Raw genomic sequence first — 115,343 nt, forward strand, 5'->3', positions numbered from 1 at the left:
CCAAATTCGCGCAACGTAGTGCCGTCTCGCGTGGTGTGCAGCGTGGAGTTCAGACATCCTGCCCGGGAGGCGCTGGAAGCGATGGAGACAGCGCTGCATCTGGCGGCGCAAAGCCTGAGCGCGCGGGGCGTAACGGCTGATGTGGAACGGATTTTTGACTACGAGCCGATTGCGTTTGATGCCGTATGCCTGGCCCGCACGGAGAAAGCAGTAGCGGAACTGGGCTATTCGTCGAAATCCATGGTCTCTGGCGCGGGACACGACGCCTGCTACGTCAGCAAAGTCGCGCCTGCCAGCATGATCTTCATTCCCTGCGTGAAGGGTATCAGCCACAACGAAGCCGAGAAGATCCTGCCGGAGTGGGCAGAGAAAGGGGCAAACGTGCTGCTGCACAGCGTGCTTGCCGCCGCGCAGGACACATAAGCCGCCTTACCGGGCCTGCAAAAACGCTCCCGCAGGCCCGGTAAGCTCAACCTGGCACATTTTACGGCTTCGGCACCTTCGCCAGGCTAAACCAGATCCCGACGGCCAGCAGCAACAGCATTCCTCCTGCGCTGCCCAGCGCCACGCTGTGCGAGGTGATAAACGCGCTTTTCGCCGCTTCAATCACCGGCTCCGCCAGCGTCGGCGTCAGATCCTGCGCTACCTTCATTGCCTCACCTATGGATGACGAAGCCTGGTCGACGAGCGATGCATTGAGCCCCTGCGGCAGATTAATTGACGCGGAGAAGCTGCGGGTCAACAGCAGACCAAAGATGGCGATCCCCAGCCCGGCGCCCAGTTCATAGGACATGGTTTCAATGGCCCCTGCGGCGGCTGCTTTCTCTTTCGGCGCGGCCGCCATAATGGCCGAGGTCGAGGCCAGAAGCGCGCTGGCGGCGCTAAAGCCCAGCAGCACCATCAGGCCCCACGCCTGCCACTGCTGCGTGCTGAAATCAAGCATCGACAGACCGATAAAGCTGACCGCACTGAGGCCCATACCACCCGCAGCGACAATGCGCAGCCCCAGACGGCCCACCAGCACACCGGCGATCGGCCCGCTGAATCCGCTAGCCACCATCACCGGGAGCATGAACATGCCCGCCTCGAAGGGCGTAAAGCGGTGGACAAACTGCAGCTCTTGCGCCATCAGCAGTTCAAAGCCCACCAGCGCGATCATCGCCGTCATCGCCATCACCACGCCGCTTAAAATGATGCGGTGACAGAACAGGCGCATGTCGATCATCGGCACGCGGGCGCGCAGCTGGATGCGCACGAAAATAAACAGCATCACGGCCCCCGTGAGCAAGGTACACGCCACAAGCCACGGCGACAGAACGCCTTTTAACGCGGTTTTGGCGCTGTAGACCAGCAGTAGAATGGCCACAATCAGCATGATCGCATGGCTCATATTTAACGGCTGCTCAGGGCGCCCTTCCTGCTGCGGGACAAAGCGCGCGGCAAGGGTAACGACGATAAGCACGATCGGCACGTTGATCAAAAATACCGAGCCCCAGTAGAAGTGCTCCAGCAGCATACCGCCAATCAGCGGACCAAACGCCGCCCCGCCTGAACCCACCGCCGCCCAGACGCCGAGCGCGATGTTGCGATCTTTCGCGTCGGTAAAGAGCGTGCGGATCCCCGCAAGCGTAGCCGGGATGATCATTGCCGCACCGATCGCCAGCGAGGCGCGCGCCGCTATCAGCCACCCTGCTGAGGGGGCAAACGCGGCCGCCAGCGACGACAGGCCAAACAGCGTGCTGCCGATTATCAATAGCCGTTTAAAACCGATGCGGTCACCCAGGGCGCCCATCGGCAGCACCATTCCCGCCATCACCAGCGAGTAAATATCGATGATCCACAGCAATTCATTGCCGCTGGCGCCCAGCGTCATGCTCAATGTCGGCGCCGCCACGTGCAGCACCGTCGCGTCAATCGCCACCGGGATATACACCAGCACGATAATCACTAACGCTAACCACTGACGAAACATAAATTTCCTTTTTATTTCAAACATGGACACATGTCCAGGATGCGATCCTACGTAAAGTTGAACGCATGTCCAGCTTTTTGTTACACTCGTTTCGGTCCTATTGAGGGTAGAAAAAAATGCGGTATTTGAACAAGGAAGAGAGACGGGAAGCAATCCTCCAGGCCGCGATGCGTGTGGCCCTGAGCGAGGGGCTGGCCGCTATGACGGTACGGCGCATTGCCGCAGAAGCGGGCGTCGCGACCGGACAGGTCCACCACCACTTTGCCTCCGGCGGCGAGTTAAAATCGCTGGCGTTTGTGCGCGTGATCCGCGAGCTGCTGGATGCCGACGTGGTGGGCGAAAACGCCAGCTGGCGGGAACGGCTGCACAGCATGCTCGGCAGTGACGACGGTGGCCTTGAACCTTACATTCGCCTCTGGCGGGAAGCCCAAATTCTCGCCAGCCGGGATCCCGAGATCAAAGCGGCTTATGTCCTGACCATGGAGATGTGGCATCAGGAGACCGTGGCGATTATCCGTGCCGGGGCGGCTGCCTGCGCGTTCACGCTTAGCGATCGGGCGGAAAATATCGCCTGGCGTTTAATAGGGCTGGTTTGTGGCCTGGATGGGATCGCCGTATTAAATATGCCAGAAATGGACGAGGCGGCGTTTAATAAGCATCTCGACAAACTTATCACGCTGGAATTGTTTTAATACTCCTTCTGGAGTATTAATTTTTGCACTAGTTACAATTAGTAACACATTAAGCGAACCCTTATTTCCATTCTAATCTCGGGGGTTCGCTTTTTTATCTATCCTTTCAGATGTATCCCAAAACATCCTAAAAACCCAATAATACACAACCACCCATCTTTTTGTTTTTACTTCATTTTTCTCTCCGTCAAGGTAAGCAAGAGGGCGATATGTCGCAACAAAGTGAAAAGAATAATCAGCATCTATTGAGTAACTGGAAACCTGAAAACGCGCAATTTTGGGAGAATAAAGGAAAACATATCGCACGAAGAAACCTATGGATTTCTGTGGCTTGTCTGCTCCTTGCGTTTTGCGTGTGGATGCTATTTAGCGCCGTTGCGGTCAACCTCAATAAAGTCGGATTTAATTTCTCCACCGATGAGCTTTTTATGCTAACGGCATTACCTTCGCTCTCCGGCGCGATATTACGCGTCCCCTACTCGTTTATGGTGCCAATATTTGGCGGACGTTACTGGACGGTATTGAGTACCGTTATCCTGATTATTCCCTGCGTCTGGCTGGGGATTGCCGTTCAAAATACGGCCACCCCGTACTGGGTTTTTATCATCATCGCGCTGCTCTGCGGTTTTGCCGGAGCCAACTTCGCATCCAGCATGGGTAACATCAGCTTCTTCTTCCCGAAAGCCAGACAGGGCAGCGCGCTGGGCATCAACGGCGGGCTGGGCAACCTGGGCGTCAGCGTGATGCAGCTGGTGGCGCCCTTGGTGATTTTCCTGCCGATGTTTACCTTCCTCGGCGTGCACGGCGTGCCGCAGGAGGACGGCTCGACGATGTGGCTGGCCAATGCGGCCTGGATCTGGGTGCCGCTGCTGCTGCTGGCAACCCTTGCGGCATTTTTCGGCATGAACGATATTGCCAGTTCAAAAGCCTCCATCGCCAGCCAGCTGCCGGTGCTGAAGCGCTTTCACCTCTGGCTGCTAAGCCTGCTCTATCTGGCGACCTTCGGCTCCTTTATCGGCTTCTCGGCGGGCTTTGCCATGCTGTCAAAAACCCAGTTCCCGGACGTGAACATCCTGCACCTCGCCTTCTTTGGCCCACTTATCGGCGCGCTGGCGCGTTCAGCGGGCGGGATGATCTCTGACAAACTGGGCGGCGTGCGGGTCACGCTGATTAACTTCGTCTTTATGGCCCTCTTTAGCGCCCTGATCTTCCTGACCCTGCCCGGCTCTGGCTCCGGCAGCTTTGTCGCCTTCTATCTGGTGTTTATGGGCCTGTTCCTTACCGCCGGGCTGGGCAGCGGTTCGACCTTCCAGATGATCGCGATTATCTTCCGCCAAATCACCCTCGACCGCGTCAAAAAGCAGGGCGGCACGGACGAGCAGGCGCAGCACGAAGCGGTGACGGAGACCGCCGCCGCGCTGGGCTTTATCTCCGCCATCGGCGCCGTTGGCGGGTTCTTTATTCCCAAAGCCTTTGGCACCTCGCTGGCGATGACCGGGTCACCGGTCGGTGCCATGAAGGTCTTCCTCGCGTTTTACATCGTCTGCGTGCTTGTCACCTGGCTGGTGTACGGCCGCAAATCCTCACAAAAATAAAAATTACATCTTCGCCGGAGCGTGATGCAGCACTCTCCGGCCATGCTATCGAAGCAGGAGAAATGTCATGAGCAAACTGCTGGACCGTTTCCGTTACTTCAAAACAAAAGGTGACAGTTTCGCCGATGGGCACGGGCAGGTGTATCACACCAACCGCGACTGGGAGGACAGCTACCGTCAGCGCTGGCAGTTCGACAAGATTGTCCGTTCCACCCACGGCGTGAACTGTACCGGCTCCTGCAGCTGGAAGATTTACGTCAAAAACGGCCTGGTGACCTGGGAAACCCAGCAGACCGATTACCCCCGCACCCGCCCTGACCTGCCCAACCACGAGCCGCGCGGCTGCCCGCGTGGCGCAAGCTACTCGTGGTATCTCTACAGCGCCAACCGTCTCAAATACCCGCTGGTGCGCCGCCGGCTGATTGAACTCTGGCGCGAGGCGCTGGCGCAGCATACCGATCCGGTGCTGGCCTGGGATGCCATTCAAAACGATCCGCAAAAGGCGCAGAGCTACAGGAAGGCGCGCGGTAAAGGCGGGTTTATCCGCTCGAACTGGAAAGAGCTAAACCAGCTGATTGCCGCCGCCAACGTCTGGACCATCAAACACTACGGCCCGGATCGCGTGGCCGGTTTCTCGCCTATTCCGGCGATGTCGATGGTCTCCTACGCCGCCGGTACGCGCTATCTCTCCCTGCTGGGCGGCACCTGCCTCAGCTTCTACGACTGGTACTGTGACCTGCCGCCTGCATCGCCGATGACCTGGGGCGAGCAGACCGACGTGCCGGAGTCCGCCGACTGGTACAACTCCAGCTACATCATCGCCTGGGGCTCGAACGTGCCGCAGACCCGTACCCCGGACGCCCACTTCTTCACCGAGGTGCGCTACAAGGGGACCAAGACCGTCGCCATTACGCCGGACTTCTCTGAAGTGGCTAAGCTGAGCGACCAGTGGCTTGCCCCTAAACAGGGCACCGACAGCGCCCTCGCTATGGCGATGGGCCACGTGATCCTCAAAGAGTTCCACCTCGATAACCCGAGCGATTACTTCCTTAACTACTGCCGCCGCTATACCGACATGCCGATGCTGGTCCTGCTGGATGAGCAGGCAGACGGTCGCGTGGTGCCGGGCCGCATGCTACGCGCCTCGGACCTTGTCGACGGGCTGGGGGAAACTAATAACCCAGAGTGGAAGACCGTCGCCTTCAATATTGCCGGGGATTTGGTGGTGCCAAACGGATCTATCGGTTTCCGCTGGGGAGAAAAAGGCAAATGGAACCTGGAATCACTTGCCGCAGGCCAGGAAACCGAACTGACGCTTTCGCTGCTCATTACCCACGATAGCGTTGCGGACGTTGCCTTCCCCTACTTTGGCGGCAACGAAAACCCGCACTTCCGCAGCGTGAAGCAGGAGCCGGTGCTGACCCGCCGCGTGCCGAGCAAAACCCTGACGCTCGCCGACGGCAGCGAGAAGCGAGTGGTCAGCGTTTACGATCTGGTGCTGGCTAACTACGGTCTCGATCGCGGCCTGGAAGACAGTAACGCCGCAGAAGGCTATGACCAGATCAAAGCTTATACCCCCGCCTGGGGCGAGCAGATCACCGGCGTGCCCGCCTGGCTGATTGAAAAAATCGCTCGCGAGTTTGCCGACACGGCGCACAAAACGCACGGTCGCTCAATGATCATCCTCGGTGCCGGGGTGAACCACTGGTACCACATGGACATGAACTACCGCGGGATGATCAACATGCTGGTCTTCTGCGGCTGCGTCGGGCAGAGCGGCGGCGGCTGGTCCCACTATGTGGGCCAGGAGAAACTGCGCCCGCAAACCGGCTGGCTGCCGCTGGCCTTCGCGCTGGACTGGAACCGCCCGCCGCGCCAGATGAACAGCACCTCCTTCTTCTACAACCATGCCAGCCAGTGGCGCTATGAGAAGCTGACCGCGCAGGAACTGCTCTCCCCGCTGGCAGATACGTCGAAATTCACCGGACACTTGATCGACTTCAACGTCCGCGCCGAGCGCATGGGCTGGCTGCCGTCAGCGCCGCAACTCAGCCTGAATCCGCTGCACATAAAAGCCCGCGCGGACGCGGCGGGCATGACGCCGCAGGAGTACACCGTTCAGGCGTTAAAATCCGGCGATATCCGCTTCGCCTGCGAGCAGCCGGACAACGGTAAGAACCATCCACGCAACCTGTTCGTCTGGCGCTCTAACCTGCTCGGCTCGTCCGGGAAAGGCCACGAGTACATGCTGAAATACCTGCTCGGCACCGAGAGCGGCATTCAGGGCGAGGATTTAGGCTCAACGGACGACGTGAAGCCTGAGGAAGTGGAGTGGCAAACCGCCGCCATCGAGGGCAAGCTGGACCTGCTGGTAACGCTCGACTTCCGTATGTCCAGCACCTGCCTGTTCTCGGATATCGTTCTGCCGACCGCCACCTGGTATGAAAAAGACGATATGAATACCTCGGACATGCACCCGTTTATTCACCCGCTCTCGGCCGCCGTCGACCCGGCGTGGGAATCGCGCAGCGACTGGGAGATCTACAAAGGCATCGCCAAAGTTTTCTCCGAGGTCTGCGTCGGCCACCTGGGCACTGAAACTGACGTGGTGTTGCAGCCGTTACAGCACGACTCCCCGGCGGAACTGTCGCAGCCGTTTGATATTCAGGACTGGCGCAAAGGGGAATGCGATCTGATCCCCGGTAAAACGGCTCCGAACATCGCCGTGGTCGAACGTAACTACCCGGAAACCTGGGAGCGCTTCACCTCCCTCGGCCCGCTGATGGACACGCTCGGCAACGGCGGAAAAGGCATATCGTGGAACACCCAGAACGAGGTGGATTTCCTCGGCAAGCTCAACTACGTCAAGCTCGACGGCCCGGCGAAAGGCCGACCGCGTATTGAAACCGCCATTGATGCCTCCGAGGTGATCCTCGCCCTCGCGCCGGAAACCAACGGCCAGGTGGCGGTGAAGGCCTGGGAAGCGCTCGGGGAACTGACCGGGCGCGATCACACCCACCTGGCGCTGAATAAGGAAGACGAGAAGATCCGCTTCCGCGATATCCAGGCGCAGCCGCGTAAAATCATCTCCAGCCCGACCTGGTCCGGTCTGGAAAGCGAGCATGTCTCCTACAACGCGGGCTATACCAACGTCCACGAGCTGATCCCGTGGCGTACCCTCTCTGGTCGGCAGCAGCTGTATCAGGATCATCCCTGGATGCGCGCCTTCGGTGAGAGCCTGGTGGCCTATCGTCCACCGATTGACACCCGCAGCGTCACCCATATGCGCGAGATCCCACCGAACGGCTTCCCGGAAAAAGCGCTCAACTTCCTGACGCCGCACCAGAAATGGGGCATTCACTCCACCTACAGCGAAAACCTGCTGATGCAGACCCTGTCGCGCGGCGGCCCCATCGTCTGGATCAGCGAAACCGACGCGCGCGAGCTGGGCATTGAGGACAACGACTGGATCGAAGCCTTCAACGCCAACGGCGCCCTCACCGCCCGCGCGGTAGTCAGCCAGCGCGTGCCGCCGGGTATGACCATGATGTACCACGCCCAGGAGCGCATCCTGAACATTCCGGGGTCAGAAGTGACCGGACGGCGCGGCGGGATCCACAACTCGGTGACGCGCGTCTGCCCGAAACCGACGCACATGATCGGCGGCTATGCCCAGCTGGCGTACAGCTTTAACTATTACGGCACCGTCGGCTCCAACCGCGACGAGTTCATCATGATCCGCAAAATGAAAAACATTAACTGGCTGGACGGCGAAGGTCGGGATCAGGTACAGGAGGCGAAAAAATGAAGATACGCTCACAGGTTGGCATGGTTCTGAATCTCGATAAATGCATTGGCTGCCACACCTGCTCGGTCACCTGCAAGAACGTCTGGACCGGGCGCGAAGGGATGGAGTATGCGTGGTTTAACAACGTCGAAACCAAACCGGGCATCGGCTACCCGAAAAACTGGGAAGATCAGGAGGAGTGGCAAGGGGGCTGGATCCGCGGCATACACGGCAAGCTGACGCCGCGCCTCGGCGGCAAAATGGGCGTGCTGTCGAAAATTTTCGCCAACCCCGTCCTGCCGCAGATTGACGATTATTACGAACCCTTCACCTTTGACTATCAGGATCTGCACCGCGCGCCGGAAGGGGATCACCTCCCTACCGCTCGCCCGCGCTCGCTGATTGACGGCAAGCGGATGGACAAAATCGTCTGGGGCCCCAACTGGGAGGAGCTGCTGGGCGGCGAGTTTGAAAAACGCGCCCGCGACCGCAACTTCCAGAAGATCCAGAAGGAGATGTACGGCCAGTTCGAAAACACCTTCATGATGTACCTGCCGCGCCTGTGCGAGCACTGTCTGAACCCGAGCTGCGTCGCCACCTGCCCGAGCGGCGCAATTTACAAGCGCGAAGAGGACGGCATCGTGCTGATCGACCAGGACAAATGCCGCGGCTGGCGCCTGTGCATCAGCGGCTGTCCGTACAAGAAAATCTACTTCAACTGGAAGAGCGGCAAGTCAGAAAAATGCATCTTCTGCTACCCGCGCATTGAGTCCGGCCAGCCGACCGTCTGCTCGGAAACCTGCGTCGGGCGCATCCGCTATCTCGGCGTGCTGTTGTACGACGCGGACCGCATTGAAGAGGCGGCAAGCACCGAGCATGAAACCGATCTGTACGAGCGCCAGTGCGACGTATTCCTCAACCCGAACGATCCGGCAGTGATTGAGGAAGCGCTGAAGCAGGGTATTCCGCAGAACGTGATTGACGCCGCCCAGCGTTCGCCGGTCTACAAAATGGCGATGGACTGGAAGCTCGCCCTGCCGCTGCACCCGGAATACCGCACCCTGCCGATGGTCTGGTACGTGCCGCCGCTGTCGCCGATTCAGTCCTACGCGGACGCCGGCGGCCTGCCGCAGAGTGACGGCGTCCTGCCTGCCGTGGAAAGCCTGCGTATTCCAGTGCAGTACCTGGCAAACATGCTCAGCGCGGGCGATACCGGCCCGGTGCTGCGCGCCCTGAAGCGCATGATGGCGATGCGTCACTACAAACGCTCCCAGACCGTGGAAGGCGTAACCGATACCCGCGCCATCGAAGAGGTCGGCCTGACCGAAGCGCAGGTTGAGGAGATGTACCGCTATCTGGCCATCGCCAACTACGAAGACCGCTTCGTGATCCCGACCAGCCACCGCGAAATGGCGCGCGACGCCTTCCCGGAGAAAAACGGCTGCGGCTTCACCTTTGGCGACGGCTGCCACGGCTCCGACACCAAATTCAACCTCTTCAACAGCAGTCGCATCGACGCGATCAACATCACCGAGGTGCGCGAACACGGGGAGCGAGAATAATGCAGATCCTTAAAATCATCGCGCTGCTGATTGAGTATCCCGATGAGCTGCTGTGGGAAAACCGCGATGAGGCGCTTTCCCTGGTTGAGCAGGACGCGCCCATGCTGCTGCCGTTTGCGCAGCAGCACCTGAGCGCCCCGCTGCTGGATAAGCAGGCCGAATGGTGTGAAGTGTTTGAACGCGGGCGCGCAACGTCTCTGCTGCTGTTCGAGCACGTTCACGCCGAGTCTCGCGATCGCGGTCAGGCGATGGTCGACCTGATGGGGCAGTATGAGAAAGCCGGGCTACAGCTCGACTGCCGCGAATTGCCGGACTATCTGCCGCTCTACCTGGAGTACCTCAGCATCGTTACTGATGAAGAGGCGCGCGAAGGATTGCAGAACGTCGCGCCGATCCTGGCGCTGATTGGCGGCCGCCTGAAGCAGCGCGGCGTGGCGCACTATCAGCTGTTTGATGCCCTGCTGACGCTTGCGGGCACGCGGCTCTCCAGCGACAGCGTGGCGAAACAGGTATCCGGTGAAAAACGGGATGATACCCGCCAGGCGCTGGACGCCGTGTGGGAAGAGGAACAGGTGAAGTTTATCGAAGACAACGCTACATCGTGCGACAGCTCGCCGATGCAGCAATATCAACGACGCTTTAGCCAGGACGTCGCGCCGCAGTACGTGGACGTCAGCGCCGGAGGCCCAAAATGATCCATTACCTGAACGTGTTTTTCTATGACATTTACCCCTACATCTGCGCCACCGTGTTTTTCCTCGGCAGCTGGCTGCGCTACGACTACGGGCAGTACACCTGGCGCGCCTCGTCAAGCCAGATGCTCAGCAAGCGCGGTATGAACTGGGCCTCTAACCTGTTTCATATCGGGATTCTGGGGATCTTCTTCGGGCACCTGTTCGGCATGTTAACCCCGCACTGGATGTACGCCTGGTTTTTACCCGTCGCGGTTAAGCAACAGCTAGCCATGATTGCGGGCGGAATTTGCGGCGTGCTGACGCTGATTGGCGGGTCAATGCTGCTTTACCGCCGCCTGTTCAACCAGCGGGTGCGCGCCACGTCCACCACGCCGGATATCATTATCATGAGTATTTTGCTGATCCAGTGCATCCTCGGGCTTTCAACCATTCCTTTCTCCGCCCAGTACCCTGACGGAAGCGAGATGATGAAGCTGGTCGGCTGGGCGCAGGGGATCGTGACGTTTAAGGGGGGCTCATCGGAGATGCTGAGCGGCGTTGCGCCGATCTTCCGCGTTCATCTGGTGCTGGGGATGACGATCTTCCTTATCTTCCCGTTCACCCGCCTGGTGCACGTGTGGAGCGCGCCGTTTGAGTACTTTACCCGGCGGTATCAGGTGGTGAGATCGCGCCGTTGATTTTGTCGGGTGGCGGCTTCGCCTTACCCGACCTGCGTTCAAGCTAGTGTAGGCCCGGGAAGGCGATGCCGCTACCGGGCGATTAAAACTGCAGCATCCCGTGCTGCATGAGGAATCCCCACCAGGGAATGCCGAGGAACATGTGGACTAAAAACGTGCACAGCGCCACGATCGTGCCGATTGTCCACCATGACTTAATGTCATTGTACCCCGAGGCGAAGATAATAGGTCCTGCTGCGCCACCATAGTGCGTGATACATCCGCCGTAGGAATTGGAAAACAGAATAGCAAGCGCCAGCAGAACAGGCGCCGTTCCGGTGACCAGACCTACGGTGGCAAACACCGGCACCATGGCCGCAACGTATGCCCCGCCGGAGGCAAAGAAATAGCGAACCAGCACGCTGAGAAACACGATAATCACGATAGTCATATTACCGGCGCTGAGAAAATCCAGATGCGCAGACAGGAAATCCGCCAGCCAGCGGAAAAATCCCTCCTTGCTCAGGGTGGCGCTCAGACCGATGATACCCCCGTACCACATCAGGGTATTCCAGCCGCCTTTATTTTTTTGAACATCACTCCAGCCAATAATATTAAACAGCAGCGCCGCCCCCATCGCGATAATAGCGACGGCGGATTCAGTGAGTCCAAGATGACGTGAGAAGATCCAGCCCAATAAAGCGGCGATAAAAATAACCACCAGTCCCTTCTCTTTAAGGCTCATTGCCCCAAGACTTTCCAGCCCGCTGGTCGCAATCGCGACATTATCAATATGCTTAATTTCCGGCGAGGCTACTCGGTAGCAAATATAGGGAATGATACACAGCATCAATAACCCCAGCGGGGCACCCGCCAGCATCCAGCCGATCCAGCTAATATGAATATGGAAAATATCTGAAATGAGCTGAAGCGCTAACGCGTTTCCGGCAAAGCCCGTTAAAAACATATAACTGGTCGTTTTAGTGACCATATAGACATTAACCATTAAATAACGGCCAGCCTTGCACGGTGTCTCTTTTGGCGTTGACCCCAGAACGGTCGCGATACTGTTAATAATCGGAAAAACCACCCCACCTGCCCGCGCGGTATTGGAGGGCGTGGCGGGTGCCAGCACCAGGTCCAGTAAGGCGGTAACATACCCCAGCCTTAGCGTCGTACTGCCAAATTTGAGGATGAACCAGTAAGCAAGCCGCTTTCCCAGGCCGGTCGTAACGAACGCCGCGCTAAGCGTAAAGGCGCTGAACACCAGCCAGGTTGTGCCTGAGGCGTATCCGCTCAGCACATCCATTGATTTGACAGGTGAATCCGGGAATTTTGTCACGGTAAAACAGGTTAACGCGACCGCAACGAGCATGATGACGGGTTCGGGATACGGTTTAATGACCAGGCCAACGATAGCGGACAAATATATTCCTGCCAGTATCCACGCCTCTTTAGTTAATCCATCAGGCGGAGGGATAAATATTGATAATAATATTATTACGGCAAGTAAAATTGTTTTTAAAATATTGGACTTAAGCATATCTCACCCATGAGAAAAGGGTCCCTGAATAGCAGAGGATTCTCCTGGGAGACGCCTCTGCCGGATAAATACATTTTCTAAATAAATAATAAGAAACTACACACCTACAACCGGGATATTATCACCTTCTGTGATTTTATATTCGGACAGGGTGTCAAAACTGAGATAGCGATAGATATTTTCATGCGCGCCATGAAGTTTTTCCGTATAGCTTAAATATTCTTCAACGGTTGGCATTTTACCCAGTATGGCCGCGACGGTGCTTAATTCTGCCGAGGCAAGGAACACGCTGGCATTCGTTCCCAGACGATGCGGGAAATTTCGGGTGGATGTCGATACCACGTGGCTCCCTTCGCGTACCCTCGCCTGGTTCCCCATGCAGAGGGAGCAGCCCGCAGGCTCGATTCGTGCCCCCGACTTTATAAACTGGCTAAAATAGCCCTCGCGGGAAAGCTGCCCGGCATCCATTTTGGTGGGAGGCGCAATCCACAACCGCGCCCGGCTTTCACGGGCGTCGGCCAGGATTTCACCCGCAGCGCGGAAATGACCGATGTTGGTCATGCAGGAGCCAATAAAGACCTCCTCTATCGGCGTGCTGGCCACCTCAGAAAGTAAGCGAGCGTCATCCGGATCGTCAGGTGCACAGACCACCGGTTCGGTGATTTCATTGAGATCAATGTCAATGACTGCGGCATATTCCGCTTCAGGATCGGCCGACAGCAGCGACGGGTTAGCCAGCCACGCCTCGATTTCAGCAATGCGTCGTTCAAGCGTGTTGGCGTTTTCATATCCCTGCTTAACCATCCAGCGCAGCAGGACCGCGTTGGAACGCAGGTACTGCGCGACCTTGTCTTCCGCCAGGCGCATCACGCAGGCGGCAGCGGACCGTTCAGCGGAGGCGTCAGCCAGCTCAAACGCCTGCTCTGCACTCAGTGTTTCCAGCCCTTCAATTTCGAGGATCCGGCCCGAGAAAATATTGCGCTTATTCTTTTTCTCCACCGTCAACAGGCCCTGCTTTCTGGCGTAGAGCGGAATCGCATGCACCAGGTCGCGCAGGGTGATCCCTTTCTGCATCTCACCCGTAAAGCGAACCAGCACCGATTCCGGCATATCCAGCGGCATAATGCCGGTTGCGGCGGCAAACGCCACCAGCCCGGAACCTCCCGGGAAAGAGATCCCCAGCGGGAAGCGGGTATGGGAGTCGGCACCGGTGCCCACCGTATCCGGCAGCAGCATACGGTTAAGCCAGGAGTGGATAATGCCGTCGCCCGGTTTTAGCGCGACCCCGTTACGACGGGTGATAAACTGCGGCAGGGTCTCATGAAGCTGAACGTCGACGGGCTTAGGGTACGCTGAGGTGTGGCAGAAAGACTGCATCACCAGATCGGCTGAAAACGTCAGGCAGGCAAGATCGGTTAACTCGTCGCGCGTCATCCCGCCGGTGGTGTCCTGAGAGCCCACGGTCGTGATTTTCGGCTCGCAATACTGTCCGGGACGGATCCCCGCGACGCCGCAGGCTTTACCCACCATTTTTTGTGCCAGCGTAAAACCGGCGGTGGATGGCGCTGGAGCGGAGGGCTTGCGGAATGCCTCTGAAGGCGCAAGCTTCAGCGATTCCCGCGCTTTCGCGGTCAGGCTGCGTCCGATAATTAGCGGGATCCGCCCGCCGGCCCGCACTTCATCCAGAAGCACCTCGGTTTTAAGCGTAAAGCGCGTCACCAGACGCTGGCTTTCCGTCTCGCGAATTTCGCCTTTGTAGGGATACAGATCGATCAGCATCCCGGTCGTCAGCGAGGAGACGTCCATCTCTACCGGCAAGGCACCGGAATCTTCCAGCGTATTGAAGAAAATCGGGGCAATTTTACCGCCGAACACAAACCCACCGTTACGCTTGTTCGGCACGAAAGGAATATCATTCCCGATGTGCCATAAGATCGAGTTGGTGGCGGACTTGCGTGATGACCCGGTTCCCACGACGTCGCCGACGTACGCCAGCGGCCAGCCTGGCTCTTTTAATTCTGCCAGCTGGCGCAAAGGGCCGCGCGCGCCGGGCTCATCAGGCTCAACCCCTTCCCTGGCGTTACTGAGCATGGAAAGCGCGTGCAGCGGAATATCCGGACGTGACCACGCCTCCGGTGCCGGAGACAAATCGTCGGTATTGGTTTCGCCCGGAACCTTGAACACCTTCAGGGTGATTTTTTCAGGCATCGCCGGACGGCGGGTAAACCACTCGGCATTTGCCCATGACTGAAGCACCTCTTTTGCCCTGACGTTACCGTTCAGCGCTTTGGCTTCCACCTGGCTGAATTTTTCGAAGATAAGGATAGTCGAACAAAGCTGCTGTGCGGCCAGCGGTGCCAGGCTCGGGTGGTCCAGAAGATCGATAAGCGGCTGAACATTATAGCCACCCTGCATGGAACCCAGCAGTGTCGTGGCCGCTTCGGGAGAGAGACCGTCAATACGGTATTCCTGTAGTGCCAGCTTAAATAAAAATTCGGCTTTTAACTTAGCCGCGGGATCGACGCCCGGGGGAACGCAATGGGTTAATAAATCGATTAATCGCGGATGATGCGTGGGCGCATCGTGAATTAAACGAGAAATAAGCGCATCGGTCTGCTCCGCAGTTAAGGGTTTTGCCGGAATACCCGATTCAGCACGCGCTTTCAGGTGCTGATTATAATCATCTAACATACGTACTCCTGTTAAAGCTAAAGTTGTTCACAAAATTCTGTTAGTCGTTCGAGCCCGTAAGGCCATTCACCAAAGCCTGATTCGGCATTAATATGCCCGGCCTCACCGATATCGATTAAGTGTCCCTCCCAGCGTGCCGCCCAGATCTGAGCGCGCGCGAAAGGCATCAGGGGGTCGTTTCTGCTGGCAAACATCAGGCAGGGAACCGGTAATGACGCTGGCTGAATGGCCTCTTCCAGGCCGAAAAAAGCGGGTTCTGCCGGCGCGACCATCACCACCCCGGCGACGTTGACCTGACGCGTTTGCAGCAGCCGGCATGCCGCCAGCGCGCCAAAGCTGTGGCCGACGAGAATGGCGGGCAGCTGACACGCTGCCAGCTCTCGGGAAATGGCGGAGACCCAGTTTTCAATGTCGGGCTCGAACCAGTTTTTCTGCTGGATCCGTTTCCAGAAAGGAAAATGCCGCCCCCAGCAGCTTTGCCAGTGATGTTCATCGCTGTCTCTCAGCCCCGGCACCAGAATAGGGGTATAAACGTTACTGAGCTGCTGCAGGCGTTGTTCAATCATGACGTTTTCCTGTTACGCTATTCGCGATTATTCGGGTGGAAACTGCGACAATAACCAGCCAACGGAAATAAGATCGGCGCTACCCCCGGGGCTTAAATTGCGTTTGATAAATTCCGCGTCCATTCTGAGTAGCGCGTTAACCAATTTATCCGCCGGGAGACGTTTTATTTTTAATAACCGCCTCGCATAGCGTCTGGCGTAGTTCAGACCTTCTATTCCCCCACGGGAAACCAAGTTGGTATCCGGATTCGCGGCCATCAAACCCAGCAGCATCCTCAAAAGCGCCACGTCTTCGGATTCGCCCTGACCTAACGCGGTGTGCAGGGGCGGGAGCCCCGCCTGGCGGACGTTCATAAAACCACTGGCAGCTTCCCCTCTCGCCCCGGTAAAGCCGTATGCCTGGAACTGCTGCTCGCCCTTCGTTCTGGCGATGCCGGTGGTTTTCAGCTCCTGCTCAACGATGCCGGTACAGATAATGCGGGTCTCATGGCATAAACTGCGCTGCGTGAGCGTTTCATCCCTTTGCGTCAGACGTCCCGCCGCCGCACACAGCAGCCCCAGCGAGAAGATCCCGCCTTTATGGGTATTCACCCCGCCGGTGGCGTTAAACATCGCCTGCTCGCAGGCCAGACCGGTTGGCCTTATCGCCCGCAGCGTTTGCGGGCCAGCAAGACGAGCCGTCTCTCTGCCAACGTTAAAAAACGTTGAGAACCAGGGGGCAATCGCCGCGATACTGGCCATGAACAGGGCGTAATCCATATCCTTATGCGCCCCGCTGTTTACGCGATCCACCAGACCCGGTTTTGGGGTCAAGCGAATTTCCCGGTACATCGCCTCGACAGCCAGTTCCGCGAAGGGTTGCTTGACGTCCGGCGCATTACATCTGGCAAGCGAAGTAGTCATCGGTTAACGCCTCGATTACGCGCGTGAGCTCGGCCTGCGAATGACGTCGCATGCGGGAACAAACATGAGCAGGTTCATGACAGATAAAGCATCTGCGCATCGGTTGCTGGATGGCATTTCTTTTCAGCAGGCCCGCTTTCGGACACAGCACGTCGATATCCCATAAGCGTCCCAGCGGATGGTTATCTTCCAGATGCGCCGTCACGTGTTTGATCATCCACGCGGGGGCCGCCACCGACCAGAGCGCTTCCGGGCCCGTGACTAGCTGTAGGGTCTGCTGGCGGCAGACCGTCCACTGATGGGTCCGTAACAGGTCACCGATCGCGTCATTGGCGGCGGCCATCACCCGTCTGGCCAGCGCGGTATCTTTGACCTCCCCCGGCCAGACCAGAGTGACGGAAACCACCGCATGATCCGACTGAAACAGCCACGCCTGCTGGCGACGGGCTCGTTGCTCTCTGCCGTTCAACACCTGTTCCAGAGAGACCTTCACGTTTGAGGCTTTATCCGTCATGGGAATTACTCCTTAACCTGGCGAACCACATCAATCACGCTGCCGTCTCGGTAGCGCACCACGCCCACGATCCGGTCAGTAAATTCGACAGGCTTAGGCTCACCCGAGATGAGCAGCGCTTTGTGGTACAGCGCATCGATATCGACAACGGCCAGCCCGGCGTTAATCAGACGTTCGCGGATCTCCGGACGCGCCGGGTTAACGGCAATACCGTGATCGGTAACCAAAACGTCAATGCTTTCGCCCGGCGTCACCAGGGTGGTGACCTGCCTGACAACGGTAGGAATTCGGCTGCGGATCAGCGGGGCAACTACAATGGTGAGATTGGCCGCCGCGGCGACGTCGCAATGCCCGCCCGACGCGCCGCGCATCACGCCGTCGGAACCGGTCAGCACGTTGACGTTGAACTGCGTGTCCACCTCCAGCGCGCTGAGGATGACCACGTCTACCCTGTCGCAGCAGGCAGCTTTTGCAGCCGGGTTCGCATAGACGTTGGTGGAAATTTCCACATGGTCGGGATTGACGGTCATGGAAGCGGCCGCTGCACCATCAAAGCTTTGCGTATCGAGGATCTTTTCAATGAGCCCCTTTTGATGCAGATCGACAATGCTGCCGGTGATCCCGCCGAGCGCAAAACGAGCGACAATATTGTGTTTGCGCATACGGGTTTCCATAAACCGCGTACAGGCGGTAGACGCCGCACCTGAACCAGTCTGAATGGAAAAGCCGTTGCGGAAATAGCCAGAATGTTCAATAACGTCGGCGGCAGAACGGGCAATCATCAGCTCACGTGGATTACTGGTCACCCTCGCGGCGCCGACGCTGATTTTTGCCGGGTCGCCGACGCTCTCAATCTGCACCACATAGTCAACCCGATCCTGAACGATACTGGCCGGCAGGTTGGGAAACGGCTTCAGGGTTTCAGTAAGCAAGACCACCTTTTTGGCATATTGCGCGTCGACCATGGCGTAACCGAGCGAGCCGCACTGCGATGTGCCGCCGTTGCCGCTGGCATTGCCATATTCATCGCAGCAGGACACCGCCAGAAAGGCGACATCAATGGCAATTTCACCCTTTTGAATCAGATTCACCCGCCCGCCGTGGGAGTGGATCTGTACCGGCTCGTCCATCAGCCCGTGTGAAATCGCATCCGCCAGCTCGCCACGCATGCCGGAGGTATAGATTTTGCCAATCACGCCACTGCGAATGTGTTCAATAAGCGGCGCATTGCACGACATCAATGAACTGGAGGCGAGTGTGATCCCTTTCAGACCGCGCTGAGCCAGCTTATCCATCACGTAATTAATGACCTTATCGCCCTCGCGGAACGCGTGATGAAAGGATACGGTCATGCCGTCATGCAGATCGCAGCGGGCCAGCACGTCGTCCACGCTGGCAAAAAGCTTGCGGTGAGACTTTTGCTGAAGATCAGCAAGATAAGGCGTCGTCGCGTTGGCGCCGTTGAAGGCGACGTACTCACGGCGAGAGCCAGGAATGTGGTGCAGGGTTTCAGTGAGACTTTTCATTATTCATCCTGTCGCTTGCGGTTAAAGGGATTACTGACGAATGCCGGAGGCATTTTTGCGCTCGATAACGACGCGGGCATGGTTGATGATTGGCGCATCGATCATTTTTCCGTTCAGCGAAATCACCCCCAGTCCGTTGCGTTCTCCCTCTTCTGCGGCAGCAATCACGCGCTGGGCGTAATCCACTTCTTCCTGCGTGGGCGCGTAGGCGTTGTGAAGAATTTCAATTTGTCGCGGATTAATCAGCGATTTTCCGTTGAAGCCCATCCTGCGGATGAGATCCACTTCTTTCAGGAAACCGACCTCGTCATTCACGTCGGCGTACACCACGTCAAAAGCGTCGATCCCTGCCCCGCGCGCGGCATGCAGTACGGCGCAGCGGGCATAGAACAGTTCGGTCCCATCGCCCCGCTCAGTTTGCATATCCATCACGTAGTCAAAGGCGGCGAGCGCAATCCCCATTAAACGGTCGGAGGATTTCGCAATGGCGACAGCATTAATGACGCCGACGGCGGATTCGATTGCCGCCATTAATTTCGTTGAGCCAACAGGACGCCCGCAGCTTTCTTCAATGCGGACGATTTCACGTTCGAGCTGATAAATATCTTCCGGAGTATCGGTTTTCGGCAGACGAATAACGTCCACCCCTGCCCTGACGGCGGCTTCCAGATCCTTTAAGCCAAAAGGGGTATTCAGCGGGTTAATTCTGACAACGGTTTCAATATCGTTGTACATCGGGTGTTGCAGGGCGTGAAATACCAAAAGACGCGCGCTGTCTTTTTCTTTCAGCGCAACGGCATCTTCCAGGTCAAACATAATTGAGTCTGGTTTATAGATAAATGCCGTCGACAGCATGGCGGCACTTGAACCGGGAATAAATAACATACTGCGGCGTAACTTTTTCATCATAACGTTTCCCATGCAATGTCTTCCCGGGCTGTACCTCTGAGCAGAGCAGCCTGCACGCGGGCGCGGATCACGCAATCCAGCGCGCCTTTATCATCAATAACGACAAGCCCCTGCTCGATGTTGAACGCGGCCAGGGTTTCATTGACAACCTCAGTAATTCGGTCGCCAAATTGCTTATACACTTCGCTCTGGATGACCACATCCAGCCCGCTCTCGACGGGACTGACCTTAACCATCAGGTCGCTGGACTCCAGCGTTCCCGCCATCGCGGCTTGCACAATTTTCATATTCTTATTCCTGTGATAATGCGCTTAAACCGCTGCCGTCAGCGGCTCGGATAAACAGGGCTGATGCAGCGATCCGTTATTCAGAAACGCGCGCGTGGTGGCAGGCACCATGCGGCTGGCGGCAGCGATGTTGTTTTCTTTTAATAAACGACGAACGGCTGAAGCCGATACCGGCACATTATTACCGTCCGTTCTTCTTGCTATTTCGTGTACGTTAATACGGGCCGCCGCGCTCGTCTCTTCTTCCAGCCAGCGGTGCATCGCCCGGTTATATTCGGCGGTTAACGGACAAAACGGCTCGGTACCCACAAAACGATGATTAATATTCAACGCGGGGGCGATGTAATTTCTGAACAGCAGGAGATCAATGGCCGCGTAGGTTTTATCGATGACCTGCTTATCTTTCAGGAAATAGCCCGGGAAAGTGCCGCGCGAAATAATATATGCCGACCCCGGATGAACGGTGACGTTTGGCAGGTGACGCGCCCCGTCCCTGACCATCGCGAACCGTTCTTTAAACGAAAATGCGGAGACATCTTCCTGGACCACGAAAACATGTAACGCGTCGCACCGGCTTGCCGCATGTTCAATTAGATATTGATGGCCGAGGGTGAACGGATTGGCGTTCATCACAATGGCGCCGATATTTTTCCCCGGCATGAAATGATGGCGGCGCAACTGGCTGCAATAACGATGAATACCTACCGGCGTATTCTCCATTAATGACGCACGGTTCTCGACCGTCACCAGCGGATAAAACCCGCATCCGCGAAACGATTTCACGTTATCCGGACAGGTAAAAAGAAAGAGCTGATGTTCACCGTTTTGTGCCGCCAGCAGCTCGGCCTCATGAATTAACGTCAGGCTTAACGACGTGCCCCGCCACGCGGGATCCACCGCAATGCACTTCAGCGTGTTACCCGCAATGCCGGTACAGGCGACAAGATGGCGTTGATAGCGCGCAACAATAAATTGCTCAATATCATCATCAATGCCTAAACCGTTGCGGGCCAGGAAGCGGACAACCTCTTCCCGGGACTGGGCGTTACCGGCGTGAATAACCTCAAACTCGGGTGTTCTGTCGGTGTACATCTTCTCTCTCCTGAGCGTTTAGACAGCTAACGCTTGTGGCTGCGGTTGAGCTTCCACAATGGTATTAACCAGTCGGCCAATGTTTTCGATCTCCACTTCAACGCGATCGCCGTCGTGCATAAACAGAGGCGGGTTACGCTTTTTGCCGACCCCGCCCGGCGAACCGGTAATAATGACGTCGCCGGCGCTGAGGGAGGTAAACGTGCTGATGTAGGCGATAAGATCCGCCACTTTGTGGATCATGCTGCCGGTGGAGTCATTCTGGACCAGCATACCGTTCAGCCAGGTGTGAATGGTCAACGCGTGAGGATCGGGGATCTCGTCCGCCGTGGTCATATACGGGCCGAAGGCGCCGGTTTGCGTCCAGTTTTTACCGGCGGTGAACCAGGCGTGCTGCCAGTCGCGAACGGAGCCGTCCATATAGCAGCTGTATCCCGCGACATAGCTGAGCGCGTTATTGACGTCAATCCGGCTGCCGGGTTTACCGACGATCACGGCCAGCTCGCCTTCGTAATCGAACTCGCTGGAGAGAACCGGTTTTATTACCGGCCGCGCATGCCCGGTTTGCGAATCAGGAAAACGGATAAACAGCGTGGGGGCATTATTCGTCTCAGCAAACTCTTTTCTTTTTTCAGCGTAATTCATACCCACGCAGAAAATCTTTCCGGGCTCTTCTATAACGGGCAAAAAGATGATTTCTTCAGGACTAATATCCACCGGGCAATCGAGATACTGTCTGGCGACGTCTATCGCATCCCACTGAAGAAGGTCTTTCAATGTCGCATATTGATGGCCGATTTTATTACCCAAATCGATAAAGCCGGATGGCGTATAAATCCCGTAGCTTTTACGGCCCTGATGAATATAGCTTGCTAATTTCATGATAATACCCGATTGATATACGTGTTCTTTCTGTGTTCACGCCCCAGGGCGTGAACACATTGCCTGCTTTTTATTCTGCGGACTGGGCGGGTACCAGTACCGGTTTATTACCGGATGCCAGATACGTCGCCACCACGACGCCAACCCCAAGCAATGCCAGAATAAATCCAGTCATCCCCTGCCAGCCCATCGAATGGAAAACAAAACCGTTAATAAAACCAATAACCGAACCGCCCATGTAGTAGAAGAATAAATAGAGCGCGACGGCCTGGCCTCTTGCATGCGTTGCGTTTTTACTGACCCAGCTTAAACCGATAGAGTGGCAGCCGAAGAAACAGCCGGTAAAAATCACGGCACCAACGATAAAGGTCACCACATTCGACGTGAGTGTCAGCAGCATGCCGATCGCCATGATCAGGAACAACACGCGCAAGACTTTCATAGCGCCATATTTCGCCGATAAGCGACCTGCCTGCGGAGCCGTAAAGAAGCTCAGGGCGAAGCTAAAGGAGAGCAGACCCGCGTTTGCCGGTGAAATATGGAACGGCTCGCCTTTCAGGAAGAAGGCCAGATAGTTATAAAGTGAGGTAAATGCGCCGAAAATTATGAAGCTGATAACAAATGCCAGCGCCAGATTTTTGTTTTTGAAATGCGATGCCGCCCCTTTTACCATGCGCATCACGTTCAGACTCTGCGTAGGCGTGAAGTTCTTCGATTCTGGCAGCAGGAACTTCACCAGAATGGCAACTGCAATCAGACTGACCGCAAACCCGTAAAAGATGACATTGATGGAAACGTGATCGATAAGCTGGCTGGCAACAATACGCCCGGACATGCCACCCATCGAGTTACCGAAGACAAAATAGCCCGTCACGATGCCAGCCGCCACCGGGGCGACCTCTTCACTGATGTAGGCGGTGGCCGCCGCCGCGATGCCGCTCAGCGCCAGACCAATCACCGCACGCAGCGCCACCAGCATCGCCCAGGATTCCACCAGCGGGCAGAGCAGCGTCAGAATGCCGCCCAGCAGGAGGGAGACGATAATTAACCGCTTCCTGCCATAGTGGTCGGATAACGTTCCGGTAAATAGCAGCCCAATTGCCAGCAATGCCGTTTCTGCGGATAAGATAATACTCACCTGGCTGACCGGAACATTATATTCCACAGCAAGCGTCGGGAGCAGTGGCTGAATAAAAAACAACGAAGCAAGTTCCGCAAGCCCGGATAATGCCAGCGCCAGAATCACGCGAATATGCGCGCTGGCTTTTACCGGATCGGGAGCTTTCAGGGTATTGTTAGCATGCGTTAACGCCATAATAACCTCAGTATTATAGTTAAGGTACAGAATGTAATTGTTTAAGGTAGATATATTTCTTAGTCTGGCTTTTACCTAATCAACTTCAGAGAGCATTTTTTCAGGCACGCAGACAACACCCTCAAATAGCTTACGGGAAGTGCGAATTACCGCGGCTCGGGTGTTTTCGATATTATTCCCGTCCCTCAGTAATGATACGGATATTTTTCCACTTGGGTGTTCAATATCAATAATATTGGTAAAGCGCTCTTTTGGTCGATCGGCGACAATTTTAGCGGCGACGGAGCCTTCAATAAGCGTCGCGGTCGAAATTCCAATCGAGCCAGTAATGGCCAGTGATTTATGACAGGTGTGTGGCATGAAATACCGCACCTGAAGCGTTCCACCGTTACGCGCCCGGCTCAGGAGAACCGGTTTAGGGATCACTTTATTTGCCACGTCCCCTAAGCCCATCGCCTCGCCCGCCTGACGACGCAGGTTTTCCAGTCTTGCTTTAAACGCCGTATCGGCATCCAGTTCCGCGGGTGACTCCCCTCCTGTTTTCCCAAGGGCCGATGCCTCTATCAATACCATCGGCATTGCCATATCAATACAGGTAACCTCAATACCGTCGAATACGTTTATGACGCTGTCCGTCGGCAGCAATTTCCCTGTTTTTGAACCCGCAGAATTCAGGAAGGTTAAGCCAACGGGTGCGGCCGTACCCGGAACACCATCAATCTGGGTATCACCTTCATACTCGACCCGATAATCAGGCGTTTGCACTTCTGCGTCGACCAGCGTTCCGGTATTGAGATTGCGGATCCGCACCGTCGTCACCGGGCTTTGCGCCTTCACCAGCCCTTTTTCAATGGCAAAGGGGCCCACGGCACAGAGCATATTGCCGCAGTTTGGCGTGGTATCGACGCGACGCTCGTTCACCATCACCTGTGCGAATAAGTAATCCACATCAGCATCCGGACTGTCGGACGGACTGACGATCGCCACCTTACTGGTTTGCGGGCTTCCACCGCCAATGCCGTCAATTTCGAGTTCGTGGCCTGCGCCCATCAGGCTGAGTAAAACCGCGTCACGCGCTTCAGTTTCCGCAGGCAGATCGCTGGCCAGAATGACCGGGCCTTTTGAGGTGCCGCCACGCATTAATACGCAAGGGATCTTTAACATGTCTTTTTCTCATTTCGCGTTTATCAGGAACGCAATAAGGTTTTCACACTCCTGTTGATAACTCTAATGTCAAAAAAAGCAGGATTAATACGCTTTGCGTATTAATAGCCATTACGATACTGTGGGTATAGGAAAGTTATAATCAGGTGCGGATATGCAGCATGAATTACAGGGAATACAAGCGTTTGTAAAAATTGCAGAAATCGGATGTTTTACAAAAGCGTCGCAATTTCTTCATATTTCACAACCGGCTTTAACACGAAGAATTCAGAAACTGGAAGAGAGCCTGGGAACCACGCTGTTTGAACGGTCCACACGCAGCGTCAAGCTCACAACCGTGGGAAGGGAGTTTTTACCTAAGGCTAAGAATTTAATAGATTTTTATGAAAGCGCGATCCTGAGTATTAAAGAGATGGCGACGCATCAGGCAGGGGTTATTACCGTTTCCTGTATCCCAACTGCCGCGTTCTATTTTCTGCCTTCAGTGATACGAGATTATAACAATGACTATCCAAACATCCGTATCCGTATACTTGAGCACAGTGCCAGCGATTGTCTCGAAGCGGTGTTAAATGGCGACGCAGATTTCGGCATAAATATGATAAACGTCACACATCCCAATATTGATTTTGCGCCGCTGGTGAATGAACCCTTTGTTCTGGCATGCCGACGAGACAATGAGCTGGCGAAGAAACCATTGGTGACATGGGACGATCTGGCAGGCATGAAGCTAATTGGCGTAAGGCGCTCCAGTGGGAACCGTTCGCTTATCGATCAGGCGTTCGAGAAAATGGCCTGGAAACCGAACTGGTTTTATGAAGTGCGTCATCTGTCAACGTCGCTGGGGATGGTAGAAGCGGGTCTTGGCGTGTCTGTCGTTCCCAGCCTGGCGATGCCGACCGACGAACATCATGTTCTTGTCAGCCGTCCGCTGATTGAACCCGTGATACGGCGTACGCTGGGGCTGGTCCAACGCCGTGAAACGCCGCTAAGCCCGGCTGCGGAAAAATTCAGAGAGATGCTTGTTCAACTTTGGTCTGGTGAAAACAACAGCCCCTGGATCAGCAAATTTACTCAGTAAATTGGCCCAAAAGTATCGTTATTGGTTCTCCAGGTGACTCATACCGTTAGCGACAGTGCGAAATAATGGCTCCCGAACACAACACAGAAGGAGTTCGCGTGATGAAACCATTTTTTCGTACAGCATTACTGATCGGCATGATGAGCGCATTTTCCACTGAGGCTACCGCACAGGAGACAACCCGCATGAATACCAAAACCATTCGTGCAATGACGGGCGCAACGGCGACTTCGTCTTTATCCGCCTCACAAACTGCGTTAATCGTGGTGGATATCCAAAACGAATATTACGCAGGTAAAGATTTTCGTGGTCAGATGGTGATCCCTGATGGTGATAAGGTACTGAAGAATAGTCAAAAGCTGGTTAGCTATGCCCACCAAAAGGGGATGCCGGTCTACTTCGTTCGTCATATGGGGCCGAAAGACAGTCCACTGTTTGCCGAGGGCTCTCTCTCTGCGCAGTTCCATAAAGATCTGCAGCCTTCTGCGCAAGACGCCATTATCACCAAAGCGATCCCGAGCTCTTTTGTTGGCACCGATCTGGATGCGCAATTAAAGAAAAAAGGGATTAAAAAGGTGATTGTGATTGGCCTGATGACGCATATGTGCATTTCGTCCACCGCGCGTGACGCTGTACCGCTGGGTTACAGCGTGATTATTCCTGACGATGCAACGGCAACACGCGATCTGGATGACGGTCAGGGTGGCGTGGTGGATCACAAAACGCTTCAGCGGGCGGCATTAGCCGGTGTGGCCGATGTATTTGCTGAGGTAATGACCACCAAAGACGTTATGGCACTGCCGGTCACAAAATAAGACCGGGCTTGCTCCCTGTCACCAGCCAGACTTCTATACTGGCTGGCACATGGAGGCTTTTATGACGCTTAAAATTGGTATTGTGGTATTTGATGGCATCATCCCTTTTCACCTTTCGGTGCCCTATGCCGTATTTGAGAAAGCGCTAACGCCACAAGGCGAGCCCCTTTGTCAGTTGGTCGTTTGCGCCACTACGCCCGGCGCACTTAAAACCAATGCCGGATTCTCTATCGTTGTCGAGCGTGGGCTTGATGAGCTGGCCGGAATGGATATGGTGATCGTCCCAAGCTGGGACAGTCCCGAGCATGCCCCGGCCCCCGATCTCCTGCAGGCCCTGCAAAAAGCACATGCCGCGGGTTCGCGTATTGTGGGTTTGTGTATGGGCGCGTTTGTGGTTGCCGCCGCCGGGTTACTGGAACATCGCCCTGCTACGACGCACTGGCGATGGGCGGCTGATTTTCAGCGCCTTTATCCCTCCGTGCAGATGGATAAAGACGTTCTTTATATCGATAATGGTGACGTTGTCACTTCTGCGGGCACGGCGGCCAGTATCGACTGTTGCCTGCATCTGGTGCGTCAGGCCTGGGGTGCGGAAGTGGCAAATAGCGTAGCGCGGTTGCTGGTGGTACCGCCCCATCGCCAGGGTGGACAACGTCAATACGTAGAACTGCCGGTTCAGAACACGCGTCGTGGAGATAACTTTACCGACGCGCTAGCCTGGGCGACGGAAAACCTCCAGCTTGCGCTCACGCTGGACTGCGTGGCGGAAAAGGCCTGCATGAGCCGTCGCAGCTTTACCCGGCGTTTTCAGCAAACCACCGGTGAGAGTTTTTCGCGCTGGCTGCTCAACCAGCGCATTATCGTCGCACAGCGCTATCTCGAAAAAACCGACCAGCCTGTGGATGACATTGCCGAGCGTGTCGGTTTTCCCTCAACAACGTCCTTGCGCCGTCACTTTCACAAGCTGCTTAACACCTCGCCATCTCGCTATCGTCGCGAGTTTCGCGGCCGATAGCGAGGAGGCTATTTCCCGTGAGTTTCGAACCCTGCCATCACCGCCGTTAACTCCGCCAGTGAAAAACCGTGCTTCGGATCGTCAACGCCCAGCCCGAAGCGCTCCTGCATCAGCTGATACAGCGCCCCGGCATCCGGTAAATGGATCTGCTCCTCCACGTGACCGTTCTGCCAGTGGGTGAAGTTGAAGTTGGTCAGCGTCAGCTTGCCGCCGTCCGGCAGATGGCGGCACATCAGCAGATGATGACGGAAATGGGACTGCGGCCAGTGCGCCGACCAGAAGTTCCCCATCACGTAATCGCTGAAATATTGCGTCGTCAGGTCAAAATGGTACATCGACTGCCAGTGTTCGTGGTGGCGGAACTGCAGCACCCAGTCGTTGCCCTCGCTCAGCAGACGGTACAGCCCGTGCGGGGTCTCCTGCTCCTCGTTGGCAAGCAGACGAATCGGCGCCGTCAGCGTCTGTCCACCAAACCCCACGTCGGCAATCCAGCGCTCGCCATTCAGCTCGACCAGCAGCAGGCGATGCGTGCGCGGCGGCATTTGCGGCGGATTTGCCAGCACGACCCGACCCAGCACGCTGCGCACGGTAAACCCGACTTCACGCAAAACGCGCTCAAAAAGACCGTTTTGCTCAAAGCAATATCCCCCGCGTCGCGCCGTCACCAGCTTGTCCACCAGACATTGATCTTCAAGATGGATTTCGCGCGGCAGAACAACATCAATATTCTCAAAAGGGATCGCACAGTTGTGGTGTAAATGCAGCGCGCGCAGGGTATCGATATCCACCCGTGTCGGTTGCGCCCAGCCGATGCGGGCGAAATAGGCGGTCAGAAATGGGGACATACATCAGTTTCCTTTGATTGTGATGTTCTGTTTATAAACTAATTTTACGCAGTCACTTTGATTTACGTGCTTTTTCGCCATACTCATCGGTGTAGATGAGGAGATCCTATGAGCCATTTTCGCCCTGTTGAATTACGCCATGCCAGCCGTCTGCTCAACCACGGCCCCACCGTGCTTATCACCAGTCGGGATGAAACCCTCGACAGACGCAACGTGATGGCCGCCGCGTGGTCAATGCCCGTTGAGTTTGAACCGCCGCGCATCGCGATAGTCGTGGATAAAAGCACCTGGTCACGCGAGCTGATCGAGCGCAGCGGAAAGTTTGGCATCGTCATCCCCGGCGTGGCGGCGGCCAACTGGACATATGCGGTCGGTAGCGTCAGCGGGCGCGATGAAGACAAATTCAACTGCTACGGGATCCCGGTCGTTAACGGTCCTGAACTTGGCCTGCCGGTGATTGAAGAGAAATGCCTGGCGTGGATGGAGTGCCGGTTGCTACCCGTCACTTCCGCGGCAGAAAAATACGATACGCTGTTTGGCGAAGTGGTTTCCGCGGCGGCCGATGACCGCGCGTTTGTCGCCGGTCGCTGGCAGTTTGACGGGGATAAACTGAATACACTGCATCATCTGGGCGCGGGGACATTTGTGGCGAGCGGGAAAATAGTCAAGGCACTGGATTGAGAAACTCTCCCACAGGGCTTAGGAATCCCCAGTAATTTGCACGTTCACAGGCCATGCCGTTACAGAGTAGCAAGGAACATAAAGTGAACGGAATGACCACCAGAGCCGTATGTTCCCCCTCACCCCAGCCCTCTCCCTCAAGGGAGAGGGGGTCGTCCATGCAGGCATTATTTTGTGGGGATCCCTCAGCCCGACAGGGAGAGGGTGATCTTATTACTTCGCACGCCGTGAAATAATCTCATCCGCAACATTCCGCGGTGCTTCCGCAAAATGATGGAACTCCATCGTATACGTCGCGCGTCCCTGGGACATCGAGCGCAATGTCGTGGCATATCCAAACATCTCCGCCAGCGGTACGTCAGCGCGAATAATCTGGCTTCCGTACTGCTCCGCCATCCCCTGCACCATGCCGCGGCGGGAAGAGAGATCGCCCATGATGTTACCGGCGTACTCTTCCGGCGTTTCCACCTCCACGTGCATGATCGGCTCAAGGATAACCGGATCCGCTTTCCGAGCGCCCTCCTTGAAGCCGAGGATCGCCGCCATGCGGAACGCCATCTCCGAGGAGTCGACGTCGTGGTACGAGCCAAACGTCAGCGTCGCTTTGACGTCGACAACCGGATAGCCCGCCAACACGCCGCTGTTCATCGCCTCCCGCAGCCCTTTCTCAACGGACGGGATATACTCGCGCGGCACCACGCCACCCTTGGTGGCATCTTCAAATTTAAAGCCACTTCCGGGCTCCAGCGGCTCCAGGCTCAGGACCACATGGCCGTACTGCCCTTTACCACCGGACTGCCGGACAAATTTGCCTTCGATATCCTTCACCGCCTTGCGCAGGGTTTCGCGGTACGTCACCTGCGGACGACCAATATTCGCCTCGACGCCAAACTCACGCTTCATGCGGTCGACGATGATCTCAAGGTGTAGCTCGCCCATCCCGGAGATAATCGTCTGACCGGACTCTTCGTCAGTGTGCAGGCGAAACGACGGATCTTCCGCCGCCAGACGCTGGAGCGCGATCCCCATTTTCTCCTGATCGCCCTTGGTTTTTGGCTCGATCGCCAGCGAGATAACCGGGTCCGGGAACTCCATGCGCTCAAGCGTGATGACGGCGTTCGGATCGGTGAGCGTATCACCGGTGGTCACGTCCTTCAGCCCAACGCATGCTGCGATATCGCCCGCGCGCAGTTCGTCCACCTCATGGCGATCGTTGGCATGCATCAGCACGATACGACCGATGCGCTCTTTCTTCCCTTTCACCGGGTTATACACCGCGTCGCCTTTGCGCAGCACGCCAGAATACACGCGGATAAAGGTCAGTTGCCCGACGTACGGGTCGCTCATCAGCTTGAATGCCAGGGCCGAGAACGGCTCATCATCGCTCGGGTGACGCTCCGCGTGCTGCCCTTTTTCATCCACGCCATCAATGGCCGGCACGTCCAGCGGCGACGGCATAAGCTCAATCACCGCATCGAGCATGCGCTGTACGCCTTTATTCTTGAACGCGCTGCCACACAGCATCGGCTGGATTTCGCCCGAGATGGTGCGAATACGCAGTCCCCTGATGATTTCCGCTTCGTCGAGATCGCCCGTCTCCAGGTATTTATCCATCAGATCGTCGCTGGCTTCAGCTGCCGCAGAGACCATTTTCTCACGCCATTCTCTGGCGGTGCTGACTAAATCATCCGGCACGGGCGCATAGGTAAATACCATGCCCTGCGTCGCATCGTCCCACAGAATGGTGCGCATCTTGATGAGGTCCACCACGCCTGTAAAATGGTCTTCGGCACCCACCGGGATGACAATCGGCACCGGATTGGCCTTCAGGCGTTCCTGCATCATCCGCACCACGCGGAAGAAATCGGCGCCCGGACGGTCCATTTTGTTGACGAAGGCCAGTCGCGGAACGTGATATTTATTGGCCTGACGCCAGACGGTTTCCGACTGCGGCTGCACGCCGCCCACGGAGTCATACACCATCACGGCACCGTCGAGCACGCGCATAGAACGCTCCACTTCAATGGTGAAGTCCACGTGACCCGGGGTGTCGATGATGTTGATCCGGTGCGGTTCAAACCCTCTGTCCATACCCGGCCAGAAGCAGCTGACCGCCGCGGAGGTAATCGTGATCCCGCGCTCCTGCTCCTGCGCCATCCAGTCAGTGGTTGCCGCGCCATCGTGTACTTCACCCAGCTTGTGGCTCATCCCGGTATAAAACAGGATGCGCTCAGTGGTGGTGGTTTTACCGGCATCGATATGCGCGGAGATACCGATGTTGCGATAACGTTCGAGAGGGATGGGTCGGGGCATGATATTTCCTTAAGTCTCATGACTTGTCTGTGACGACCGGGATGGTCGTGCATTCGTTCGTTTGCTATAATAGTCCTATTGTACGAGTATTATCGAACTATTTTTTAACGGTTGACCTATTGTTGATATAGCTCAATCTGACGCCAAACGCAGGAAAACGATGATCCCAAACCACCCTGAAACTGAACAAATACTGCTGGAAAATGTGCTGTTTGCCCTCGGCAACCCGCTCCGGCTGTCGATTATCCGCCGGCTGGCCGATGGCAGTGAACTCAGCTGTAACGCGCTGCGCCCGAACGACGTGGTGAAGTCCACGATGACCCATCACTGGCGCGTTCTACGCGACAGCGGGGTCATCTGGCAGCGTCCGCAGGGACGAGAAAATATGATTTCATTGCGAAGAGAGGATCTGGATGCCCGCTTTCCGGGGCTGATGGACATCCTTTTACGTGCTCATTAAACCTCTTATCGCCGGGAGGGATATGTGCCTCCCGAACGTATCAGGACGACTGCGTCGACGCGAATTTCTTCGCAATCATTTCAGCAGTAGGCTGTAATCCCCCCAGGCTCCATTGCTCCGGCTCGTGTTCATCAATACGGATCCAGACCGAATTCCGGAATGCCGGATCCCCTTTCCCCTCGATTTCCACCATTAAGTCCGTCATTCGGCGCAGCAATTCCCTTTTTTGCTCGGCGTTCATGATCCCTTTAATCGTTTGTACATTCACAAATGGCATTGTATCCTCCCTAGAATCAAGGTCTAAAAATCATACTCAGATTAGAAAGGAAAACACCCTGTGTCAAAAGATAAATCATTGCCTTATCTCTCACCCGAACTGTGCGGGCTCGCAGAAGGGGCTAAAATCGTTGGCGATCAATGGATTTTGCTGATTTTGAGGGAGGCTTTTTACGGCATCACTCGCTTCGAGACCATGCGCAACCATACCGGCATCACTAAGCAGACGTTAGCAACGCGCTTAAAGTTGATGACGGAGCTGGGGTTGCTTTCCCGAAGACCTTACCGGGAAGAAGGATCGCGGGAACGGTATGAATACCAGCTTACCGACAAAAGCCGCGCTCTTGCCCCGGTGCTGCTATCTCTGATGGAATGGGGACACCTGCATGTTTTACACACCGCACCGCATATCACGCTGGTGGATAAAGCGAGTGGTGAACCGGTGCGCATTGGCTATGTGAATACGCAGGGCCATGAGGTCATGCGAAGCCAGGTTCAGATTGTGCCGTCAATAGAGGGGTAAGCCGGGCGGTGTGCCCCCTGCTTCCCCTGTCAGGTTACCTAATCCAAACCTTCTGCAGCGTGGCGCTCAGCGCAAACGGCACGCTTTTAGTGCTGAACGCCCGAGCGGTCAGAAAAATCGCTGGCGGAGAGAAGATCGCTCCGTGTTGCCGTCTGTTTCTGGCGGGCATACCGGTCAGGTACGCCTTCAGGACGCGTTTTGAAGCGACGGTGCAGCCACATATATTGTTCAGGTGCCATCCGCACGGCGCGCTCAATCGCCCTGTTCATCTGCGTCGCCACGGCGACTTTGTCGCTGCCCTGTAACGCCTCGCTGATATCCTCCAGAATAATCAGCTCGTATCCTGTACCGTCCGCCCTGCGGCGCGGCACGAATGGAATCACGGCAGGTTTCGCGCTTTTGACCAGCATATAGCTTCCAGCGGTCGTGGCGGCATCCGGAACCGCAAAAAACGGCGCAAACACGCTATTGGCTTTGCCATAGTCATGATCCGGGGCGTACCACAAAATCTCATTCTGTTTCAGCGAGCGGATCATGCCCTTTAAATCATGGCGATCGAGCATGGTTTTATTGGCGCGCAAACGCCCGCGCGTCTGTAGCCAGTCCAGGAGCGCATTATTGTTAGGGCGATACACCCCAATACCGGGGTTGAGCATGCCAAATATCCGCGCGCCCAGCTCAAGCGTCAGAAAATGCATCCCGACCAGCACCACGCCCTTTCCCTGCGCCCTGGCTTTTTCCATGTGCTCGTAACCCGTCACGGTAAAGCATTTCCGCACCCGCCATGCAGGCCAGAACCACGCCATGCCGGTTTCGATTACCCCCATCCCAACGGATTCAAAATTACGCTGCAGCAAAGATTCACGCTCTTCTGCTTTCATCTGCGGAAAGCAAAGCTCCAGGTTTCTGCGGGCAATCTCGACGCGGCGAGGAAGTAAGCGCATCGCCAGCCGACCAAGGCCATGACCGATTCTGAACAGTAGCGGATAAGGGAGCAGCATGATGAGCCACAGCGCGGCGATGCCTGTCCAGCTTAGCCAGTATCGAGGGTGGAAAAAGGCAGGTGAAAACCGGGGTAATTTTGTCATGAGAAAATTATCCTTTAACGTTGCTGTCCTTAATTGATTCTGTTGGCGATCTTTCCTAAGGATTTATTAAATGTCAGTCAGAAACGTTAAGTGTAACGGATCGGATAAAACTCACTTTTATCGTTTTTTGCGAAATGAGGGTCTGAGAGTCAGGAGAAACCGGGTAAGACGACGCTACCCGGCCCCAAAAATTACATTGAATACCCAGGCTTCTTAATTAACTCGTCCAGCTTCGGTCCTATTTCGGTATCCCAGACCTGGGCTTTCCAGTCTTCCTGGTTCACCTGGTTCAACGCCACCGATACCGAACTGTCTTTGCTGTTGAAATGGCGAATAATCACCTCGGCGATATCTGCCGCCAGCGCGGTTTTTTGCTCGTCGTTAAGATCGCGGGGAAAACATTTGATATCTACGTGTGGCATATGCAGGCTTCCTGTTATGTGTGAGCCTTCCACGTTATCAGATTATGTTGTTGGCCTTTAACACCTTGTGCAGTTCCGGCAGTTGACACACCGTATCCGCAATCGCCGTAAACCTGGGCGTGTTTGCCGCAAACCAGTCATGCCGAGGCCCCCAGGTGCGCGCCACCGCAATATATACGTCCAGCAGCGTCAGCCGTTCCCCCAGTGCAAACGGGGCGGCCTTAAGCTGGCTTTCAAACCACAAGTAGAGGGATTTCCGGTATTCGATGCAGTTTTTCTGCAGCTGTTCCGGCGCATCCGGCACCCAGCGTTCGGGATAGTCTGCATACGTAAACGTGGGATAGACGTTGGCCACAAACCAGATGAGCAGACGCTGAAACTGCTGACGCTCGGCCTGCCCCACGGGTGGAGCAAGATCGGGACATCTGTCGAGCACCATCAGGGCAATTGCCGCGGTTTCGGTCATGATGGCGCCATTTTCCAGCGCCAGCGTTGGCACCTGACACAGCGGGTTGAGCTTTTGCAGCAGCTCGCGCTGCGGGCCGGGCTGGTCAAACCCGTCCACGTTCACAAACTGATAAGGGATATCAGCCAGGGTGAGCATCGCTTCACCGATCGCCGAGCCCCAGCCGGGTACGCCATAGAGTTTAATCATGTTGCCCCCTGCGGGATGAAAACCCTAAGTGTAGAGCACCATTAGTAGGTTATCCCAAGCGGGTTGACCTCCGACTGCGTCACCGCTTCCCCCTGTTCGCCCCAGCGCGCCAGCACCTTCTGGTAATCTCCCCGCTTAATCGCGCCGTCAAGCGCGGCCTGCAGCGCGTACACCAGCTCATTACCTTTTTTGGTGGTGGTCGCAACATAGGCTTTTTTTGGCCCTAAACCGACCACGCGGGTTTTGCCCGTAAGCGCTGCTTTGTAAGCTGAAACCGACTGAGGGCCAAAGAACACATCCGCCCTGCCGGACTGGATATAGAGATTGCCCGAGGCATCGTCGTGGAGATAAACCGGCAGCGCGGGCGTCCGCCCCGCCTTTTTGTTCTCTTCGTTCCAGCCCAGCAGAATGCGCTCCTGATTCGTGCCGGAGCCGACAATCACCTTTTTCCCGGCCAGATCTTCCGCGCTTTTGATTGACTGGATCTCGCTTGTGGATTTCACCGAAAACGCCAGAGAATCGACGCGGTAGGTCGCAAAATCAAACTTCTCTTTACGCTGCTCGGTCACCGCAATGTTCACCAGCGCCACGTCGTATCGCCCGGAGGCAATCCCCAGCGGCCAGTCTTCCCACGCCGTCGGCACCAGCTTCAGCTTTAGCCCCAGGCTACCCGCCAGCAGGCGGGCCATATCCGGATCGCTGCCGATGCGCGTACGGTTATCGCTGGCCAGCAGCGCCAGCGGCGGAGAATTCAGCATCGAGATGGCGACCGTCAGCGTACCCGGCTCAACGAATTTGTAATTGGCGGGGATTTTCGCCACGGCCTGCGGATCCACCGTCACCGGCAGCGGCTGCTCGTTGGCTTTCAGATCAATGCTGGCGTGGCTCGCCGTTGTGAAGATCAGCCCCGCCAGAAGCCCATATTTCATTGGCACTCCTTATAAGACTTTCGAGAGGAACTGGCGCGTTCGCGGGTGCGACGGGCGGTTCAACACCTCGTCGCTGCTCCCCTGCTCAACGATTTTCCCGTCAACCATAAACACCACCTGGTCCGCCACTTCACGGGCAAAGCCGATCTCATGGGTGACCACCACCAGCGTGGTGCCGGAACGGGCGAGCTTTTTGATCACGTCCAGCACTTCGCCGACCAGTTCAGGGTCGAGCGCCGAGGTGGGCTCGTCAAACAGCATCACGCGGGGACGCAGCGCCAGCGCGCGGGCAATGGCGATACGCTGCTGCTGACCGCCGGAAAGATGGCGTGACCACGCATCGGCTTTATCCCGCAGCCCAACCACGTCCAGCAGGCTGTACGCCCTTTCCACCGCCTCTTTTTTGCCGAGCTTTTTATGCGCGATGGGCGCCTCTATCAGGTTTTCCAGCACCGTAAGATGCGGGAAGAGATTGAAGTTCTGGAACACGTAGCCCACGTTGACGCGCTGCCTGAGGATCTCCTTCTCCTTCAGCTCATAAAGCTTATCACCCTGACGACGGTAGCCGATGTAATCCCCGTCTATCTGGATAAAACCTTCGTCGACGCGCTCCAGGTGGTTAATGGTGCGCAGCAGCGTCGATTTGCCCGACCCGGACGGCCCGAGGATCACCGTTACTGACCCGGGAGGGATCTCAAGCGAAACGTTGTCGAGCGCCTTATGGCGGCCAAAAAACTTGCTGACGCCGGTGATCGAGATATGTCCTTCAGGAGAGGCTTGCATGGACGGGCTCCTGTGCTGGCGTGGTGGTCACGGAACGGGCGCGGCGGGTGTCGCGGTTCTGATTCACGGCGGAGCGGCGTTCGCTGCGTGCCAGACCGCGCTCGACAACATACTGAATTGCGGACAAGACGGTGGTAATGACCAGGTACCAGGCAGCCCCGACCATCAGCAGCGGGATCACCTCCTGCGTGCGGTTGTAGATCATCTGGATGGTATAGAACAGCTCCGGCATCGCCAGGACGTACACCATCGCCGTGCCCTTGGCGAGGCTGATGATTTCATTGAATCCCGACGGCAGGATTGTGCGCAGCGCCTGAGGTAAAATGATCCGCACCGTGCGGCGCCAGGCCGGGAGACCCAGCGCGGCGGCGGCTTCATACTGGCCGTGATCGACCCCGAGGAATCCCCCGCGAATGATCTCGGCGGTATAGGCGCTCTGCACCAGCGTCAGCCCCACCACGGCGGTGGAGAACTGCCCCAGCACGTTAATGGTCTCAAAGCTGCCCCAGGTGATGCCGGTGAACGGCACGCCGAGAGAGAGCGTGTCGTAGAGATAGGAAAAGTTGTACAGGATGATCAGCACCACGATCAGCGGCAGCGAGCGAAACAGCCAGATGTAGGCCCACGCCAGGCTGCTCAACAGCCATGACGAGGACAGTCTCGCCAGAGCCAGCATGCCGCCAATCACCACGCTCAGCGCGGTGCCGATCAGCGTCAGGAGCAGGGTCTGCCCTACGCCTTCGAGGATCACCGGGTCAAAGAACCAGCGGGCGAACACCGCCCACTCCCAGCGCGGGTTAAAGGCCACGGACTGAATCACGACGGCCAGGACAAACAGCGCCACCGCGGCGCCGACGGCCCGCAGCGGATAACGCGCCGGGACCACCTTAATGGTTTCAACGTTGCTCATCGTCGTTCCTCATGCGGTTTTACTGAACGCTTCGCGTACCAGCGTTTTAGTGAAGCGCAGCCGACCGTCAAAGGGCGGCTGGCTGTACTCTTCCGGATCCCGGTTCAGATCGAACTGCGGCTGATAGCCCTGGCTAAGATAAAGCCTGACCGCTTCCGGCTGGCGAAAACCGGTTGTCAGATAGATCTGGCTGTACCCTGCCAGCACCGCCCTGCGCTCCAGCTCCTGCACCACGCGCCCGGCAAATCCCTGCTGGCGCAGGGTTTTGTCCGTCCAGATGCGTTTGATTTCCGCGGTGCGTTCGTCGAAGGGCTTGTACGCGCCGGTGGCGATAATCTTCCCGTCGCGCTCCAGGACGATAAACAGCCCCTGCGGCGCTAAGTACCACTCGGTGAGTTCCACTTCCGCGTCTTTAGAGAAGTAGTCCCCGTAGCGGGCGGCATATTCACCGAACAGCCCCTCGATGATGGGCTGAAGCTCGGCATCTTCCGGCGACACGTCACGAAATCGTTCACTCATAGCGCCCCCTTAATCGCCCAGGCCAGCCGGGTTGACTTCTGACTGAGGAATGCGCTCAACGCCTTCCCCCCAGCGGTTGAGCACTTTGTCGTAATCGCCGTTTTTGATGACGCCGTTCAGCGCGGTTTGCACCGGCTCAACCAGCCCGCTGCCTTTTTTCAGCGTCACCGCGATGTGCGCCGCCTTAGGCCAGCCGCCGTCGACGCTACCCACCAGTTTGGTTTTCCCGTTCAGTGCCGCTTTCCAGGCACCAATCACGTTCGGGCCAAAGTAGGCATCCGCGCGCCCGGACTGCAGCGCCAGCGTTTGTGCCGCGTCGTCTTTGGTGTAGATCGGGGTAAAGGGCTTCAGTCCCTTCTTCAGGTTTTCGGCATTCCACGCCAGCAGGATGGCCTCCTGGTTGGTGCCGGAACCGACGATAATCCGCAGCCCGGCAATGTCCTCCGCTTTCTGAAGCGATTTGATCGGGCTGGTCGATTTCACGTAGAAACCGAGGGAGTCCTTACGGTAGGTGGCAAAATCAAACTTCTCTTTGCGCGCTTTGGTGACGGTAATGTTGCTGATGGCCGCATCGTATTTCCCCGATGCCACCCCCAGCGGCCAGTCTTCCCACGAGGTCGGCACCACGTTCAGCTCCAGCCCGAGGCTATCGGCCACCAGACGGGCGACGTCAACCTCGCTGCCGAGCAGCGTTTTGTTGTCGTCGGAAAATACCGTCAGCGGCGGTTGATTAAGGCCCGCCACCGCCACGGTAAATTTCCCCGGCACGGCAAAGCGATAATCTTTCGGGAGTTGCGCCACCGCCTCGCTGTTTTTGGCGGTGTTGATCGGCGTTTTGTTGGCCTCGATGCTCACGCCAGTGCCGTTAATATTCACATTCTCTGCCCAGACGGCAGGGGTAAAGGCCAGCGCGAGCGCCAGAATAAGCGATGTTTTCTGCATAGCGGTGTTCTCTTTTATTGTTGTGTGAACTGGTTTTTTGGTTGGTCTAAGCCCAGGCTCTCGCGCAGCGTGGTGCCCGGATAGTCGGTGCGGAACAGGCCACGGGCCTGCAGAACAGGTACAACCTGGTCAACAAAGCGCGGGAAGGTGTCCGGCGTACCGCCCTGAATGATGAAGCCGTCTGCGGCATAACCTTCAAACCAGGCCTGCAAACCGTCAGCCACCTCCTCCGGCGTGCCGGAAAAGCGCGGGCGCGGCGAAGCGGCTTCAAGCGCCACCTGACGCAGGGTTAAGCTGCGCTCGCGGGCATTACGCTTAATTTCATCGGTAGTGCTGCGGAAGCTGTTTTTGCCTAAGTCGCCGATATCCGGGAACGGCTCGTCGAGCGGATACTGGCTGAAATCGTGATGTTCAAAATAACGGCCGAGGTAGTTGAGGGCATCGTTAATCGATACCAGCGCCGCCGTGGTTTGATACTGGTTTTCCACGTCATCGGCATCTTTCCCCACTATCACGCTGACGCCCTGGAAAATATGTAGATCTGACGCGCGGCGGCCGTTCGTTTCCAGCTGCTGCTTCACGTCGCGATAAAACGCTTTCGCTTCTTCTAAGGTTTCGTGATGGGTAAAAATGGCGTCAGCATGTTTCGCCGCCAGTTTTTTACCGTCGTCCGACGCGCCCGCCTGAAAGACAATCGGTCGCCCTTGTGGCGTACGACCAATATTCAGCGGCCCGGCGACCTGGAAGAAATCCCCGTGGTGATCCAGGGTATGCAATTTTGCCGAATCAAAGAATTGACCGCTCTCTTTATTGCGCACAAAGGCGTCGCCCTCCCAGGAATCCCACAGCCCTTTCACCACGTCGAGATACTCATCGGCAATGCGGTAGCGCAGCGCATGCTCGGGGTGTTTTTCGCGGGAAAAGTTCTTTGCTGACCCTTCCAGCGGGGAAGTCACCACGTTCCAGCCCGCTCGGCCGTTGCTCAGGTGATCGAGGCTGGCGAACTGGCGCGCCGTGGTAAAGGGTTCGCTGTAGGATGTGGATAAGGTTCCCACCAGCCCCAGGCGTGAAGTGATGCTTGCCAGCGCGGAGAGTACCGTTAACGGTTCAAAGCGGTTTAAAAAGTGCGGAATAGATTTCTCATTTATATAGAGGCCGTCGGCAACGAACAAAAAATCGAGTTTGCCCTCCTCCGCTTTTAATGCCGTTTCTTTTACGAAATTAAAATTAATACTGGCATCGGCGACGGCCTCAGGGTGACGCCAGGCAGACATATTTCCGGACGCACCATGCAAAATGGTCCCGAGCCGCAGTTGACGATGTGCAGACATATTTACCTCTCCAGAATTAAACGTGTTGCAGCGCTTTTTCCGCAAGCTGTGCAAAATAGCGGGCAGCGGGCTCAATTAATGCTTCGTCCGGATTAAATGCCGGATGGTGTAAACCAAACGGGCTATTACTGCCGATGCTGACAAACGCCCCGGGAATAGACTGCAGATAAACCGCGAAATCTTCTCCGCCCATATGCAGTTCCGCGTGCCGGGTTTCGTACCCCGCCTCGCGGGCAACCGAGGTGGCAAAATCGGCCCAGCGCTCGTCGTTCACCAGCGCGGTGGGTCCGGCATACCAGGTAATATCAATCTGTGCGCTGAAGGCGCTGGCAAACCCGGCGGCGATTTCGCCCACGCGGGCCTTCACGTTCTGCTGCACCTCCGTGCGGTGGGTGCGCAGCGTGCCTTCAAGCTCGACGCTTTCCGGCAGCACGTTCCAGGTATTGCCGCCAGCAATGCGCGTCACGCTCAGCACCACTGAATCCAGCGTATTGACGTTGCGGCTGGCGACGCTTTGTAGCGCCGTTACAAGCTGGCTCGCCAGCACAATGGCGTCGTTGCCTTCGTGCGGGCGCGCGGCGTGCGCGCCTTTGCCGGTGATGCGGATCACGAAGCGGTCGACGTTGGCATAGAACGGTCCGCCGCGGGTGGCGAACTCACCGACCGGCAGACCGGGCTCGTTGTGCATACCGAAAATCGCGCTGACGTCACGCAGGGCACCGGCCCGCACCATGCTCTTCGCCCCGCCAAAGTTCTCTTCAGCAGGCTGGAAGAGGATACGCACCCGGCCGTTGAGCGAGGCTTCACGCTCTTTTAGCTTTAACGCGGCACCGAGGATCACGCTGGTGTGGATATCGTGTCCGCAGGCGTGCATCACGCCTGCACGCTGCGAGCTAAACGGCACGCCGCTGCGCTCCTCAATCGGCAGAGCATCAATATCTGCCCGCAGCGCAATCAGTTTGTTGCCCGAGCCGATTTCTGCCACCAGCCCGGTCGACAGGTCGTAAGGATGTGGGGTAATCCCGGCATTCGTCAGCCACTGGCGCAGGCGTGCCGTGGTTTCCACTTCCTGACCGGACAGCTCAGGGTTCTGGTGCAGCTCGCGGCGCCAGGCTATCAGCTGTTCGCTAAAGCTCATACGGTGACCTCCCTGTTAAGACGCGCCTCGGCAAGCAGACGCAGCGACGCGACGCGCGTTGCCCCCTCCGCGACAGGCGTGTCGATGATGAATTCTTCAATGCCCCACAGCTGGTGCAGCGCGTTGAGCTGCTCCAGCACCGACTCAGCCGTGCCCGCCAGCAGCGACTGGGCCCGACGGGCAATGCGAACCGGCTCGCTTCCCGCCTGACGCGCAAAGGCGTAGGCCTGCTCTTCGCTGGCCACGGTGACACGCTGGCCATTTTCCAGCTCAACGCCCCACACTTCGACCTTTTGCGCCAGCGCGTCTGCCTCGGCCTGCGTCGGCGCAACAATCGCCTGTACCGCCACAATCACCTCCCGCGCGCTGTTCTTACGCCAGGTCGTTACCACGTCGCGCAGCAGTTCCGGGTCACCGTTGAGATGTGCGGCAAAGACGAAGTGCCAGTTGAGCGAGGCGGCAAGCAGCGCGCTTTCGATGCTGGCGCCCAGCAAAAAGCCCTGAGCAGGAACCGGTGGCAGCGGCGTGGCGCGAACGGCTTCATCGGCAGACTGACGTTCAGGACGGATCCAGCGATCGAGCTGGGCCAGCTGTTCGGCAAAGCTGCCTTTTTCCTGTTGATGCAGACCCTGCTGCAGCACGCGGGTCGAGAGCGGTAGCCCGCCGGGGGCTTTTCCGACGCCGAGATCCACGCGACCGGGCGCCAGCGCGGCCAGCAGGTTGAAATTCTCGGCTACCTTATAGGGGCTGTAGTGCTGGAGCATCACGCCGCCGGAACCGACGCGGATGCGCGTGGTTTGCCCAAGGATCCAGGCAATCAGCAGCTCCGGCGAGGGGCTGGCAAGGTGTGGCGTGTTGTGATGCTCGGCAATCCAGAAGCGGTGATAGCCCAGACTTTCTGCCTGCTGCGCCAGCGTCAGGGTGCGCGCCAATGCATCGGCTGCCGTTTCGTTTTCAGCGATGGGGCTTTTGTCCAGAATGCTGATTCGCCATGACATGTTGCGTTCTCGTTTGACTTAACATGTCGACATTATTAAAGGCGTATTTCACCACAGAGAAACAATTAATTTACATTTGGTTTGCCGGAAATCAGATATACATGACCCTGCTAAGGGTGTGATTTCAGCGATGAAATCAGCGCATCCGCCTCCTGACGACGGGTGATTCGGACAAACTTGATATGGCTGTACTGCGGGTTTTTCATGTCGGCTTCGTAGCGTTCGCGGTTGCTGCGCCAGGTTTTAATTGTCCAGATGATGATGGACTCCCGGCTGAAAAATGAGCGGCGAAAGCTTTCACGGTTTCCGGTGCCGGGCCAAAGCTCCTGCTGGTGCCATGCGCGTGTGAACGCGCGCGTGACCGCCTGCCAGAGCGTACGGGTAAACCCGATGTCCACCCACACGACCACATCTACATCACGCCACTTCACCGGGCGCGTGCGATTGTAGTTGCCGTCAAGCACCCAGCCGGGCGTGGCAGCGAGCGTATCCGCCAGCGTATTTAGCAGCACTTCATCCGGTGTGCCCTGCCAGTCAGGGCGCCAGTACAGCCTGTCCATCTCAATATACGGGAGCGACAGCTCCGTCGCCATGCGTCTGGCAAGCGTACTTTTTCCACTTCCGCTGGTACCGATAATATTGATTTTCACCGTTCCCCCCAATCGTGCTGAAGAAAAGGGATCGCATCATATCGTTTTAGTTTTGTTAATGAAACGCCAGTGAAGCGCCGCCTCCTGGCGCTCTACCTCATCGTAATTATTAAGGGTTTCTGATGATTAAAACAGCACTTCACTGTTTGTTTTGTCTAAAAACTCACCACGATTCAGCGCGTTGTAATCCTTGTCTGCTCTGACCACACGATTTCCTTCGACGCGCATCACTTTCGGCACGGTTATATTTTGCGTCGCTTATGAATTGCAGGTAGGATGCCTCGCCATGTTTCGCCTTATCCATACGCAGAATGACTGGGAAGGCGGCATGTGTTTGCGCAGAAGCAATCGTTTGTATTGCTTTCTGCCAGGCAGGACTATCACGATAATGGTTCAGACAGGCAAACAGGTAACTCAATGAAAACAAGCAATAAAAGCGCAGCCGATCATCATGCTGCGAAACGTCGCTGGTTGAACTCCCACGAAGAGGGCTACCACAAAGCGATGGGCAACCGTCAGGTTCAAATGATCGCCATCGGCGGCGCTATCGGTACGGGTCTGTTTTTAGGTGCTGGCGCACGTCTGCAGATGGCGGGCCCGGCTCTCGCACTGGTTTATCTGGTGTGCGGGATCTTCTCCTTCTTCATTCTTCGCGCGCTGGGTGAACTGGTACTGCATCGCCCCTCCAGCGGAAGCTTCGTCTCTTACGCCCGAGAATTCCTCGGTGAAAAAGCGGCCTACGTTGCCGGCTGGATGTACTTCGTCAACTGGGCGATGACCGGTATCGTTGATATCACCGCCGTTGCGCTGTATATGCACTACTGGGGCGCGTTCGGTGACGTGCCGCAGTGGGTCTTTGCCCTTGGCGCGCTGGCCATTGTCGGCACCATGAACATGATCGGCGTGAAGTGGTTCGCCGAGATGGAGTTCTGGTTTGCGCTGGTAAAAGTGCTCGCCATTGTGATTTTCCTGGTGGTCGGTACGGTCTTCCTCGGCAGCGGCAAGCCGCTGGATGGCAATGCCACCGGTTTCCACCTGATAACCGATAACGGCGGATTCTTCCCGCACGGCTTGCTGCCTGCGCTGGTTCTGGTTCAGGGCGTGGTGTTTGCCTTTGCGTCTATCGAGCTTGTCGGTACCGCAGCGGGTGAATGTAAAGACCCGCAGACCATGGTGCCAAAAGCCATTAACAGTGTGATCTGGCGTATCGGTCTGTTCTACGTCGGTTCCGTGGTGCTGCTGGTTCTGCTGCTGCCGTGGAACGCCTATCAGGCCGGTCAGAGCCCGTTTGTGACCTTCTTCTCTAAGCTCGGCGTGCCTTACGTGGGCAGCATCATGAACATCGTTGTGCTGACGGCGGCGCTCTCCAGCCTGAACTCTGGCCTTTACTCTACAGGACGTATCCTGCGCTCCATGTCCATGGGCGGTTCCGCGCCGAAGTTCATGTCGAAAATGAGCAAGCAGCACGTACCGTACGCCGGCATTCTGGCTACGCTGGTGGTGTACGTCTTCGGGGTATTCCTGAACTATTTGGTGCCGTCTCAGGTCTTCGAGATCGTGCTGAACGTGGCCGCACTTGGGATTATCGCCTCCTGGGGCTTCATCGTGGTCTGCCAGATGCGTCTGCGTAAAGCCATTAAAGAAGGCAAAGCCGCTGACGTCAGCTTTAAGCTGCCGGGCGCCCCGGTGACCTCATGGCTCACCCTGCTCTTCCTGTTCAGCGTGCTGGTTCTGATGGCGTTCGACTACCCGAACGGTACCTATACCATCGCCACCATTCCGCTGCTTGCCGTGCTGCTGATCGCTGGCTGGTTTGGCGTGCGTAAGCGCGTTCACGAAATTCACAGCACCGCGCCGGTTCATCCAGATGATGAAAAACACGACGCGCCGCTGGTGGAAGAGACGTCGCGTTAAGCACCAATTAAGCATTAAAAAGGGAAGGCATCTGCCTTCCCTTTTTTATATCACAGCGCGATACGCACCACGTCGTCAGGCTGGGTCGCTTCCTGCTGACGGGTAGATTTCTGCTTCACCGTTACATAGAGCGTTTTGCCATCCGCCGAGAGCGCCAGGCTGTTCGGGTAGACCGGCGTATCGAACGTTTTCGTTACTTTGTAGGTTTTCGCGTCAATCACGCTCACCTTACCGGCCTCACGGTGCGTCACGTAGGCTTCATTGCGAGCCGGGTTAAACAGGACCGCCAGGGACTCCGGCGCGGCGATTTTCTCGATCACACTGCCGTCTTTCAGGCTCACCACCAGCACTTCCGGTTGTTTTGAATCGGTCAGGAACGCGCGCTGGCCGGCGGTGTCGAGGCTCAGGTTCAGGTAGAAGTGCTCTTTACCGTCGTCCTGCACTTTTTTACGGCTCAGGATTTTATTGGTGGCGGTATCAATGGTGACGAGTTCGCCGTCAGCATTAGTGGTATACAGGCGTTTCGCTTTAGCATCCAGCGCCAGACCGGTGCTGTATGTGCCGGTATTGGCAATGGTCTCTTTCAGCTTCAGCGTTGCGCCATCCACGACCCAAATCACGCTCTCTTTGCCGACACCGGTGATGTAAATCGTGTTGCTCGCATCATCCGCCACCAGCTGACGCGGCTGCAGCGGCTTGACGGTTTCACTGCGCTGACGGCTATCAAGCACCAGACGCCCTTTCACGTCGCCCGTTTTGGCATCAATGGCCGTCACCGCGCCGTTGATCGTGTTACCCAGCCACAGGGTTTGTGTCGCGCCGTCGAGGGTGGCGCCAAACGGTTTGAGATCGCTGTGAATGGCCTGCGTCACCTCCAGCGTGGCTGGATCGAGGCGGTAGATAACGCCACCCTTGTCGAGTTTACGGCTTTGCGACGTCGCAACCCACAGGGCGTTCTCCTGCTGGCTGACCGCCATTTCATAGGCACCTTTACCCACCGCTTTACGCAGCATCTCTTCGGCGGCATGCGCCTGGAAGGTTCCGGCAAACAGTAAAGCGGCAGACAGCAGAGACGTACTCAGGCGTGGCGAGCACAGATGGCGTAAAGACATAACAATTCCTTTTTTGAAAAGAGGGGTTTCCGCTGACATCACTTCCGGCAGGCAACGTCATGGCATCGCCTTTTGATAATGAGAATAGTAATCATTAATGAACTGAATGTGGAGTTTTTCTTTTCCCTGTTGCCTTTCATTAACGCAATGTGCGGTTATAGTTTTCAAAACATTTACAAAACCTTTAACATGTATGGACATGTTCCATTTGGTTCGTTTATACATCACAACCGGTTTTACTCATGAAAATCATATCTGCCCGTAAGGCATCTCTCCCGCTGCTGCTGGTTCCCGTTGTTTTTGCACCTCTGAGTGCAATGAGCGCCGAGGAACAGACCATGATCGTCAGCGCCGCGCCGCAAACCGTATCAGAGCTTGATACCCCGGCGGCGGTCAGCGTCGTGAATGGCGATGATATGCGCCATGCAGCGCCACGTATTAATCTCTCCGAATCGCTTGGCAGCGTTCCGGGACTACAGATTCAGAACCGTCAGAACTATGCTCAGGATCTCCAGCTTTCGATGCGCGGGTTTGGTGCCCGCTCAACATTTGGCGTGCGCGGCATCCGCATGTATGTCGACGGTATTCCTGCCACCATGCCGGACGGACAGGGCCAGACCTCCAATATCGATCTCTCCAGCATTGATACCGTCGAGGTGCTGCGCGGTCCCTTCTCTGCCCTGTACGGCAACGCCTCTGGCGGCGTGATTAACATCAACACCCAGACCGGACAGCAGCCGCCAACCATTGAAGCCAGCAGCTATTACGGCAGTTACGGGACATGGCGCTACGGCATGAAAGCCACCGGCGCGATGGGTGACGGCACCCACGCGGGGGATGTGGATTACACCGTATCCACCACCCGCTTCACCACCAAAGGCTACCGCGACCACAGCGGCGCGCGGAAGAATCTCGCTAACGCCAAACTGGGCGTACGCATTGACGACGCCAGCAAGCTGACGCTGGTTTTCAACAGCGTGGACATGAAGGCCAACGATCCGGGCGGGCTGAGCTATCAGGAGTGGCAGGATAACCCGCGTCAGTCCCCGCGCGGCGATCAGTACAGCACGCGCAAGACCATCAAGCAGACCCAGGCGGGGCTGCGCTATGACCGACAGCTGAGCGCTCGGGACGATCTCAGCGTGATGATGTACGCCGGCGAGCGTGAAATGACGCAGTACCAGTCGATTCCCTACCAGCCGCAGCTGAGGCCTTCTCACTCCGGCGGCGTGATCGATATGCAGCGTCACTATCAGGGGGTTGATACCCGCTGGACGCACCGCGGCGAGCTGCTGGTGCCGGTCACCTTCACCACCGGTCTGAACTATGAAAACATGAGTGAAGACCGCCGCGGGTACGAGAACTTCGTGATGAATAACGGGGTGCCGGACTACGGCGTGAAAGGTGATAAACGCCGGAACGAACGTAACCTGATGTGGAACGTTGACCCTTACCTGCAGACCCGCTGGCAGCTGACGCAGAAACTCTCCGTCGATGCGGGCGTGCGTTACAGCTCGGTCTGGTTTGATTCCAACGACCATTACGTTACGCCGGGCAACGGCGACGACAGCGGTGATGCGAGCTATCACAAGTGGCTCCCGGCGGGCGCCGTGAAGTATGCGGTGACGGACGCATGGAACCTCTACGCTGCCGCAGGACGTGGATTCGAAACGCCAACCATCAACGAGCTCTCCTATCGCGCCGATAACCAGGGCGGCCTGAACATTGGCCTGAAGCCGTCCACCAACAACACGTACGAAGTGGGCAGCAAAACCCGCATCGGCAATGGCCTGCTGACGGCAGCACTGTTCCGCACCGATACGGATGACGAGATCGTGGTGGATGCCAGCGCTGGCGGCCGGACAAGCTATAAAAATGCCGGGAAAACCCGTCGTCAGGGAGTCGAAGTGTCTCTCGATCAGCAGTTTGCTGAAAACTGGAAGCTGAAAATGGCGTGGACCTATCTGGACGCCACCTACCGCACCAACGTCTGCGGCGACGCAGACTGTAACGGCAACCGCATGCCGGGCATTGCCCGCAATATGGGCTACGCGTCATTTGGCTGGCAGCCTGAAGAAGGCTGGTACGCGGGCTCGGACGTGCGCTACATGAGCGATATCATGGCCGACGACGAGAACACGGCGAAAGCGCCGTCGTACACGGTGGTCGGGCTGAATACCGGGTACAAATTCAATTATGGTAACTGGGGGATGGACGTCTTTGGCCGCGTAGATAACCTGTTCGACAAAGAGTACGTCGGCTCAGTTATTGTAAATGAATCCAACGGGCGGTATTACGAGCCCGCGCCGGGCCGCAACTACGGCGTAGGGCTGTCTGTCTCTTATCGATTCGAGTAAGAAATAAGTAAAGTTTATTTTATAAAGAAAATAACGCTCCTGATGGCAATATGCCATCAGGAGTTATTCACCATATAAATAATTGGATAGCGTATATAGTCGCTCTGTTAAATAATCTCTCAGTTAAAATATTGTCGCTGTAAAAGCGTATTCGCTTCATCAATCAACTTTTCTATTGCCTTCTGGCTGGCGTCGACATCCCGGCGTTCCAGGGCTGAAAGCAACTCGTCATAGTGATACGTCGCTTCTTTAATGTCATTAAGCTCCTGGTGCAGATAGTTAATGCACGGCCCGATGCGCACCCAAAGCTGTTCAATTAAGGCATTAAGCGTGGGCATTTCCGCGTACTGGTAAAGCGTAAAGCGGAAAACGCGATTCGCATGCAGTGCCTGCTGCACGTTTCCGTTGCGCATGGCCTCATGAAACGCTTCCGACAATTTGCGCAACGTCTCCAGCTTTTGTTCAGACATATTCTGGCAGGCTGCGGCAACCGCCATGGGCTCAAGTTGCTTGCGAATAGCGTTGATTTCGTTATAACGGTCCAGCGTGACCTCCGGCACCAGAAATGCCTGTGCTGGCGTGGCATGTAATGCCCCTGCTGACACCAGACGCAGCAGCGCCTCGCGTACTGGGGTAATGCTGGTTCCTAATTTATCGGCGATCTCTTTCGTAATCAGTCGTGCACCAGGTTTAAGGGAGCCCGTAATTAACGCTCCTTTCAAACTGAGTTCAACTTGCATGGTAAGACTGATCCTTTGGGCTTTTTCTAAGTGATCCAAATCAAGCATGTTCAATTCCTGTAGCTAAAACTTAATGCTATTTATAAACGTCAGTTTTAATAAAACGACGCTGGTCCGATATATCCTGTATCGTCATGCCTGGTGGTGGGAAGTACGTAAAACAGCCAAAAATGCAAAATGTGTTTTTTTATCGGTTTCGGGCTCATCCGGGATGATGGCGCGAAAAGCCATGTCCGTTAATTAAAGACAATATATCGTATCTTCACAAATAAATATGGCGGGAAACCCCGCCATAGTGCTGTTTATTTATTGTCACCCGCGACGTGAATCACGACTTTGCCGAAGTTTTTTCCTTCCAGCAGGCCAATCAGCGCCTCAGGCGCGTTCTCCAGCCCGTCCGTCACCTGTTCGCGATAGTGAATTTTGCCCTCCTGCACCCAGCGCCCCATCGCTTCCTGAAACTCATGAATGCGGTGACCGTAGTCCTGGGCGATGATAAAGCCCTGCATCCGAATGCGTTTCTTCAGAATGGTGCCCATCAGAAGCGGCAAACGGTCCGGCCCATCAGGCAGGCCCGTTGCATTGTAACCGCTCACCAGGCCACACACCGGCACGCGCGCGGAGGTATTCAGCAGCGGCAGCACGGCGTCAAACACTTTCCCACCGACGTTTTCAAAATAGACATCAATGCCTTTCGGGCAGGCGCGTTTCAGCTGCTCAGCGAAATCCGCCGCGTGGTGATCCAGACACTCGTCAAACCCGAGAATCTCAACGGCGTGGCGGCACTTTTCTGCCCCACCGGCTACGCCAACCACCCGGCAGCCTTTAATTTTGCCAATCTGCCCAACGGTCGCGCCCACAGGGCCCGTCGCCGCGGCCACCACCAGCGTTTCGCCCGCTTTAGGCTGCCCGATATCCAGTAACCCCATATAGGCGGTAAAGCCCGGCATCCCAAGAATGCCCAGCGCCCAGGAAGGATGTGAAGGATTGTCGCCCAGCTTCACCAGGCCGCTGCCGTCTGACAGTTCGTACTCCTGCCAGCCGCTGTAGCCCAGCACCCACTCCCCGGCTTTGAAGTTGGGATGATTTGACTGCTCAACGCGGCTAACCGTTCCCCCCACCATCACCGCACCAATCTCCACCGGCGGAGAATAGGATGGCGCATCGCTCATGCGCCCCCGCATGTAAGGATCCAGCGACAGCCAGACGGTGCGAAGCACCAGCTGCCCCGCCTGAGGTGCAGGAACAGGCTGCTCTTCCAGACGAAAATTCTCCACCACCGGCGCACCCTGTGGACGAGAGGCCAGCACCCAGCGGCGATTTTGCGAAACAGATTGATTCATCAGGAACTCCTTCTGGTACAAATGTCATTACAGCCTGGCTCACGATCGGCATTATCGCCTTAACATTACGAGGCAGACTGGTTAAGCCGGACCACAAGATAGATACAGGTTTCATTGGTTTCGTTGATGAAACGGCAGTCGTTTGGCGGCCCCAGTTCCAGACAGTCTCCGGCCTTCATCTCGTGGCGGGTATCGCCCTCCTGAAATACCAGCTCGCCGGACTGCAGCCAGATAAGCTGACGTGCGAGCGCGTATGACGACGCCGGCATCGGGACATCGCTTCCCGCTGGCAGTTCAATCTGGACGAGGTCGATAGGCAGATCGGTACGCGGGGAAACGTGGCGACGAAGATAGTGCGTTTGGGGATCGCGCCAGACGGGCTGGTTTGCCAGTCGCAGGAGTTTTCCCTCCTGCATCTCGGCTCTGGCAATCAACGTTGACATGCTGATCCCAAACGCGCCGGACAGGCGTGCCAGAAGGGTTGCCGTCGGGCTGCTGTCTCCACGCTCTATTTTGTGGATCATGGCGCGAGAAACGCCTGCCCGCTCAGCCAGCTCGCTCAGAGACCATCCGCGAGACTCGCGTTCAAGGCGAATTCTGGCGCTAATGCGTTGATTCATTGTGTCTGTTATTGTGCTCATGACGTCATACTATAGTGTATGGACGGCATTTCAATGGGGTTCTAATAACAAAAAAACAGGCTTTATGACGTAGCGCTCTTAGGAAGCAGTTGTGTAATATCGTATCTATAACGTAATACTATAGTGAACAACACACAGAGGATTAATCATGATCGTTCGTCATGCCTGCAAGGAAGATTGCGCCGCGATAGGAGAGATCTACAACCACGCGGTACTGCATACTGCCGCAATCTGGAACGATAAAACCGTCGATACCGATAACCGAATCGCGTGGTTTGAGGCCCGCACGCTCGCGGGTTACCCGGTTCTGGTCAGTGAAGAAGACGGTGTTATCACCGGCTACGCCTCTTTTGGCGACTGGCGCGCCTTCGACGGCTTCCGTCATACGGTTGAGCACTCGGTCTACGTCCACCCGGCCCATCAGGGCAAAGGGATTGGCCGCACGCTGATGAAGGCGCTGATTAACGAGGCTCGCATCATCGGCAAACACGTGATGGTGGCCGGCATTGAGGCGCAAAATGAGGCCTCAATTCACCTCCACGAAACGCTCGGTTTTGTCACCACGGGGCAGATGCCTCAGGTGGGCACCAAGTTTGGCCGCTGGCTGGACTTAACCTTTATGCAGCTTCAGCTGGACGAACGCAGCGATCCGGACGCTATCCCATGAATCAGTCACTGACGCTGGCGTTTCTGGTGGCGGCGGGGATCGGTCTGGTGGTGCAAAACACCTTAATGGTGCGTATCACCCAGTCCTCCTCCACCATTCTTATCGCGATGCTGCTGAACTCCCTGGTCGGCATTGTGCTGTTTGTCAGTATTCTGCTGCTGAAGCAGGGCGTCGCCGGATTCAGCGAGCTGGCCGCAACGGTGCGCTGGTGGACGCTGATCCCGGGGCTGTTGGGGTCGTTTTTTGTATTTGCCAGCATTAGCGGCTACCAGAACGTGGGCGCGGCGACGACCATCGCCGTGCTTGTGGCAAGCCAGCTCATAGGCGGGCTGGTTCTGGACGTACTAAGGAGCCACGGCGTTCCGCTGCGCGCCCTGGTAGGCCCGGCGTGCGGCGCGGTGATGCTGGTCGTGGGGGCCTGGCTGGTGGCGCGACGCCAGTTTTGATCGTTACAGTATGGTGCCGCCTTTGGTCAGCTGTTCTTCACGCGCGTCCATCTCCTCCTTATGCTGCTTGCCGTGGTGTGAAATCGCGGTACGCAGACGCTGCTGCTGGGTGTAGCGATCTTCACGGCTGAGATCGGCATCATCGCTCAGTTCAATCAGCAGTTCATTCATGTGGGTAATCACGCTCTCTTCAATGGCGGCATCCACACGGGCGGTAACTTCATTTAAATGTGACATTGTCACTCCTTGTTAATTGCCGGGTGGCGGCTACGCCTTACCCGGCCTACAGGGGAACCGTAGGCCCGGTAAGCGCAGCGCCACCGGGCAACAAACTAGTTCAGCTTCGCTTTGGAGAAATCGCTGCCCATCAGGCTCACGCTGTATCCGGTCACGTTGCTGCGGGTCGCGTAAAACGTTTTGCCGTTTGCCAGCGCGATCCACGGCGCCTGCTGGTAGAAGATCTCCTGCGCCTGGCCGTACAGTTTCGCACGCTCGGCCGGATCGCTGGTCAACTTCGCTTTTTGCACCAGAGCATCATAACCCTTATCGCACCAGCGCGCGGCGTTTGATCCGGTTTTAATGCTGTTGCAGCCCAGCAGCACGTCGGCGAAGTTGTCCGGGTCGCCGTTATCGGACATCCAGCCAAACAGCGCGGAATCATGTTCGCCTTTACGCATTCCGGAGAGATATTCCCCCCACTCGTAAGAGACAATTTTGGCATTCACGCCGACTTTCGCCCAGTCGCTCTGGATCATCTCCGCGATACGACGCGAGTTAGGGTTATACGGACGCTGAACCGGCATTGACCACAGTGTGACTTCCGCCCCCTTCTCCAGACCCGCCTGCTTCAGCAGCGCTTTCGCTTTTTCAGGATCGTAGCCGTAGTCCTTCAGGTCTTTATTAAAGCCCAGCATATTTGGCGGGATCGGCGATTTTGCCACCGTGCCAGATCCCATAAAGACCGCATTAACGATGGCCTTCTTGTCGGTCGCGTAGTTCAGCGCCTGGCGCACCAGCACGTTATCGAACGGCTTTTTCTCGGTGTTAAACGCCAGATAGCCGACGTTCAGCGCATCGACCGAGTGCAGCGTCAGGTCTTTGTTCTTTTTAATCACGTCAAACTGGACCGGAGACGGCGCAGGAATAATCTGGCATTCGTTGGTCTGCAATTTCGCCAGGCGGGTTTCCACGTTTGGCGTGATGGAGAAGATAAGATGTTTGGTCGGCACCTCGCCATCCCAGTAGTTTGGGTTAGCGACGTAGCGGATCAGCGAGTCTACCTTGTACTGCTGCAGCACATAAGGCCCGGTACCAATTGGCCAGGTGTCCACATTCTCCGGCGTGCCTTTTTTCAGCATCGCATCGGCGTATTCGGCGGAAAGAATCGAGGCGAAATCCATCCCCCAGTCGGCCAGAAACGCGGCGTTTGGTTCACTCAGGGTGAACTGGACGTGGTAATCATCAACCTTTTTAACGTCCTGAATCAGCTTATCGAGCCCAACGTCGTTAAAGTATTCGTAGTTGCCCTGCGAGACATTGTGGTACGGATGCTTAGGGTCTTTCTGACGCATCACCGAGAAAATAACGTCATCGGCGTTAAAGTCGCGGGTTGGTTTGAAGTATTTGTTGCTGTTGAACTTCACCCCTTTGCGCAGGGTAAACGTATAGGTCTTGCCGTCCGGTGAAATTGTCCAGGATTCCGCCAGAGACGGGACCGGGGTATTTTTCACCGGATCGAAATTGATCAGGCGGTTGTACAGCACCTGAGAGCTGGCGACAAAAGACGGGCCGGAGCTGGCGATTTGCGGGTTGAACGATTCGGGGGAGGCTTCCGAGCAGTAGATAAGGGTGTCGTTGTTTGCCGCCCATGCGGCACCGGCTGGTAAAAGAGCGCTCAGCGCAAGGGCGAGCAGTGTTTTCCCTGTAGACATGGTTATAACCCTGACAGTTTTATTATATAGGTCAGTAATAACAGCACAGCCGTTATGACCTGGCAAATAACGAAACACTATCAGGTTATTCTAAAGCCGCGTTTTTTGCCGATTTAACCGTCAGCGCCCAAAACCGTGATTTGCCTTAAGGGCCATTATTCGTCAAGCACAACCGTCATTTTCTATGCCGCAAGAAATCGGCGCTTTTAGCGTCTCTTCCTCCGTTTGGTTGCTTCCTCATTTCGTTAAAGTAACGGTGTGAAGAAGTATATGGGATCAAATCGTGGCAAAAACTCTTTTACGCAGCGGTAATCTGGATGATTTTCAGGCCGTTGGCGGCGGCGGACAGGCCGTTTTTGAATCAGCGTTACAAATCCGGGAAGCGCTCCGGTTGCGCAAACAGCAGGCCATAGTGGACTGTCTGGCTATTCCTCAGGTCAACGACAGCGGTGACCGCGTGGACTGGTACTCTCCTGTTGAAGGGAGCGTAACCAGCTGGAAATCGGCCGATGAAGATGACCGCTATCGCGCCCTGCGCTATCTGGAAAATACGCTCGCCAGCGTGGAGTCGTTAAGTAAGAAATGCCTACAGTCGCCTAAAACCGCGCAGCAGCTTTTTGGTTCTCTGCTGTCGAAGGCGTTTCAGTTCCCGGGTGAAAACTTCCTCTTCCTGGTAGACGGAAAGCCGGTCATCAGCTTCTGGGGGTTTGTAAACCTGAACGAAAATGCGCGCAACGATGTCCTCGACTGCCTGCGCGAATCGCTGATCCCCGAGCCCGCGCCCGTTGTGATTGAAGATCCCGAGCCGGAGCCTGAGCCCCAGCCCGTTATCACCTTTGAAAAAGCAGACGAGCCGCTGGTAGCCCCTGTCGCCGCCGTGCGCATTACGCCGGAAGAACTGTATGAGCCGGAGCCCGCGCCGGTTGTTGCGCAACCTGCCCAGGAGCCTGCGCCTGTTGCCGTCACGAAAAAGCGCCGCGTCCCCCTGTGGACGCTGCCGGTTGCCGCCGTGATCGTTGCCGCCATTGCCGCGCCGCTGCTGTGGCCAAAACAGGGCCCTTCGGCAGAGCCCGTCCCTGCACCGGCTCCAGAGCCCGTGGCTATTGCACCACAGCCGATTAAAGCGGTGGAGCCGCTGGCCATGAATTTACCGCTGCATCAGGCTGAGGTCGTAGCAAGTAAAGAAAAAGAACCCGCTCCTGCACCTGAAGCCGCGCCGGTGGTGATTGTTCCAATCCCGAAAGATGCCATGGTGATGGAAGCCAGTCAGGTGAAAGCCGGGTCAACGCGCTTCCTGAACGGTACCTGGCGCGCAGTTCTCGACGTGAAAGATCCGGTCACCGGCAAGCCGCCGTCCATGCGCTATCAAATCCAGAACAATAAAGGTTTCGCCCGCGTCGTGCACGGCGACAACGTTGTCTGCCGCGCGGAGATCTTCTCCGGGCTGCACAGCAATGGAGAGCTGATGATTAAGAGTCGCGGCACCGCCCGCTGCACCGACGGTTCCCGCTACCCGATGCCGGAAGTCGCCTGTAAAGCCGGGGCCAGCGATATCGCAGAATGTCGCGCGCGTTATGATGCCAATACCGTCGTCCCACTGACGTTCAAGAAAGCAGGTGCCTGATCCTATGCTGGTAAATCTTTGCGACTATAAACAAAGCGTCACGCTTATTGCCAACAGCGGCGTGCAGTTCCTGGATTTCGGTCTGACACCGCAGGACACCGCCAGCAACGGACGCTTCGTACGTAAAACCGCGAACGGCCCCCTTTTGCGACTCGATTTCGACCTGGTGAACGGGCGCTATACCCTGCCGGGGACGAACGGCGGGCAGCCTGAAGTGGTTAAACCGGAAACGACGATCCCGCTGCATCAGTCCCTTGCCGTGCTTGACGGCGTCTGGCTTCCCGTTCCCTTCCTGCGCTTTAACCCACCGCGGACCTTTGTGGAAGGACCGGATAACTGGGCGCGCGTTCAGGTGCGCAAGCTCGATAAGCCCGACACGGCAGGCAACACGCACCGCGTCACCCTCGCGCTCGACAGCCAGATCGCGGAACATGCCACCTCCGCCCTGTCGCCGGTTGAAAACGATATTCTGAACGGAACCCGCTTTGCGCTGGCCTGGCGGGATAATGAGGTTGAAAGCTTCCTCGACCAGACCTGGATTGACGGCTGGCTGCGCGAGGCGTTTACCCAGTATGCCGAGGGCGTTGAAAACCGCTCTGAACGAGACCTGCATCAGGCGATGCGCAGTTTTGAATATCAGGCCCACTGGCTCAACCTGCTGACCATGCTTGGCGAACAGCTCACCGTGCCGGAAGTGAAATTTGTCACCCATACGCTCAGCACGCCTGCCATTCCGGTCGACCTGATCCTCGACGTGGGCAACACCCATACCTGCGGCGTGATTATTGAAGACCACGGTGATGCAAACGATGGGCTTCGGCAGACCGCCGAGCTGCAGGTTCGTTCGTTAAGCGAGCCGCAGTTCCTCAACGAGCCTCTGTTCACCAGCCGTCTTGAGTTCTCCGAAGCGCGCTTTGGTAAACAGCACTTCTCGGTGGAAAGCGGTCGCGAAGATGCGTTTGTCTGGCCGTCGATTGTTCGCGTGGGTGATGAAGCCCGCAAGCTGGCGATGCAGCGTCTGGGAACCGAAGGTAATAGCGGCATCTCCAGCCCGCGTCGCTACCTGTGGGATGAAACACCGGTCGTGCAGGACTGGCGCTTTAGCCAGATGAACGGCAAAACCCAGCGTGAACCGCTCGCCACGGCGTTTCCGCTGATGAACCTGATGAACGATGACGGTGAGCCGCTGTTTACGCTACCGCAGGACGAACGGCTGCCGGTCTTTTCGCCGCAGTACAGCCGCAGCACGCTGATGACGCACATGCTGTGCGAGCTGCTGGCGCAGGCGCTGGGTCAGATCAACAGCGTTGCCACGCGCCTGCGGCTGGGCTTCCCGGCCTCGCCGCGCCAGCTGCGCACGCTGATCCTGACCCTGCCCTCGGCTATGCCGAAGCAGGAGCGCGAGATATTCCGTCGCCGCATGTTTGAAGCCATTGCCATCGTCTGGAAAGCGATGGGGTGGCACCCGCAGGATGAAGATTTTGCCACCCGCAAGCAGCAGGAAAAAAGCGTGGTGCCGGTCCCTGAGATCCAGATGGAGTGGGATGAAGCCAGTTGTGGTCAGCTGGTCTGGCTGTATAACGAAGCGATCTCCCGTTTTGGCGGCCAGACGGAAGCCTTTTTCGCCTCCCTCGCCCGCACGGATCGTGAACCCGAGCCGGGGGTGCAGCCGGACCGCGCATTACGCGTCGCCTCTATCGACATCGGCGGCGGCACCACGGATATGGCGATCACCCACTACCAGCTTGATGACGGCTCCGGTAATAACGTCAAAATTACCCCGCAGCTGCTGTTCCGCGAAGGGTTTAAAGTGGCGGGCGACGATACCCTGCTGGACGTGATTCAGCGCTATGTCCTGCCCGCCCTGCAAACGCAGCTGCAGAAATCCGGCATTGCTGACGCCTCGCTGCTGATGGCGTCGCTGTTCGGCGACTCCGGACGTATTGATACCCAGGCGGTACTGCGCCAGCAAACGGCACTTCAGCTCTTTATGCCAATTGGCCACGCCATTCTATCTGCCTGGGAAGCCAGTGACGTTGACGATCCGCTGGCGGGCCTGCATGCCACCTTCGGCGATCTGCTGCCGCAGAAGCCGACCCGCAACGTGATGAATTATCTCCAGCAGGCGATCGATCATGCCCTGCCGGCGGGCTCAGAAGCCTTCGACCTGTTCGCCGTGCCGCTGCACGTGAATTTCCGCGAAATGCAGGATGCAATGCTGGCCGGTCAGTTTACGCTGACCTCGCCGCTCCACGCTGTGTGTGAAGCGATTTCCCATTACAGCTGCGATATTCTGCTGATCACCGGGCGTCCAGGCTGCCTGCCGGGCGTTCAGGCGCTGATTCGTCACCTGCAGCCGGTGCCGGTTAATCGCATCGTCTGGCTGGATAAATACCAGGTGCACGAGTGGTATCCGTTCAGCCAGCAGGGGCGCATAGGCAACCCGAAATCGACCGCCGCGGTGGGGGCCATGCTCTGCAGCCTGGCGCTCGATTTGCGTCTGCCGCGCTTCAACTTTAAAGCCGCGGACATTGGCGCGTATTCCACCGTGCGTTATCTCGGCGTGCTGGATAACACCGTCAATACCCTGCGCGAGGAAAACGTCTGGTATCAGGATATCGACCTGGATAAGCCGGGCGCGAAGCTCGACGCGCGTCTGCACTTCCCGCTGCGCGGCAACGTCACCCTCGGCTTCCGCCAGCTGGCAAACGCGCGCTGGCCCGCTACGCCGCTTTATACGCTCAGCATCAACTCGGCTGAGCTGGCAAAAGCGATTGCCGGCGACGGCGTGTTGAACGTGCGGCTTAAGCTCTGCGGCGGCAGCAAGCAGGAGGGCCCGGAGGCCTTCGAGCTGAGCGATGCCTGGCTACAGGACGGCACGCCGGTAGCGCCTGACGCGTTAACCTTCAAACTGAATACTCTGGCCGATCGCCGACACAGCGGCAGCCACTATTGGATCGACAGCGGGAGCGTATACCTGAAATGACAGCGACGACGACCACCACTCAGGCCTTAATCGAGTGGATTAACGAGACGCGCCTGAACGCCCCTGTGCTGGATAACGATGCTGACGCCCTGCTTGCTCGCATCAACACGGCGCAGGCGCGGGAGCAGGCCATTGAACGCGCCCTGACCCGCCGTAGCAGCATTGGGCTTTACGGTCATTCTCAGAGCGCCAAAGCACACCTGCTGCTGTCGCTGTGCGGCAGCGGTAACGGGCGCCTGAACGTGACGCCGGGCCAGCGCACCTTTGACTATTTTTCGCATATCAATCCGGGACATGCCCTGACCAACATGGCCGTGCGCTTCACCCGCGACATCCCGGAGGTAGCGGATGAGGCGTTTCCGCTACGTCTGAGCCTCGTCACCGAGGCCGAACTGGTACAGCTGTTTATTGCCCGCACGACGCTGCACCCGCAGATGCGCGCGGTGGATAAAACGGTCATTGAGACGCGTCTGGAGAAATGGCGCGGCCTGCGCCAGCCGCAGGGCGTTCCCGGCATCACCGCTCAGGAAGTGGGTGCGATTGCCCGCTTCTGGCAAAGCACCGTACCCGCCGCGAAACAGCAAATTGACGATGCCCTGTGGCATGAGTTTGCCCAGCTGGTGCCATCGCTCGATCTCAGCACCCGCGCCAGCGTCTGGTCGCTGCTGTGGGGCGAGCAGCAGGAGTTAACCCAGCAGTGGCTGAAGCTTGCCCACGTGCTGCATCAGACCAGCCATGCCAGCGAGCTGGCTGCGCCGCTGAGCCTGCTGGTGGACAGCTTTGGCCTGCCCGGCGAAGGCTTCCTGACGCACGGCACCTTAACCCAGCAGGAGGCTCAGGAGACGCTGCTGCATCCGCTGAACAACGGTGAAATGCTCAACGCCATCAGCATCCCGGTCGACGTGCTTGCCTTCCTGACCCGCGAGCTGGCCTTGCCGGTTGAGAACGGAGCGCTGGATAATGTTGATATCATTGACATTCCGGTCTTTGAAGACCGCAGTGCCGATCCTTTAGTACAGGCTAAATGCCAGTGGTTGCTTGAACATTACCGCCAGCAGCTCCAGCCGGATGTGCTGGTGATCTGCAATGCGACGGCGCAGCACGAGCAGACTGCCCAAAAAGCAAAAGTGTTAACTAACTGGGTAAAAGAGACCCAGCCTGCCGAGGAGTCTGCCCTGCCGGGTCTGGTGTGGGCGATCACCCCGCATGACGCTCGCTTCACCACCCGACAGAATCTCGATGAAGCCGTACAGCATCTGCTTGGCAAGCCTGGCCTGCGCTGGGGAACACTGCAGGCGCTGGACAGCCACAGCATGCAGCGCGTCATTGAGTGGTTGTCTCAGGCTACGCTACCCGCACAGCGGCAGAAGCGTCTCGGCACGCTGAAAAACCTGCTGCGGCAGGAGATCGCGTCGCTGATGCAAAGCTACCTGGCGCCGCTGGTTGAGGAACCGGGTACGCGACGCGCTCAGGCCGAAAACATGGTGCGCACGCTGCAAAGCAGCGCTGCCCGTCACGGCGAGCTGCTTGAGGGCCTGCTCCCGCCGCTGAAAGCCTTTGAAACGCTGCTCGCCGTTCAGCAGCCGCGCGAGGAGCAGGTGAACGGACTGTTTACGGACACCATCGATCTGTTCGCCGATAACGCCCAGGAAAGCGCAGGACGGTTCCAGACAAAAGACAACGCGCGTCTGGCGCACAAAGTATGGATAAATCATCTGCGCCAGTGGAGCCGCAATGAAGCTACGGCCGCCCGTCTTGGGCTGGAGCCTGCGGTACTGCAGCAAATCGCGGATGTACTGGTGGTAACCAGCTATCGGCTTAATCTGCCGCAACAGCTTCAGCGAATTGTCGAAGCGGATAAAAGCAGCGCGGCGCAGCTGCACGCCGTGATGGGGAATTTCGTTGGCTGGCTGGGTTACGATCAGTCACCTGCAGCAGAGCGCCCCGCAAGCCGCATCCGCAAAGGTCAGGCAATCTTTGTTACGCCCGTCGTCAGCAGTGACGCACCGCGCCTGACGCGTCTGGGGGAACAGCCGGTCCATGCGGCCACCGCGTACGTTTACGACTGGCTGGTCGCACTCTATAGCCGGGCAATAGAGAATATTGATTATCAGCTTCCGCATGATGTTCAGCCTGACGCACGTCGGGCACTACGGACTTTAATCATGTAGCCGCCTTTTTTGCCGGGTGGCGCTGCGCTTACCCGGCCAACATTCCGCAACGATAATAAACTGCACAATAATCACGCCGCCATACACTCGGCTAACGTCTTTGCCAATGCGGACGGGTTTTCCCACGACATGGAATGCCCCGCCGCAGGGATAATTTTTACCTCAACGCCCTTCTGCTTCAGATTGTCTACATCATCATCCGGCAGTGAGAGCTCACCGAAAATCAACGTTACCGGGCAAGGCAGCGACAAAAATTGGGTTTCCCAGTCCGGCTCAACGCCCGCCACCAGGCTCGATGCGCCCCGCCAGACGGCATATGACGCGTTACTCTTCAGGCACCCTGCCCACGCGGTGGTTTCTGCGCCGAGCATGGCGTTATAGCCCTGTTCCAGAAACTGTTGTTCAGTTTGCGCTGCAATAGATCGGCTGAACATGCCCCCGCCCGCATGAAAATTGGGCTCTGACACCATCAATCCCTTTATGCGTGCTGCCAGCAGCCCTGCCGTTTCGATAGCAATACTGCCGCCCATGCTGTGGCCATATAGCCAAAAGGCATCCAGCTGAAGATGGTCAATCAGTTCCGCCACAACGCGTGCCTGGTCGGTGGTTTTATAGCTGTAATGGTCAGGTTTATCGCTGTAACCGCAGCCGGGCAAATCGATGAGAATCGCACTGCGCGCGCCAAACAGCGGGTCACAAACGACGCGGGGATATTCATAGGAAGAGGCGCAGCCCAATCCGTGGATGAAGACTACGGGATCGCCAGAGCCGGGCAAATCATGCCAGCGCACGGTGCAACCCGCATGCTGCGAGTAAAAACTGTTCATAAGCACTCCTTTTACGATGCACTGTTTATTTATACAGTCATCATAACTGGAATGCCATATTCATCGTTTAAAAATGGAAGGATGCTTCAGAAAAGCGAGACCAGCAGCGCAACGGGGAAACTCATCGGCCAGGTCGACCCTACCAGAAACGCGCTAAGCAGGCGAATGCGCTTGCGATCTTTAGAAAGGAACCAGGTAATTAATGCGCAGATGGAAGCCATGATTGCGTAAAAAACCAACATCTTTTGATACAACGTCATTCTGTATACCAGAGCCGAAAAAATAACCGCACGCAATATGCGTCATATGTTGACACAGATCAAGTTTTTTCGTTACAGAATAACCACTTAAAAATTACGGATAATAACAATTGAGTATCTTGTGTAACACTCATAGTGAAAAACAGGAAGGCCTGGCCGCACAAGCGACCAGGCAAGATGGGCCTAGTGTTTGATCATGACATGCCGCACGACCGTATAATCCTCAAGCCCGTACACCGACATATCTTTGCCGTAGCCGGATAACTTCATGCCGCCGTGCGGCATTTCGCTCACCAGCATAAAGTGGGTATTCACCCAAGTGCAGCCGTACTGCAGGCGCGCGCTCAGGCGATGGGCGCGGCCCACGTCTTTGGTCCAGACCGATGACGCCAGGCCGTACTGCGAATCGTTCGCCCAGGCCAGCACCTGCGCCTCGTCGTCAAATTCAGTAACGCTCACCACCGGGCCAAACACCTCTCGCTGAACAATGGCGTCGTCCTGCTTTGCCCCCGCCAGCAGGGTTGGCTGGAAGTAGTAGCCCGCCCCCTCTTTTTTGCTCCCGCCCGTGACAACGCGAATATGGCCGAGCGCTTTCGCCTCATCGACGGCCTGCCAGACGCGTGAAAGATGGGCAGCCGAGCTGAGCGGTCCCAGTTCGGTAGAGGCATCGTCCGGGACACCCATTTTAAGGCTGGCAACCGCTGCGCCCAGCTTTTCCACCAGTTGGGCATAGATGCCCTTCTGAGCATAAATACGACAGGCCGCCGTACAATCCTGCCCGGCATTGTAGAAACCAAACGTCCGCACCCCTTCGACAACCGCATCCAGGTCGGCATCATCAAACACGATAACCGGCGCTTTACCACCCAGCTCCATATGGGTGCGTTTAATGGAGGACGCGGTATGGCCAATGATATGTTCCCCGGTAGCAATTGATCCGGTCAGTGAGACCATACGGACTTTCTCATGGCCGGTAAGCGGGTCGCCCACCGTTTTACCGCGACCAAACAGGACGTTCAGAACGCCTGCCGGGAAGATATCTTTTGCCATCTCTCCCAGCTTCAGCGCGGTCAGCGGTGTGATTTCTGAGGGCTTAATCACCACGCAGTTCCCTGCCGCCAGCGCGGGGGCCAGCTTCCAGGCCGCCATCATCAGCGGGTAGTTCCAGGGGGCAATAGAGGCAACCACGCCCACCGGATCGCGGCGGATCATAGACGTGTGCCCGTCAAGGTACTCACCGGCTGCCAGCCCGTTCAGACAGCGGGCGGCCCCGGCAAAGAAACGGAAAACGTCGACAACTGCCGGAATTTCATCGCCCAGCACGCAGTGCAGCGGCTTGCCGCAGTTGAGGGATTCGAGCCGGGCAAAGTCCTCCCCATGCGCTTCAATCGCATCCGCCAGCTTCAGCAGGCACTCGGCGCGGGTTTTCGGCGTGGTTTGCCCCCATGCCGCAAATGCACGGTCGGCCGCATGAACCGCCGCGTCGACCTGTGCCGCAGACGCTTCAGCAATCTCCAGCAGCACCTCTCCGGTGGCCGGGTTATAGACCGGCTGTTTTTCTCCCTCTCCGGTTACCAGCTTTCCCTCTATCAGCAGTTGTGTTTGCATAGCATTGTCCTGTTGAAATCACTGTTATTTCCCGCTGCCGGCGATGTTCTCGCCGTCGCGGGTTAGCCACCAGGCTCCCAGAATGGGGATAGTTGTCACCAGCATCACCAGCAGTGCTACCACGTTGGTGACCGGCACGTCGCGCGGACGACCAAGCTGATTGAGCAACCACAGCGGTAACGTGCGCTCGTGTCCCGCCGTAAACGTTGTGACGATTATCTCGTCAAACGACAGGGCAAACGCCAGCATTCCCCCGGCCAGCAGCGCGGAACCCAGATTGGGCAGCACCACATAGCGGAAGGTTTGCCATCCGTCGGCCCCGAGATCCATCGACGCTTCCACCAGGCTCCAGGAGGTGCGTCTGAACCGGGCAATCACGTTGTTAAACACCACCACCACGCAGAAGGTGGCGTGCCCAACCACGATGGTAAAGAATCCTGGTTCCAGGTTGATTGTTTTGAAGGCCGTCAGCAGCGCCAGGCCGGTGATGATCCCCGGTAACGCAATCGGCAGCAGCAGCAACAGCGAGATCGCGTTCTTACCAAAAAACTCGCTTCGCCACAGCGCCGCTGCAGCAAGCGTGCCAAGCACAAGGGCTATCGCGGTGGATAGCGCTGCAATCTGAAGTGACAACGTCACGGATTCAATAATATCGCCGCGACCCGCCGCCGCGCTAAACCACTTCAGCGTCAGCCCCTGCGGCGGAAAGCTGAAGGCCGCGTCTTCGGTATTAAAGGCATAGGTCGCGATAATCAGCAGCGGGAAGTGCAGGAAGATAACCCCTCCCCAGGCGGCCACTTTCAGGAACAGCGGTGCGCGTTCAGAGTGCATCGAATGCTCCCAGACGCTTCACGAACGCCAGATAGAGTGAAATCAGCACGATGGGCACCAGCGTGAACGCGGCGGCCATGGGCATATTGCCAATGGCACCCTGCTGCGAGTAGACCATGTTACCGATGAAATAGCCCGGCGGGCCTACCAGCTGCGGAACGATGAAATCCCCCAGCGTCAGGGAAAAAGTGAATATTGAACCTGCCGCAATACCCGGGATCGCCAGCGGCAGAACGACGTAGCGAAAGGTCTGGCGCGGGCGCGCGCCGAGGTCGGCTGAGGCCTGCAGCAGCGAGGCAGGCAGACGTTCCAGCGCCGCCTGAACCGGCAGGATCATAAACGGCAGCCAGATATAGACGAAGACCAGAAACCGTCCCAGCCCTGAGGTGGACAAGGTGTTGCCGCCAATCGCGGGTAGCGTAAGGATCGAGGTCAGGATCGGCTCCAGCCCCATATGATTAAGAAACCACTGCGCCACCCCGTCCTTCGCCAGCAGCAGCGTCCAGGCGTAGGCTTTGACGATGTAGCTTGCCCACATAGGCAGCATCACGGCGATATAGAAGAATGCTTTCCACCTGCCGCGGGTGTATCGCGCCATGTACCAGGCCATCGGGAGTGCCAGGATGGCGCTGGCAATCGTCACCGCAATCGCCATCGTCAACGTGCGCAGGATAATGTCGTAGTTTGCCGGGTTGAAAAGCGCCTGAATGTTCGCCAGGGTCAGATCCGGCGTGACGGCCATGGTGAAATCGTCAAAGGTGTAAAACCCCTGCCACAGCAGGGTAAGAAGCGATCCCAGATAGACGATGCCAAACCACATTAGCGGCGCGAGCAGGAGCAGAAACAGGCCGAGCGACGGTTTACGCCAGAACAGAGCCGTCACGCGGCTTACGCGGCTGCGGGAGACGGGAGGATGCGCAACGCTCATAGCCATTTCACCTCTCCTCCTGCAGGCGAATCATCGCCTCGCGTGACCACGACGCCGTGACCGCCTGCCCCGGCGCAATGCCGCTCAGCGGCGAAGTTTCACTGAGGTTGGCCTGGCTTACCAGCAGTTTGGCACCGTCGGCGAGCTTCAGCTCCAGCCGCGTGGCGGCCCCCTGATACTGAACGGCCTGCACGACGCCCTGAACCTGAACGTCTCCGCCCTCATTAAGGCGAATATGTTCCGGACGCAGGGAATAGCTGCCTTCCATGCCGCATATTTTCTGCGCCAGACCCGCATCGAAGACGTTAGAGGTGCCGACAAAACTGGCGACAAACGGCGTGCGCGGACGCATGTAGAGATCGCGCGGGGTGTCCACCTGCTCGATGCGCCCGTTATTGAACACCGCGACCCTATCTGATATGGATAGGGCCTCGCCCTGATCGTGGGTGACAAAAATAAAGGTGATGCCGAGTTCCTGCTGAAGCTTCTTCAGCTCGAACTGCATCTGTTCCCGCAGCTTGAGATCGAGCGCGCCTAACGGCTCGTCGAGCAGCAGGACGCGCGGTTCATTCACCAGCGCCCGGGCAATGGCAACACGCTGGCGCTGGCCGCCGGAAAGCTGCGAAGGCTTGCGGGCGACGGCAAAGCTCAGGCCCACTTTTTCCAGCGCATCACGGGCCTGCGCATGGCGTTTTTTCTTGTCGATGCCTTTGACCATCAGCCCGTAGGCGACGTTATCGAGGATCGACATGTGTGGGAACAGCGCGTAGTCCTGAAAGACGGTGTTCACATCCCGCTCCCAGGGAGGCAGTTCGCTCGCCTCTTTACCGAAGATAGAAATCGTGCCGCCTGACAGCTGCTCAAAGCCGGCAATCAGACGCAGGCAGGTGGTTTTGCCGGAGCCAGAAGGCCCCAGCATGGAGAAAAATTCCCCGTCATGAATCGCAATGGTGACCCCATCCACCGCCCGCACGTCGCCGTACAGCCGGGAAACATTGTTAAACTCTACTGCGTACGTCATGTTCAGCTCCCGGACGATTAACGGCCGCCCATAATGGCGATGTAATCCTGCGTCCAGCGGCTGTAAGGTACATATTTACCGCCTTCCGCGATGGGGGTTTTCCAGAACATGATTTTGTCAAAATAGTTATAGCCATTGGTTGCGCAGCCCTTGTCGCCCAGCAGCGTGCTGGCCTTACATCCTTCAGCCACGACGGGCAGCGAGCCAAACCATGCCGCCAGATCGCCCTGCACTTTCGGCGTGAGCGACCAGTTCATCCATTTGTAGGCGCACATAGGGTGTTTTGCCTGCGCGTGCAGCATGGTGGTATCCGCCCAGCCGGTTACCCCCTCTTTCGGGAAGACGGTGGCAACGGGCTGGTTTTCAGCCTTCAGGGCATTCGCCTGATACGGCCAGGCGCTGGAGGCTACGACGCCTTCGTTTTTGAAGTCGCTCATCTGGACGGTGGTGTCATGCCAGTAGCGGTGGATCAGCGCATGCTGGTCACGAAGCACCTTGAGCACGGCGGCATACTGTTGTTCAGTGAGCTGGTACGGGTCGCTAATACCCAGCTGCGGCTGCGTGGCTTTAACGAACAGCGCGGCATCGGCGATATAAATCGGGCCGTCGTACGCCTGCACGCGTCCCTGATTGGTTTTACCGTCCGGCAGATCCTGTTTGGTAAAGACTACGCTCCAGCTGTCCGGCGGCGTCGGGAAGGTTTTGGTGTTGTACATCAGCAGGTTTGGCCCCCACTGATACGGCGTGCCATAGACCTTGCCGCCTACGTTAAACCACTCGCCCTTCACGATGCGCGGGTCGAGGGTTTTCCAGTTAGGGATAAGCTCGGGGTTAATCGGCTGAACGCGTTTGCCCATGATCAGGCGCAGGGAGGCGTCACCTGAGGCGGTGACCAGGTCATATCCGCCTTTTGCCATCAGGCTGACCATTTCGTCGGACGTGGCCGCCGTTTTGACGTTGACCGCACAGCCGGTCTCTTTTTCAAACTGGGTGACCCAGTCATAATTTTTATCCGTCTGTCCGCGTTCGATGTATCCCGGCCAGGCGATAATATCCAGACGACCTTCCCCGTCGCCGATGGCCTTTGGTGGTTCTGCGGCTTGCGCGGTCATGATAGTCATGCCGAGCGCGCACAGGCTGCTGCGGGCAAATTTTTTGCTCATAAGGGTTACTCCTGTCGCAATGAAATTTAGCGGCAGCCGTGCCGTAAAAATATCTCCCTTATTAAACGTAGACCGCACGTATGCGCCGCACCGTTCGGCTTAAGGAAATTTCATCAAGGTGTGACCGAGGACGCATTCCCCGTTAACTGGATTATAGACAAGGAGTTAGACGCGAAGGCCGGTATGCAGATTTCATATGATACGGCACCGAAAAATATTCGCCGTGCCGTCGTCAGGATAAGAAATGATTATTTAAATAACGAGGGAAGGATTATTCCAGCATCGTGCTAATTAATTTACCTAACTGAATGACCGCCTGCTCTTCCCGCTCGCCCCATGCCCAGGACGTATTAAAGCGGAAGAACGGCGTCCACGCGTCAGAGGTGGAAAACATCTTTCCAGGCGCAATGCTGATGTGGTGCGTTAAGGCCTTTTCGCTGAGCAGGCCCGCGTCCAGCTGCGCCGGAAGTTCCAGCCATAAAAAGTAGCCGCTGTCGTTGTGGTGAATTTTGACGCCGGCAGGCATATGGCGCAGAAGTGACTGCCAGGCCTGCTGTTTCCGCTCGGCGAGCGTGCGTCGCAGGCGGCGCAGATGGGCGTCGTAGCGCTTGGTCGCCAGGTAGTCCACCAGCGCCAGCTGCATGGGAGAACTGGTTGATAAGGTGCTCATCAGCTGCAGCTGCTGAATGCGTCGCGCGTGTTTTCCTGCCGCCACCCAGCCGATGCGAAAACCGGCCACCAGGCATTTTGAAAAGGAGGAACAGTGCAGCGTCATCTCCTCCCGGTCCCAGGCTTTCGCCGGAAGGGGTTTTTCCCGGCCAAAATAGAGCTCGCTGTAGACATCGTCCTCGATCAGGGTGACGTTGTGCTTCGTCAGGAGCGCGACCAGACGCGCTTTTTTCTCCGCGCTCAGCGTAAAGCCAAGCGGGTTTTGGCCGTTAGTCATGAGCCAGCAGGCTTTTACCGGGTAGTCGTTCAGCGCCTGTTCCAGCGCATTCAAATCAATACCCTCCCGCACGTCTGTGGCGACCGACAACGCTTTTAGCTTAAGGCGCTCCAGCGCCTGCAGCGCGCCGTAGAAACAGGGGTTTTCGACAATCACCCAGTCTCCTGGCTCTGTCACCGCCTGCAAACTCAGGTTCAGGGCTTCAAGGGCGCCTGCGGTAATGACAATTTCGTCCGGCGAGATGTTCATCCCCTGCTGCGCGTAGCGGCGCGCAATGGCGTGACGGAGTTCAGCGTTACCGGGCGGCAGGTTCTCAATCACGCTCATTGCGGTAGCGGTTTTACTGACGTTTGCCAGCGAGCGGTTGAGCTGCTGAAGCGGGAAAAGTCGGGGGTCGGGAAAGGCGGAAGCGAAAGGAACAACGGACGGATCGCGGCTGGCCTGTAAGACCTCGAAGATATAGGTGTTGATATCTACCGCTTCATCACGCATCACCTGGGCAGGCGGCGCAGGCTGTTGTGCGGTCGGGCGCGAGGCAACGTAATAGCCCGACTGCGGCCTGGCGACAATGCGCCCCTGGCTTTCCAGCATCTGATACGCGTGGCCAACGGTCATAAAGCTCATGCCGCTGCTTGCCACCTGCTCTCGCAGGGAAGGCAGCTTATCGCCCGGCAGCCATACGCCAAGCTCAATCTGCGAGATAATTTGTTGCGCCAGACGCTGGTATTTTTTCATCAGATTCTCCTTATTGCCGACAGTGTATATCAGCAGGAGAAAAAGAGAAGATTTTGCTAACTGTTATAGTCTGGAAGATGAATTACTTACGGTATTCGGTCACGTGGCTCTGAGCAGAGCGTGCGGCGGCCAGGTGGTCGAGCGTAATCATCGGCGATTTGCAAAAAATGCATTTCGCGCCAAACGGGTTTTTCTCAGACACGTCAAAGGCTGAGGTACGGTACTGCGAACCATGGCAGCATGGGCAGCGAAAATGGATATAAGAAGTCATAGGATTCTCCTGAAACGTAAAAACGTAAATTACTAATGGGCCGATTGGGCATAATGGTTTTAAACAAAACTAATCGGAATGTAGATAAAGACCCAAGAGAGGCTGCGGAGAGGCACAACGTGATGAGAACTGCTTTATAAAACTACGTCAGATATTTATTTGGACTCAAAACCAGATGACCATTAACGCACGGCGGTGACGACATAGCAAGCAGTTTAATGCGTAAAAATCATAAAAAGAATATTTTTATTCCACAACTGCGAGGTATATCAGATGGCTAAAGGGTGAAATTTACGCTAACTGTTATGGTTAAAATTCGCTTTTCTGCGTCTGCTCCTCCGATCTTTGCCCCTATACCATAACAGCACACCGTTTGACATTGAGGCTGTGCATGTTTGGTTTAGATGCTTTTCACCTTGCACGGATACAGTTTGCCTTCACCGTATCCTTTCACATTATTTTCCCGGCCATCACCATCGGCCTGGCAAGCTATCTTGCCGTGCTCGAAGGGCTGTGGCTGAAAACAAAAAATCCGGTCTGGCGCTCGCTGTACCATTTCTGGTCGAAGATTTTCGCCGTCAACTTTGGCATGGGCGTGGTCTCCGGGCTGGTGATGGCCTACCAGTTTGGCACCAACTGGAGCGGCTTTTCACAGTTTGCGGGCAGCATTACCGGCCCGCTGCTGACCTATGAAGTGCTTACCGCCTTCTTCCTCGAAGCCGGGTTCCTCGGCGTGATGCTGTTCGGCTGGAATAAAGTGGGGCCAGGTCTGCACTTCTTCTCCACCTGCATGGTGGCGCTGGGCACCATTATCTCCACCTTCTGGATCCTCTCCTCGAACAGCTGGATGCAGACCCCGCAGGGCTACGAGATCGTCAATGGTCAGGTCGTGCCGGTGGACTGGTTCGCCGTGGTATTTAACCCCTCCTTCCCCTACCGCCTGCTGCATATGTCGATTGCTGCATTCCTGAGTAGCGCCCTGTTTGTCGGTGCATCCGCGGCATGGCACCTGCTGCGCGGGAATAATACCCCCGCCATCCGGGCGATGTTTTCGATGGCGCTGTGGATGACGCTGGTTGTCGCCCCCCTCCAGGCCCTGGTTGGCGATATGCACGGGTTGAACACCTTAAAGCACCAGCCCGCCAAGATTGCCGCCATTGAAGGCCATTGGGAAAACCCGCCGGGCGAGCCTACCCCCCTGCTGCTGTTTGGCTGGCCGGATATGGAGCAGGAGCGCACTCGCTTTGGACTGGCGATCCCGGCGCTGGGTAGTCTTATCCTGACGCACAGCCTGGATAAACAGGTCCCTGCGCTCAAAGAGTTTCCAAAGGAGGATCGCCCTAATTCCACCATCGTTTTCTGGTCGTTCCGCATTATGGCGGGCTTAGGGATGCTGATGCTGCTGCTTGGGGTAGCGGCGCTCTGGCTGCGTTATAAAAAGCGGGTTTATTCTTCACGTCCGTTCCTGTGGTTTGCGCTGCTGATGGGACCATCCGGGCTGATTGCCATTCTGGCCGGATGGGTCACCACCGAAGTGGGCCGCCAGCCGTGGGTGGTTTATGGGCTTCAGCGAACGAAGGATGCGGTTTCTGCCCATGGCGATCTGCATATGAGCGTGAGCCTGCTGGCCTTCTTCGTCGTCTACACCTCGGTATTCGGCGTGGGCTACAGCTATATGGTGCGCCTCATCCGAAAAGGGCCACAGCCGTATGAATCATTCGCCACCGAGGCCGACGGACGCCCGACGCGCCCGCTTTCTGCCGTCACAACTGAACAGAAGGAGCAGCCATAATGGGTATCGATCTTTCCATTATCTGGTTTGTCATCATCGTCTTTGCCACGTTGATGTATATCGTCATGGACGGGTTTGATCTGGGGATCGGTATTCTGTTCCCGGCAACGCAAAACGCCGACGATCGCGACGTGATGGTCAACAGCGTCGCGCCGGTCTGGGACGGCAATGAGACCTGGCTGGTGCTAGGCGGTGCTGCCCTGTTCGGCGCGTTTCCGCTGGCCTATGCGGTGATCGTTGATGCCCTCACTATTCCACTGACGTTAATGCTGATCGGACTTATTTTTCGCGGTGTGGCATTTGAGTTTCGCTTTAAAGCCACGCCGGCCCACCGTCCTTTCTGGGATAAGGCGTTTATTGGCGGTTCCGTTCTGGCGACCTTTACCCAGGGCGTGACGGTGGGTGCCGTCATTAACGGCTTTACCGTGACAGGCAGGGCCTATACCGGCGGCCCCTTTGACTGGTTTACCGCGTTCAGCCTGTTTTGCGGCGCGGGTCTGGTGGTGGCCTACGCGCTGTTAGGCTCGACCTGGCTGGTGATGAAAAGCGAAAACGCACTACAGCAGCGGATGCGTGAGGTGTCGAAAACGCTGTTAATCGTGCTGCTGGCGTTTATCGCGGCGATCAGCCTCTGGACGCCTCTGGCGCACCCGGCCATCGCGGCGCGCTGGTTTACGCTGCCGAATCTGTTTTATCTGCTGCCGGTCCCTGCCCTGGTCGTCATGTTTAGCCTCTACCAGTGGCGCTGCCTGAGTAATCCTGATAGCCATACTCGTCCGTTTATTCTGACGCTGGGGCTGATCTTCCTCGGCTTTAGCGGGCTTGGGATCAGCATCTGGCCGCATATCATACCGCCGTCAATCACCCTGTGGCAGGCCGCCGCCCCGACGCAAAGCCAGGGCTTTATGCTGGTGGGCGCGCTGTTGATCATTCCCGTCATTCTGGTCTACACCTTCTGGAGCTACTACGTCTTTCGCGGCAAAGTTCAGCCTGGGGAGGGTTATCACTGATGCAACAACCTGTCTGGAAAAGATTGCTGTGGCTGGCCATTATCTGGGGCGGCAGCGTACTGGCGCTGGCAGCGGTCAGTATGCTCTTCCGTATGCTGATGACGGCTGCCGGGTTTAAATCTCATTAAACTTCATTCCGGGCAGCCCTGCGTTGCCCGGCACCACCCCGCACTTTCAGATAAACCCCATTAACGCACCGCAGAGTATCGTTACACTGGTAAAAGATTCACAGAATTTATAATTTGAGAAGAAAAATGAAAAAGCTCATTGCGTTAAGTGTTATCAGCCTTGTCCTTAGCGGCTGCGTTAATCCTGGCAAAGCATCTGTTCAGCCGGATCAGCTGAAGAGCCACCGTTTTGTGCTGGAAAACGTGGACGGCAAAGCCGTGAAGGGGATGACCGCGCAGCCTGAGATCGCTTTTAACGCGCTTCCCGATATCAGCCTCGTTGATAACATTAGCGTTTCCGGCCAGATGTGTAACCGCTTCAACGGGCAGGGAAAGCTGTCCGAAGGTGAGCTAAAAGTTAAAACGCTGGCGATGACCCGCAAACTTTGTACCGAACCGCAGCTTAACGAGCTGGATCAGGCCATCGGCGACATGCTGCGCAAAGGGGCGCAGGTCGACCTGACTGAAGACCAGCTGACGCTGGCAACGGCCGATAAGACGCTGATGTTTAAGCGCGCGGAGTAATCAGTAGCTACCGCAGCTTCCAACGGCAAGCGACTGTTCACTGCAGCGTTTGCCGTTTGGCAAGGCGCACATCCCGATCGCCGAACCATCAAGCTGGCGGGCAACGGACAGCGAGCCGCCAATCATGGCACAGTTGGCTTGGCCTGAACTGGACATTGCCGCTTTCATTCCCGGCGCCACGTGGGCCGCCGTGGCCTGCTGAACAGGTTCACTGCTGCATGCCGACAACAATAACGCGGCACACCCTACCCAAAATGCTGAACGCATGCTCTCTTCCCCGTAAATAGTGCGAAACCTAAGCATAATAGGCATCACATCCCGTGTCGTCGAGAGCGGAAGTGCGTATTTATGCGCTACTGAAACAATTTCTCGCAATTTTTTCGCCCTAAGTTTGATCTAACCATTGATGGTGAGAATACTGAGGACACAAAAGCGAAAATCGTAAAACCCCCTGTTTGCTAGACTACAGAGATAATATTCAGGGCTGGTCGCCTTATGACAGCCTCTCTGTTTTTGCGCAATGTAAGGGTGTCGTCCTATGCAAACTATTGACGGTAATGGTGCAGTTGCCTCAGTCGCGTTTCGCACCAGTGAAGTTATCGCCATCTATCCGATCACGCCAAGCTCTACCATGGCCGAGCAGGCGGATGCCTGGGCGGGGAATGGGTTAAAAAACGTCTGGGGCGATGTTCCGAGAGTGGTTGAAATGCAGTCCGAAGCGGGAGCAATTGCCACGGTCCACGGTGCACTGCAAACCGGCGCGCTCTCCACGTCGTTTACCTCCTCTCAGGGATTGTTGTTAATGATCCCAACGCTGTACAAACTCGCCGGTCAACTGACCCCCTTCGTCCTGCACGTCGCGGCGCGTACTGTGGCCACCCACGCACTCTCTATTTTTGGCGATCACTCCGACGTGATGGCCGTGCGTCAGACCGGCTGTGCGATGCTGTGCGCCAGCAGCGTTCAGGAAGCCCAGGACTTTGCTTTAATTTCGCATATCGCCACGCTTAAAAGCCGCGTTCCGTTTATTCACTTCTTTGATGGTTTCCGTACGTCTCACGAGATCAACAAAATCGTCCCGCTGGCGGACGAGACTATCCTGGATCTGCTGCCGCAGGCGGAAATCGACGCGCATCGCGCCCGCGCCCTGAATCCGGAGCACCCGGTTATCCGCGGGACTTCGGCAAATCCGGATACTTATTTTCAGTCCCGTGAGGCCACAAACCCGTGGTACAACGCGGTTTATGACCATGTCGAGCAGGCAATGAACGACTTTGCCGCCGCAACCGGACGCGAGTACAAACCGTTCGAATACTACGGCCACCCGCAGGCCGAGCGCGTGATTGTGCTGATGGGTTCTGCTATCGGCACCTGTGAAGAGGTCGTTGACGAGCTGCTGGCCCGCGGCGAAAAGGTCGGCGTGCTTAAAGTGCGTCTCTACCGTCCGTTCTCGGCTAAACATCTGCTCGCTGCGCTGCCAGAAAGCGCGCGTACCGTGGCGGTGCTCGATCGAACCAAAGAGCCGGGCGCACACGCGGAACCGCTCTATCTGGACGTGATGACCGCCCTCGCTGAAGCCTTTAATAACGGCGAACGTGAAACGCTACCGCGCGTTATCGGCGGTCGTTATGGCCTGTCTTCCAAAGAGTTTGGGCCGGACTGCGTGCTGGCCGTGTTTAACGAGCTAAGGGAAGCAAAACCCAAGCCGCGCTTTACGGTGGGTATTTATGATGACGTGACAAATCTTTCCCTGCCCTTGCCGGAAAACACCCTGCCCTCGACCGCCAAACTTGAGGCGCTGTTCTACGGTCTGGGCAGCGACGGCAGCGTCTCGGCGACCAAAAACAACATCAAGATCATCGGCAATTCAACGCCGTGGTACGCGCAGGGTTACTTCGTCTACGACTCCAAGAAAGCCGGCGGTCTGACCGTTTCTCACCTGCGCGTCAGCGAGCAGCCTATCCGCTCTGCCTACCTTATTTCTCAGGCCGACTTTGTTGGCTGCCATCAGCTGCAGTTTATCGACAAGTATCAGATGGCCGAGCGCCTGAAGCCCGGCGGTATCTTCCTGCTCAACACGCCTTACAGCGCCGATGAGGTCTGGACGCGCCTGCCGCAGGAAGTACAGACGGTGCTGAACCAGAAAAAAGCCCGTTTCTATGTCGTCAACGCGGCGAAAATTGCCCGCGAATGTGGCCTGGCCGCGCGTATCAATACCGTGATGCAGATGGCCTTCTTCCATCTGACCAATATCCTGCCGGGCGACAGCGCGCTGGTGGAACTGCAAGGGGCCATCGCCAAAAGCTACAGCAGCAAGGGCCAGGAGCTGGTAGAGCGTAACTGGCAGGCTCTGGCGCTGGCGCGCGAGTCACTGTTCGAGGTGCCGCTGCAGCCGGTAAATGACGCCAGCCCGAATCGCCCTCCGGTGGTCTCGGATGCGGCACCTGATTTCGTGAAAACCGTGACGGCCGCGATGCTGGCCGGGCTGGGTGACGCCCTGCCCGTCTCTGCGCTGCCGCCGGACGGAACCTGGCCGATGGGCACCACGCGCTGGGAAAAACGCAACATCGCCGAAGCGATCCCCATCTGGAAAGAAGAGCTCTGTACCCAGTGCAACCACTGCGTCGCGGCCTGCCCGCACTCGGCCATTCGGGCCAAAGTGGTGTCGCCGGAAGCGATGGAAGATGCCCCGTCCAGCCTGCACTCGCTGGATGTAAAATCCCGCGACATGCGCGGCCAGAAATACGTTCTGCAGGTCGCACCGGAGGACTGCACCGGGTGTAACCTGTGCGTTGAGGTCTGCCCGGCGAAAGACAGGCAGAACCCGGACATCAAGGCCATCAATATGATGTCGCGTCTTGAGCACGTTGAAGAAGAAAAAGTGAACTATGACTTCTTCCTGAACCTGCCGGAAATCGACCGCAGCAAGCTGGAGCGCATTGATATTCGTACGTCGCAGCTGATTACGCCGCTGTTCGAGTACTCCGGTGCCTGCTCCGGCTGCGGCGAAACGCCGTATATTAAGCTGCTTACCCAGCTGTACGGCGACCGGATGTTGATTGCCAATGCCACCGGCTGCTCATCGATCTACGGCGGTAATTTACCGTCCACGCCTTACACCACCGATGCGAATGGGCGCGGTCCGGCATGGGCAAACTCTCTGTTCGAAGATAACGCCGAGTTTGGCCTGGGCTTCCGCCTGACGGTTGACCAGCACCGCGCGCGCGTGATGCGCCTGCTGGAGCAGTTTGCCGGGCTGATCCCTGCCGAGCTCAATGCCGCACTACACGCTGACGCCACGCCCGAGGTGCGCCGCGAGCAAGTGGCCGAGCTGCGTCACGCCCTTCAGGGGGTGGCCGGGGCTGAACAGCTTCTGACCGACGCTGATGCCCTGGTCGAAAAATCGATCTGGCTGATTGGCGGCGACGGCTGGGCTTACGACATCGGCTTTGGCGGGCTGGATCACGTATTGAGCCTGACCGAAAACGTCAACATTCTGGTCCTGGATACGCAGTGTTATTCCAATACCGGTGGTCAGGCGTCGAAAGCCACGCCGCTGGGCGCCGTCACGAAATTCGGTGAGCACGGTAAACGCAAGGCGCGTAAGGATCTGGGCGTGAGCATGATGATGTACGGCCACGTTTACGTCGCGCAAATCTCGCTGGGCGCGCAGCTTAACCAGACGGTGAAAGCGATCCAGGAAGCGGAAGCGTATCCGGGTCCGTCGCTGATAATTGCCTACAGCCCGTGCGAAGAGCATGGCTACGACCTGGCCCTCAGCCACGATCAGATGCGTCAACTGACGGCCACCGGCTTCTGGCCGCTCTACCGGTTCGATCCGCGTCGTGCAGATGAGGGGAAATTACCGCTGGCGCTGGATTCGCGTCCGCCGTCCGATGCCCTGGCAGAGACGCTAATGCAGGAGCAGCGCTTCCGCCGCCTGAATGCGCAGCAGCCTGAGGTGGCAGAGCAGCTCTGGCAAGACGCCGCCGCGGATCTGCAAAAACGGTATGACTTCCTGGCGCAGCTGGCAGGAAAAGCCGAAAAATCCACCAGCGACTAAACCCTATGCCCGGCTCGTCCGGGCATTTTTTTCCATAAAAAAAGCCCGATGTTTTCACATCGGGCTAATCCAGATAATTAATGAATCTCTCTTTAGTTTCCCAAAAGACATTCACGATAATTATGGATAAATAATCTTAAAGGCATATAACGGGGCAGAGATTACCTGATTTAACCGCTAATTAATAATTTTTATTTAATATGGTTTATTTTAACTCATTCATCAAGCAAATGACCATTTCCGCAGTTTTATCTGGTTTAGATTTTACTTAATTCGTAACAATTCTATTTTATTACTATTCCACAGGAGTGATTTAGCATGAGACAACTTTCTTATTCGGGAAGTTCAACAGGTAATCAAATAAAAACAACTGCAAAGGAATATCACTATGCAAAGAAAAGTACTGGCTCTGATGATTCCGGCTCTGTTAATGGCTGGCGCCGCGCATGCGGCAGAAATATATAATAAAGACGGCAACAAACTGGATCTGTACGGAAAAGTGGATGGTCTGCACTATTTCTCCGATGATGCCTCTAAAGACGGCGATCAAACCTACATGCGTCTGGGTTTCAAAGGTGAAACGCAGATTAACGACATGATGACCGGCTACGCGCAGTGGGAATATAACATTCAGGCAAATAATACCGAAGGGTCTGATAACCAGTCCTGGACGCGTCTGGCCTTCGCGGGGGTCAAAGTGGGCGATTACGGTTCCTTCGATTATGGCCGTAACTACGGCGTGCTGTACGACGTGGAAGGCTGGACCGATATGCTGCCTGAATTCGGCGGCGACTCTTACACCTATGCCGATAACTTTATGACCGGGCGCGCTAACGGCGTGGCAACCTACCGTAACACTGATTTCTATGGTCTGGTGCAGGGCCTGAACTTCGCGCTGCAGTATCAGGGTAACAATGAAGATGCCAGCAACAATCAGGAAGGCACCAACAACGGCCGCGACACGCGTCATGAGAATGGCGACGGCTTCGGTATTTCTACAACCTATGATTTCGGCATGGGGATCAGCGCCGGTGCCGCCTACGCCTCATCTGACCGTACCAACGACCAGGTTACGCATACCACTGCGGGCGGTGACAAAGCAGATGCCTGGACAGCTGGCCTGAAATATGACGCCAATAATATCTATCTGGCCGCCATGTATTCTGAAACCCGTAACATGACGCCTTATGGTGATAACACCGACGCCGTGGCGAATAAAACTCAGAACGTCGAAGTGACCGCGCAATACCAGTTCGATTTCGGTCTGCGTCCGGCAATTTCTTATCTGCAGTCAAAAGGTAAAGACCTGGGTAAAGGTCAGGGCGACCAGGACCTGGTGAAATATGCAGATGTAGGCGCAACCTACTATTTCAACAAAAACATGTCCACCTATGTTGATTATAAAATCAACCTGCTGGATGAAGATGACAGCTTCTACAAAAACAACGGCATCAGCACCGACGATGTCGTTGCATTAGGCCTGGTTTACCAGTTCTGATGGTCAGAGCCCGCAGCGTTATGCGGGCTCATTCTTTTTTGATTTTCGTCTCAAAAGAGCGCTTTATTTCGGTATTGTTGAGGATAAGTTGAAAGAAAACGGGTTAGACTGCGCGCATATCCCCTTCTTCACTAAGGATGATAGCGTTGTTTGGCCGCATATCCGTTACCATACTGACTCTTCTGGCGTGTTTATGGATGGCGTTGATCTTTGATTTTCGCGATATTGTCGGGCATCTCGGCACGCTGTTAAACCATCTGGATCGCCATTAACAGTTATTCCCAGAAAAAAGCCACCAGCTTTGCCGGTGGCGGTCATACGCATTTCGAGCGTTACTTTTTCACGGGTTGAGGTTTTTTATCCCCTGATTCGGGGGCCTCGCGCGGATCGTCTTTTTCAACACAGAGCATAATGTCTCCTGTTTCAGTTAACCACTTCCCACTATAGCCAGTGTGAACAGATCCTGGCCAGGCGGTAATCAACCTATATTGCTCTCTTTTTTGCGAAACGAGAGGTATCCAAAAACGCCGCTTTCACCATCGCTCGGATGGTTCACGCCGTCCATCACCGTCACTTCGGGGAAATCAAACGGCGACACATTTTCAAAACAGGCCACATTGACGCCGTATTCATTTGGGTTAGAGCGACGCTGATGGAACGTGTATATCCCACAGACCGAGCAGAAGAAATGCCGCGCCGTCCCCGTGTTGAACCGGTACTCCGTCAGCTTATCCTCACCTCTTGTCACGGTAATACCCGACAACGGTGCAGAGACCACAACTGCGCCCCGCATGCGGCAAAAAGAGCAACTGCAGCGCCGCGCAGTATTAAAACCGTCCGTGAGTTCGACGGAAAATGCCACCGCGCCACAATGGCACTGTGCATGACGAATATCTGTCATCGGTTAGACCCCTTTTCTCACCAACTCGGCGGCCTTAACGAAAACCTCATCTTCTACACCATCGCCTTTCTGCCTGCCGAGCCTGACCAGCTCTTCAACAATGCTGTCGCGATCGATCGGTCTCTGGGCGGAAACCAGCCCAATAACGGCGGCACCAATCGCCAGCCCCACTAATCCTGTTTGTTCGTCTTTGTTCTTCATACTCATGCTCCTGATACAACAAACAAGCGTAGCAGGATTTTTAAAAAAGCAGCGTCAGGCCGTATTCACTGAATCGCTGTCAGCCCGACGCGCTGGCCGTACGATAGCTCTAAGGTATTTCCATCGGGATCGGCAAAGAATACATAATACCCAACGGGATCGCCCAGATCTTCCGGTGCTTTCCGTAACGCTCCTTCTTCGATGGCCATCGCGGTTTTTCTGTCAATTTCTTCGCGCGTGGCGCAGGCAATCCCAAGGTGGCCAAAATGCCCCAGCGGCGTATCGGTCACGTTGTCAGACTGCACCAGAACCAGCGCAAAAGGACGCGTATGGTCAGTCAGCCACGCCACTTTGCGGACATCGGGAAGATCGGGCTCACGCGAGTGGATGACCTCCATCCCGGCATATCGGCGGTAGAAAGCAACGCTCTTCTCCAGATCCCGGACCATAAACGCAACATGAGTGAATCCTACGTCAATGTCTTTCATTTTAAGATGTTACTCCTCTATTAACGTGTCGAAGCCATCTTAAAAGCTAAAGTTAACTTGAGGTCAACGGTGAATTTGTGCGGTCCTGCTGATGCTCAACTGGGAATAAAGGGATAAAAATAATACAGCCCCGCCGTAGCCGAGACGCTTACGACGACGCTCAGTAAAAACCAGGTTTTGAATGGCTGCTTCTGCGTTTTATGGCGAAAGAGCTGTTGGCCCAGAATAGCGCCAGGCCACCCGCCTACAATGCCAAATACCAGTAACGTCCTCTCCGGTACCCTGCGCATCCCTTTCCGCGCAGCGGTTTTATCGGCGCCGTAAATCGCTATCGTCAGAACGTTAATCAGCAAGAACCACATGGCGCAGGGATACGCGGTAAAAACGCTGCCAGCTGCAGCGATGAACAGGAGCAAAAAGCAAAAACGATTCAAAGTCATAGTGACAGCCACTGGACAGGTATGCGGATTTCGAAAGGCATTATACGCTTTCTTACGCATGTATCAGCCTGAGGCCATCTTTCGTCAAACATACCCATTCAGTCCTGCGCCGTCTTCACGCCCTCACCTGTCAGCGTTATGCGTCCCGCTCGGTGCGACGGCAGGAGCGGAATACCAGTTTTCTTTGGCGACCATGACGCTTCCTTCAGGCTGCATGACAAAGTTGGGCGACATGATTTGCACGTTATATTCGTTAAAGACATCCTGAATATTGCTGAACAGCGCATTGCGCGCGACGGCCAGAGGCTGCCCGGGAAGCAGCCTGACCTGAAGCTCATAGGCGATATACCAGTCCATTAGCGACAGCTGACGCACCAGCGGCGGCGTCGAAGGATCCACGCACGCTGTCCGCCTGGCGGCCAGCTCAAGCATGGCATGCACCTGCCGCCAGGGGGTGTCATACCCAATGGTGACGCTTACGGTTAAGTTGACGCTGCCGTCATTGTTTTGAGCGCTGAGGTTCGTTATCTTGCCGCTCACCACGACGGCATTGGGCACGGTGACCACATAGTTTTCGCGGGTGATAATTTTGGTGGCGAGCATACCAATTTCGCTCACCTTCCCTTCGTTATCCGCGACCCGAATGACGTCGCCCTTGCGCAGCGCGCGCGAATAAATCAGTACGAGACCGCTCATCGCATGATTCATCACCCCAGCAGAACCCAGCGTCAGCATCAGACCAAAGAAGACGCTTATGCCCTTAAAGGCCAGCGAATTGGCCCCGGGAAGAAACGGGTATGCGGCGGAGAGCGCGAACAACCACACCACAACTGAGAGAAGTTTTCTGGTCGCCCCGACGGTTTCAGGGTGCAGCCCTGGAAACTGTAAACGCCCCACTTCTACCTGGTTGAGTACCACCTTTAACACTTTGAGGATTACCGCAGTGATGGTGAAGATGATGAAAACAATTGCCAGTCCTGGCAGCGCAGAGGCAACGGCTAAGGCAATCTGCCGTATGACATGCAACGTCCAGTCACCCAACGATGTTGCCCAGACTCGCGTCCAGGGAAACAGGCTGAACGACCAGCTAAGCCAGCCGTAAAAAGCCAAAATCATCACAACCAACATCAACAGGCCGTACAGACGCGCTTCGATGAGGCCGATGAAACGGCGCCAGCGTTGGGGTACCCAGCTCCGCTTCTCTGCGACCTTTCGACGATAGTGCCCTCTTACCCATTTCCAGGAGCGCAACGCACCATAGCCAAGCAGGAACCACATCAAAATACCGGTCGCAGTCTTAGCGGTGGAAAGCACCAGCCATCGGGTATCATATTGATCGCGAAGTGAGTTACGCTGCGCTTCCAGACGTGCCAGCACGCGCTGAGCGGCCTGATCCAGGGTAAGATCGTCCCCTTCATCCAGATCCGATTCTGTCAGGAGCATGACCGGCTTACCATTCATCACGAACAGTCTTCCCTGCTGGTTATACCGGGTGACAGGGATAATTGTCAGAGGTTTGCTAACATCTTCCTGCGAGAAATTACGTAACGTATTTCGAATCCGTAATACACGCTCTTCTGGCGTGGTGAAACCGAACTTTGCCTGCAGCATGACGATCGGTTGATGAAAGATATATAGCGTGCGTGCCCGCTCACTTTCAGTCGGTTCCTGTCGGGGTTCGGCAGCAAAAACGGAATGAGCAGGGAAATAGAGTAAACATAATAATAGAGCGAGCACTAACCTGTTCATATCTACCTGTATTTCATGAATTATGCGTTTTCACCAGGCATTGTATTAACATCATGCCGACCGACAGCCGTGGAAAACGTCCCTGCGAGAAATACCGTTCGCAGGGCAAAGCTCTTGGCTATCATGTTGAATTTCTTGAAAACCTCTCAACGTTCTGCTACATCACATAGAGGTTTTTGTTATTAAGCGCTTAATGAAAGGAAGCATGAATAAATATAAGTGGTGATACACAATCAGCAAGTTACTTGCCGAAAATTAACGCGTTGTATTTGTAATGAAAGGCACTAACCTCTTGTCCATCACGAGTTGTTAACCTGCATCCCTTTTCCTTCTTGTCAGGCTAAATCTTTCGATGCAATCCCTAAGCGTATTGAATTCGTCGCAGTAATCCGTACCATACGCGGCATGCCTACGCCTGCTGGCGTTTATCTGCCAGCGCTATCCCGTCTTTCATTGCCGATCAGAGGGGCTTGAAAACGCGAAAAGGGTTTACGAAATTTACGGGGCAGGATAGCGGAAATGAGCCAGAATCTGATCGTCATGCCGGAAGTACGGCCGTCGATTTAGAAAGAGGTTACCCCTATGGTGCCCTGACGCCTCCCGAGACAAATAAAAATGCCAGAGAATCAATCGAGTACAAAGAAAGAGCAATACAACCTGAATAAGCTACGCTGATATTACAAACTTATTGATATCATTTACTTTATCAATCTATTCAAGCGGTTATAGCATGATAACTTTCCCTAAAGCTACCCAGAACTACATTTGTCGTGCCCTTTTTTGCCCCTATTCCGCATTTTTTGCCCCCAAATTTGCCCCCAAAATTCACTCTTTTGCGTAGCTCCTTCCAGTTTCGAAACGTCCTGCTTTACCGCTTCGCTGACTTCCATCATCATGCTCCTGTTTCAAAATCATAGACTTTCGGTGCGCACCTGTTTTTTATCCCTAAGGTACACCATCCACTGTAGAGACAATGAACTCACCTGCGGTGAGTTCTGTTGTGAATGAGGTTCCGGAACCGCCAACAATAGCGGATCCATTTGTCAGGGTGATGGTACCTGCCGACATAAAAAACTCCTGAGTTCAGATAATAAAAAACCCGCCGAAGCGGGTTCTTGTTTTGTTGATTTTGAACAGGTCGACCTGGCGAAGTTATTTTTGCTCACCCATCGCAGTTGAAGGGGTAGCCTGCTCTATATTCTGTCTGACTGGCTACTTTACGCACACCATAAATCTGTACCGACTGAACCTGGCCACCAATAAGCGCTTCTGCCTCGCATAATGGTTCCTGCTTTTTCAGAACTGAACCGGAGCAAGCAGAAAGAAGCAGGCAGAATACCATCGCGAATATTATTCTTGTCATTTTACACCTTGGCTAGTTTTTAATAAGTAAAACTAACGCAGCGGTATTAAAATATAAAATAGATACAACAGATCAATTATGTGGATTTGATCGCTTAAAACGATCAATCATAGGCGGCAGTGTTGATAGCCGTCAAAGCTATCCCAGTCGTTGTCCCACCAGCAGCAGAACCGGTAGCCGTGGTCGAAGGCGCGGCATTAATTCTGGTTGATGAACCATTAAACCGACATCCTGAATAAGCGGTGATATTCACAATAGTGGGTGGTTGAGTGTTATTGTTCTGGATTATCTGGGAGCCAAGAATAGCGGGTGCCACCGCATAACTACTAGGCAGAGTAGCGTCAATATCAATTCCACCTGTCGTAGCTCCAGGCGACCAAACAGTCACAAGGTCACTCAATATCCAACTTTCGTTTGTCAGAACCAACTTCCCAGTGGCATCCCAGATAGCAAATCCCCATTTTGGCAATGTCTGAGGATAAACAGCAAAGATGTAAGCCGTAAATGTATGTGCCTGTCCATAAGGACTGCTCGATCCAACAAGAATATTTCCTCCTGATCTGGCCGCAGTGACCATTGTAGGCTGAGCTGTATCACTCGTTTTGCAAAAAACCATTGCTGGATAAGACACGTCCAGAGCTACTTCTGCAGATGCACCGTGATTTGCCCCGCTTGCTACTGAGTTAGCCACTACCTTCCTGTAGAGACAAAATGGTGTGGACTGTGGCGTAATAAAGGGATTCCCATTATCCGAGCTATCAGTGCGCCATAATCTGCCATTATGCCTTCTCCACAAAAACTACGAGCTCACATTCAGAGGCTGGATAGTTTCCAATCCCTACGCTGCTTGCAGCGCCAAGAGTTATCGTATTTCCGCTGGCGACGATACGGCGCCCCACCGAGACCGCCCCCTTATCCAGAGAAACGACAAACCCGACCTTCATTCCTGCCGGAATGGTAAACGACCAGCTTCCAGAGTTTTGCCCCTCAGAAAGTTGAATACGTCCGACCACTGAAACTGGCTTAATACCATAATTGTTCGGATTGCCATTGGCATCCCATGTCTGAATGCCCGACGTCATTAAAATACCCCTGTGAGTTTACCTATCTGTACGCGGAGAACGCCGTTCGCATCCCTGATGCTGTCAGTAACGTTCGTGGTCTTTCTTGCGCCCTGTCCGTCACTGCCGTAGTTTTCCCAGGTACCCCCTTTATCCAGTTTCCACCCGGACTGCCCTGGGACGTAATTGTTAGACTGGATGAAGTTGCCGATTTTGGCATTGGTGATCGTGCCATCCTGAATAAACGTTGAGTTGATAAAGACCTGACCATTAACCACTGCGAACGGTGAATACTGGGTATCACCGCTGCCACTCATCAGCACGAACTGATTAGCGTTAAAACCAACACGGGTAACTACCGGCTTCCCGGCCTCAGCGAGCACGGCAATCGACATCCCGGCGTTGTACATGACACCGTTTATCCTCACGCCTGTTTTGAGGGTGTAGATTGCCGAAGCACCGGAGGCATCGACGAGGCTGTAAGCTTGTCTTCCAGGGAAGCGGTGACGTTGTCGATCTGCGCCTGCACCTGTGTCGACATTTCGGCCATTGCCCTATCCACCTCAGCAATAGTCGTTTTCACAACCAGGATATCGGCGCGTACCTCTCCGTATTGCGCCCATTGATGTTCAACTGTTCCGTGGTTGGCCACGTCGTACCATTGATCATCTGCATTTAAGGCTTCTGCACTACACACTATTTCCCCCAGAGCGACTTATTGACGCGGTAAACAGTAATCGGGAACAGCCAGGGGAACGCAAACAGCGATACTCGTTGAAACTGCTCCAGTGAAATTCACGCGATTAATAAAACCACTCGTTCTCGCTCTCCCAGGTCTCCTGTACGATATGTTCGACCTCTTTCTTGTCGCCTCCGAAGACAGTCAGCCCATCATTGCTGGCACGCTTAATCGTAATCTGGCAATCATCGAACTGTTTATTGAGCCTTTTGAGCAGTTCTGACTCGAGGGCAGGTATAGCTCCATCAGGAAGTTTCTTCATGCGATCAATGGTTAGCTCGATTTTCATTTTCCCTCAGCAATGAATCACTGTATGTGTGTACAGTGTGTTTATAAACTTATGTAACGGATTTTGCAACGTTTTATGAGATCACAATGTATCGCACGGAGAATGTGTCCCCCCAAACAAGCAACGGGTAACTTCTAGCGTGAAGACTTGGAGTTTCTGTGGTTTGAGTTTTTTAAAGCGTAAGCATGAATGAACATTTGGATATGTATCATGACTTACAAGCAACATGTCATGACCACACTCTCCAGCGAGAACCTGCCTTGTAGATTCGCGCTGTGAGATCATCGTTCAAGTCCCCGTTGCATAATGTTCCCATCATTTGAATTAAAGATTTTTCAGCCATTACCGATACTACTCTGGTCCTTGCTTGTGACGCGTTCAGTGTTCAGTGCTGTTTGCTTTGGCCATCCGGACTGATTACATACCGCCTCATAAAAGCCAATCCTTAATATAAAGGGAACTTATGAGATTAAAATATGCAGCACTTATACTCGCCGTTGCCATTACAGGCTGTGATGACAAAAAAGACGTGATCGGTTGTTCTTCTGAAATGACCCAGTCAGCGCTCATGGATTTATTAAAAAAATCTGCTTATGAAGGACTCTCTGAACAGGTCGACAAATATCCTGACGTCACAAATCAGACCAAACGAAGCGCCCTGGACAAGATCAAACTGGTCATCTCTGAAATCTCCACAACCTCAAGTGACACGGGTAGCACAATGAAAACGTGTGAAAGTACTGTGACGATGACCCTACCTGCGAATGAGTACGCTCAGCTTTCTGATGCTTACAGAAAAAACTTTAACCGTAATCTCGATAAGCAAATGGAAAGCCTGTCTTTAGATAACAACGCAAACAGCTTTTCAAAACGCATCTCCTACACAGCACAGGCGACCGACGATCAGAAAAACGTTTTCGTAAAAGCCTCCTCTGATAATCCGATATCTGTGGGCGCCGCTGCACTTACATCGCTTTCAATCATCAACCCGATCGTTGAACAGCAGAAGATCCAACAGGCTAAGGATGCCCAGCAGAGCCAAATTGAAGCGCAACAGCAGGCTCAACTCAGGGCGCAGCAACAGGCCCAGTATGAGGCAGAGCAGCAAATTGAGAGACAGACACAGCTGCAAGCACAAGAAAAAGCAGAACAGCAGGTCCAACAGCAAAACACTGGGAGCCTTGATCAGTCCCGAATGGCCTTTGCGAATGCCGACTCTGATTTGAATACCGCCTGGAGCACATTAACGCCGGCAAAGAAAAAAGAGTTACTGCCTTCTCAGCGCCAGTGGATCAAAACAAAGGATGCTATGTGCGGCAAAGTTTCAATTCAGGGGACTGATTCAGAAGTTAAGAAAATGGTCGATTGCCAGACGCAAATGACTCTATCAAGGACTGCTTTCATCAGAACACAATAACTGAAGCACATTTATGGCTGGTGGCCACTGCTGAGCTGGCACCAGCATAATGATTAATAATTTCTGCCGTGTGATATGACTTTTTTTTTCAAGCATGACACAAAAGCGCCACATTACATTCAGAATGCAGCAAAAGTTACACAATAGAATTGTCTGACGAAATCTTAACGAGTGTATTATATATACATGGCTTTATCAATTAATTTTCTCAAGAAATAATTACTTCTATACTATTTAAACCCCTATAAAAAAGTAGTACAATTCACATTGTAAGTTCTTGCTTGAAATTGTCAAATATCTGGATGGATACTAAAAATGAAATATGAATTGCCGAATAAAAACAAATCTTACACACCTGATTTATATGCCTATCTTTGTTCAATTGATGCTAAGCATTTGCATTATATGGAGCATGGACTTATGCATCCCGCAGATGTTTTCACTACAGTCTTTGATGAAGTAGTTGCAAGCGGTCTAAGATTGGCTGTTGCAATTCAAGAAATGGAGCATAATAAAGATAAAAGGCGAGACAAGCATGTTAATAGTTTGATATCGGGTTTTTTATACTCAATCTCAAACTTTATAGACGCCTGTAAGTCTATCGTGAAATGTTTATTTAGCAAAGATGAAGAAAAGAAATATAAGAAAATAATTAGTGAGTTCATGAATCAATGCAGGATGTATACTGATTATGTAAATACAAAGGTCAATTATATAAAACATAGGCACAGAAGCATTTCTACCATTTTATGTGAATGGGATAATGATTTTATACTAGGATATTATGTTAATGGTCCCGTTTCAGACAATATAAATGGGCCCGATCCAGACATACATAAAGATGTCAATTGCGCGATTTCTATGAATTGGGAGTTTCCGTACCACATAGTAAATATTTATTTTTTATCTGCATCCCTAAAATCCATCTTGGAAGAAATTAGACCATCCACCATTGATTTTGATATAAAATATGATGATAAAGATCTTATGAAGTTTCTCACTGATGTCTCATTAATAAATCGATTTCTTTTACCCGATGAATTTGATAAGGTTCAAGCTTTAGTAAAACGTAAGGACTCGGGATTTATTTTGGAGTACCCTTCAAAAATTAAAGCAAAAAATAACCACCTTCATACGATGAACATCTCTATGACTGCAAAAATTGGTTTTGGAGCAAGGGGTTTTATAACGCCCTATCGACAGCCCACAAAATGATAGATTAAACATCCATCAAAAAAGACTTGATACTTGCTATAATATTTATTTTGCGGTGCAGCACCAACCAATCATACTTATCGGTTTCATTGCTCAAATTAATATCCGCTTTTCGTTGTGAGTTTAACTGATGAGCGAAAAAACTTATTGAACCATTCTACTGGTGATTCATAGTCTAGCGTTTTTCTCGGCCTCTCGTTGAGTTGTCTGGAAACATTGTTAAGTCTTTGCTGGCTGTGAACCGATAAGTCAGTTCTTTTTGGAAAATACTGTCTGAGCAATACGTTCGTATTTTCATTTACGCCTCGTTGCCAGAGAGATTGGAAATCACAATAATAAATCTGAATGTCTATCGCTACAGTAAATCGTGTGCGGCTTGTAATTCCAATGCCACGACCCCAAGTTAATTTTTTATAAAGCTCAGCAGCTAATACCTGGGCATGTCTGATGAGTGCAGATATAACCGTTATGGCCTTGTGTCACTGCTCTTCACCAGCATAACAAAACGGGAATGACATTCTATGGGGGGTGATTATTTAGGAGTTTTTCGAGCCCTGAATCAAGTCACCTTCTCAGTGACCTAGAATGGCTCTGCCAGCGGCCTCTAGTGGCCTTTCGCTGATTGGTATCGTGTTCGGGATTGACCCTAATCCTTTCCCTTTAAGCGAAAACGTTCTGGATCTACGCCCTGCTCTTCCGCTTCTGAGGCATTGCTGCAGCTCTTTTTAATGCTCCCCGGTTTTGTACAAAAAGCATTTTATAAATTGTTTCGTGTGACGCATGCATTTCCTGATTATCCGGATAACTGCGTTTTAGCCAACCGGCGATTTGTTCCGGTGACCAGTCCTGATGCATCTTCTCTGCAATGTTTTATACAATTGGCGCTTTCAATTAGTTTGCAGAAATTTGGTCTCAAGGCACTTTCCCATGCAGAATCATCCGCTTTTGCTGTGCGATATTGTTTTGCACCTCCTTTCCTCTTTATCTCGTGGCTAATCGTTGAGGGAGAACTTGATAATTTGGCAGAGATATCCCTGAAGCTGCGTTTTGCTACAAGACATCTGGATATATCTTCTCTTTCACCTAACGAAAGCGCTAACCGGTATCGCTTTCGGACAGGAGGAGGGTATCCAGCACTCTGGTGAATAGCAGGCATTATAGAAGTGTGATATTTGTCGATATCATGCAGGAAAACACCTTAATTGTATCTGTCCCAGATAACCGCTTTCTATTCGGACGTGTAGTAAATGCGCGTTCTTAGTTTCATTGTATCGTCCCCCCTTGATTCAGGAAAGCGTTGCATCGATCCGTTAAACTCACAGGCAGAAGCGGGCGTCACCGTTATCAGAATCCACTGCTCAAATTTATAATAATTGCCAGTGCTGATCATTATATTCAAAAGAAAGCGTATTAACACTCGTCCTAACTTTACATAAGGTAAATTTCATGCCCAAAGTAAAAGCAATAGAAATGTTTGATTGACGTACAAATGAAACATCATTACAATTAACCGAAACCATTAACATCACCATTCATGCAGAGTGTAAAATGAGTAAGATTGATTTTGAGCAAGTGCTTAATAACTTCAGTGATGAGGCGATGGATTATAAGGCCAGAAATAAAGACCATATGGCTTATATGATAAAAAAAGCCGAGTCTATATTTTTTGTTAGAGTTTATGACGCAACTGAAGATAAAGAGCCTTATGTATCGGTTACACATTATATCTCACAATTACCAGAAAGCTTTGATAAGAAAGAAAATATGCTTGCAATTGCCTGCAACATGGTTAATACAAGCATGGACAATGGCACAACAACAACATATGTAACAAATGGTGATGAAAGCAGCTTCATATCAATCAAAGCAATTAACATATACATTGATGACGCTTTAGCTTCAGTCGAAGATAAAGAAAAAATCGAACATACTGTAACTATGTTTCTTTACTCCGCTATAATCGAGATTTCAAGCACTCGAATATTTCTTTTCAAAATCATGAATAGTGGAGTTATTAAAAATGAAAACTCCTGATCATCGTTTTAGAAAAGTATTGATTATTTTAGGTGCTAATATAGTAATATCTTGGTTAATAGGATACTTACTAAAAGATTGGTTGATCAAATTATTATCACCACCAATTTATTATCAATTAGTTATATTCATTTCTTTGATGGTTGCACCTAGTGTGAACCTTTTATATATAAGGTATATTGACTCAGCATTAAAGAAAAAAGAGGATTTATTGAAGGCGCAACTTGATTCGACGATTCTTGATGGTTTGAAAGGTGAAGAGAAAAAATATGCAGAATCTTTATTAAATCCTAATATGGAGACTTCCGAGCAATTAAGAAGACTCATGGCAGAACGGGATGCATTTGAGAAATCGCGTTAAAAACTTATGCAAAAGATAATCATGCCCATAAAATCAATAATACTACCGGGCTATGCCCGGTAGTGTGTTGTTAAATAAACTTTTAATATCAAGAATAACAAATATGATAATTTCTTGGCCCTACCTAATTTTAGTACAACCACAATTCATTTATTATCAATGAAAAGATATTGAATAAAACCGCCCTAAATTAAGGTAACCTAACCCCTTGGTGGCACTGGATTTGTCCAATATGTCGCCTTAGTGTATGTATCGAACTTCCTGAGAAATTCGCTTGTATCAATTAGATAGTTAGGGTATGCATTTTTAATATTTTTAATGTCATCCATCTGCACCAACAAAACATTGTTCCCAACATCATTTTCCTCGCTGTTATATTTCCGTATTGCATCTTTTTTTTGATTCTCGCTATAAAAAGAATACGAAACCCTTTTATTATTTTCATCTATAATTAACACAGCAAAACTTTTACCTATTGATTCTTCGTCAATATCTTTCATAGAGAACACAGCTTTAAACGAAGCAAGTTTGTTATAAGCCCCAATAGCATCACTAAGTGCAGATTATCTTTTTTTATAATGACTTTTCTTGGTGTTATCAAGCGCAATAAACCCATCATCTTCAGCGAAAAATTCACTCATGATGAAAAAAAACTCAGTCCATCTTTTGTCTGCTTCGAATGGATTTGTTTTTAGGGCCTTACCTTCACAAAGATCCACAACTTCAATTGTTGTCGCCCATAAATGCTGTAAGACAGTCCGAAGCTGAACCTCAATTTTAAAACCTTTCCAATCATGAGAATCAACATGGGCATAACATTCGTATATTCTATGTATACCACGATAGCCAGTTGATTTTGGATATTCTAGATAATCCCGTATCCTTGTTGTTTTATGCTGGGTTTTACTATTATTCAAAGAATCGTTGAGTTCAAGCAACTCGCTTTTATTATCAACTATTACACGGCATCCTCCTATATCATTCATTCTAACAATTGACATCGTATTAGGATTAACACCATCAAGAGTCTTCCTTGTAAGTTTGTCAATGATCGTTGGAAGACGCTTTAGCCTTCTTGCAATCACGGCATCCTCATTTACCTTTCTCGTATGCCTCCATACAAGGTTTTTTATGATTGTTAAAGGGTATAAATGTGATGCACGATAATCGCGAATAATATCAATGGCTTCAGAGATATTCCCTACATTTTTCCGTATAGCTTCCCCTGCCTTTTTGACTTGGTTTTTTGAATGAGGAAGAACTTTTTTTCCTTGGAGATATTGTTTATTTGCCATTTTTCTAGGAGATGATGTTTTCGGATTTTTATCAATATTAACAACATCTTCTTTCGCTTTCCGAGTGTTAGGACACATTTTTCACCTCTACAGAGCTAAAGAACATACTACATACAACTAAGCAAGCTAGATAGTAGCAACGACGTTTCAAACGGTAGTGAATTAACAACATGATCAGCAAGCAATTCTCCATAGGATTGATTGTGGTAAAGTCACACCCTCCCATCAGCCTTCATTCGCTCATATTTAGCTTTCAAAAGCTCTGCAGGTGTCGGCCCCTTCGGCGACACCGGTGCGGCCAGCACTCTGCGAACAGGCGGAATCGGCTTCCCGGCCAGCCCCCGCTTTTCCCACATATCCAGAATGTCGCTAGCTTCGCGCTCTAGTTCTTTGGGGCTCAACTGGCCATCAGTTCCCCGGCGCCGCAGTTCGAGGCAAATGTGGTAGCAAACCAGCTTAGGCCACGGATACTGCTCACTGCTCGGGTACCGAAACACCAGTTTGCGCCACGTCCAGTATTCCGCCATCACGTCAGCAGTTGTGATCCCCAGCACACAGCGCCCTTCCCTGCACCACTTGATGAACTGGCCAAGCGATGGCAAGAATGGACGCTCTTGGCGACGCACCCTACGCATGCCGGCTTCAACCTGCTCCATGGTGTTTATCCCGTTTTCTTTGAACGCCAGCACCCACTGGCGGCGAATCTCGTTCACGTCCTCCTGGCTGCGATTTGCCAGGCTTGCCGGAAACGCAGCCGCCAGCTGTACGAATAGCCCGTTGATAATCTGCACCACCTGCTGCGTTTGCTCGCGCTCGGTGTACTGCTCAGACAGGTTGTGCGCCACACGGCGAGCCTGTTCCCGGTCAAAATTGCGAATGCTCTCGGCAAGATTTTTCATTCCAGCACCCCGTCAATCCAGTCGGTGTTATGCAGGTCAATAACCGGGTTATAACCCTTTTAGAGCCGGCACTTGAAGCCTTGAAAGCACAGCGTAAGCTAACAGCGCTGCAGCCTAAAACCGAAATTGTCTTTAATCATCGCGAGTATGGCGCTGTGGAACATCAAAGCCTGCGATTCGTTTTCATACCCCGGATGCGCAAAGGAGGACAGAAAGCCTACTACTCTTTATCGAGCATCGGTGCGAGATTCAACACAGCTGTAAAACGTGCTGGTATTCGCCGCCGGAATCCGTACCATACGCGGCATACTTTTGCCTGCTGGCTTTTATCTGCCGGCGCTAACCCGTCTTTCATAGCCAGCCAGATGGGGCATGAAAACGCGCAAATGGTTTATGAAGTCTACGGTGCGTGGATTGAAGAAATGAATGGCGAACAGGTGCTGATGCTTAACGATAAGCTCGCACGCTGAAAAATTTTTGCCCCTATTATGCCCCTATCGGCTCCGAAGGTAGTAATAAATGCAAGAAAATCAATCAAATACAAAGAAAGAGCAATACAACCTGAACAAACTGCAAAAGCGCCTGCGCCGTAACGTGGGCGAAGCCATTGCAGACTTCAACATGATTGAAGAAGGCGACCGCATCATGGTTTGCCTGTCAGGGGGTAAAGACAGCTACACCATGCTGGAGATCCTGCGTAATCTTCAGCAAAGCGCGCCGGTGAATTTTTCTCTGGTGGCAGTCAACCTTGACCAGAAACAGCCGGGCTTCCCGGAGCACATTCTGCCGGAGTACCTGGAACAGCTGGGCGTTGAGTACAAAATCGTCGAAGAAAATACCTACGGCATTGTGAAAGAGAAGATCCCGGAAGGGAAAACCACCTGTTCGCTTTGCTCCCGTCTGCGCCGCGGCATTCTCTATCGAACCGCGACGGAACTGGGCGCGACCAAAATCGCGCTGGGCCATCACCGCGACGATATCCTGCAAACGCTGTTCCTGAACATGTTCTACGGCGGCAAGATGAAAGGCATGCCGCCTAAGCTGATGAGCGATGACGGCAAGCACATTGTGATCCGCCCTCTGGCCTACTGTCGTGAAAAAGACATTGAGCGTTTTTCTCAGGCGAAAGGGTTCCCGATCATTCCATGCAACCTGTGCGGCTCTCAGCCGAACCTGCAGCGTCAGGTGATTGGCGACATGCTGCGCGACTGGGATAAGCGTTATCCGGGGCGCATCGAAACCATGTTCAGCGCGATGCAGAACGTGGTTCCTTCCCACCTCGCGGATGTAGAGCTGTTCGACTTCAAAGGTATCAACCACGGATCGGAGGTGGTGAATGGCGGCGATCTGGCGTTTGACCGGGAAGAGATCCCCATGCAGCCTGCGGGCTGGCAGCCGGAAGACGATGACAATCAGTTCGAAGAGTTACGTCTGAACGTGCTTGAAGTGAAATAAGCTACTAGCGTCTCAGAAAGGTCTTCTGAGACGCTTTATGCCTTATTTCAGCAGACGCACGCGGCAGGTTTTACCTTTAATCTTGCCGTTTTGCAGTTGCTTCCACGCCTTATGGGCCACCGCCTGGCGAACAGCCACATAAACATGTGCCGGATGCACCGCAATCTTCCCGATGTCCGCCCCGTCCAGACCCACATCGCCGGTCAGCGCACCTAACACATCTCCCGGACGCATCTTGGCCTTTTTGCCGCCATCAATGCACAGCGTCGCCATTTCGGCCTCCAGCGGCACGAGCCTGACGCTGCCCGGCGCGTTCACCCAGTTCAGCTTGATCTGGAGCATTTCAGCAAGAATATTGGCACGCTGCGCCTCTTCCGGGGCACAGAAGCTAATGGCCAGGCCGCTGTTCCCGGCGCGTGCCGTACGGCCAATACGGTGGACGTGCACTTCGGGATCCCATGCCAGCTCATAGTTAACTACCAGCTCAAGGGATTTGATATCCAGGCCGCGCGCAGCCACGTCGGTCGCCACCAGAACACGTGCGCTACCGTTGGCGAAACGCACCAGCGTCTGATCGCGATCGCGCTGTTCCAGATCGCCGTGCAGCGACAGCGCGCTCTGCCCCGCCGCATTGAGGGCGTCACAGACGGCCTGACAGTCTTTTTTGGTATTACAGAACACCACGCAGGACGCTGGCTGGTGCTGGCTCAGCAGTTTTTGCAGGAGCGGGATTTTCCCCTGCTGCGACGTTTCAAAGAACTGCTGTTCGATGGCTGGCAGGGCATCGACGCTGTCGATCTCGATGGTGAGGGGGTTTTTCTGCACGCGACCGCTAATCGCAGCGATGGCTTCCGGCCAGGTCGCAGAGAACAGCAGCGTCTGACGATCGGCTGGTGCGAAGCGGATCACCTCATCAATGGCATCGCTGAAGCCCATATCCAGCATTCTATCCGCCTCGTCCATCACCAGTGTGCTTAAGGCATCCAGCGAGACGGTGCCTTTTTGCAGGTGATCCAGCAGGCGGCCTGGCGTCGCGACAATAATGTGCGGCGCGTGCTGGAGCGAATCGCGCTGCGCGCCGAACGGCTGCCCACCGCAGAGGGTTAATATCTTGGTATTGGGCATAAAGCGTGCCAGGCGGCGCAGTTCACCCGCGACCTGGTCTGCCAGCTCTCGCGTCGGGCACAGGATCAGTGACTGGGTCTGAAACAGCGACGCGTCAATATGCTGCAGCAGGCCAAGACCGAAAGCGGCCGTTTTCCCACTGCCCGTTTTCGCCTGTACGCGCACGTCACGGCCTTCGAGGATAGCGGGCAGCGCGGCCGCCTGAACAGGCGTCATCGTGAGGTATCCCAACTCGTTGAGGTTGTCGAGCTGGGCGGCAGGCAGAACATTCAGGGTAGAAAAAGCGGTCACAATAGTCTCTCGTGGTCATCTTTACGGTCAGATGGCGCGTATCCTCGCAGATCTCGGGGTTTGATGCGACAATTTAATCGGTTCTTCGTCCGGCGGCGGATCTGGCATCGGCTGCGGACGCGGAATGGGATCGGGCATCGGTACGGGATCGGTGGGGACAGGATCGGACTGACGCGAGTGTTGCAGTAGCAGAGCGAGTAAAATGCTCATCTTTCCCTCCAGGATTTGCTGTCGTCCCTTTTAGGGTAGACGCTGAGAAACAGGAGGCAAAAAAAAGCCGACTATAAAGTCGGCGTCGTACGAATCAATTGTGCTATGCAGTAATTCAAAAAAGGAAGTAAGACAATATGGAGCGCAACGCCCATCGCTTGACGTTGCATTCACCTGCGGGAGTAATATTGCACCTTACGGGGTAAATGTTTATTGACTTCGCTCAATTAAAAGAGCGTTTTAATCCCCGTAAAAGGTGAAAAAAACGTAAATTTACAGCCATTTACTACGATGCAACCACCATGCAACACCTCCAATCAAAACAACTAACATGACGCAAAACGCGGTGAAGCCGTACCGATATTCCCCGCCGGGTATACCGCCCAAATTGACGCCAAAAAGCCCTGTCAGAAATGTGCTCGGTAAAAAGACCATCGCCATCAGGGACATCGTATAGGTCCTTCTCGCCAGCGACTCCTGCATCACCTGGGCGATTTCATCCGCCATCACCGCCGTTCGGGCGATGCAGGAATCGATCTCATCCAGCCCGCGTCCCAGCCTGTCAGCAATGTCCTGCATTCGGCGGCGCTGATCGTCATTCATCCAGCCAAGTCTTTCACTGGCCAGACGAGCATATACATCCCGTTGTGGCGTCATATATCGACGCATCACGATCAGCTGCTTGCGCAATAGCGCCAGAAAGCCGCGCGGGGGGATCTGCTGATCGAGCAGATTATCTTCCAGGTCGATGATTTTATCGTGCAGCTCTTCAATAAATTCGCTCGCATGATCGGTCAGAGCGTCACAGACGTCCACCAGCCAGCTGCCGCAGTCGACCGGTCCGGTCCCCTCTTTGAGGTCGTTCACAATGTCGTCCAGCGCCAGAACTTTACGCTGGCGGGTGGAAACAATCAGCCCGTCGTCCATATAGACGCGCATCGCAACCAGCTGATCGGGACGTTCATCCGTGCTGCCGTTTATACAGCGCAGGGTGATAAGCGTTCCGTCCCCCATCCTGCTTACGCGGGGCCGCAGGCTTTCACCCGCCAGCGCATCACGTACGTTGTTAGGCAGCAGCGGAGTCGAGGCCAGCCAGTCAGCGCTGTCCGGGTGGGTATAGTTCAGATGTAGCCAGCAGGGATGCTCTTTATCAATGACATCATCATCTTCCAGCGGTCGCGCACCGCCGCGGCCGTCCAGCACCCACGCAAAAACTGCGTCAGGAACGTTAAGTTCAGATCCTTTAATGCTCTCCACAGTGCCTCCCCTCTTTGGCTCTTTCGATGTCAGTCTAGCTTCCATCAGGGGTTAAGCAACAACTATGTCTCGCATCGCGCTGAAATCGCTCAGGAATTGTACACGCTGTATTTCGAGAATTGAAAAGCCCGGCATGCCAGGCTTCGGAAAGATGTCAGAGTGAGTGCCCGGGGCGCTGAAGGAACGAGACAGAATCTGTCACGGGTGACGGGGAGTGCCCCTGGTCCAGCCTGAAATTTCGTGTCCGCGTCTGCAGTTCGATCACCTGATTACGCAGCACATCAGAGGAACCGTTGAGCTCCTCCGCCATCGCAACGTTGCTCTGCGTGACCCGCTCCAGTTCGGACAGCGCCAGCGTGATCTGGGAAATGCCCTTCTCCTGCTCTGCGGTCGAGGTAGAAATCTCATCCATTAATCGGCTGACGTTGCCGGATCCGGTCACGATGTCATGCATATTCTTCTCTGCTTCCGACACAACGCTGGCGCCCTGGGTGACATTACTGCTGGTAACGTCAATCAGCGTTTTGATATTTTTCGCCGCCTCCGCACTGCGGTGCGCCAAATTTCGTACTTCCTCTGCAACAACGGAGAACCCTTTACCGTGATCGCCTGCCCGCGCAGCCTCGACGGCCGCGTTAAGCGCCAGAATATTCGTCTGGAATGCAATGCCGTCGATCAGCGAGATAATTTCCGTCATCTGCTGCGCGCATTCGGTAATGGATTGCATATTGCTGGCAACCTGTTCCATCAGCTCTCCTCCCTTGCGCGCCTGCACCGTCGCGGCATTCGCCTGCTCGCTCGCCAGCCGGGTGTTATCGGCATTGTTTCGGGTACTTGCTGCCATCTGCTCCATACTTGCCGCAGTTTGCACCAGAGATGCAGACTGCTGCTCTGTTTTCACCGAAAGCTGAGCACTGCGGGAAGAGAGCTGATCCGACAAGGTCATGGCGTTTTGTGATGAAGCCCTGATCTCACGCACCAGTGTAGCAATGTTGCTGGAAAGACTATTAATCCCGGGAATTAACCGCCCCGCGCAGTTATTGCCAAACTCGGGGATAGAGACGCCTAAGTTGCCTGCGGTCACTTCTTCAATACTTTTTTTCACAGTATTGATCGGCGTCACAAGAAACTTCGTCATATAACTCCAGAGCAAAAATAACGCAACGAAATTGACCACATTAATCGAAACGAAAAGAGAAAGATTGCTGGAAAATAGAACAACGATACCTGCATTCACAAAAAAAAGGCACAACAGGAACCAGGCAATGAAGGTCCTGACACTAATATTTCTTAGCATGATTTTACCCACAACTTATATTTTGGTCGGCATTAAGACTTATAGCATTCACTTTTGCGTTTGTCCTCACAAAATACGCTGGCATCTCGTTTCGCCGTTACCCACCCAGTATTTAACTTAAGTCAGACAAAAAAGGCGTTTTAGCAGAAATGTTCTGTTCAGCATGCTGTGTTGCTGGTCCAGAGCCCACTGAAGCGATACCATCACCTGCGGTAAAATCGGCCATTTGCACACATATTTAAGACGCTTTGCTACAATTGTTCGACTATGTTTAGCAGTGCTTAATGTTCAATAAAAAAGAATATATTTTATATTACGAGTAAGTTTGGCATTTATATGACTGGTCATTTTTCACGATAAATAACTAATATGGTTTGAATGCGCATGTTCGTTGCCAGATAAAGACGTGCCGGCAGGCGAAATCGGTAACCCTCTCAGGCGTGGGATTGCATAATGCTCAATATATCGTGGGACCCTGTGTTGATCGCTGTCTCCTTTCTGGTGGCGTTTATCGCCTCCTTTGTGGCCCTGGATAGCGCCGGGAAAATTCCCCTTTCCAGCCGAAAAACAGCTTTGTTCTGGCGGATTGCCGGCGGGGTCACGCTGGGTATCGGGATTTGGTCAATGCACTTCATCGGCATGCTGTCCATGCAAATGCCGATGATGATGAGCTATGACTTATGGCTAACCCTTGCGTCTCTCGGCGTGGCGGTTGTCGCTTCCACAATAGCAATTAACATTGCCGTTACGGGCAAACACCTCTCGCTCTTTCGGCTGTTCTTCGCCACGGTCATCCTCAGCGCTGGCGTGGTCTCCATGCACTATATCGGTATGGCCGCCCTGATGCTGGAAGGAAGCATCCTCTGGGATCGGCGCATTGTGAGTTTGTCCGTGGTGATTGCCGTTGTCGCCTCCGGCGTAGCGTTATGGCTGGCTTTCCGCCTTAGGGATAAGCACAAAGGGGTCTTTGTTACTCGCATTCTCGCCGCGTTAGTCATGGGTGCCGCCATTTGTGCAATGCACTATACAGGCATGAGTGCCGCACATTTCCATGAGATGGCGCGTACGCTCCCCGGCGGGGTCAGCGAGCTGGGATTATCCATCTGGGTTTCCGTCACCACGCTCTCCCTGCTCGGCATGATGTTAATTATTTCGCTTATTGATTCGCACTGGCGGACCAGCCGGCTGACGGACAACTTGCGCCAGCTCAACCGTCAGCTTGAGCTACAGGTCCGCTTTGACGCTCTCACCGGCCTCGCAAACCGCCACCAGATGGATATCCGAATGCAGGATTGTCTGCACAGCGCCTTGTTGAGTAACAAACAATTTGCCGTGATCTTCCTGAATGTCGATCGCTTCAGACGCGTGAATGATACCTGGGGCCACAGCGTCGGCGATGAGTTATTAATCACCATTGCCCAACGCATCACGTCCCGGCTTACCCGCGAGATGACGCTTGCCAGGCTGGGTGGGGATGCCTTTATCCTGCTGGTTCCCGAATGTGACGAAGAAAAGCTCACTGCCCTGCTCACGACGCTGCTCGCGGATATGCGCCGTCCGTTTTCGCTTTGCGGACATACGCTGAGTACGACACTGAGCGCGGGTGTTAGCCTCTATCCTCAGGACGGAGAAACGCTGCATGAACTGAAGTTTAAGGCGGATGCCGCCTTACAACACGTTAAGCAAGACGGTCGTAACGGCTGGGCGATTTACTGCCCTGAGATGTCAACGGCAGTTCCGGCGCAGCCGGGTTTTCTGCAGGAACTTTCTCAGGCGCTGGAACGCGATCGGTTTGAACTCTGGTATCAGCCAACCTGGCATGCTGAAGATAAGACGATCCACGGTTTTGAGGCCCTTCTGCGCTGGCGGCATCCGGAGCAAGGCGTTTTGCTGCCAGGTCTTTTTTTGCCCACGCTGGAACAAACGGGTTTGATTATTCCGGTTGGCAACTGGGCCATTGAGGCCGCGTGTCGGCAGCTTCATTTCTGGACTGAACAAGGCTTCAGCCAGTGGACTTTGTCGCTCAACTTATCCCCCGTTCAGTTCGAACAGCCGGATATCTTTCACATCGTGTCCTCAATGCTGGAAAAATATAATCTGTCGCCTTCAAGGCTGATCCTGGAGGTAACGGAGAGTACCGCGCTAAAAAATCTCGATCGCAGCATCGAGTTGCTCAATGCCTTTAACCATGCGGGGATCACCGTCTCTATTGACGATTTTGGTACGGGCTATTCCAACCTGCTGATGCTGAGCGTTCTTCCGGCAAAAGAGCTAAAAATCGACAAGAGCTTTGTGGCCTCTATGCTGGAAAATGAAAAAAGCCGCAAGCTGGTGGAAACCATTATTAATATTGCCCGCACCATGGAGATGCGTGTCGTTGCCGAGGGAATTGAAACGGACGAACAGCAGGCAATACTGACCAGCCTCGGCTGTGATTATCTCCAGGGCTACCTTTTCTCCCGCCCTCTGCCCGCTGAACAGGTTCCATGGCTACTGCTACAGAAAAACTCAGATAAACAAATTGTACCGATGAATAAAATTCAAACGGACAACGCATTTATTTCACAAAAAAATCATGCCTGACGGGTATGAGTAGAGTATGTTTCAAGGGAGTACATGCGAGTCAATTCCGCCATGATTGTCAGGCATATCGTGCCGATGAACAGGAAAATACTATGTCGCAAAATAGTTTTGATGCGCTTAATGCAATTAAAACGCCCGTGTGGCTCATTTCTCCTGTTTCGGAACAGATTGTTTTTGCAAATGTGGCCGCAATACAGCTGACGGGTAATAAAACGCTGACCGACCTGCGCAAAGGTTCCTGTTCTGCCAGTGCGCAAACCGTACTGTCGTTGTACGTTCCCGAACTGAAAAATCATCACGATATTGTCGAGATCTGGACAATTAGCCGGGGCGGGCAGGACGCCCCCTTAAGCTGTCGCCTCTCACTCACCCACGCCACGCCGTATGGTGATGTTATCGTTTTCGAAGGGATCTCTTCCCACGCCCCCTCAGGCCTGAAAGCCAGCCGTTCCGCAACCTATCAGCGCAAGAAACAGGGATTTTACGCACGCTTTTTCCTGACCAACAGCGCGCCGATGCTGCTCATCGATCCTGCCCGTGACGGGCAAGTTGTCGATGCAAACCTGGCCGCGCTCAGCTTTTACGGTTATACGCATGATGAGATGTGCTGCAAACATACCTGGGAAATTAACACGCTTGGCAGAGGCGTCATGCCCATCATGACGGAGATCGCCGCACTGCCCGGCGGACATAAGCCACTCAATTTTATTCACCGCCTTGCCGATGGCACCACCCGCCATGTCCAGACCTATGCGGGCCCCATCGAGATCTACGGTGACAAACTGATGCTGTGCATAATCCATGATATTACGGAGCAAAAGAGGCTTGAGCAGGAGCTGGAAAATGCTGCATTACGTGACTCGATGACGGGGTTACTCAACCGACGTCAGTTTTACAATGTTATCGACCAAACCAGCCTGAGCCACCTTTCTGCACAGCAGCAGTTTAGCCTGCTGCTGGTGGATACCGATCATTTTAAAAACATCAATGATCTTTTCGGTCACCTGAAAGGTGATGAAGTGCTTATCGCCCTATCCCGAACGCTGGAAGCCTGCTGCAGACAAGATGACCTGGTGTTCCGCTGGGGCGGTGAAGAGTTTGTCATCCTGTTGCCGCGCACGTCTCTTGAAACGGCTCTGAAGATTGCCGAATCCGTCCGTGCGGCGGTCGCCCATATCACCCTTCCAGGCTTACCACGGTTTACCGTCAGCATTGGCGTGGCGCGGCATGACCCGGAAGAGAGTATCGACGCACTGTTTAAACGTGTCGACGATGCGCTCTATCGCGCCAAAAACGATGGGCGTAATAAAGTCCTTGCGGCATGAAACTGGAGTATCGGGAAAAGCCCCGCTACAATGCCCAGCTTAAGTAAATTAACGACGGGTGGGTTGTGGCGACAATGGGAAAGACAGAATTAATACTCACCTTAATTATTTTCTTGCTTATTATATTTGGCTTATGGTTTATTTTCAGCGGCGAGATTTGGTATTTCGTTGAATATCTGGAAAACAGTCTCTACCCCACTTTTGACGCACTGTAGTGCACGTTTAATTTATTGTTTCACCTACCGAATTTGTCAGGTATCTGCATTGCCCTTAGCCACGTAAGATACGCGGCGTTATCCTCCAACAATGTTGATAACGAATCACTAAATCATTTGCTTATTTCGCCCGTTCTCTGACGGGCTTTTTTTATTTCCGGTTATTAAGCAAAACAACGATTCTTGTCCGTCAGTCGTCATGTTGTTGCAGCACCGCTCTGCTCCAGTCATAAAAGGCGCGCACCGAAGGCGGAAGATAGCGGTTTTGTGGATAGACAAGCGAAAGCGGTAAATCGTAAGAGAGGTTCTCCATACAGCGAACCAACGCCCCGCTCTTCAGATACGGCTCAGCCAGATAGCTGGCCACGCGAATTAATCCGAGCCCTTGAATTCCGGCCTGGATATAGGCGTCGGTATCATCGACGATCAGCGACTCTTTCATGTGGATTGCACAATCGCCGTCATCACGCGTAAAAAACCAGTCGATGGTGCGCCCGGTACGGTGGTTCAGGTAGCCGACGGCGCAATGCTTTTCCAGTTGGTCGAGATTTTCCGGCTTACCACAGGCGTCTATATAGCCCGGTGAAGCCAGAACAACCCATCTGAAGTTCGCCAGAGGGCGCGCGACCAGCGTCGTTGAATCTTCGATCCTCCCGGTGCGGATCACGCAGTCATACCCTTCCTGAATGATGTCCTCCACGCTATCGCTCGAACAGAGTACCAACTCCAGCCCGGGATACTGGCGCAGAAATTCCGGGAGACAGGGAAGAATGCAGTGTCGGGCAAGAGACTGCGGCATACCGACTTTTAAACGGCCTCTGGGCTGTGCGGATCTGGCGGGAAAGGAAGACTCCACTGTCGCAATATCCGCCAGCAGCCGTTTGCTCTCGTCATAGTAACGCCGGCCCTCTGCGGTCACGCTGAGCTTCCGGGTGGTGCGTTGTAAAAGTTGAATACCCAGGTATGTCTCCAGTTCCTTAACGACCCGCGATACGGTTGAACGTGGTAGCCCCAGCGCTTCTGCCGCCCTGGCGAAGCTATGGGTGTCGACCACGCAAACATATACCCGCATTGATTCCAGTTTATCCATGTTCCCACCGCGCCTGAAAAGATCAATTATCCCATTATTACGAACAGTCTAACTTATGCCTGTCGTCTTATCGAATGCAGCTATCTGACATAACCTTGCTCAAGTTGCAGTAGAAAGGCGATTTAACAAAGAGAGGCACAGCATGAAAGAACGTGATATCAAGACAGGCGAAAAAGTATTAGTGCTTGGTGCAGGACAATTGGGCGCTGCCGTACTGGAGTATCTGGTTCCGGCAGTCACGCAGCGCGATGGCGCTGTTACCGTTATCGTATCGCCCGGATCCTGGGATAGCCGGGGTAAACTTCAGTCCGAAATTCATCAAAAACTGGCTGATGCAGGGGCAGAATTCATCGCGGTCGATGTCGCCGTCAGCTCCACTGAAACGTTAAAAACCCGTTTTGTGGATTTTGACACCGTGATCAACTGCATGGGGTTTGTCGCCGGAGCGGGTACACAGCTCAAAATTACCCGCGCGGTACTGGAAGCCGGCGTAAACCGCTATTTCCCCTGGCAGTTCGGCGTGAATTACGATGTGGTCGGCAAAGGGAGCGGCCAGCCCGTCTGGGACGAGCAGTATGATGTCAGGTCGCTCTTGCGGGAACAGAACGCGACGGAATGGGTGATTGTTTCAACCGGTATGTTTACCAGCTTTCTCTTCGAACCGGCATTTAATGTGGTGAATTTATCCGAAAAAACCATTAATGCGCTCGGAGGATGGGACACGCAGGTCACAGTCACGTCTCCCGCGGATATTGGTCGGCTGACCACCGAAATTTATTTGCATCATCCGCAGATCGTAAATGAGGTGATATTTGTCGCAGGTGAAACCACTTCTTATGGGAAACTGGCCGAAACGGTTGAACGCACGACAAGACAAGCCTTTGCCAAAAACGTTCTAACGCTCCCGGATCTGCTGGATGCACTGCATTTAAATCCGGATGACCAGATGCTCCGCTATCGCGCGGCCTTCGCCCGAGGAGACGGCATGTGGTGGCCGATGAGTAACACCTGGAATGTACAGAATAATATACCGACTCAAGATATTGAATCATGGCTTAAAACCGTTATGTAGCCATGCGTTTATCCCGCCCCGGTGGCGCGCCAAACATACGGGCATATTCACGGGTAAACTGCGAAACACTGGCATAACCGACCGTATACGCCGCCTGTGCGATCCCTGCGCCATCGACAAGCATCAGGCGGCGGGCATGGATAAGGCGTAGCTGTTTCTGAAATTGCAGGGGCGAAATCGTGGTTATCGCACGAAAATGCTGATGGAATACGGACACGCTCATGCCCGCCACGTCAGCAAGCTCCTCAACGCTTATCGTACGTGTAAACTCCTTACGCAACATTGCGACCACACGGCTAATTCGTCCGGAGTGGCTATCCGCCGCGCCCAGGGCGCGAATAGCAGGACCATGGACACTGCGAAGCAACCAGTAATGCAGCTCTCGCCGTAGCCCATCCCCAAGAACCGCCATCGCCTCCGGTTGTTCAAATAACCTGGCCAGCCGGTAAGCCGCATCCGTCACGTCAGCATTCATTGGCTCAACCCCAACGCAAGGCGCGTCCCTCTGCTCTGCTTGCACAGCATCCTGCAACTCGCGCAGGATGGCGATATCCAGTTCCAGCACCAGGGAATAGTAGGGATGGCGAAGGCTGGCCTGGGTAATCTGACTGAGGGTCGGCACATCGGCGGCAATCACCATCGCCTCGCCGGGGCCATATTCAAAACTTTCCGTCCCCGTAGCGACGCGTTTGCGACCCTGCAACAGCATCGCCATCAGCGGTCTGTTGATCGCCGCCTGCAGGTCGCCCGGATGCAAAGCCCGGATAATCGTCAACCCTGGAACCGGCGTTACGGCAACCCCGCTACGGTCGACGTGAGCATCGGCATACCGGCGGCAGAGATCGAACAGGAGATCGCGCATAGACACTCTTTCAGGCAAGTTTTTAAGCCATAGTATGCGGTCATTCTCAACAGAACAAACCATGAAAAGAGAAACAGGCAAAAGATAACCAGAATCAGGCAAAGTGGATGAGTGGCCTTCTCCTACTGTAAAAGCTCCACCAAACAGAGGATACACCATGAGTAAAATTGCACTTATCACCGGCGCCAATCGTGGTCTTGGCCGTAACACCGCCCTCTCTGTCGCGCGTCAGGGGGGCGATATTATCGTCGCTTACAGAGGAAATACCCCTCAGGCTGAAGCGGTTGTCGCGGAAATCCGCACCCTTGGTCGTAAGGCGATTGCGATTCAACTGGATGTGGCGGAGACGACGACTTTCCCGGCATTTGCCGAAACTCTGCGTCAACAACTCGCCGAGGTCTGGCAGCGCGACACCTTCGACCACCTGATAAATAACGCAGGTCATGGCGAGTTTGCCGGGGTGGGCGAGACCACCGAAGCGCAGTTCGACGGGCTGTTCAGTGTCCATGTCAAAGGGGTATTTTTCCTGATCCAGACCCTTTTACCCCTGCTGGCGGACAGCGGGCGCATCATCAACTTCTCGTCCGGCCTGACCCGGGTATCGTACCCTGGGTTCTCCGCTTACGCGGCGGCAAAAGCGGCGGTGGAAATGCTCAGCGTTTATCTGGCACGCGAGCTGGGCCCGCGCGGCATCACCGTCAATACCATCGCGCCAGGCGCCATTGAAACCGATTTTGGCGGCGGCCTGGTTCGCGACAACGCAGATGTCAACGCGCAGTTTGCCGCCATGACCGCGCTCGGGCGGGTCGGCGTTTCCGACGATATCGGGCCGATGGTCGCCAGCCTGCTGCGTGATGATAACCGTTGGGTAACCGCACAGCGCATTGAAGTGTCGGGCGGGCAAACCATCTGAACAGGCCAAAAATACCGTCAGAAAAATGATGCTTTCAGCTGTGACGGGTGATGGTCAGAAGGAGGAACTGGCGCCGCAAGCCGCGCCAGTACTTGATTAGTGCTTTTCAATATACATCGTCCGGCTATACGCCACGTCTTCCGGGTTGTTGATGGGGTAACCCTTCACCCAGGGCTTAATCAGGCGGCCGTTGGTATACTGGTAAATTGGCGCGATGGGCGCCTTCTCCATAAGAATTTTCTCCGCCATGTTGTAGTCGGCATTACGCGCTTTCGCCGTGGTTTCCAGCGTCGCCTGGTGAATAATCTTATCGTAGGCCGGGTCACTGAAACGGGAGATATTGCCGCTGTGGGTTGAGGTCAGCAGCGACAAAAAGGTTGATGGCTCGTTGTAATCGCCTACCCATGAGGCGCGGATCACGTCAAAGTTGCCGGTATTACGGCTGTCGATGTACGTTTTCCACTCCTGGTTTTGCAGCTTGACATCCACACCGAGATTTTTCTTCCACATGGAGGCCACCGCAATGGCGATTTTCTGGTGGTTTTCCGAGGTGTTGTACAGCAGGTTCAGCTTCAGGGGGCGCTGAGGACCGTAGCCTGCGGCCTGCAGCAAGGTTTTGGCCTGGGCGTTCAGCTCCTGCTGCGACATCTGCTCAAACGGCGAGGCGTCCGGGGTAAACCCTGCCGTCACGTCAGGCGTAAAGTGCCAGGCGGGTTTCTCTCCCGTGCCTAACACCTTTTCCGCCATAATGCGACGGTCGATAGTCATGCTCAGCGCAAGACGGACGCGGGCATCGGCCGTTGGGCCCTTTTGCGTGTTAAACGCATAGTAATACGTGCCCAGCTGAGGCGGCGTATACACCTGCCCCGGAATATCCTTCAGCAGCTTCTGATACATGTTTTTCGGGAACGATTCGGTAATATCAATATCCCCTGCCAGGTAGCGTTTGGTGGCCGACGATTCCTGATTAATCGGCACGAAGGTGACCTTTTGCAGTACCGTTTTGGCATTGTCCCAGTAGTGCGTATTGGGCACCACAACCAGCTTTTCATTCACCACGCGGTCCTTCAGAACGTAAGCGCCGTTCCCCACCAGCGCGCCCGGCCGCGTCCACTCTTTACCGCTTTCTACGTTAGCTTTTTGTACTGGATAGAAGGCAAAGTTCGCCGTCAGGTTGCTGAACCACGGCAGAGGTTTGTCCAGCTGGACGCGTAACGTCCTGGCATCCACCGCCGTCACCCCCAGCGTATCGGGCGCGGCTTTACCGTCAATAATGGCCTGCGCGTTATTGATTCCCGCCAGCGCGGCAAACCAGGCAAACGGAGAGGTGGTTTTCGGGTCAACCAGACGCTGCCAGCTGTAGACGAAATCCTGGGCGGTGACAGGGGAACCGTCGGACCATTTCGCGTCATCGCGTAAGGTAAACGTCCAGATACGGTTATCATTACTCTGCCAGCGCGTCGCCACGCCCGGCACCAGCTCCCCTTTCTCATTCTGATTAACCAGACCTTCGAAGAGATCGCGAATCACCTGAATCTCTGGCAACCCCACGGCTTTCGCCGGGTCCAGCGAAGCCGGTTCGTCTTTAATATGCCTGACCAGCTCCTGCTTTTGCGCCAGCGCAGTGCCCTGCGGCACATCAGCAGCAAAAGTAAGTGAAGAGAGTCCGCACAGGCACAGTGCGGCAAAAAGACGCGAAACAGGATGCTTCATAAGATCCCCTTTAATAAATTCAGGTAATAAGCAGATGCGTAATTATTTGTTTCGACAAAGAGAAATGCAAATAACTTACTCCTGAATAGTGATTTAAGGCAATTCTCAGCCGTTACGGAAACTATTTGATTAACAGCGTGTTTTGCACAACACTGCCAGTAGTGCTTTCTTTATCAGGATTTCGTATGGCAACCACCCGACCGAGAGCGGAACGCGGCGCCTTTCCGCCGGGCGCTGAGCAATATGGCCGCTCGTTTTTAGGCGCATCGCTGATCTGGTTCCCCGCCCCTGACGCAGACCGCGACAGCGGCTTGATTCTTGCCGGCACACACGGGGACGAGAACTCCTCCATCGTGACGCTTTCCTGCGCGCTGCGGACGCTGACGCCTTCATTGCGACGTCATCATGTGATTCTGGCGGTAAATCCGGACGGCTGTCAGCTGGGGCTTCGCGCCAATGCGCGAGGCGTTGACTTAAACCGTAATTTTCCGGCAGCAAACTGGCGCGCCGGGGAAACGGTGTATCGCTGGAACAGCTCCGCCGAGGAGCGTGATGTGGTTCTGCTGACGGGAGATAAGCCAGGCTCAGAGCCGGAAACCCAGGCGCTGTGCCAGCTAATCCATAAGATCCACCCCGCGTGGGTGGTCTCCTTCCACGATCCGCTGGCCTGCATTGAAGATCCGCGCCACTCTGAGCTCGGCGCGTGGCTGGCAGACGCGTTCGCCCTGCCGCTCGTGACCAGCGTGGGCTATGAAACGCCAGGCTCATTCGGTAGCTGGTGCGCCGATTTGAGCCTGCCCTGTATTACCGCTGAATTCCCGGCAATCTCGTCCGATGAAGCCAGCGAAAAATACTTAAAAGCCATGGTGGAGCTTTTGCGCTGGCAGCCTCAGAGATGAAGCACGCCGCTGGTAAAATGGAGCGCGGGTGATACGTCAACCGCCAGCCACGTCGGGCCGTCCAGATCGGCGAAACGGACCTGATTGACCAGCGGTAGCGCCGCGCCGATCGCCCGGGACGTACAGAGCATACAGCCCAGCATCAGCGAAAAACCCTGCGCCCGGGCTTCTTCCGCCAGGGCCAGCGCCTCCGTCAGCCCGCCGGTCTTGTCGAGCTTAATATTGACCATCTCGTAGCGGCCCTGCAGCTCGCTCAAACTCGCGCGGGTGTGGCAGCTTTCATCCGCACAAACGGGTAACGGATGGATAAAATTCTTCAGCGCCGCATCCTCTTTTGCTGGCAGAGGCTGCTCCAGCATGGCCACCCCCAGGTCGGCCAGCAGCTGACAGCGGGCAGCCAGCCCTTCCGGATGCCATGATTCATTGGCATCAACAATTAGCGTGGCTGCGGGTACCGCCGCGCGAATGGCGACCATTCGCTCGCTAATCAGACGATCGTCGAGCTTCACCTTCAGCAGCCGGGCCCCGGCGTCATAAAGCGCTTTTGCGCTGGCGGCCATCTGTTCCGGCTCGCCAATCACTACCGTTTGTGCGGTAGCCACCGATTCCGGTAGCGCCACGCCCAGCAATGCTGTCAGCGATTGTTGCTGCTTCGCCGCCTCCAGGCTCCAGAGCGCGCTATCAATAGCGTTGCGTGCGGCACCGGCGGGCAAACGCTGCTGTAATGCCTCGCGCGTGAGCCCGGTTTGCAGGTCCGGCACCAGCGTCATGATATGCGCCATCACCGACGCGAGGCTTTCTCCATAGCGCGGGTAAGGCGTGCACTCCCCTACGCCTTTAAAACCGTCCTCTTCGATTTCAACGACCACCACGCTGGCTTCGCTTCGGCTGCCGCGAGAGATCACAAACGGGGTATGCAATGGCCAGGCTTCTTCATAGACCTTAACGCTTCTCATCACTGACTCCTTGCGGCCCGAAAAGGCGAAAAATTTGGTTTGCCGTGTTATCCGCGGATGGCATACACTAGCCCCGACGTTAACTATATGTAAACAGGAAGATATCTATGTCACAACTCGTTCATTTCCAGGGCAACCCGGTTGCTGTTGCAGGTTCCATTCCGCAGGCTGGCAGCAAAGCGCAGGCTTTTACTCTGGTGGCTAAAGATCTGTCTGACGTCACACTGGCTCAGTTTGCGGGTAAACGCAAAGTGCTGAACATTTTCCCGAGCATAGATACCGGGGTTTGCGCCGCATCCGTGCGTAAGTTCAACCAGCTGGCAACTGAAATGGACAACACCGTTGTGCTGTGCATTTCTGCTGACCTGCCGTTCGCCCAGTCTCGCTTCTGCGGCGCTGAAGGCCTGAGCAACGTTATCACTCTCTCCACCCTGCGCAGCCCGGATTTCCTCGAAAATTACGGCGTCAGCATCGCCGAAGGCCCTCTGAAAGGTCTGGCAGCACGCGCGGTACTGGTTCTTGATGAAAACGACACTGTCGTCTTCAGCGAACTGGTTAATGAAATCACTACCGAGCCGGATTACACCGCCGCGCTGGACAAGCTGAAAGCATAATCATTACTTAGCATTTTATACCGCTTTTTCAAAACCTCGCTATGGCGGGGTTTTTTATTAATCGCCAGCTGAATCGTTAAAGCAACAATCAGTTCGGATCACAATATTTATGCAAAATAGCGTTGAGAATTCAGCGATAAAGCGGTCAAACTCGCAAATCAATCGTTAAATATCCCTGTATTCACCCTCAGTGAGGCACATCACATTTCCCTCATCGGCAAAACATTAGATTTGCTTACGATGTTAAATAATCGTTTCAGCAAAAAGGGATAAATATGAAAATAAAACTGGCTTTAACGCTCCTTTCGGTACTGGTTTCGGGCCATGCCGCAGCTAAAACCTGGGTGCTGACAAGCGCTGAAAGCAGCGTGGAAAAAGGAAACTGGAAGATTTCCAGCGATGAGCTGAAAATTAACGATCGAACGTTCAGCATTGAGCAAAAAGTGTTGCACGGCGGCAGGCAGGAAGGCAGTAAAGTTATCGTCATCAGCAGTAAAAATGGCCTGACCATCACCTTAAGCCCGACGCGCGGGATGAACCTTCTGCATGTTGAAGGATTTGGCACCAGACTGGGCTGGAACTCGCCCGTTAAGGAGGTCGTTAACCCGGCGTATATTAATCTGGAAAGCCGAAACGGGCTTGGCTGGCTGGAAGGTTTCAACGAGATGATGGTCCGCTGTGGCTACGAATGGACTGGGCACCCGGTCACCGCTGACGGCCAGATTTACACCCTGCACGGTAAGGCAGGCAACACCCCGGCCTCTCAGGTGGAGGTAGAAATTGCGGATGCTGCCCCGCATGAAATTCGTATTCGCGGTCTCATCAAAGAAAGCACGTTTAAAAAAGCGGATCTGCAAACTATGACCGAACTGCGTTACGTTCCGGGAACCAACCAGTTCAGCCTGCATGACGTTCTGACAAACCATGCCGATTACCCTCATGATTACCAAATCATCTATCACAGCAACTTCGGGGCACCAGTCCTCGAAGAAGGCGCGCGCTTCCTTGCCCCCGCGGCAAGCGTAAGCCCGTTCAATGATTACGCGAAAGCGGGCGTTAACGACTGGCAAACCTACGCCGGGCCGACAAAAGGCTTTGATGAGATGGTCTTTAATATCAAACCGCTCGCCGACAGCAACCACGAAACCCTCGCAGCGGTGGTGAATAAAGCCGGTGACAAAGGCGCATCGATTCAGTTTGATACCCGCCAGCTCCCGGTGCTGACCCTGTGGAAAAATACCGATACGCCAAAACAGGGCTATGTCACGGGGATTGAGCCGGGCACCAGCTACGCCTACCCCGTCACCATTGAACGCGAGCAGAAGCGGGTTAAGCAGCTGTCACCAGGGGCCAGCGCTCAGTTTGATCTGACCTATACCCTGCTACACAGCTCGCAGCAGGTGAAAGATGTCGAAAGCAGGATTGCGTCGATTCAGGGAGAGACAAAAACAGAAATCGTAACCACACCGCTGGCAAAGGAATAACCATCAAAAAAGCCTCTTTACAGAGGCTTTTTGTTATTCGTCACCTTTCTTATGATTTAACCCATACTCACGAAGCTTATTCGCAATCGCGGTATGCGAGACGCCAAGACGTTTTGCCAGCTTTCGGGTGCTGGGATAGCTGCGGTACAGCTGCGTAAGCACGGAGCGCTCAAAGCGGCTGGTGATATCATCCAGCGAGCCTTCCATCGCCTCTTCGCCTACCGACACTGTCCCGGCGTCGTAATCCGGCAACAGGATATCCTGGGGGCGCAGTTCATAGCCTTCCAGCTGGGTCAGCGCACGATAAACGGCGTTTTTAAGCTGACGGATGTTGCCCGGCCAGCCGTAGCGCATGAGCACCGTGCCGAGATCGGCAGACAGCTTCGGACGCGGAACCCCCTGCTCGTCGGCAAAGCGGGCCACAAACAGCTCCGTTAGCGGCATGATGTCCTGCGGACAGTCGCGCAGCGGCGGAATGTTCAGCGTCAGGACGTTAAGGCGGTAATAGAGATCCTCACGGAAGATCCCCTTTTGCACCAGCTCCACCAGGTTTTTCTGGGTGGCGCAGATAACGCGCACGTCCACATGCACTTCGTGATCCTCTCCGACGCGGCGGAAGGTCCCGTCGTTCAGGAAGCGCAGCAGTTTGGCCTGCATACGCGGCGACATTTCGCCGATTTCATCCAGCAGCACGGAGCCGCCGTTGGCCTGCTCGAAGAACCCTTTCTTGCCTTCCGGCGCGTGACCAAACAGCTCGCTTTCAACAGCATCTTCCGGAATCGAGGCACAGTTAAGTGCCAGATACGGTTTTGCCGCACGCGGGCTTGCCAGGTGCACGGCGTGCGCCAGCAGATCTTTCCCGGTACCGGTATCGCCGGTAATCAGCAGCGGCGCGGTCAGGCTGGCAAGCTTGCGCGCCTGGTCAACCACATGGCGCATTTTCGGGCTGACGGCAATAATCTGGCTGAACGCGCCGACATCCTGGCTGGAGAGGTTTTGCAGCTGGCGACCCATGCGCAGCGTCGAGCGCAGCATGATCACCGAACCGGTCAATACGCGGGTGTCTCCTTCCCCTTTCAGATAGACCGGGGTGATCTCCATCAGGAAATTCTGCCCGTTTATCACCACGTGCTCGCTATGCGTATTCTGCGGATTGCTGTCCAGCCAGCGCTGGAAGTTAAAACCGGGGATCAGCTGCGCGGCGTGGTGATTGCTGAGCTTCTCCTGGCTCTGCGCGAAAAGCTGGCAGCTCGCGTGGTTAACGCGCTCGACTTTACTTTTCAGATCCAGAGAGAGGAACGGCTCAGGCATCGCTTCAAGCAGCGCGCTCAGGGCGAGGTGCTCACGTTCGGAGGGCATCCAGGGGATGGTGCGTACATCCGTAACGCCAGCGATACGGCGGATTTCCGCCATCAGGCTGCTGAAGGTGTTAAATTCAATTTCGGCAAAATTGAGGTAAATTCGCCCGACAGGATCGATCTCAATGCCACGTAAATCAATGCTACGTAAAACAAGAAGATCGAGTAACTCGCGGGTCAGACCGAGACGGTCTTCACAGAAGACTTCAAGACGCATGGGAAATTCACCGTTTTAAGCCAATAACCTTAAAATGATATGTCAGAACACGGTGAACCGGAAGATGGCTGTCAACAAATATTGACAGCCAGCACGATTAATGAACAACGCCTCACGGAGCCGGCTTTTTATTGAGCGTATCTTTCAGCTGACCGATCAGCTCTCGCCTGAAATCCCCCAGCCGCGGCTTATCGCCATCAATCCACGGCAGCGGTCGGCACACCTCCATCGCTTTGATACCCAAACGCGCCGTCAGTAAGCCCGCGCCAATGCCCTGAGCGGCACGGGCGGAGAGACGCGCCGCCAGATCCTGCGACATCCAGTCCATTCCCACTTCGCGCACCAGCTCGCTCGCGCCCGCAAAGGCGATATTGAGCAGGACCAGTTTGAACAGCCTGAGCCGGCTGTAGTAACCCAGCTCAATGCCGTAAAGGTTCGCGATACGGTTGATGAGGCGCAGGTTACGCCAGGCGATAAAGGCCATATCCACCAGCGCCAGCGGGCTGACGGCAATCATCAGCGTAGACTCCGCCGCCGAGCGGCTAATCTCGCGTCGCGCCTGCGCATCCAGTACCGGCTGAACCATATGGGAATAGAGCGTGACCACCTCCCGGTCATTCTGGGTTTCATGGATGGCGGCATACCAGCGCTGAAGCGCCGGATGTGACTGATCGATACCGGCCTGGCTGGCCAGTTTTTCGCAGAAGGCGCGGCCTTTGCCGGTGCCGTGGCTGTGGAGAAGATCCCGCGCTTCATCACGCTCGTGCGCGCGCTGTCGCAAACGCCAGAGGCGGCGCCACTCGGTGGCAACCGACCCGATACCTGCCCCCACGATGAGCGCGCCCGCGGCACAACCGCCCAGCGCGACCCAATCCTGGGTTTGCCAGGCGTTCATCGCCCACTGCACGCCCTGCCCGACCACGCTGACGCCAAACAGCGCAAGACCGGCGGTGACCATCTTGCGCCACAGGCTGCGTTTCGGGCGCAGAGCGGCTTCCACGACCGCCTCCGCCGGACCTTCCTCAACGGCGGTATCGTCCGGCAGCGCCGGGGCAAAGTTCTCCGCCTGCGCGCCGCTGAACGTCTGCGCCGTTTTAAAGGCGTCCTGACGATCAGGTTCAAGCGTTCCGGTAAAGTCTATGCGCGGTTTTAACGGTTCCGTCATCGCAATTTATCTCCAATCAAAAACTCCAGCGCCGCATCCAGACGGATGTGCGGTAACGGCCGATCGACGCTCATGGTCTGAGGGCGGAAGGCTTCAAACTGGAAGCCCTGGCTCTGCCAGAAGGTCTGGCCCGGCAGCCGCGCGGGGACTTCGCCGGGATAGACCGTAAGCGGCTCGCCGTCACTGAGCCGATTCCCGCGTAATGCCGGTATTTTCTCGCCGTTAAGGTCAATCAGGCCGCTTTGCGTCGCCTGCACCGATGCGAGCCCGAGGCAATCCATACTGATGCCTTCAAACGCGGCGTTTTGCCAGGCGTCCTGCACCAGTTGTTGCAGCAGAGAAACCATGTTGGCGTGCTGATCGACCGTAACGTGATCGGCTTTTGTGGCTGCAAACAGCAGCTTGTCGATCACCGGTGAGAACAGACGACGGAACAGCGTCCGCTGCCCGTAGTGGAAACTCTGCATCAGTTGCGTCAGCGCGAGGCG

General features: G+C 54.8%; 101 protein-coding genes and 5 pseudogenes (2 of these 106 cut by a window edge). 40 read left to right on the forward strand and 66 right to left on the reverse strand.

The genetic code is table 11. The features are described 5' to 3' along the window. A protein-coding gene (locus HBM95_11935) for a Zn-dependent hydrolase (protein ID NIH43641.1) crosses the window boundary here: on the forward strand, positions 1 to 423 show its final stretch. It extends 804 nt beyond the left edge of the window; 423 of the gene's 1,227 nt are visible here — the last part of the coding sequence; its start codon lies off the left edge, out of view; the stop codon is at positions 421 to 423. Positions 424 to 484: 61 nt separating this feature from the next. Here the strand turns inward: HBM95_11935 and HBM95_11940 are convergent, their stop codons facing one another. Continuing rightward, positions 485 to 1,972 carry an MFS transporter gene (locus tag HBM95_11940; GenBank protein NIH43642.1) on the reverse strand — a complete coding sequence of 496 codons (1,488 nt, stop codon included), beginning with the start codon at positions 1,970 to 1,972 and terminating at the stop codon, positions 485 to 487. Positions 1,973 to 2,088: 116 nt separating this feature from the next. On the opposite strand from HBM95_11940, the gene HBM95_11945 reads away from it, so the two are divergent. The 6 genes from HBM95_11945 (at position 2,089) to narI (ending at position 10,980) form a co-directional block, all read left to right on the forward strand. Continuing rightward, positions 2,089 to 2,664 carry a TetR family transcriptional regulator gene (locus tag HBM95_11945; GenBank protein ID NIH43643.1) on the forward strand — a complete coding sequence of 192 codons (576 nt, stop codon included), beginning with the start codon at positions 2,089 to 2,091 and terminating at the stop codon, positions 2,662 to 2,664. 209 nt (positions 2,665 to 2,873) lie between these two features. Further along, positions 2,874 to 4,259: a NarK family nitrate/nitrite MFS transporter gene (locus HBM95_11950; GenBank protein NIH43644.1), complete on the forward strand. Its 1,386-nt coding sequence runs from the start codon at positions 2,874 to 2,876 to the stop codon at positions 4,257 to 4,259. A gap of 67 nt (positions 4,260 to 4,326) precedes the next feature. Then, the gene (locus HBM95_11955) at positions 4,327 to 8,067 is read left to right on the forward strand and encodes a nitrate reductase subunit alpha (protein NIH43645.1); all 3,741 of its coding nucleotides are present in this window, start codon (positions 4,327 to 4,329) and stop codon (positions 8,065 to 8,067) included. Beyond that, the gene (narH, locus tag HBM95_11960; GenBank protein ID NIH43646.1) at positions 8,064 to 9,608 is read left to right on the forward strand and encodes a nitrate reductase subunit beta; all 1,545 of its coding nucleotides are present in this window, start codon (positions 8,064 to 8,066) and stop codon (positions 9,606 to 9,608) included. The genes HBM95_11955 and narH overlap by 4 nt, the downstream gene beginning before the upstream one ends. Further along, positions 9,608 to 10,303 carry a nitrate reductase molybdenum cofactor assembly chaperone gene (gene narW, locus HBM95_11965; protein NIH43647.1) on the forward strand — a complete coding sequence of 232 codons (696 nt, stop codon included), beginning with the start codon at positions 9,608 to 9,610 and terminating at the stop codon, positions 10,301 to 10,303. Before narH ends, narW begins: the two co-directional genes overlap by 1 nt. Then, on the forward strand, positions 10,300 to 10,980 hold the full coding sequence (narI, locus tag HBM95_11970; protein NIH43648.1) for a respiratory nitrate reductase subunit gamma: 681 nt from the start codon (positions 10,300 to 10,302) through the stop codon (positions 10,978 to 10,980). Before narW ends, narI begins: the two co-directional genes overlap by 4 nt. A gap of 82 nt (positions 10,981 to 11,062) precedes the next feature. On the opposite strand, the gene HBM95_11975 is transcribed toward narI, so the two are convergent. From HBM95_11975 to HBM95_12030, 12 genes are all read right to left on the reverse strand, one after another. Next, positions 11,063 to 12,502, reverse strand: coding sequence for an anion permease (locus HBM95_11975; protein NIH43649.1), 1,440 nt, complete (start codon positions 12,500 to 12,502; stop codon positions 11,063 to 11,065). A 96-nt stretch (positions 12,503 to 12,598) separates the two neighbouring features. Then, positions 12,599 to 15,193 carry a bifunctional aconitate hydratase 2/2-methylisocitrate dehydratase gene (gene acnB, locus HBM95_11980; protein NIH43650.1) on the reverse strand — a complete coding sequence of 865 codons (2,595 nt, stop codon included), beginning with the start codon at positions 15,191 to 15,193 and terminating at the stop codon, positions 12,599 to 12,601. Between the two features lie 17 nt (positions 15,194 to 15,210). Beyond that, a complete protein-coding gene (locus HBM95_11985) occupies positions 15,211 to 15,759 on the reverse strand; it encodes an alpha/beta hydrolase (GenBank protein ID NIH43651.1) in 549 nt (182 codons plus the stop codon). A gap of 27 nt (positions 15,760 to 15,786) precedes the next feature. Then, entirely contained in the window at positions 15,787 to 16,662 is an 876-nt protein-coding gene (gene citG / locus HBM95_11990; GenBank protein NIH43652.1) for a triphosphoribosyl-dephospho-CoA synthase CitG, read from the reverse strand. Beyond that, positions 16,637 to 17,176: a citrate lyase holo-[acyl-carrier protein] synthase gene (gene citX, locus HBM95_11995; GenBank protein NIH43653.1), complete on the reverse strand. Its 540-nt coding sequence runs from the start codon at positions 17,174 to 17,176 to the stop codon at positions 16,637 to 16,639. The genes citG and citX overlap by 26 nt, the downstream gene beginning before the upstream one ends. Before the next feature lie 5 nt (positions 17,177 to 17,181). After that, positions 17,182 to 18,702, reverse strand: a complete 1,521-nt coding sequence (gene citF / locus HBM95_12000; GenBank protein NIH43654.1) for a citrate lyase subunit alpha — start codon at positions 18,700 to 18,702, stop codon at positions 17,182 to 17,184. 30 nt (positions 18,703 to 18,732) lie between these two features. Then, positions 18,733 to 19,608 (reverse strand): citrate (pro-3S)-lyase subunit beta, encoded by an 876-nt coding sequence (gene citE, locus HBM95_12005; GenBank protein ID NIH43655.1) that lies wholly within the window; start codon positions 19,606 to 19,608, stop codon positions 18,733 to 18,735. Beyond that, positions 19,608 to 19,898, reverse strand: a complete 291-nt coding sequence (gene citD / locus HBM95_12010) for a citrate lyase acyl carrier protein (GenBank protein ID NIH43656.1) — start codon at positions 19,896 to 19,898, stop codon at positions 19,608 to 19,610. The genes citE and citD overlap by 1 nt, the downstream gene beginning before the upstream one ends. Before the next feature lie 24 nt (positions 19,899 to 19,922). After that, a complete protein-coding gene (gene citC, locus HBM95_12015) occupies positions 19,923 to 20,990 on the reverse strand; it encodes a [citrate (pro-3S)-lyase] ligase (GenBank protein NIH43657.1) in 1,068 nt (355 codons plus the stop codon). Positions 20,991 to 21,008: 18 nt separating this feature from the next. Next, positions 21,009 to 21,872 carry a fumarylacetoacetate hydrolase family protein gene (locus tag HBM95_12020; GenBank protein ID NIH43658.1) on the reverse strand — a complete coding sequence of 288 codons (864 nt, stop codon included), beginning with the start codon at positions 21,870 to 21,872 and terminating at the stop codon, positions 21,009 to 21,011. Positions 21,873 to 21,942: 70 nt separating this feature from the next. Continuing rightward, on the reverse strand, positions 21,943 to 23,187 hold the full coding sequence (locus HBM95_12025) for an MFS transporter (GenBank protein NIH43659.1): 1,245 nt from the start codon (positions 23,185 to 23,187) through the stop codon (positions 21,943 to 21,945). A gap of 75 nt (positions 23,188 to 23,262) precedes the next feature. Next, positions 23,263 to 24,351: a 4-oxalomesaconate tautomerase gene (locus HBM95_12030; GenBank protein ID NIH43660.1), complete on the reverse strand. Its 1,089-nt coding sequence runs from the start codon at positions 24,349 to 24,351 to the stop codon at positions 23,263 to 23,265. Positions 24,352 to 24,505: 154 nt separating this feature from the next. Between HBM95_12030 and HBM95_12035 the strand changes: the two genes are divergently transcribed. The 3 genes from HBM95_12035 (at position 24,506) to HBM95_12045 (ending at position 27,262) form a co-directional block, all read left to right on the forward strand. Further along, a complete protein-coding gene (locus HBM95_12035; protein ID NIH43661.1) occupies positions 24,506 to 25,432 on the forward strand; it encodes a LysR family transcriptional regulator in 927 nt (308 codons plus the stop codon). 101 nt (positions 25,433 to 25,533) lie between these two features. After that, positions 25,534 to 26,247: an isochorismatase family protein gene (locus HBM95_12040; GenBank protein NIH43662.1), complete on the forward strand. Its 714-nt coding sequence runs from the start codon at positions 25,534 to 25,536 to the stop codon at positions 26,245 to 26,247. A 61-nt stretch (positions 26,248 to 26,308) separates the two neighbouring features. After that, entirely contained in the window at positions 26,309 to 27,262 is a 954-nt protein-coding gene (locus tag HBM95_12045; protein NIH43663.1) for a helix-turn-helix domain-containing protein, read from the forward strand. 8 nt (positions 27,263 to 27,270) lie between these two features. Here the strand turns inward: HBM95_12045 and nhoA are convergent, their stop codons facing one another. Next, complete coding sequence (gene nhoA, locus HBM95_12050) at positions 27,271 to 28,107, reverse strand: N-hydroxyarylamine O-acetyltransferase (protein ID NIH43664.1); 837 nt, start codon at positions 28,105 to 28,107, stop codon at positions 27,271 to 27,273. A gap of 108 nt (positions 28,108 to 28,215) precedes the next feature. Here nhoA and HBM95_12055 point away from each other — a divergent pair, with 108 nt between their 5' ends. Further along, complete coding sequence (locus HBM95_12055; protein NIH43665.1) at positions 28,216 to 28,788, forward strand: flavin reductase family protein; 573 nt, start codon at positions 28,216 to 28,218, stop codon at positions 28,786 to 28,788. A 213-nt stretch (positions 28,789 to 29,001) separates the two neighbouring features. Here the strand turns inward: HBM95_12055 and fusA are convergent, their stop codons facing one another. Further along, a complete protein-coding gene (gene fusA, locus HBM95_12060; GenBank protein NIH43666.1) occupies positions 29,002 to 31,101 on the reverse strand; it encodes an elongation factor G in 2,100 nt (699 codons plus the stop codon). Positions 31,102 to 31,261: 160 nt separating this feature from the next. Between fusA and HBM95_12065 the strand changes: the two genes are divergently transcribed. After that, a complete protein-coding gene (locus HBM95_12065; GenBank protein NIH43667.1) occupies positions 31,262 to 31,561 on the forward strand; it encodes a helix-turn-helix transcriptional regulator in 300 nt (99 codons plus the stop codon). Between the two features lie 40 nt (positions 31,562 to 31,601). Here the strand turns inward: HBM95_12065 and HBM95_12070 are convergent, their stop codons facing one another. Continuing rightward, positions 31,602 to 31,838, reverse strand: coding sequence for a 4-oxalocrotonate tautomerase (locus HBM95_12070; GenBank protein ID NIH43668.1), 237 nt, complete (start codon positions 31,836 to 31,838; stop codon positions 31,602 to 31,604). 60 nt (positions 31,839 to 31,898) lie between these two features. Between HBM95_12070 and HBM95_12075 the strand changes: the two genes are divergently transcribed. Next, complete coding sequence (locus tag HBM95_12075) at positions 31,899 to 32,360, forward strand: helix-turn-helix transcriptional regulator (protein NIH43669.1); 462 nt, start codon at positions 31,899 to 31,901, stop codon at positions 32,358 to 32,360. Between the two features lie 86 nt (positions 32,361 to 32,446). On the opposite strand, the gene HBM95_12080 is transcribed toward HBM95_12075, so the two are convergent. The 12 genes from HBM95_12080 to HBM95_12135 form a co-directional block, all read right to left on the reverse strand. Beyond that, entirely contained in the window at positions 32,447 to 33,448 is a 1,002-nt protein-coding gene (locus tag HBM95_12080) for an LpxL/LpxP family Kdo(2)-lipid IV(A) lauroyl/palmitoleoyl acyltransferasee (GenBank protein ID NIH43670.1), read from the reverse strand. 191 nt (positions 33,449 to 33,639) lie between these two features. After that, positions 33,640 to 33,870 (reverse strand): tautomerase PptA, encoded by a 231-nt coding sequence (gene pptA, locus HBM95_12085; protein NIH43671.1) that lies wholly within the window; start codon positions 33,868 to 33,870, stop codon positions 33,640 to 33,642. A gap of 37 nt (positions 33,871 to 33,907) precedes the next feature. After that, positions 33,908 to 34,525, reverse strand: coding sequence for a glutathione S-transferase family protein (locus HBM95_12090; protein ID NIH43672.1), 618 nt, complete (start codon positions 34,523 to 34,525; stop codon positions 33,908 to 33,910). A gap of 41 nt (positions 34,526 to 34,566) precedes the next feature. Next, a complete protein-coding gene (locus tag HBM95_12095) occupies positions 34,567 to 35,454 on the reverse strand; it encodes an ABC transporter substrate-binding protein (GenBank protein ID NIH43673.1) in 888 nt (295 codons plus the stop codon). A gap of 9 nt (positions 35,455 to 35,463) precedes the next feature. Continuing rightward, positions 35,464 to 36,237 (reverse strand): amino acid ABC transporter ATP-binding protein, encoded by a 774-nt coding sequence (locus HBM95_12100; protein ID NIH43674.1) that lies wholly within the window; start codon positions 36,235 to 36,237, stop codon positions 35,464 to 35,466. Then, positions 36,221 to 37,147, reverse strand: a complete 927-nt coding sequence (locus HBM95_12105; protein ID NIH43675.1) for an amino acid ABC transporter permease — start codon at positions 37,145 to 37,147, stop codon at positions 36,221 to 36,223. The genes HBM95_12100 and HBM95_12105 overlap by 17 nt, the downstream gene beginning before the upstream one ends. Before the next feature lie 9 nt (positions 37,148 to 37,156). Next, positions 37,157 to 37,666 (reverse strand): GNAT family N-acetyltransferase, encoded by a 510-nt coding sequence (locus HBM95_12110; protein ID NIH43676.1) that lies wholly within the window; start codon positions 37,664 to 37,666, stop codon positions 37,157 to 37,159. A 9-nt stretch (positions 37,667 to 37,675) separates the two neighbouring features. Next, positions 37,676 to 38,608 carry an ABC transporter substrate-binding protein gene (locus tag HBM95_12115; protein NIH43677.1) on the reverse strand — a complete coding sequence of 311 codons (933 nt, stop codon included), beginning with the start codon at positions 38,606 to 38,608 and terminating at the stop codon, positions 37,676 to 37,678. Positions 38,609 to 38,622: 14 nt separating this feature from the next. Further along, complete coding sequence (locus HBM95_12120) at positions 38,623 to 39,939, reverse strand: LLM class flavin-dependent oxidoreductase (protein ID NIH43678.1); 1,317 nt, start codon at positions 39,937 to 39,939, stop codon at positions 38,623 to 38,625. A gap of 16 nt (positions 39,940 to 39,955) precedes the next feature. Next, the gene (locus HBM95_12125; GenBank protein NIH43679.1) at positions 39,956 to 41,077 is read right to left on the reverse strand and encodes an amidohydrolase; all 1,122 of its coding nucleotides are present in this window, start codon (positions 41,075 to 41,077) and stop codon (positions 39,956 to 39,958) included. Further along, a complete protein-coding gene (locus HBM95_12130) occupies positions 41,074 to 42,075 on the reverse strand; it encodes an LLM class flavin-dependent oxidoreductase (protein ID NIH43680.1) in 1,002 nt (333 codons plus the stop codon). Before HBM95_12130 ends, HBM95_12125 begins: the two co-directional genes overlap by 4 nt. Before the next feature lie 110 nt (positions 42,076 to 42,185). After that, the gene (locus HBM95_12135; GenBank protein ID NIH43681.1) at positions 42,186 to 42,725 is read right to left on the reverse strand and encodes an adenylate kinase; all 540 of its coding nucleotides are present in this window, start codon (positions 42,723 to 42,725) and stop codon (positions 42,186 to 42,188) included. A gap of 417 nt (positions 42,726 to 43,142) precedes the next feature. Here HBM95_12135 and ansP point away from each other — a divergent pair, with 417 nt between their 5' ends. Continuing rightward, entirely contained in the window at positions 43,143 to 44,639 is a 1,497-nt protein-coding gene (gene ansP, locus HBM95_12140; GenBank protein ID NIH43682.1) for an L-asparagine permease, read from the forward strand. Between the two features lie 50 nt (positions 44,640 to 44,689). Here the strand turns inward: ansP and HBM95_12145 are convergent, their stop codons facing one another. Further along, a complete protein-coding gene (locus HBM95_12145; GenBank protein NIH43683.1) occupies positions 44,690 to 45,751 on the reverse strand; it encodes a YncE family protein in 1,062 nt (353 codons plus the stop codon). A gap of 242 nt (positions 45,752 to 45,993) precedes the next feature. Here HBM95_12145 and HBM95_12150 point away from each other — a divergent pair, with 242 nt between their 5' ends. Further along, complete coding sequence (locus HBM95_12150; protein NIH43684.1) at positions 45,994 to 48,108, forward strand: TonB-dependent receptor; 2,115 nt, start codon at positions 45,994 to 45,996, stop codon at positions 48,106 to 48,108. 119 nt (positions 48,109 to 48,227) lie between these two features. On the opposite strand, the gene HBM95_12155 is transcribed toward HBM95_12150, so the two are convergent. The 3 genes from HBM95_12155 to HBM95_12165 form a co-directional block, all read right to left on the reverse strand. Beyond that, entirely contained in the window at positions 48,228 to 48,896 is a 669-nt protein-coding gene (locus HBM95_12155) for a GntR family transcriptional regulator (protein NIH43685.1), read from the reverse strand. Positions 48,897 to 49,150: 254 nt separating this feature from the next. Then, complete coding sequence (locus HBM95_12160; GenBank protein ID NIH43686.1) at positions 49,151 to 50,191, reverse strand: NADP-dependent oxidoreductase; 1,041 nt, start codon at positions 50,189 to 50,191, stop codon at positions 49,151 to 49,153. 65 nt (positions 50,192 to 50,256) lie between these two features. After that, complete coding sequence (locus HBM95_12165; GenBank protein ID NIH43687.1) at positions 50,257 to 50,832, reverse strand: helix-turn-helix domain-containing protein; 576 nt, start codon at positions 50,830 to 50,832, stop codon at positions 50,257 to 50,259. Positions 50,833 to 50,980: 148 nt separating this feature from the next. Here HBM95_12165 and HBM95_12170 point away from each other — a divergent pair, with 148 nt between their 5' ends. Further along, positions 50,981 to 51,499, forward strand: coding sequence for an N-acetyltransferase (locus HBM95_12170; protein NIH43688.1), 519 nt, complete (start codon positions 50,981 to 50,983; stop codon positions 51,497 to 51,499). After that, entirely contained in the window at positions 51,496 to 51,945 is a 450-nt protein-coding gene (locus HBM95_12175; GenBank protein ID NIH43689.1) for a DMT family transporter, read from the forward strand. Before HBM95_12170 ends, HBM95_12175 begins: the two co-directional genes overlap by 4 nt. 3 nt (positions 51,946 to 51,948) lie before the next feature. On the opposite strand, the gene HBM95_12180 is transcribed toward HBM95_12175, so the two are convergent. Further along, complete coding sequence (locus HBM95_12180; GenBank protein ID NIH43690.1) at positions 51,949 to 52,182, reverse strand: YdcY family protein; 234 nt, start codon at positions 52,180 to 52,182, stop codon at positions 51,949 to 51,951. Between the two features lie 95 nt (positions 52,183 to 52,277). After that, positions 52,278 to 53,876 carry an ABC transporter substrate-binding protein gene (locus HBM95_12185; GenBank protein NIH43691.1) on the reverse strand — a complete coding sequence of 533 codons (1,599 nt, stop codon included), beginning with the start codon at positions 53,874 to 53,876 and terminating at the stop codon, positions 52,278 to 52,280. Positions 53,877 to 54,159: 283 nt separating this feature from the next. Here HBM95_12185 and HBM95_12190 point away from each other — a divergent pair, with 283 nt between their 5' ends. From HBM95_12190 to HBM95_12200, 3 genes are read left to right on the forward strand one after another with little or no spacing between them, the layout of a single operon-like run. Beyond that, entirely contained in the window at positions 54,160 to 55,500 is a 1,341-nt protein-coding gene (locus HBM95_12190; GenBank protein ID NIH43692.1) for a ssrAB-activated protein, read from the forward strand. A 4-nt stretch (positions 55,501 to 55,504) separates the two neighbouring features. Next, the gene (locus HBM95_12195; protein ID NIH43693.1) at positions 55,505 to 58,486 is read left to right on the forward strand and encodes a virulence factor SrfB; all 2,982 of its coding nucleotides are present in this window, start codon (positions 55,505 to 55,507) and stop codon (positions 58,484 to 58,486) included. Continuing rightward, entirely contained in the window at positions 58,483 to 60,657 is a 2,175-nt protein-coding gene (locus HBM95_12200; protein ID NIH43694.1) for a virulence effector SrfC, read from the forward strand. Before HBM95_12195 ends, HBM95_12200 begins: the two co-directional genes overlap by 4 nt. 71 nt (positions 60,658 to 60,728) lie before the next feature. Here the strand turns inward: HBM95_12200 and HBM95_12205 are convergent, their stop codons facing one another. The 9 genes from HBM95_12205 to HBM95_12245 all read right to left on the reverse strand — a co-directional run bounded on the left by HBM95_12205 (position 60,729) and on the right by HBM95_12245 (position 69,247). Further along, positions 60,729 to 61,484: an alpha/beta hydrolase gene (locus tag HBM95_12205; GenBank protein ID NIH43695.1), complete on the reverse strand. Its 756-nt coding sequence runs from the start codon at positions 61,482 to 61,484 to the stop codon at positions 60,729 to 60,731. A gap of 86 nt (positions 61,485 to 61,570) precedes the next feature. Next, on the reverse strand, positions 61,571 to 61,744 hold the full coding sequence (locus tag HBM95_12210; protein ID NIH43696.1) for a GhoT/OrtT family toxin: 174 nt from the start codon (positions 61,742 to 61,744) through the stop codon (positions 61,571 to 61,573). Between the two features lie 183 nt (positions 61,745 to 61,927). After that, the gene (patD, locus tag HBM95_12215) at positions 61,928 to 63,352 is read right to left on the reverse strand and encodes an aminobutyraldehyde dehydrogenase (GenBank protein NIH43697.1); all 1,425 of its coding nucleotides are present in this window, start codon (positions 63,350 to 63,352) and stop codon (positions 61,928 to 61,930) included. Between the two features lie 24 nt (positions 63,353 to 63,376). Then, on the reverse strand, positions 63,377 to 64,183 hold the full coding sequence (locus tag HBM95_12220) for an ABC transporter permease (protein NIH43698.1): 807 nt from the start codon (positions 64,181 to 64,183) through the stop codon (positions 63,377 to 63,379). Beyond that, positions 64,173 to 65,117, reverse strand: a complete 945-nt coding sequence (locus HBM95_12225; GenBank protein NIH43699.1) for an ABC transporter permease — start codon at positions 65,115 to 65,117, stop codon at positions 64,173 to 64,175. The genes HBM95_12220 and HBM95_12225 overlap by 11 nt, the downstream gene beginning before the upstream one ends. A 1-nt stretch (position 65,118) precedes the next feature. Then, on the reverse strand, positions 65,119 to 66,132 hold the full coding sequence (locus HBM95_12230; GenBank protein NIH43700.1) for an ABC transporter ATP-binding protein: 1,014 nt from the start codon (positions 66,130 to 66,132) through the stop codon (positions 65,119 to 65,121). A 17-nt stretch (positions 66,133 to 66,149) separates the two neighbouring features. Further along, complete coding sequence (locus tag HBM95_12235; GenBank protein ID NIH43701.1) at positions 66,150 to 67,295, reverse strand: ABC transporter substrate-binding protein; 1,146 nt, start codon at positions 67,293 to 67,295, stop codon at positions 66,150 to 66,152. 271 nt (positions 67,296 to 67,566) lie between these two features. Further along, complete coding sequence (locus HBM95_12240; GenBank protein NIH43702.1) at positions 67,567 to 68,976, reverse strand: PLP-dependent aminotransferase family protein; 1,410 nt, start codon at positions 68,974 to 68,976, stop codon at positions 67,567 to 67,569. An 82-nt stretch (positions 68,977 to 69,058) separates the two neighbouring features. After that, positions 69,059 to 69,247, reverse strand: coding sequence for a cold-shock protein (locus HBM95_12245; GenBank protein ID NIH43703.1), 189 nt, complete (start codon positions 69,245 to 69,247; stop codon positions 69,059 to 69,061). 391 nt (positions 69,248 to 69,638) lie between these two features. Between HBM95_12245 and HBM95_12250 the strand changes: the two genes are divergently transcribed. From HBM95_12250 to hslJ, 4 genes are all read left to right on the forward strand, one after another. Then, complete coding sequence (locus tag HBM95_12250) at positions 69,639 to 71,039, forward strand: cytochrome ubiquinol oxidase subunit I (GenBank protein NIH43704.1); 1,401 nt, start codon at positions 69,639 to 69,641, stop codon at positions 71,037 to 71,039. Further along, positions 71,039 to 72,049: a cytochrome d ubiquinol oxidase subunit II gene (cydB, locus tag HBM95_12255; protein ID NIH43705.1), complete on the forward strand. Its 1,011-nt coding sequence runs from the start codon at positions 71,039 to 71,041 to the stop codon at positions 72,047 to 72,049. Before HBM95_12250 ends, cydB begins: the two co-directional genes overlap by 1 nt. Next, entirely contained in the window at positions 72,049 to 72,177 is a 129-nt protein-coding gene (locus HBM95_12260; GenBank protein NIH43706.1) for a DUF2474 domain-containing protein, read from the forward strand. Before cydB ends, HBM95_12260 begins: the two co-directional genes overlap by 1 nt. A 126-nt stretch (positions 72,178 to 72,303) precedes the next feature. Next, a complete protein-coding gene (gene hslJ, locus HBM95_12265) occupies positions 72,304 to 72,741 on the forward strand; it encodes a heat shock protein HslJ (protein NIH43707.1) in 438 nt (145 codons plus the stop codon). Here hslJ and HBM95_12270 read toward each other — a convergent pair whose 3' ends face one another. Beyond that, positions 72,742 to 73,008 carry a DUF333 domain-containing protein gene (locus tag HBM95_12270; GenBank protein NIH43708.1) on the reverse strand — a complete coding sequence of 89 codons (267 nt, stop codon included), beginning with the start codon at positions 73,006 to 73,008 and terminating at the stop codon, positions 72,742 to 72,744. A gap of 271 nt (positions 73,009 to 73,279) precedes the next feature. Here HBM95_12270 and nifJ point away from each other — a divergent pair, with 271 nt between their 5' ends. Continuing rightward, on the forward strand, positions 73,280 to 76,804 hold the full coding sequence (nifJ, locus tag HBM95_12275; GenBank protein NIH43709.1) for a pyruvate:ferredoxin (flavodoxin) oxidoreductase: 3,525 nt from the start codon (positions 73,280 to 73,282) through the stop codon (positions 76,802 to 76,804). Between the two features lie 388 nt (positions 76,805 to 77,192). Continuing rightward, positions 77,193 to 78,302 (forward strand): porin OmpC, encoded by a 1,110-nt coding sequence (gene ompC, locus HBM95_12280; GenBank protein NIH43710.1) that lies wholly within the window; start codon positions 77,193 to 77,195, stop codon positions 78,300 to 78,302. Positions 78,303 to 78,780: 478 nt separating this feature from the next. Here the strand turns inward: ompC and HBM95_12285 are convergent, their stop codons facing one another. The 9 genes and pseudogenes from HBM95_12285 to HBM95_12325 all read right to left on the reverse strand — a co-directional run bounded on the left by HBM95_12285 (position 78,781) and on the right by HBM95_12325 (position 85,533). Then, on the reverse strand, positions 78,781 to 79,203 hold the full coding sequence (locus HBM95_12285) for a GFA family protein (GenBank protein NIH43711.1): 423 nt from the start codon (positions 79,201 to 79,203) through the stop codon (positions 78,781 to 78,783). 3 nt (positions 79,204 to 79,206) lie between these two features. Continuing rightward, positions 79,207 to 79,404 (reverse strand): hypothetical protein, encoded by a 198-nt coding sequence (locus HBM95_12290; protein ID NIH43712.1) that lies wholly within the window; start codon positions 79,402 to 79,404, stop codon positions 79,207 to 79,209. A 65-nt stretch (positions 79,405 to 79,469) separates the two neighbouring features. After that, complete coding sequence (locus tag HBM95_12295; protein ID NIH43713.1) at positions 79,470 to 79,892, reverse strand: VOC family protein; 423 nt, start codon at positions 79,890 to 79,892, stop codon at positions 79,470 to 79,472. 95 nt (positions 79,893 to 79,987) lie between these two features. Then, positions 79,988 to 80,332 carry a DUF1294 domain-containing protein gene (locus tag HBM95_12300; protein ID NIH43714.1) on the reverse strand — a complete coding sequence of 115 codons (345 nt, stop codon included), beginning with the start codon at positions 80,330 to 80,332 and terminating at the stop codon, positions 79,988 to 79,990. Between the two features lie 123 nt (positions 80,333 to 80,455). Next, the gene (locus tag HBM95_12305; protein NIH43715.1) at positions 80,456 to 82,081 is read right to left on the reverse strand and encodes a mechanosensitive ion channel; all 1,626 of its coding nucleotides are present in this window, start codon (positions 82,079 to 82,081) and stop codon (positions 80,456 to 80,458) included. A gap of 1,466 nt (positions 82,082 to 83,547) precedes the next feature. Beyond that, a pseudogene (locus HBM95_12310) lies at positions 83,548 to 84,224 on the reverse strand (hypothetical protein). Beyond that, positions 84,224 to 84,526 carry a hypothetical protein gene (locus HBM95_12315; GenBank protein ID NIH43716.1) on the reverse strand — a complete coding sequence of 101 codons (303 nt, stop codon included), beginning with the start codon at positions 84,524 to 84,526 and terminating at the stop codon, positions 84,224 to 84,226. The pseudogene HBM95_12310 and the gene HBM95_12315 overlap by 1 nt, the downstream one beginning before the upstream one ends. Next, positions 84,526 to 85,157: pseudogene (locus tag HBM95_12320) on the reverse strand (DUF1983 domain-containing protein). Before HBM95_12320 ends, HBM95_12315 begins: the two are co-directional and overlap by 1 nt. Before the next feature lie 151 nt (positions 85,158 to 85,308). Continuing rightward, complete coding sequence (locus HBM95_12325) at positions 85,309 to 85,533, reverse strand: DinI family protein (protein NIH43717.1); 225 nt, start codon at positions 85,531 to 85,533, stop codon at positions 85,309 to 85,311. 463 nt (positions 85,534 to 85,996) lie between these two features. Here HBM95_12325 and HBM95_12330 point away from each other — a divergent pair, with 463 nt between their 5' ends. Together HBM95_12330 and HBM95_12335 are read left to right on the forward strand one after the other, a co-directional pair. Beyond that, the gene (locus HBM95_12330; protein NIH43718.1) at positions 85,997 to 86,950 is read left to right on the forward strand and encodes a hypothetical protein; all 954 of its coding nucleotides are present in this window, start codon (positions 85,997 to 85,999) and stop codon (positions 86,948 to 86,950) included. A 315-nt stretch (positions 86,951 to 87,265) separates the two neighbouring features. Continuing rightward, entirely contained in the window at positions 87,266 to 88,165 is a 900-nt protein-coding gene (locus HBM95_12335) for a hypothetical protein (GenBank protein ID NIH43719.1), read from the forward strand. Positions 88,166 to 88,263: 98 nt separating this feature from the next. Here HBM95_12335 and HBM95_12340 read toward each other — a convergent pair. Continuing rightward, a pseudogene (locus HBM95_12340) lies at positions 88,264 to 89,432 on the reverse strand (IS30 family transposase). 281 nt (positions 89,433 to 89,713) lie between these two features. Here HBM95_12340 and HBM95_12345 point away from each other — a divergent pair. Continuing rightward, positions 89,714 to 90,199: a hypothetical protein gene (locus HBM95_12345; protein ID NIH43720.1), complete on the forward strand. Its 486-nt coding sequence runs from the start codon at positions 89,714 to 89,716 to the stop codon at positions 90,197 to 90,199. Further along, positions 90,186 to 90,560: a hypothetical protein gene (locus HBM95_12350; GenBank protein ID NIH43721.1), complete on the forward strand. Its 375-nt coding sequence runs from the start codon at positions 90,186 to 90,188 to the stop codon at positions 90,558 to 90,560. Before HBM95_12345 ends, HBM95_12350 begins: the two co-directional genes overlap by 14 nt. 200 nt (positions 90,561 to 90,760) lie before the next feature. On the opposite strand, the pseudogene HBM95_12355 reads toward HBM95_12350, so the two are convergent. Both HBM95_12355 and HBM95_12360 read right to left on the reverse strand, forming a co-directional pair. Beyond that, positions 90,761 to 91,855, reverse strand: a pseudogene (locus HBM95_12355) (RelA/SpoT domain-containing protein). 212 nt (positions 91,856 to 92,067) lie between these two features. Next, positions 92,068 to 92,754 carry a phage replication protein gene (locus HBM95_12360; GenBank protein ID NIH43722.1) on the reverse strand — a complete coding sequence of 229 codons (687 nt, stop codon included), beginning with the start codon at positions 92,752 to 92,754 and terminating at the stop codon, positions 92,068 to 92,070. Between the two features lie 41 nt (positions 92,755 to 92,795). Here HBM95_12360 and HBM95_12365 point away from each other — a divergent pair. Both HBM95_12365 and ttcA read left to right on the forward strand, forming a co-directional pair. Further along, positions 92,796 to 93,224 (forward strand): annotated as a pseudogene (locus tag HBM95_12365) (tyrosine-type recombinase/integrase). A 49-nt stretch (positions 93,225 to 93,273) separates the two neighbouring features. Further along, on the forward strand, positions 93,274 to 94,209 hold the full coding sequence (gene ttcA, locus HBM95_12370; GenBank protein ID NIH43723.1) for a tRNA 2-thiocytidine(32) synthetase TtcA: 936 nt from the start codon (positions 93,274 to 93,276) through the stop codon (positions 94,207 to 94,209). Between the two features lie 42 nt (positions 94,210 to 94,251). On the opposite strand, the gene dbpA is transcribed toward ttcA, so the two are convergent. The 3 genes from dbpA to HBM95_12385 form a co-directional block, all read right to left on the reverse strand. Further along, positions 94,252 to 95,625, reverse strand: coding sequence for an ATP-dependent RNA helicase DbpA (gene dbpA / locus HBM95_12375; GenBank protein NIH43724.1), 1,374 nt, complete (start codon positions 95,623 to 95,625; stop codon positions 94,252 to 94,254). Positions 95,626 to 96,108: 483 nt separating this feature from the next. Further along, positions 96,109 to 97,092: a zinc transporter ZntB gene (gene zntB / locus HBM95_12380; GenBank protein ID NIH43725.1), complete on the reverse strand. Its 984-nt coding sequence runs from the start codon at positions 97,090 to 97,092 to the stop codon at positions 96,109 to 96,111. 154 nt (positions 97,093 to 97,246) lie between these two features. Continuing rightward, positions 97,247 to 98,389 carry a chemoreceptor protein gene (locus tag HBM95_12385; GenBank protein NIH43726.1) on the reverse strand — a complete coding sequence of 381 codons (1,143 nt, stop codon included), beginning with the start codon at positions 98,387 to 98,389 and terminating at the stop codon, positions 97,247 to 97,249. A gap of 453 nt (positions 98,390 to 98,842) precedes the next feature. On the opposite strand from HBM95_12385, the gene HBM95_12390 reads away from it, so the two are divergent. The 3 genes from HBM95_12390 to ecr all read left to right on the forward strand — a co-directional run bounded on the left by HBM95_12390 (position 98,843) and on the right by ecr (position 102,512). Further along, a complete protein-coding gene (locus HBM95_12390) occupies positions 98,843 to 100,972 on the forward strand; it encodes an EAL domain-containing protein (GenBank protein NIH43727.1) in 2,130 nt (709 codons plus the stop codon). A gap of 92 nt (positions 100,973 to 101,064) precedes the next feature. Next, complete coding sequence (locus HBM95_12395) at positions 101,065 to 102,297, forward strand: diguanylate cyclase (GenBank protein NIH43728.1); 1,233 nt, start codon at positions 101,065 to 101,067, stop codon at positions 102,295 to 102,297. 74 nt (positions 102,298 to 102,371) lie between these two features. Further along, on the forward strand, positions 102,372 to 102,512 hold the full coding sequence (gene ecr / locus HBM95_12400) for an Ecr family regulatory small membrane protein (GenBank protein ID NIH43729.1): 141 nt from the start codon (positions 102,372 to 102,374) through the stop codon (positions 102,510 to 102,512). A gap of 190 nt (positions 102,513 to 102,702) precedes the next feature. Here ecr and HBM95_12405 read toward each other — a convergent pair whose 3' ends face one another. Further along, on the reverse strand, positions 102,703 to 103,602 hold the full coding sequence (locus tag HBM95_12405) for a LysR family transcriptional regulator (protein ID NIH43730.1): 900 nt from the start codon (positions 103,600 to 103,602) through the stop codon (positions 102,703 to 102,705). Between the two features lie 142 nt (positions 103,603 to 103,744). On the opposite strand from HBM95_12405, the gene HBM95_12410 reads away from it, so the two are divergent. Beyond that, entirely contained in the window at positions 103,745 to 104,674 is a 930-nt protein-coding gene (locus HBM95_12410; GenBank protein NIH43731.1) for an aromatic alcohol reductase, read from the forward strand. Here the strand turns inward: HBM95_12410 and HBM95_12415 are convergent. Further along, positions 104,667 to 105,536, reverse strand: coding sequence for an AraC family transcriptional regulator (locus tag HBM95_12415; protein ID NIH43732.1), 870 nt, complete (start codon positions 105,534 to 105,536; stop codon positions 104,667 to 104,669). The genes HBM95_12410 and HBM95_12415 overlap by 8 nt on opposite strands. Positions 105,537 to 105,693: 157 nt before the next feature. Here HBM95_12415 and HBM95_12420 point away from each other — a divergent pair, with 157 nt between their 5' ends. Beyond that, on the forward strand, positions 105,694 to 106,449 hold the full coding sequence (locus tag HBM95_12420; protein NIH43733.1) for an SDR family oxidoreductase: 756 nt from the start codon (positions 105,694 to 105,696) through the stop codon (positions 106,447 to 106,449). Between the two features lie 96 nt (positions 106,450 to 106,545). On the opposite strand, the gene HBM95_12425 is transcribed toward HBM95_12420, so the two are convergent. Beyond that, the gene (locus HBM95_12425) at positions 106,546 to 108,162 is read right to left on the reverse strand and encodes a peptide ABC transporter substrate-binding protein (protein ID NIH43734.1); all 1,617 of its coding nucleotides are present in this window, start codon (positions 108,160 to 108,162) and stop codon (positions 106,546 to 106,548) included. A gap of 185 nt (positions 108,163 to 108,347) precedes the next feature. On the opposite strand from HBM95_12425, the gene mpaA reads away from it, so the two are divergent. Beyond that, positions 108,348 to 109,061, forward strand: a complete 714-nt coding sequence (gene mpaA / locus HBM95_12430; protein NIH43735.1) for a murein tripeptide amidase MpaA — start codon at positions 108,348 to 108,350, stop codon at positions 109,059 to 109,061. Here the strand turns inward: mpaA and ycjG are convergent. After that, positions 109,052 to 110,017, reverse strand: a complete 966-nt coding sequence (ycjG, locus tag HBM95_12435) for an L-Ala-D/L-Glu epimerase (GenBank protein NIH43736.1) — start codon at positions 110,015 to 110,017, stop codon at positions 109,052 to 109,054. The genes mpaA and ycjG overlap by 10 nt on opposite strands. 107 nt (positions 110,018 to 110,124) lie before the next feature. On the opposite strand from ycjG, the gene tpx reads away from it, so the two are divergent. Together tpx and HBM95_12445 are read left to right on the forward strand one after the other, a co-directional pair. After that, on the forward strand, positions 110,125 to 110,631 hold the full coding sequence (gene tpx / locus HBM95_12440; protein ID NIH43737.1) for a thiol peroxidase: 507 nt from the start codon (positions 110,125 to 110,127) through the stop codon (positions 110,629 to 110,631). Between the two features lie 275 nt (positions 110,632 to 110,906). Continuing rightward, positions 110,907 to 112,115, forward strand: a complete 1,209-nt coding sequence (locus HBM95_12445; GenBank protein ID NIH43738.1) for an aldose 1-epimerase family protein — start codon at positions 110,907 to 110,909, stop codon at positions 112,113 to 112,115. A 33-nt stretch (positions 112,116 to 112,148) separates the two neighbouring features. Here HBM95_12445 and tyrR read toward each other — a convergent pair whose 3' ends face one another. From tyrR to HBM95_12460, 3 genes are all read right to left on the reverse strand, one after another. Then, positions 112,149 to 113,690 carry a transcriptional regulator TyrR gene (gene tyrR / locus HBM95_12450; GenBank protein NIH43739.1) on the reverse strand — a complete coding sequence of 514 codons (1,542 nt, stop codon included), beginning with the start codon at positions 113,688 to 113,690 and terminating at the stop codon, positions 112,149 to 112,151. A 112-nt stretch (positions 113,691 to 113,802) separates the two neighbouring features. Further along, positions 113,803 to 114,855 (reverse strand): TIGR01620 family protein, encoded by a 1,053-nt coding sequence (locus tag HBM95_12455; GenBank protein NIH43740.1) that lies wholly within the window; start codon positions 114,853 to 114,855, stop codon positions 113,803 to 113,805. Beyond that, positions 114,852 to 115,343, reverse strand: the end of a protein-coding gene (locus HBM95_12460) for a YcjX family protein (GenBank protein NIH43741.1). It continues 906 nt past the right edge of the window; the window shows 492 of its 1,398 coding nt (coding positions 907-1,398); the start codon falls outside the window, past its right edge; it ends in the stop codon at positions 114,852 to 114,854. Before HBM95_12460 ends, HBM95_12455 begins: the two co-directional genes overlap by 4 nt.

The sequence above is a fragment of the Enterobacter asburiae genome (assembly GCA_011754535.1).
Classification (GTDB): Bacteria; Pseudomonadota; Gammaproteobacteria; order Enterobacterales; family Enterobacteriaceae; genus Enterobacter; species Enterobacter cloacae_N.

Excerpts from the sequence above, each read along its gene's own strand:
- HBM95_11940 (NIH43642.1), bottom strand. The coding sequence starts at position 1,972 with ATGTTTCGTCAGTGGTTAGCGTTAGTGATTATCGTGCTGGTGTATATC.
- HBM95_11945 (NIH43643.1), top strand. The coding sequence starts at position 2,089 with ATGCGGTATTTGAACAAGGAAGAGAGACGGGAAGCAATCCTCCAGGCC.
- HBM95_11950 (NIH43644.1), top strand. The coding sequence starts at position 2,874 with ATGTCGCAACAAAGTGAAAAGAATAATCAGCATCTATTGAGTAACTGG.
- HBM95_11955 (NIH43645.1), top strand. The coding sequence starts at position 4,327 with ATGAGCAAACTGCTGGACCGTTTCCGTTACTTCAAAACAAAAGGTGAC.
- narH (NIH43646.1), top strand. The coding sequence starts at position 8,064 with ATGAAGATACGCTCACAGGTTGGCATGGTTCTGAATCTCGATAAATGC.
- narW (NIH43647.1), top strand. The coding sequence starts at position 9,608 with ATGCAGATCCTTAAAATCATCGCGCTGCTGATTGAGTATCCCGATGAG.
- narI (NIH43648.1), top strand. The coding sequence starts at position 10,300 with ATGATCCATTACCTGAACGTGTTTTTCTATGACATTTACCCCTACATC.
- HBM95_11975 (NIH43649.1), bottom strand. The coding sequence starts at position 12,502 with ATGCTTAAGTCCAATATTTTAAAAACAATTTTACTTGCCGTAATAATA.
- acnB (NIH43650.1), bottom strand. The coding sequence starts at position 15,193 with ATGTTAGATGATTATAATCAGCACCTGAAAGCGCGTGCTGAATCGGGT.
- HBM95_11985 (NIH43651.1), bottom strand. The coding sequence starts at position 15,759 with ATGATTGAACAACGCCTGCAGCAGCTCAGTAACGTTTATACCCCTATT.
- citG (NIH43652.1), bottom strand. The coding sequence starts at position 16,662 with ATGACTACTTCGCTTGCCAGATGTAATGCGCCGGACGTCAAGCAACCC.
- citX (NIH43653.1), bottom strand. The coding sequence starts at position 17,176 with ATGACGGATAAAGCCTCAAACGTGAAGGTCTCTCTGGAACAGGTGTTG.
- citF (NIH43654.1), bottom strand. The coding sequence starts at position 18,702 with ATGAAAAGTCTCACTGAAACCCTGCACCACATTCCTGGCTCTCGCCGT.
- citE (NIH43655.1), bottom strand. The coding sequence starts at position 19,608 with ATGAAAAAGTTACGCCGCAGTATGTTATTTATTCCCGGTTCAAGTGCC.
- citD (NIH43656.1), bottom strand. The coding sequence starts at position 19,898 with ATGAAAATTGTGCAAGCCGCGATGGCGGGAACGCTGGAGTCCAGCGAC.
- citC (NIH43657.1), bottom strand. The coding sequence starts at position 20,990 with ATGTACACCGACAGAACACCCGAGTTTGAGGTTATTCACGCCGGTAAC.
- HBM95_12020 (NIH43658.1), bottom strand. The coding sequence starts at position 21,872 with ATGAAATTAGCAAGCTATATTCATCAGGGCCGTAAAAGCTACGGGATT.
- HBM95_12025 (NIH43659.1), bottom strand. The coding sequence starts at position 23,187 with ATGGCGTTAACGCATGCTAACAATACCCTGAAAGCTCCCGATCCGGTA.
- HBM95_12030 (NIH43660.1), bottom strand. The coding sequence starts at position 24,351 with ATGTTAAAGATCCCTTGCGTATTAATGCGTGGCGGCACCTCAAAAGGC.
- HBM95_12035 (NIH43661.1), top strand. The coding sequence starts at position 24,506 with ATGCAGCATGAATTACAGGGAATACAAGCGTTTGTAAAAATTGCAGAA.
- HBM95_12040 (NIH43662.1), top strand. The coding sequence starts at position 25,534 with ATGAAACCATTTTTTCGTACAGCATTACTGATCGGCATGATGAGCGCA.
- HBM95_12045 (NIH43663.1), top strand. The coding sequence starts at position 26,309 with ATGACGCTTAAAATTGGTATTGTGGTATTTGATGGCATCATCCCTTTT.
- nhoA (NIH43664.1), bottom strand. The coding sequence starts at position 28,107 with ATGTCCCCATTTCTGACCGCCTATTTCGCCCGCATCGGCTGGGCGCAA.
- HBM95_12055 (NIH43665.1), top strand. The coding sequence starts at position 28,216 with ATGAGCCATTTTCGCCCTGTTGAATTACGCCATGCCAGCCGTCTGCTC.
- fusA (NIH43666.1), bottom strand. The coding sequence starts at position 31,101 with ATGCCCCGACCCATCCCTCTCGAACGTTATCGCAACATCGGTATCTCC.
- HBM95_12065 (NIH43667.1), top strand. The coding sequence starts at position 31,262 with ATGATCCCAAACCACCCTGAAACTGAACAAATACTGCTGGAAAATGTG.
- HBM95_12070 (NIH43668.1), bottom strand. The coding sequence starts at position 31,838 with ATGCCATTTGTGAATGTACAAACGATTAAAGGGATCATGAACGCCGAG.
- HBM95_12080 (NIH43670.1), bottom strand. The coding sequence starts at position 33,448 with ATGACAAAATTACCCCGGTTTTCACCTGCCTTTTTCCACCCTCGATAC.
- pptA (NIH43671.1), bottom strand. The coding sequence starts at position 33,870 with ATGCCACACGTAGATATCAAATGTTTTCCCCGCGATCTTAACGACGAG.
- HBM95_12090 (NIH43672.1), bottom strand. The coding sequence starts at position 34,525 with ATGATTAAACTCTATGGCGTACCCGGCTGGGGCTCGGCGATCGGTGAA.
- HBM95_12095 (NIH43673.1), bottom strand. The coding sequence starts at position 35,454 with ATGAAATATGGGCTTCTGGCGGGGCTGATCTTCACAACGGCGAGCCAC.
- HBM95_12100 (NIH43674.1), bottom strand. The coding sequence starts at position 36,237 with ATGCAAGCCTCTCCTGAAGGACATATCTCGATCACCGGCGTCAGCAAG.
- HBM95_12105 (NIH43675.1), bottom strand. The coding sequence starts at position 37,147 with ATGAGCAACGTTGAAACCATTAAGGTGGTCCCGGCGCGTTATCCGCTG.
- HBM95_12110 (NIH43676.1), bottom strand. The coding sequence starts at position 37,666 with ATGAGTGAACGATTTCGTGACGTGTCGCCGGAAGATGCCGAGCTTCAG.
- HBM95_12115 (NIH43677.1), bottom strand. The coding sequence starts at position 38,608 with ATGCAGAAAACATCGCTTATTCTGGCGCTCGCGCTGGCCTTTACCCCT.
- HBM95_12120 (NIH43678.1), bottom strand. The coding sequence starts at position 39,939 with ATGTCTGCACATCGTCAACTGCGGCTCGGGACCATTTTGCATGGTGCG.
- HBM95_12125 (NIH43679.1), bottom strand. The coding sequence starts at position 41,077 with ATGAGCTTTAGCGAACAGCTGATAGCCTGGCGCCGCGAGCTGCACCAG.
- HBM95_12130 (NIH43680.1), bottom strand. The coding sequence starts at position 42,075 with ATGTCATGGCGAATCAGCATTCTGGACAAAAGCCCCATCGCTGAAAAC.
- ansP (NIH43682.1), top strand. The coding sequence starts at position 43,143 with ATGAAAACAAGCAATAAAAGCGCAGCCGATCATCATGCTGCGAAACGT.
- HBM95_12145 (NIH43683.1), bottom strand. The coding sequence starts at position 45,751 with ATGTCTTTACGCCATCTGTGCTCGCCACGCCTGAGTACGTCTCTGCTG.
- HBM95_12150 (NIH43684.1), top strand. The coding sequence starts at position 45,994 with ATGAAAATCATATCTGCCCGTAAGGCATCTCTCCCGCTGCTGCTGGTT.
- HBM95_12155 (NIH43685.1), bottom strand. The coding sequence starts at position 48,896 with ATGCTTGATTTGGATCACTTAGAAAAAGCCCAAAGGATCAGTCTTACC.
- HBM95_12160 (NIH43686.1), bottom strand. The coding sequence starts at position 50,191 with ATGAATCAATCTGTTTCGCAAAATCGCCGCTGGGTGCTGGCCTCTCGT.
- HBM95_12165 (NIH43687.1), bottom strand. The coding sequence starts at position 50,832 with ATGAGCACAATAACAGACACAATGAATCAACGCATTAGCGCCAGAATT.
- HBM95_12170 (NIH43688.1), top strand. The coding sequence starts at position 50,981 with ATGATCGTTCGTCATGCCTGCAAGGAAGATTGCGCCGCGATAGGAGAG.
- HBM95_12175 (NIH43689.1), top strand. The coding sequence starts at position 51,496 with ATGAATCAGTCACTGACGCTGGCGTTTCTGGTGGCGGCGGGGATCGGT.
- HBM95_12180 (NIH43690.1), bottom strand. The coding sequence starts at position 52,182 with ATGTCACATTTAAATGAAGTTACCGCCCGTGTGGATGCCGCCATTGAA.
- HBM95_12185 (NIH43691.1), bottom strand. The coding sequence starts at position 53,876 with ATGTCTACAGGGAAAACACTGCTCGCCCTTGCGCTGAGCGCTCTTTTA.
- HBM95_12195 (NIH43693.1), top strand. The coding sequence starts at position 55,505 with ATGCTGGTAAATCTTTGCGACTATAAACAAAGCGTCACGCTTATTGCC.
- HBM95_12200 (NIH43694.1), top strand. The coding sequence starts at position 58,483 with ATGACAGCGACGACGACCACCACTCAGGCCTTAATCGAGTGGATTAAC.
- HBM95_12205 (NIH43695.1), bottom strand. The coding sequence starts at position 61,484 with ATGAACAGTTTTTACTCGCAGCATGCGGGTTGCACCGTGCGCTGGCAT.
- HBM95_12210 (NIH43696.1), bottom strand. The coding sequence starts at position 61,744 with ATGACGTTGTATCAAAAGATGTTGGTTTTTTACGCAATCATGGCTTCC.
- patD (NIH43697.1), bottom strand. The coding sequence starts at position 63,352 with ATGCAAACACAACTGCTGATAGAGGGAAAGCTGGTAACCGGAGAGGGA.
- HBM95_12220 (NIH43698.1), bottom strand. The coding sequence starts at position 64,183 with ATGCACTCTGAACGCGCACCGCTGTTCCTGAAAGTGGCCGCCTGGGGA.
- HBM95_12225 (NIH43699.1), bottom strand. The coding sequence starts at position 65,117 with ATGGCTATGAGCGTTGCGCATCCTCCCGTCTCCCGCAGCCGCGTAAGC.
- HBM95_12230 (NIH43700.1), bottom strand. The coding sequence starts at position 66,132 with ATGACGTACGCAGTAGAGTTTAACAATGTTTCCCGGCTGTACGGCGAC.
- HBM95_12235 (NIH43701.1), bottom strand. The coding sequence starts at position 67,295 with ATGAGCAAAAAATTTGCCCGCAGCAGCCTGTGCGCGCTCGGCATGACT.
- HBM95_12240 (NIH43702.1), bottom strand. The coding sequence starts at position 68,976 with ATGAAAAAATACCAGCGTCTGGCGCAACAAATTATCTCGCAGATTGAG.
- HBM95_12245 (NIH43703.1), bottom strand. The coding sequence starts at position 69,247 with ATGACTTCTTATATCCATTTTCGCTGCCCATGCTGCCATGGTTCGCAG.
- HBM95_12250 (NIH43704.1), top strand. The coding sequence starts at position 69,639 with ATGTTTGGTTTAGATGCTTTTCACCTTGCACGGATACAGTTTGCCTTC.
- cydB (NIH43705.1), top strand. The coding sequence starts at position 71,039 with ATGGGTATCGATCTTTCCATTATCTGGTTTGTCATCATCGTCTTTGCC.
- HBM95_12260 (NIH43706.1), top strand. The coding sequence starts at position 72,049 with ATGCAACAACCTGTCTGGAAAAGATTGCTGTGGCTGGCCATTATCTGG.
- hslJ (NIH43707.1), top strand. The coding sequence starts at position 72,304 with ATGAAAAAGCTCATTGCGTTAAGTGTTATCAGCCTTGTCCTTAGCGGC.
- HBM95_12270 (NIH43708.1), bottom strand. The coding sequence starts at position 73,008 with ATGCGTTCAGCATTTTGGGTAGGGTGTGCCGCGTTATTGTTGTCGGCA.
- nifJ (NIH43709.1), top strand. The coding sequence starts at position 73,280 with ATGCAAACTATTGACGGTAATGGTGCAGTTGCCTCAGTCGCGTTTCGC.
- ompC (NIH43710.1), top strand. The coding sequence starts at position 77,193 with ATGCAAAGAAAAGTACTGGCTCTGATGATTCCGGCTCTGTTAATGGCT.
- HBM95_12285 (NIH43711.1), bottom strand. The coding sequence starts at position 79,203 with ATGACAGATATTCGTCATGCACAGTGCCATTGTGGCGCGGTGGCATTT.
- HBM95_12290 (NIH43712.1), bottom strand. The coding sequence starts at position 79,404 with ATGAAGAACAAAGACGAACAAACAGGATTAGTGGGGCTGGCGATTGGT.
- HBM95_12295 (NIH43713.1), bottom strand. The coding sequence starts at position 79,892 with ATGAAAGACATTGACGTAGGATTCACTCATGTTGCGTTTATGGTCCGG.
- HBM95_12300 (NIH43714.1), bottom strand. The coding sequence starts at position 80,332 with ATGACTTTGAATCGTTTTTGCTTTTTGCTCCTGTTCATCGCTGCAGCT.
- HBM95_12305 (NIH43715.1), bottom strand. The coding sequence starts at position 82,081 with ATGAACAGGTTAGTGCTCGCTCTATTATTATGTTTACTCTATTTCCCT.
- HBM95_12315 (NIH43716.1), bottom strand. The coding sequence starts at position 84,526 with ATGACGTCGGGCATTCAGACATGGGATGCCAATGGCAATCCGAACAAT.
- HBM95_12325 (NIH43717.1), bottom strand. The coding sequence starts at position 85,533 with ATGAAAATCGAGCTAACCATTGATCGCATGAAGAAACTTCCTGATGGA.
- HBM95_12330 (NIH43718.1), top strand. The coding sequence starts at position 85,997 with ATGAGATTAAAATATGCAGCACTTATACTCGCCGTTGCCATTACAGGC.
- HBM95_12335 (NIH43719.1), top strand. The coding sequence starts at position 87,266 with ATGAAATATGAATTGCCGAATAAAAACAAATCTTACACACCTGATTTA.
- HBM95_12345 (NIH43720.1), top strand. The coding sequence starts at position 89,714 with ATGAGTAAGATTGATTTTGAGCAAGTGCTTAATAACTTCAGTGATGAG.
- HBM95_12350 (NIH43721.1), top strand. The coding sequence starts at position 90,186 with ATGAAAACTCCTGATCATCGTTTTAGAAAAGTATTGATTATTTTAGGT.
- HBM95_12360 (NIH43722.1), bottom strand. The coding sequence starts at position 92,754 with ATGAAAAATCTTGCCGAGAGCATTCGCAATTTTGACCGGGAACAGGCT.
- ttcA (NIH43723.1), top strand. The coding sequence starts at position 93,274 with ATGCAAGAAAATCAATCAAATACAAAGAAAGAGCAATACAACCTGAAC.
- HBM95_12385 (NIH43726.1), bottom strand. The coding sequence starts at position 98,389 with ATGCTAAGAAATATTAGTGTCAGGACCTTCATTGCCTGGTTCCTGTTG.
- HBM95_12390 (NIH43727.1), top strand. The coding sequence starts at position 98,843 with ATGCTCAATATATCGTGGGACCCTGTGTTGATCGCTGTCTCCTTTCTG.
- HBM95_12395 (NIH43728.1), top strand. The coding sequence starts at position 101,065 with ATGTCGCAAAATAGTTTTGATGCGCTTAATGCAATTAAAACGCCCGTG.
- ecr (NIH43729.1), top strand. The coding sequence starts at position 102,372 with ATGGGAAAGACAGAATTAATACTCACCTTAATTATTTTCTTGCTTATT.
- HBM95_12405 (NIH43730.1), bottom strand. The coding sequence starts at position 103,602 with ATGGATAAACTGGAATCAATGCGGGTATATGTTTGCGTGGTCGACACC.
- HBM95_12410 (NIH43731.1), top strand. The coding sequence starts at position 103,745 with ATGAAAGAACGTGATATCAAGACAGGCGAAAAAGTATTAGTGCTTGGT.
- HBM95_12415 (NIH43732.1), bottom strand. The coding sequence starts at position 105,536 with ATGCGCGATCTCCTGTTCGATCTCTGCCGCCGGTATGCCGATGCTCAC.
- HBM95_12420 (NIH43733.1), top strand. The coding sequence starts at position 105,694 with ATGAGTAAAATTGCACTTATCACCGGCGCCAATCGTGGTCTTGGCCGT.
- HBM95_12425 (NIH43734.1), bottom strand. The coding sequence starts at position 108,162 with ATGAAGCATCCTGTTTCGCGTCTTTTTGCCGCACTGTGCCTGTGCGGA.
- mpaA (NIH43735.1), top strand. The coding sequence starts at position 108,348 with ATGGCAACCACCCGACCGAGAGCGGAACGCGGCGCCTTTCCGCCGGGC.
- ycjG (NIH43736.1), bottom strand. The coding sequence starts at position 110,017 with ATGAGAAGCGTTAAGGTCTATGAAGAAGCCTGGCCATTGCATACCCCG.
- tpx (NIH43737.1), top strand. The coding sequence starts at position 110,125 with ATGTCACAACTCGTTCATTTCCAGGGCAACCCGGTTGCTGTTGCAGGT.
- HBM95_12445 (NIH43738.1), top strand. The coding sequence starts at position 110,907 with ATGAAAATAAAACTGGCTTTAACGCTCCTTTCGGTACTGGTTTCGGGC.
- tyrR (NIH43739.1), bottom strand. The coding sequence starts at position 113,690 with ATGCGTCTTGAAGTCTTCTGTGAAGACCGTCTCGGTCTGACCCGCGAG.
- HBM95_12455 (NIH43740.1), bottom strand. The coding sequence starts at position 114,855 with ATGACGGAACCGTTAAAACCGCGCATAGACTTTACCGGAACGCTTGAA.